Below are 115,343 nucleotides of genomic sequence, written 5' to 3'. Positions count from 1 at the left end.
AACGGTGTTGTTCCGCACGGTTTGGGCGGCGCGGTGGATCAGCGGGGCAGGCGGGCAGATCAGGATGTCGCACCGCGGAGCCGGGTGGCGGTCGCAGAGGTCGGCCAGCATGGCCAGATCGAGACCGGTGCCGTTCATCTTCCAGTTCCCAGCCGCGATTTTCCTGCGCATCGTATTCTCCTGTGCCCTCTTGGTGCGCCGTGGTAGCATCCGGGGAAAGCGCAGACAATTGGCCGTCGTGAGAGGATGCCGGGGTGATACCTGAACTTGACCTGAGAAATCTGTTGCGCCGCGACCCCGGTGAGATGTCGGTGCTGGCCCGGGCGGTGCAGGAGGTCGGATTTCTGACCGTATCCGGCACCGACCTGACATCCGATCGGGTAGAGCGGGTGCTGGACGCCTACCGGGCCTTTTTTCGTCTTCCGGACGACGACAAGCGAGCGGTCGACATGGCCCGGACCGGAGCCAATCGCGGGTGGGGTGCCCCAAAGTCAGAACAGGTGGATCCCGACGCCAACCCGGACTTCAAGGAAGTCTTCGATTGCGGTTACGAATTGCCCGATCGCCATCCGTTCGAGAAACGCAACCTCGGCGTCTATGCGCCCAACCAATGGCCAGAGAAACCCTTGGGGTTCCGCGCGGAGATTGAAGCCTATTATTCCGAGGCCATATCCGTCGGTCGTGAAATCCTGTCTGCGATATCCGATGCTTTGGGCCAGTCATCCGCGAGTTTCGCGGACGCCTTCGACCCGCCCATGGCCCTTTTGCGCGGCAATTTCTATTCCGCGCGGCCGGAGTGGGCGGGCGACAAGGATTTCGGAATCGCGGCGCATACCGATTATGGATGCCTGACGTTGTTGGCGATGGACGGCGCGCCCGGATTGGAGGTGCGGATGCCGGACGGACGTTGGGAGCCGATCATTGCCGCGCCGGGCACCTTTGTGATCAATTTCGGAGAGATGCTGGAAATGTGGTCGGGCGGCAGGATCAAGGCGACCCTGCATCGGGTGATCGGCGGTGCCTGGGAACGGATCTCGGTGCCGCTGTTCCTGAACCCGGCTTATGACACGAACGTCGCGCCGCCGGGATCAGGTCAAATCATTCTGGCCGGAGAGCATCTGTCCCGCCGATTCAATGAGACCTACCTGCATCTGAAGACAGCCGGCTGAGGGTCTCACTTGGAATTTGCGGGCATCTCGTTGAATTTTATGGATTCTCCGCAGCCGCAAGCTTCGGAGACATTCGGGTTGTTGAACTTGAACCCGGATTCCAGAAGGCTGGTTTCATAGTCGATCTCGGTGCCGAAGAGAAACATCTGCGCCATTGGGGCAATCAACACGCGCGCACCGTCCTGTTCCACGATTTCGTCATTCGGATCCGTGGCTTGCACGTATTCCATGGTGTATTCCATGCCCGCACAGCCGCCTTTCTTGACGCCGATGCGCAACCCGGAATGGCCCTTGCTGGCCATGAGCTTGGTGATCTGGGCGGCGGCTTTCGGGGTCAGGGTGACGGCCTGTTTGCCGGGGATGCCGAACATTTTACCTTTTCTCCTGAATGCGTTGCATACGGCTATTTACATGAAGCCGAGTTCGAGTCGGGCTTCGTCGCTCATCATGTCCATGCCCCAGGGCGGTTCCCAGGTGAGCTGCACATCGACCTGCTTGACGCCGGGGATGGGTTCGATGGCATCGGCGACCCAACCGGGCATCTCGCCGGCCACCGGACAGCCCGGCGCGGTCAGGGACATGATGATGCTGACTTCATTTTCGGGATTTATGTCAATGGTATAGATCAGGCCGAGTTCGTAGATGTTGACCGGAATCTCCGGGTCATAAACCGACCGGCAGGCTTCGACCACCTGGTCATACAACGGATGATCTGTAGAGGACGGCGCGATCAGGGGCGTGCCTTCGAGCGGTTGGGAAGCGTTGTTCATCGGACCCTCGGATTTGTTCCTGACGGTTTATATAGGAATTATTGGCGTCGGCGTCCAGTGCACTGACGCCACGGATTTGTTTCGTTTTGTGCATGCGGCCGTGTTGGGTTTTTCCGTCTTGCACAGTGAATCCGGCGCGGTTTCAGTCCCAGATATGGGGTGGCCGATCGGGTGTCTGGCCGGCGCTCCAGGCGCATCCGTCGGGCGGCGGGACCGGGGCGACGTCGTGCCATTCGGGCGGGGCGAAAAAGGTCCAGCCGGACCATTCGACATAGTTCGGATCGGCCTCGACCCAGCCGCGCCACCGGGCGAAGAACTCGGCGTCGGAAAGAGGGGTGTCGCGGCCCTGCTGCCCGGCCCATTGGCAGGGCGCTCCGAAAAGGGCGCGCAGATCGTCGGGAACATGGACGGAGGCGTCGAGGAAGACGGTGCGCCAGTCGCTGTCCGCGTCGAACTGCGCAAGAGAAAGGTCGACGTCGCGCAGCGCGCCGCCTCTGTTCCGGCTGCCGCGGAAATCGGTTCCTGTCGTGGAAAGCTGGTCCGACCCGGTTCCGGCGATGAGTGAATGGTCGAACGTCGCGTCGCGCAGGGACGCGCCCGAGATGTCGGTGCCGGTGAGCGTGGCGCGGCGCACATCGGTTCCGTCCATCTTGGCGCGGTGCAGCGATGCGCCCTGCAATTGTGCACCGTCCAGGTTGGCGCCGGTGAGCCGGGCGCGGTTCAGGTCGGCCCCGCGCAGGTCTGCGCCGGACAGGCTGGCGCCATCGAGCCGGATTCCGCTGAGGGCGGCGTGGCGCAGATCCGATTCGTTCAGGTTTGCGCCGCTGAGGTCGGCGGCGATCAGGTTGGCGCCGGTCAGGCGGGCGTCATAGAGAGTCGCGCCCTGAAGCTGCACGGCGCGCAGGTCGGCATCGGTCAGGTCCGCATTGTTCAGGTCGGCGGATTGCATCCGCGCCCCGAGCAGATTTGCGCCCGCCAGCGACGCCCCCGCGAGCGTGGCGCCGACAAGGTTGGCGGCCTGAAGGTTCGCCCCCTGCATCAGCGCCCCGCGCAGGTCGGCCTGTTCCAGCCGGATTTCGACAAGGATCGCGCCCGCCATCCTTGCGCCGCCAAGATCGACCGCCTCCATCTGGGACCCGGCGAGGTTCGCATTGTCCAGCAGGGCGCCGCGGAGCGAGGCGCCGGCGAGAAAGGCGCCCGAGAGGTTCGCCCGCCGCAGGTCGATCGGGGCCGGATCGGGCACGCTCCAGTGCGGCTGCCGGAGCGCGGCCCGTTCGGCGGCGCGCCGCTGGTTCCATTCGTCGTCGAATTCTCCCGCGCGGTCGCCGAGGTCCGTGCAGTCCGCGATCTGTTCGCGGCGACACCACGCGGCGCGGAATTCGCGGCGGGCGATGTAGTGGGGCAGCCAGTCTGCGGGACGTTCCACGACCGAAGCGCCGATCATGTTCAGGGGCGCAAGGTTGGCGGCGACGCCTGCGGTTGTTCGTTGCAGACCGATGACCAGAACGGCGGGAAACGCGACCAGGATCGCCCCCATGGCCGGGGCGTTGGACCAGAGGCGCGGGGAACCTCCGGTGTGTGTCTTGCGCATCCGCAGGATCATCATGGCGAGGCTGGCGGCGCCGACGAAGAGCGAAACGATCAGGGACAGGCCGGCGACGGCCGTGATCCACCAGGTTCGGGCGGGCATGGAGAGCCACCAGAGAAAGCCAAGGACCACAAGCCCGAACCCCCAGGCCAGCGCCAGGTTCAGAGCCATGGCCGGGCTTTCCATCGCGCGGGGCGTGGTGCAGGCGGATCGGCGCAAGGCGCTGCGCAGGTGCAGGGCGGCGTCGGTGACAAGCCAGGGGGAGATCGCGTCGCCAAGAGGGCGGTCGTTTATCCTGTCGGGTGCGACGCTGAGCGCGTCCCAGAGGCGGATAAGGTAAAGATGGAAATAGCCGAAGATCGCCGCGGTCAGAATCGGGCCGGCAACGAAGAAGGATCGCGTCGGCACCTCGACATTGACCAGCGGCAGATGAGTCGCGCGGTCGACGCCGTAGAAATCGATATGCTGCACCCCCATCAGGGTGATGCCGACGAAGACCAGGACGCCGAGCAGCGCGAACCATGTGTTGCGGGCGTTGGCGGTCAGGGCGTCGATGCGGGCGACGGGATCCGGGGCATCGGGCATGGGGGCAATCGCTTTTGTCTCAATTCGTCGAGAGTGCGCGGACTCGGGTCAAAAAGCAACTTTGGCGTGCGGAGTCAGTCGTTGATGTCGTCGTGGAAGCGTTTGACCTGGCCTTTGGGCAGGGCGAAGTAACGGCGCAGGATGAGCCAGGCGACCAGCGACAGGGCCGCGAAGATCAGGAGCAGGACCGGCAGCGAGACGGCGAGGCCAAGCGCCAGCAGCCCGGCTACGGCCACCGCGCCGATGGCGAAGCCCAGGAAGATGAAGCCCGGCAGAAGCACTTCCGCGATGCCCAGCACCAGGGCGACACCCAGCCAGGCCCACCAGAGCGAGAGCACCGCCATCAGGAGCCGCCCCTGAGCATCTTGAAGGCATCGCCGAAGGCTTCGATGGCGTTGGCGGGCAGCACGATGGTCTGCTTGCCGGCACCGTCGCCCAGCTTGTTCAGCGCCTCGACCTGTTTCAGGGCGACCTGGTATTGCGCGGCTTCAAGCCCGTTGTCCTTGATCGCCCGCGCCACGACGCCGGTGGCGTAGGCTTCGGCATCGGCCTGGATGCGGCGGGCCTTGGCAACCTGCTCGGCGGCGTAGAGTTCCGCATCCGCATTAAGTTCGACCGCGCGCTTGGCGCCTTCGGCGCGTGTCACCTGGGCGCGGCGTTCGCGTTCGGCGTTGAGCTGTTGCAGCATCGCGTCGCGGGTGGCCTGATCGAGGTTCACGTCGAGGATCTCCGCGCGGGTGACTTCGATGCCCCAGTCGTCCACTGCGTCCTCGACGCTGGCCTTGATGGTGGCGATGAGCTGGGCGCGGTTGGACTGCACCTCGTCGAGATCCATCTTGCCGATCTCTGCACGCACGATGCCGGCCACTGTGGTCGAGATCGCGGCGTCCACGTCGCGGATGCGGTAGACGGTCTTTTCCGGTTCGGTGATGCGATAGAAGACCGATGTATCGACCTGCACCAGCACGTTGTCCTTGGTGATCGCGTCCTGGCTGGCGGTGGGGAGCTGGCGTTCGAGGATCGAGATCTTGTGGGCGACCACGTCAAGAAACGGCACGATGAAGTTGATGCCGGGGCCGAGCACCGAATGCAGCCGCCCGAAGCGTTCGACCACGTGCTTTTCCGATTGTGGCACGATGCGCACGCCCTTGAACACGATGATGATCAGGAACAGCGCGCCGAGAAGGTAGATGCCGCTGTCGGAAAGCAGGGTGTAGATCTGGTCTTCGGTCATGGGTCAGGTCCGGTTGCTGCGTGTCCTTTCATGTGACCCGAACGGGTGCGGGTTGCAAGCCCGGTCAGTCGGCGGCCGTGAGAGGCGGGTGGTCTCACGTGCAGCCGGGAGGCGGCGGGATGGGAGTGACGTCGTGCCACTCTTCGGGGGCGTATATCATGCTATCCCAAAAGCGATCACGCCAATTTTCGGGAAAGCGAAAGCCATCCGCACCGCTTCACGCCGAAACTCCGGCGTTGGTTTGTTTCCGTTTCCCAGAGAACACCTCTTGGTTCCTCAGTTGGTGCTCTCCACTTTTTCAGGGCAAGTCCAGATCGGCGCGGCGACGAAGAAGGACCTGGTGGTCATTTCGACACTGACCAGCGGCAGGGCTGTGGCGCGGTCGATGCCGTAGAAGTCGATATGTTCGACTCGCAGCAGGGTGATGCCGACGAAGACCAGCACGCCCAGCAGCACGAACCAGATGTTACGGGCCTTGGTGGTCAGCGCGTTGATGCGGCAGGGGCGGTCGAAGGCAAGGTTGTGGGCGGCGAGGCATGGAGCGGGCGGAGCCGCCGGACGGCGGGCGCGGGCTTTGCTTTTCCCGCCGGGGGCGGTAACCGGGGCGCATGAGCGACAGATTTTCCTTTGCGCTGGGCGCAACCGATGGCAAGGCCCGCACGGGTGTGATTTCGACTCCGCGCGGCGAGATCCGCACGCCCGCTTTCATGCCGGTGGGCACGGCGGCGACGGTCAAGGCGATGCTGCCCGAAAGCGTGCGCGCCACCGGGGCCGATATCCTCTTGGGCAATACCTATCATCTGATGCTGCGGCCCACAGCCGAGCGGATCGACCGGCTCGGGGGCCTGCACAGGTTCATGAACTGGGACCGGCCGATTCTCACCGATAGCGGCGGCTTCCAGGTGATGAGCCTCGCCGGGCTGCGCAAGCTGACCGAGCGCGGCGTGACCTTCAAGAGCCATATCGACGGCTCCAGGCACGAATTGACGCCGGAACGCAGCATGGAGATCCAGCGGCTGCTGGGGTCCGACATCGTGATGTGTTTTGACGAATGTCCGGCGCTGCCCGCGGACCGGACGCGGATCGCAGAGTCCATGCGCCTGTCGATGCGCTGGGCAGAGCGGTCGCGCGAGGCGTTCGGGGACCGGCCCGGACACGCGCTGTTCGGCATCCAGCAGGGCGGGCTCGAAGAGGATCTGCGCGCTGAATCGGCCGCTGCGCTGCGCGGGATCGGTTTTGACGGCTATGCGGTCGGCGGGCTGGCGGTGGGCGAGGGGCAGGCGGCGATGTTCGGTTGTCTCGATTTCGCGCCGGCGCAGCTGCCCGAGGACAAGCCGCGCTACCTCATGGGGGTCGGCAAGCCCGACGATATCGTCGGCGCGGTGGCGCGCGGCATCGACATGATGGATTGCGTGCTGCCCAGCCGGTCCGGGCGCACCGGGCAGGTGTTCACCCGGCACGGGGTTCTGAACATCAAGAACGCCCGGCATCAGGACGATCCGCGTCCGCTGGACGAGAAATGCGGCTGCCCGGCCTGCCGGAACTATTCGCGCGCCTATCTGCACCACGTGTTCCGCAGCCAGGAGATCATCAGCTCGATGCTGCTGACCTGGCATAATCTGTACTATTGTCAGGAATTGATGCAAGGCATGCGAGATGCGATCGCGGCGGAGAGCTTCGCGGCCTGGCAGGCGGCGTTCCACGCCGCGCGCGCGGAAGGCGATATCGAGCCGGTGTGACGGCCGTGCGGCGCTGTTGGCCTTGCGGCCAAGACGCCCCGCCCGCCGTCCCGTCGGACGGGCGGCCGCCATGGGCGTTCATTTCTGCCTTGGTGATTGTTCACAAGTTTTGTAGCGTTTTCCGGAGTATCGAAATTGTGGACGTTTTCGAGTTTTGAACGCGCTGATTCTGGAAAGTGAAACGCTTGATTGGTGGAACGCCGAACGGTTTCGCGTGAATCAGGAGTGCCGGGCGGCCTGTAATCGCTATGTGCAGTCCGCGATGAGGCGGATCGATGCGCTGAGCGCGTGGGACCTGCTTCATGAGTCCGATGCGCGCCAGCACGTGCAGCGCAAGCTGCAATCCGATATCGCGATGTTCAGTCGCCGGATGGAACGGTCGTTGCGCGACTCGGTGGAGGAGTCGATGGCCGAGATCGAGGGGGCGGCGGTGTTTGACGGGCTGGGATACTATGAGGGGGCCGCGCTCGCGGCGGGCGGTGTGTTGGCCGCCGGGGCGGTCGGGGCCGCCGCAGCCGCGGGAGGAATAGCCACCACGACGACGGCGACCGCCATCCTGGGGCTGTTCACGACCGGTGCGGTGGTGACTTTTTCCTGGCCGGTATTCAGCGTGGCCGCGGCGGTGGCGCTTGCCGCTTCCTATACATCGCCCGCGATTCTTGGTTGGGCCACGTCGAGCCTGCGCGACAGGTTCAAGACGCATGTCCGGGACTGCGCAGAGCGTGCGATGATCGCCGATGAAGCGAATAGCGTCCGGATGCGGTTTCTCGGACGTCTGGACCTGGCTCTTGACCGCAGACTGGCTGCTTTGGAGGAGAGATCATGAGTTTGGCCGATACGGTGCCCATTCTGGCGCGCGTTCCCGATGAAATTTTGAGCAGGGTTGCGGCGGGAGAGTATGAACGCATCGGCATGCTGGTGCGCGATGCGGCCAGCAAGAAGATCGTCGCGCATCTGCAGGAAACCGGGGTGACGCAGAGCATCGTCGGGCAGGTTCTGAGCGCGGTGGGCAGCGTGGTGCCCGACCCGGTGTCGTCGCTGACCGGGATCGGGACCCTGATCCAGAACGAGCAGATCAAGAAGCGGTTGGGGGTCATCGAGACGATGATGGGCGGGATGCAGGCGATGCAGACGGCCACGCTCATCACATCGGTGGCGGGGATCGGGGTGACGGCGGCAAGCACGGCGATGATCCTGAGCCGGCTGAGCAGGATCGACCGGTCGCTTGAACAGATCGAGGCCAAGTTCGAGGAAAGTACTGCAAAGCGGGAGGACTGGGATCTGCATCGCACGCTGAGAAGGGTGGAGGGCCATTTGCAACGGCTCGATGAGGCGCGTCTGGTGCGCAACCCCGAGACCGAGGTGCGGAACAGTGAGCGGGCGCTACATGATGCGTTCGGGGAAATCGAGATCGGGATCCGACATGTGGGACGCCGCGAGAGCATCGATCCCGATTTCCTGACTCAGCTGTTCGCGGCCCTGTCGCTGTGCGGAACCGCGCAGATCAAGGGCTTGATCTGGCTGGATGAGAAGGAACGCGCCGCGGAACGTGCACGGATGCTTTTCGGCAGCTACCGGAAGATCGTCCAGGATCTGCCAGAGGACCGGTTGCTGCACCGGTTTGCCGGAAACGACACCGCCGCGCGCAATGTGTCGCTGCTCTTGTCGGAAGTGCGGCACAGGATGGCTTCGGTTCCGAGCCTGGCAGAGACGCTGATTGCGCATGAGGTTCATGGGCGCGACTATCTGGACAGGCTGGAAGCGGAGGTGGATGAGCCATTGATGCTGATGGCGTATGCGCCTGAACAGGATTGATCCGATTGAAAAGCGTGTCGGGGTGGCGCGTCGGCGGGTGCGATAGCGGCGAAATTCGCGGTCAAGGCGGTTGATCTTTTGTTCTGCGGTGACCGTATTGGGCTGACGAATGCTTTGGGGCAGGACATCCCTACGGGTCGCGACGTCTGAAAGGAGTGGTCATGTTTTTCAGTCCGGACAACCGCAGCCGCAGCGCGCGGCACCTGAGGCTCTATGCCTATTTCGAACTGGCCTATACGGTGACGGATTTCTGCGCGGCGGCATTGTTTCTGGCCGGCAGCCTGCTGTTCTTCAGCGAGGCGACCACATACGCGGCCACATGGCTGTTCGTGATCGGGTCGGTCCTGTTCGGGGCGCGTCCGAGCATCAAGCTTGTGCGGGAGCTGATCTACATGCGCATGGGCGACTATGAGGATGTCGCGCAGTCTTTGAAATGACAGGGGTGTCCTGATCGCCTGCGGCATCGTTCTGCATGTTCTGGCGAGCGCGGCCAACCCGTGCGACCGGCGGTGTCTCTTGCGGCGAGGCACCGTTGCCGTACCCGGACGGATGGGAGGGGCGTGCCAGCGGGGCTGCGTGGCCGCGATGCGCCCCGAAGTATCGGTTGCAAGGCAAACCCGTCCGTTGTCCCTTTCCCGCACCGAGGCGGAAGGCCGGTTTCCGAGGCCGCCGCGAATTGACTTTCGAGCCGTTTTCTGGTTCTCTAGAGGTCTGTTTTTTAAAGACGTTTCAGGGGGAATTGGCATGAGGATGGTGATCGGGGCATGTGCCGTCGCGGCGGGACTGTCGGGGTGTGGTCCCAATTCGGGCGGGATCGAACCGGGGCTTGCGCAGGTGAACTATGCCTATTCCAAGGCTGGCAACGTGGGCATCTACAATCCGCGGGGGCAGTCGGCGGGCACGTTTTTCGTCTGGAACACGGAGACCAACCGGCTTCAGGAGATTTCCACCGTCGCATTGCGGTTGGCGTCGCAAAGCCCCGCGCCCGCATCGGTTTCGGCCAGCAGGCTGGCCAATATCGGCATTGAAGGCTTGCCGATCGGGGATGCGAGTCTGGTCAAGTCGTCGGTCGGGGCGCAGATTTCCGCGACAGCGGACAACACGGTTCGCTACAGTTACGACCTGACGAAATCCGCGCTGTCGGAGTATGTGAGACAGCTCAAGGCGGCGGGGGAAACCGAAAGCGGTATCAACGATCTCTTCCGGCCAAACGATCAGCGCTACCGGGTGGTCATCCTCCAGGTCGAACTGCGCGCGGGAAAGGTCGAGTTCGCGGCAAAGGGGGCCGGGGAGAACAGCGCGGCCGCGGTGTTCGAGGTCGCCCTGCCGGGCAAGGAGATCGTCAAGGTGAAGGCTGACCTCTCCAACACCGCCTCCTGCGGCGCGGTGGATGGGGCGGCGGCTGAAGACCGTCCGATCTGTTTCTCGGAATGGATCGTCTACGATCCGCTGATCCGCCCGGAGGACGGCGTTCTCGACTGGCGCCGCGACGATTCCTACGATCAGGACCGGCTGTCAGACGCGTTCCGCGCCTTGTAGACGCGGACCGCGGCAAGACACGACGGCGCGCTCTCAGGCGCGGAGCAGCTCGACATCCAGCGAAGTTCCGATGAAGCCGCTGTTCACGGCCTTTTTCACCACGATTTCGTTGTCGTGGATTTCCCGCCCGTCAAGCTATGCCCCGGTAGGTAGGGAGAACTTCAACGGGCTGTCGGGTTCGCTGCTGTCGTGACGAGTGTAGGCGATGGTGCGTCCCGCGCCGCGAAAGGCCCCGAGCAAGGCGACGAGATTGTCCCGTTAGGCAAGGTTGCTCATCCGTCCGGTCAGACCGCCCCAATGAGCGAGCACATGGACGCCCTTTTGCGTGTCGATGGGCAGAAGAGCCATTGTCGTCGGTAAAACGGGGAATCATCTGGTGCTCCTGATGCTGTCCGCCCGAAGTGTTAGCCTGTCGTCCCCCCGGTCCGGAACCTCTCGTGTCACAGGAGGCTTGGAGCATAGGGGAATTTGCGGCAATTGTCGGGCATTTGACACCTTGCCCTTGTTTGCGGAGCGGGTCATTCTGTCTCGGCCTGACCGCCGTGAGGTTGAATTGGCGCCCCCGGTGCCCCACCTTACAGGTCTGAGAACGGAGATGGCCGGGCGTTGCCGCACAGCGGGACCGGCGCCATCTTGCCAACAACAAGGATAGAGCATGCAAGAGCCCCTCAATTCGTCCTACCCCGTGCTGCCGCTGCGCGACATTGTGGTGTTTCCCCACATGATCGTGCCGCTGTTCGTGGGACGCGAAAAATCGGTCCGCGCGCTGGAAGAGGTGATGTCGGACGACAAGCAGATCCTTCTGTCCAGCCAGATCGATCCCAGCGTGGACGATCCGGACAGCAGCGGCATCTACAAGGCCGGCGTCCTGGCCAATGTGCTGCAGCTTCTGAAACTGCCCGACGGCACCGTGAAGGTGCTGGTCGAAGGCCAGGCGCGGGTGCGGATTACCGAGTTCATCGAGAACGAGTCGTTCTTCGAGGCCCAGGCCGAATACCTGACCGAAATGCCGGGCGACGTGACCACGACCGAGGCGCTGGTGCGCACGGTGGCCAATGAATTCGAACGCTACGCCAAGGTGCGCAAGAACATCCCCGAAGAAGCGCTGACCGCCGTGGGCGAGAGCACCGAGCCGGCCAAGCTGGCCGATCTGGTGGCCGGACATCTGGGGATTGAGGTCGGCCAGAAGCAGGACCTGCTGGAAACACTGAGCATCAGCGAGCGGCTGGAGAAGGTCTATGGCCTGATGCAGGGCGAACTGTCGGTGCTGCAGGTCGAGAAAAAGATCAAGACCCGCGTCAAGTCGCAGATGGAGAAGACCCAGCGCGAATATTATCTGAATGAGCAGATGAAGGCCATTCAGAAGGAACTGGGCGACGGCGAGGAAGGCGAGGGCGAAATCGCCGAACTGGAAGCGCGGATCGCCGAGACCAAGCTGTCCAAGGAAGCGCGCGAGAAGGCCGAGGCGGAGCTCAAGAAGCTCAGGAACATGAGCCCGATGAGCGCCGAGGCCACCGTTGTGCGCAACTATCTCGACTGGATGCTGTCGATCCCGTGGGGCGTGAAGTCGCGCGTCAAGAAGGATCTGGGCCGGGCACAGCAGGTTCTGGACGACGACCACTATGGCCTGGAGAAGGTCAAGGAGCGGATCGTCGAATACCTGGCGGTGCAGCAGCGCAGCAAGAAGATGAAAGGGCCGATCATGTGCCTCGTCGGCCCGCCGGGTGTGGGCAAGACCAGTCTGGGCAAGTCGGTGGCGCGCGCCACCGGGCGCGAGTTCATCCGCATTTCGCTGGGCGGGGTGCGCGATGAATCCGAGATTCGCGGCCACCGGCGCACCTATATCGGGTCGATGCCGGGCAAGATCATCCAGGCGCTGAAGAAGGCCAAGACGACGAACCCGCTGATCCTGCTCGACGAGATCGACAAGATGGGCCAGGATTTCCGGGGCGATCCGGCGAGCGCGATGCTCGAGGTGCTGGACCCGGAACAGAACAACACCTTCATGGATCACTATCTCGAGGTCGAGTATGACCTGAGCAACGTGATGTTCCTGACCACGTCGAACTCCTACAACATGCCTGGGCCGTTGCTGGACCGGATGGAGATCATTCCGCTGGCCGGCTATACCGAGGACGAGAAGCGCGAGATCGCTAAGCAGCACCTGATCCCGAAACAGGTCAAGAACCATGGGCTGAAGGCCAGGGAGTTCGACCTGACGGATGCCGCGCTGACCGATATCATCCGTATCTATACCCGCGAAGCGGGGGTGCGGAACCTCGAGCGCGAGATCGCCAAGGTGTGCCGCAAGAGCCTGACCCGGATCATCAAGGGCGAGGCCGAGAGCGTTACTGTGACACCCGAGAACCTGAACGATTTCCTGGGTGTGCCCAAGTACCGTTACGGGCTGGCCGAACAGGAGGACCAGATCGGGGTCGTGACCGGGCTGGCCTATACCAGCGTCGGCGGCGAGCTCTTGCAGATCGAAGCGCTGCGGCTGCCGGGTAAGGGCCGGATGAAGACCACCGGCAAGCTGGGCGACGTGATGAAGGAAAGCATCGACGCGGCCAGTTCCTATGTCCGGTCGATCAGCCCGCAGATCGGGGTCAAGCCGCCGAAATTCGACACGCTGGATATCCACGTCCACGTGCCCGACGGAGCAACCCCGAAGGACGGGCCGAGCGCGGGCCTGGCGATGGTCACGTCGATCGTGTCGGTGCTGACGCAGATTCCCGTCAGGAAGGACATCGCCATGACTGGCGAGGTCAGCCTGCGGGGCAACGCGATGCCGATCGGCGGCCTGAAGGAAAAACTGCTGGCGGCTCTCAGAGGCGGCATCAAGACCGTGCTGATCCCCGAGGAGAACGAAAAGGATCTCGCGGAGATCCCCGATAACGTGAAGGAAGGGCTGAAGATCATCCCGGTCAAGCATGTGTCGGAAGTTCTGAAACATGCGTTGCTGCGTGCGCCCGAGCCCATCGAATGGGACGAGGCCGCCGAAGAGGCCGCAGCGGCCAAGGCGGCGCTGACGTCGCAGGAAGGCACCTCCGCCACGGCGCACTGAACCGTCGCGGTTAAAAACACCGGCGGGCCGTAAACACGGCCCGTCCTTTTCTTTGCACAGACTGACAATTTCCCTCCGTGGGCTCGCGCGCGTATGCTCGCTGTATCAAACTGCGGCCAGGCGGAATGCGAACTCCGCTCTTGCAGAAAGAGCGGAGTGACGCTAAAACGCGCGGCGCGGGTGATTAGCTCAGTGGTAGAGCGCTTCGTTCACATCGAAGATGTCAGGAGTTCAAATCTCTTATCACCCACCATTCTCTTTTGCGAAAAAAACTGAACAAAACAGAAGTTTAAGGCAAAGTCGCCGATAGGCCAAAACGCCTTTCCATGGTGCTTTCCGGGGCGGGTTAGGGGCCTCTCAGGGCGTCCCCGAACGATGATTCTCCGCTGCTAACACGGCCTTCACCGTATCCGCATCTCACCGACACTCCGCCCACCAGCGCGCCGCCCACCAATCGGACGGCGTTGTTTGTCGCGGGATCGTCAGACCGGCGCAATGAAACGGCGGAGCGGTGAAATAGCCGTTCGCTATCCACTGAGCGATGCCCGGATCGTGCGCCATGGTTGCGAGACGGGTGTCGTGCAGGACCGGGAGGCACGTACCGGCGACGGCGGCGAATCCCAACCGGCTGACAGTATTGCGATTGTTGGGGCGGCCACACGTTTGTGGGGTGGACTGAGGCGGCAGTATCCGCAGGGCGTGTTTTTTCGGACTTTCACGCTGTGTCAAACGGGCAAATCAAGCTTGTCGCCGACCGAAGGCTTGATAATAGTTGCACCTGCGCCTACGATTTTGAACATATCTTTTGGGGCATGCTTTCGGTTTTTCAGTTTGTTGATCGTGCTCCCCTTTAAACACTGAATTTTTTCGCCGGTTTTCGGCGAGCATCGCAAGCGAACGGGAATTGACCCGAGAGTCCGACCTGCGCCAACGCGCTTGGACGATCCATGACCCGGCACCAGATGTTCAGATCGCTTCGATGTGGGAACACGCAGGGAGAAGGAGCGCCGCCATGTCTAGCGTCCGATCGATTGAGCGGGCCAGATACCGGATGCGGCGGAACCGATCCGTTCCGACAGCGGGGTGTCCGGCGCACGCGCCCGTCCCGCGAACAGGTCTGAAGGCGGCGCCTGGCGCCGAACAGGCCGGCCGGGCCGGACTGCGTTCGGACTTCATTCCCGCGCAACGAGATTTCTACCTTCAGCAGTGCGTTTCCAGAACCAGGGCCGGTTTCATTGCAAACCGCGTCTGGCTTTTCCGGGTCAGCCTGCGTTGTTACCGTGCCCTGAATTTTCAGGGTTTTTTCGTCGGTCCGTGAACCGGCGATCTTGCCGTTCTGACATTGCAGGCGGTCCGTTTCAATTCGGCCCCGAGGGGTCGATCCATTCTGCTTCCGGAGACACATATCATGACACTTTTTACCATCCCGACTTTTGTAACCGCCGATGTCGCTCTTGCCAGCGGCAGAACTGAAACCGACCGGGAAGACATCGTCGAACTGACAGGCGTCGAGGCGGCGCGGATTCTGGGCGGAATGCCGGTGCCGGATCCGGGCCAGTCTTCCAACGAAGGAGACGAAGGCGACGAAGCCAATGAAGGCGACGAGGACGATGAGGGCGATGAGAACGACGAAGGCAATGAACTGAATGAAGACGACGAGGGCGACGAGGGCGATGAAGGAGACGAAAACGACGAGGGCAACGAGAACAACGAAAGCGACGAGGGAAATGAAGGCAACGAAGGCGACGAGAACAACGAGGACAACGAAGGCGACGAGGGCGACGAGACGGGCCTGAACAATGACGGCGACGAAGGCAATGAAGGCGACGAGGGTAACGAGGATATCGAAGGAGACGAGGGCGACGAAGGAGACGAGAACGACGAGGGCAACGAAGACAACGAGGGCGACGAGAGCAACGAGGGCAATGAAGGCGACGAAGCTGATGAGGACAACGAGCACGACGAGGGCGATGAGGGCGATGAGGGCGACGAAGCCAACGAGGACAATGAGGGCGACGAAAACAACGAGAACGACGAGGGAGATGAGGCTGACGAAGGCAACGAGATAGGCGACGAGGGCGACGAAGGCGACGAGCTCGACGAGAACGACGAAGGCGACGAAGGTAACGAAGGCGACGAGGACAACGAAGCCAACGAAGGCGATGAAGGCGACGAAGCCGACGAGGGCGATGAAGGCAACGAGAACACTCCCGGTGACGAAGGCAACGAAGGCGACGAGGGCAACGAGGGCGACGAGGGCAATGAAGCCGGGCTCGACGAGGGCAATGAAGGCAACGAAGGCAACGAGGGCGACGAAGGCAACGAGCGCGGCGTCGATGAAGGCAATGAAGGCGACGAGGGCAATGAAGGGGACGAGGGCAACGGCCCCGGCCAGGACGAGGGCAACGAAGGCAACGAAACCGCCAACGACGGCTCTGACGACGGCAATGAAGGCGACGAGGGCAACGAAGGAGACGAGGGCAACGAGGCCGGGCAAGATGAGGGCGACGAAGGGAATGAAGGAAACGAGAATGACGAAGGCGACGAAGCCGGCGTTGACGAAGGCGACGAAGGCAATGAGGGCAACGAAGGCGACGAGGGGATCGGACGCGGCGAAGACGAAGGCAACGAAGGCAACGAGTCCGTCGCGAACGACGAAGGCGACGAGGGTGATGAAGGGGATGAAAACGACGAGGGCGACGAAGGCGTCGAGGGCGACGAGGACGACGAAGGCGACGAGAATGACGAAAACGACGAGAACGACGAGGGCGACGAGCTAAACGAGAACCAGGACGAGAACGACGAACACAACGAAAACGACGAGGGCGACGAAGGCGACGAAAACAACGAAGGCAACGAAGCCAACGAGGGCGACGAGGCCGATGAAGGCGACGAAGGCGACGAGATCGACGAAGACGACGAGAACGACGAGGGCGACGAGGGCGACGAAGGCAACGAGGCCAACGAGGACAACGAGGGCGACGAGACCGACGAGGGCAATGAAGGCAACGAAGGCAACGAGGACAACGAACAGGACGAAAACGACGAAGGCAACGAGAACAATGAAGGCAACGAGGGCGACGAAGGCAGCGAAGAAGGCGATCTCCAGTCCATTGCCGACTTTCAGGGCGATGAAGGCAACGAAAGTGACGAGGGCGACGAAGACGACGAGGACAACGAGAGCGACGAGGGAGATGAAGGCAACGAAGCCGACGAGGACAACGAGGGTGACGAGGGTGACGAAGGCAACGAAGGCAACGAGGCCGACGAGGGCTTCGAAGGCGACGAGGGGGACGAAGGCAACGAAGGAAACGAATCCAACGAAGGCAACGAAGGCGACGAAGGGGATGAGGGCAACGAGAACAACGAACCGGTTGCCGGTGACAGCGGTGACGAGGGGAATGAAAGCAATGAGGGAGACGAAGGCGATGAGAACAATGAAGGCAATGAGGGCGTAGAGGGCGACGAGGACGACGAAGGCAACGAGGGCGACGAAGGCAACGAGGCGAACGAATCCAACGAGGGCGACGAGGGCGACGAAGGCGACGAGGCTGACGAAGGCAACGAGAACGATGAAGGCGACGAGAACAACGAAGGCAATGAAGGCAACGAGGGCGACGAGGGCGACGAGGGCGACGAAGCCAATGAAGGCGACGAAGACGACACGGCCTTCACCCAGGAAGGCAATGAAAACAACGAAGGCAATGAGGGCAACGAAGGAAACGAGAACAACGAGGATAACGAAGGCGACGAGGGCGACGAATCCGGCTCCAACAATGAAGGGGACGAAGGCAACGAAGGCGACGAGGACAACGAGGACAACGAGGGCGACGAAGGCGACGAAGGCGACGAAGGCAACGAAGGCAATGAAGGCGACGAAAGCGACGAGGGCGACGAGGGCGACGAAGGCAACGAGGGCAATGAGGACGACGAAAACAATGAAGGCGACGAAGGCAACGAAGGCGATGAAGGCAACGAGGACGATGAGAACGACGAGTTCGACGAGGGCGACGAGAACGACAGCTTTGGTCTCGGTGAAGGCGACGAAGACAACGAAGGCGATGAGGGCGACGAGTTCAACGAGAACAACGAAGGCGACGAGGACAATGAGAACGACGAGGGCGATGAAGGCAACGAAGGCGATGAGTTCATTGCCGGCGATACCGGCGATCAGGGCAACGAAGGCAACGAGAACAACGAGAACGATGAGGGCGACGAAGGCAATGAGGGCATAGAGGGCAACGAGGACAACGAAGGCGACGAGGGCGACGAAGGCAACGAAGGCGACGAAGGCAACGAAGGCGACGAGAACGACGAGAATGACGAAGGCAATGAAGGCAACGAAAGCAATGAGGATAATGAAGGCGACGAAAACGACGAGGGCAACGAAGGCGACGAAGGCAACGAGGACACCGAAGGCGACGAAGGCGACGAAGGGAATGAAGGAGACGAAGGCCCTGATGGGGGCGACGAAGGCGACGAGGGGGATGAAGGCAACGAAGGTGTCGAAGGCAATGAGGACAACGAAGGCGACGAAAACGACGAGGGCAACGAAAACAACGAAGGCGACGAAAACAACGAAGGCGACGAAGGGGACGAAAACAACGAAGGCGACGAGAACAATGAGGACAATGAAAACGATGAGGGAGACGAAGGCGACGAAGGCGACGAAGGCGACGAGCACGATGAAGGCAATGAAGGAGACGAAGCCGCTCCGGGCGGTCTGCCTGCTGCCGGCACGGCCGGATCGGAACAGGGCGGTTTCGTCTGCGGTGCCGACGGTGGCTTTGATGAGGCCGAATCCTGCGGAACGGACGCCTGCGCGGTGGATGCCGGAGCGGGGGGCGAAAGCGGGCTGGATGATCCGTTCGGCGCCGATCTTGCTGCCGGTCTCGACCTTGACGATCTCGATGCCGGTATCTGAGGCCGTCTGACCGGAACCTGACCTTCCGCCGCCGCCGGGAGTGGCGTTCGGCGGAAGCCGCGACTCCCATGCCCGCCCCGGACGCAGAGAGCGCCGGGGCGGGTTTCTGTAGTGGAGACCGGAGTGCGCGTTTTCCCGTTCGAACCTGAACTTTGATCCGGCAGGGCACTGCGCGTGCGGCCCGTCACGGCGCGGCGCTGGACAAGGGCGCCGGATCGGCGGAAAGTCGGGGCCGGTCGATCAGGCCGGTGGGGACCAGTCAGGAGAGATCGGTACGTGACAGCATATCCGGAGCTTTTGATCCTGCGTCATGGGGAAACCGAATGGAACCGGAGCGGGCGACTGCAAGGGGAATTGGATTCACATCTCACGGACACTGGCCGCGATCAGGCGCAGTGTCAGGGGCGGATCCTGAAGGACGTCGGTATTTCGGGATGGGCGGTCTATTGCAGTCCTCAAGGGCGCGCCGCCGAAACCGCGGCGCTGGCCTTGCCGGAACTCCCGGTGGTTTCCGATGCGCGACTGCGCGAGATCGGCCTTGGGGAATGGAGCGGGCAGTTGCGCGAGGATCTTGCGGCGCAATTCCCGGAGCTTTTTGCCGGCGATGGGCTGGAATGGTATGATCATGCGCCCGGTGGAGAGGGAATTGCGGCGCTGGAAAGTCGGGCGGCGTCATTTCTGTCGGAACTCAACGGGCCATCGGTGATCGTTACCCACGGCATCACATCGCGTGTCCTGCGATGCCTGCTTGTCGGTTTGCCTGCCGAGTCTTTCGGAACGGTCGGCGGAGGGCAGGGGGTGGTCTACCATCTGCGTGATGGTCGAAGCCGCTTGCTGACATAGGGCTTGCAGGGCGATGTCAGGTCTCGTAAACGATCTGGCACGGGTGATTAGCTCAGTTGGTAGAGCGCTTCGTTTACACCGAAGATGTCGGGAGTTCGAGTCTCTCATCACCCACCATTTCAAGCCTTTGTGATCAAGGAAAAACATTGCGTCGCAGGGGCTTGCAGCGTTTCGTCTTCCACAGTTTTCTTGCAAAACGAGTGGAATCATGGCCGGACGAATCGAGTGTCTTCAACACTTCGACGGCGGCTGGGCCCGCGTCAGATTTCATTTGACCGACAGCCGCTGTTTCTGCTTGTCAGTGCGGGATCCCTATGTGAGGTTCAACGAACCAGTCCGGCGCTGCCCGGCGTCCATCGCCAAGTGTAGCCCGGCAAACCCGGATTGGCATTGCATCGAGCGTCGTCAGTCTGTTACCGAGGTTGCATGATGGCGGGATCCGACAGGTCAAGGCCTGTCATGCGTGAAGAATATGGGGTCTGGGCTGGACCAGGTGAAATGGCAATGCCCGGCCTTGCCGAGATGGAGACAACATGAAAATCAAGCGCGTAACTGGAACTCTTTGCATCGCTTCGCTCGTCGCGGCGGTGTCGCTCTCGGGCTGTACCGACTCTGCCGCCGCGCGGCACGAGATCGGTTGCGTTGCGGGAACCATGGGGGGGATGGCCATTGGCGGCGCCATCGGCAACCGCTTCGGCGGCGGTAGCGGACAGACGCTTGCGACCGGCGTCGGCGCGATTGCCGGCGGCGTTGCGTCCGCCACGGCGCTCGAGTGCTGAGGGAGAGATCGACATGAAACATATTGCGCTTGTATCGGCCGTTCTGGCAGCAACCGGAACCGCCCTGACGGCCGGGTCCATGCCGGGCAGCTCGCTCGGTCTCGTCGATGGCAATGCCGACAACGTCGTGACGATCGAGGAGTATGTGACCGGTGTCGGCCAGCTCTTCGGGCCACTCGACGCGAACGGCAACGGCCGCATCGAATGGAGCGAAGCCGAGGTGACCATGACCCGTGGCGTCTTTGATGGCGCGGACACGAATGGCGACGGCGTGATCAGCCGCAGCGAGTTCGACGCGGAACTCAGGAAAGAGTTCAGGTTCGCGGACAAGGACGGCGACGGCATTCTGGACTGATCCGCTACCGGCCACCTGATGGTCGCGCTCGCACGCGCCGTTCAGCACGGCGCGTGCGTGATCGCATTGACCGGTCGCGTTCCGGACTTTGCGGGATGATCTGCTCCCCTGAAAAGTCCTCTGTTTGAGTTCAGCCTGTTCTCCGACGAAGGAGACAGACGTTGAAAAGAAACCGTTTCGGCGAAGACCGGATCATTGGCATTCTGAAGGAGCATCAGGCCGGTCTTGGCGCGAAGGATCTGTGCCGCAAGCAGGGGATCAGCGACGCGACCTTCTACAAGCGGCGGTCGAAATATGGCGGCATGGAAGGGTCCGACGCCCGGCGGCTGAAGGCGCAGCAGCCCGAGCGGAACTCCGTTTCGACATGGCTCATCTCGGTCTGGCCCCGCATTACCGCTTTCTCGCGTCCCTCAGGGCACATGGGATGGCATTCGGCATGAGTCAAACCCGGCTGTCCCGTTCCATGCGGACGGGCGCCGGAGCCAGTGAGTAACTATTTTTACAGGCCGCGTTCGGCCATGGCTGCCCGGACGCGGTCGAGGGCGGGGTCGTTCCATCCTTCGGGCGACAGCAGCGCGACCCAGCCCTTCAGGTAGTCGGTGCCGGCGATATCGTGACCGAACCCCTTGGGGGTAGTGGTCGCCGTCAGCAGGTCAAATCCGACTTGCAGGAATGTCACGACCGGTATCCATCTGAAGTTTTCCACCACGTCCGGGGCGCGGGGGGCTTTCATCCAGTCAGGCTCGCGCCACAGGATCGAGGGCGAGAAGAACGTGATGGCGTCTGACCCATACTGCAGATAGGCGATGCGGAACGATCCCCAGGGCTGTCCGGACTGGGGCATCTCGAACTGGTTGAGGAACCTCACCACGGCCCCGTCGCGGAATGTCGGGAGCCAGGCAGGGGATCCCGGATCACGATCGGCGGTGATCTGGCCCCAGCTGTGGCTGGCGAACGGAGGACCAACCCAGAAGGCGCCCGTGAAGGGGTCGCCGACAAGATCGAAGAAATCCACCGACAGGTCCGAGTTCAACGCACCCAAGCTGAGACCGAAGAGATAGAGCTTGGGCCGTGCGTCCCGCGGCAGGGAGCGCCAGTGGTGATAGATCGCAAGGAACACCTCCCTTGCGCTTTCAGCGCCATACTCCGGGACGGTGAGCAGAGAGAGCCAGCTTGGCAGATAGGAATACTGGACCGAGATCGTCGCGACATCGCCGTGGGTCAGAACCTCCAGCGGAAAGGCGCCCGAGGGGTCGATCCAGCCGGTTCCCGTCGGTGTCGCGATCACCAGCGTTTTGCGGTCGAAGGCGCCGACGCGGATCGCTTCGTCCAGGGCCAGCCGGGCGCGATCCTCCGCCGTTTCCGCCGACCCGAGGCCCACATAGACCCGGATCGGTTCCATCGCCGGTTCCCCGGTGATGTCGGCGATGGCAGCGGCATCGAGCGGGTCGCTCACGCGGTTGCGCCCCTGGTTGCCGATGCTGTCCCATGAGATGAGCGAAGCCGGACTGCCGGTTTTCAACGGGTCCTGCGGCGGGTCGATCTCGTCCGAGATCATCGCATCGATCCCAGCATAGCTCAGATCCAGCCCGGAGACGATCCGGTTGAGGATCAGGTCGTTTCCGATGAAGTTGAAGATGATGACGGTGGCAAGAAAGGCAACCAGCATCGCAAGCCGTGGCGGCCACATCGGGGTAAGTCGGCGGGAAATCGTCTGCATCGCGGCCACGAAGAGCCGGCCGAGGAAGATCAGGATCGCGGCCAAGACGCCGCCAACCGCGGCGATCGTCCAGGGGCGGGCCGATTCCACCGGCGGCAAGCCCATTGCGTCATGCAGTGGTTGCTGCCCTCCGGCCGCGCCCGCAAGTCCCCAGATGATGACCGCACCGGCAAAGACAAGGGCGGCCCAGACCGCGCGCCGAAGTGTCTGCATGCCGGGTCGGGGCAGTTCCAGCAGCGACCACAGCCCCGAAATCAGCACTCCGATCCCGTAGCCGACGGCAAGGCTCAGCCCCGCCGACACCCCCTGCAGCGCGCCTGCGCGCGGTATCATGCTGGGCGTAAGCGCCGCGGCGCAGCACAACGCACCAAGAACGAGCCCCGGGATCGAGGGACGATGAAAGAGCTTTGCCATGCGTCTGCCTGTGCTGTTGTTGTTGGTCTCGTGGCGCAGAAGGTTTCCGCGTCAGGCGGCTTCCGGTCAGCGGGTCCGGGTTCGCTGGGTGAGGTATGGCATGGAACCGCGTGAATCGTCCAGCACCTAAGCCGGGGCAACGCGCGCCTCGGGGAGACGTTCCTGGAGCGGCGTCATTCCGGGCTTTTTCCGGCGTGATGCCCGTCGATCGGGCGGCACCCCGGTGCGCCGCGTGGTCGGATGACCGTGCCGAGTCCTGTCATCGTGCGTCCGTCACATTCCCGGTGTAGCGGGGGAAGGCAGCCGCCCGACAGAGGGGCGGCCGCGCTTCGGAAGGGCGAACATCGGATGCCGGCGATGATTGTTCTTGCGATGTCAGACGTCCAGCGCCATAAGACCCACATCGCATAAGGAGGATACCATGATCATGGAAAATGGCTTTACTTTCTGGAACTTCCTCGTCGACGCCTTTATCGTTTTCCTGTTCATCATGTGGATCTGGTTGCTGATCCGGGTGTTCGGAGATCTGTTCCGCCGGAAGGACGTAGGCGGTTTCGGCAAGGTCGTCTGGATCATCGTCCTGTTCGTTCTGCCTTACCTCGGCGTCTTCTTCTACCTGCTGACGCAGGGATCGGCGATGCATGCGCGGGACCTGGAAGCGGCACGTGAAGCGCGCGAGCATCTGCGCGATGTCGTGGGCTTCTCGGTTGCAGACGAGATCGCCAAGCTCGAGGCGCTCAAGGCCGAGAACAAGATCACGGACGCCGAATACAGCAAGCTGCGGGCCAAGCTCGTCTGACGTGGGGATCAGGGCATGAACGGCTCTTGCTGTTCATGTCCGTGGCCATCGGGACCCCGACCTGGCTGCCTGACCGTTCGGGTGCGATGCTCCGCTCCAAGGCCGCAGGCGGGTGATCGACTGTCTTGTACGCCTTGGCCGGCAGGAGCGGAAGAAGAGGGTAAGCCATGCTTCGCCGGATCATGATCCTGCTTGTACTAGTGGTCGGGGGCGTCACGGCCTTCTTTGTCTTCTACCACCCTCCCATGCGCCTGATGCCGGCTCCATTGCTGTTCCAGAAGGGCGGCGCCCAGATCGTCGATCTCGCCCCCGCACTCCAGGATGGCAGCGAGATCGACGTCTTCTATGCGACCAGTCGTCTGCCCGTCGGACCGCGTGACGATCGACTCTACTCGGTCATCCCGGACCATCGGCTGCATCTGGGCCGCGCTTACCTCACGATCGGGGACAAGGCGACGACGGTTGAGCAGGTGCTGGAGTGGACCTTTGCCAGCGATCAGGGAGACCGGCCCTTCATCCGGCTGGACCGGATGAATGAGGCCGTGACCCTCAGCCAGGGCGACGATCCGGAAGCCGCCGACGCATGGCTCGCGGAGGTGGCCGTGGCCTTGCAGGCCAGCCGGGACAAGGACGTGCTAGTCTATATCCACGGCGCCAACACCACCGTCGAACGCGCGGCTGGGCAGGCGGCGATGTTGCGGCATTTCACGGGACGCCATTCGGTGGTGGTTCTCTTCGCCTGGCCCACGGCCGAGAACTTCCTTCGGTATCGGCGCGATGTCACCTCTGCCCTGAGTGCCGCGCCCAAGCTGTCCGAACTGATTGCCATGCTGGTCGAGCACACCCCGGCCGAGCATGTCAACGTGTTCACCTACAGCGCCGGGGCAATGGTCGGCAGCACCGGTCTTGCGAACCTGGCCCGGACCCGTCCCGAAGCCGCCTCTCACGTGCAGGAAGTCTATCATGCAGCCCCGGATGCCGACTTCCGCGATTTCGTCGATGACATGGCGGTGTATTCCGGTCTGGTCGGACGCACCACGACGGCGGTGAATCTCGGGGACAGCGCCCTTCGGCTCGCCGCAGCGGTCAACCGGGCCTCTCGCGCAGGCAGGCCGAACCTTGAAGAACTGGAACCCGAGGCAGCGGAATGGCTGCTGGACTCGACGGCGTCGCAAAAGGCGGAGGTGGTCCAGGTGAATGTCGACGCCATGCCCGACCTGCCGGCGACCTCGCACACCTTCTGGTATGACGATCCTTGGGTCAGCAACGACGCGATCCTGACGCTCCTGTTCAACCTTGCGCCTGCGGCGAGAGGGCTGGAAGAGGGCAAGAGCGTCAGCGGCACCAGCTACTGGACCTTCACGAAGGATTACCCCGAACGGATGACCGAGGTCGTCGATCTTGTGCGTGGCGCCGCGAACTAGTTGCGGACGATCCGGCGCAGGAGTTCCGGAAAGTCCAGCGTGCTGTCGAATGCCCCGGTCTGCAGGAAGCGCGCGACCTGCGCGATCACCAGAGGGTTGTTCATCAGGAGCGTGTGGCTGACCGGCAGAACGATGTGGTCGGCCATTCCTTCGATCCTGGTGCTTTCGACCGAGACGGTTCCATCGTCAGGGCCGGGAATCAGGCTGGAAAACAACGGGTTGATCGAACGGTTCCCGGCGATCACTCCAAGGTCGAAATCCACTGGCCCAAGACGGTTGGTCAGCGAGTCGGGGTCTGTTCTCAGCTCCTGCGCAGCTGGTCCGGTCAAGGCGTTGAAAATGACCAGGTCGCCGAAGCGATCGGCGATCTCGGACCCCGCGTTGGGCGGGGCGAGCATCACGACCCGCCCGAGATTGTCAGGTCTGTGGACCGCAAGATAGGCCCGCAAGACGATACCGCCCATGGAATGCGTGACGAAGTTCACGGTATCGTTTCCGCATTCGCCGATCGCGTCCGTCACATGGCCGAGGACGCCTTCGATCGTGGATTCCGTCGAAGGATAGTCGGTGTTGATCACCCGATACCCTGCTGCGCCGAGGATCTCTTCCATCACCACAAACGACGCATGGGACCGTCCGAGTCCGTGCAGCAGCACGACGCATTCGCCGGCCTGCGCCCGGGTTGTCGAGGGCTGGGCAAACACGGCCAGTAGGAGGAATGTGAACAGGTATCTCATAAAAGTGACTTCCATTTGCAACAGGAGGAAACGGCGGGGGTGATCGTGTGGGTCATCGGGGCGGGTGTCCAGCCCCCGCCATGGTCGGTACCTGCGGTGACACGCAACGGGCACCGTCATCAAGCGTCATTGAGGGGCCGTCAGCGCGCTCCCGGCGACCGAGCGCAGTGTCAGGAACGTCTCTGCCAGCACTCCGGGGTTGCTTGAGGCGCCGGAGCTGAGGTCCAGAGCGACATTGCGCAACTGCGGCACCATGGCAATCATGGCGGGCGAGGTGCCGAGCGTCAGGTGTCCCAGGGAGTCCTGGGATCGGTCGCTGAAATCGGTGACGTCCAGGAACACCACGCCCGTGTTCTTCAGACGTGGATCATCCGAGGGCTTGCCAAGCCGGGCGCTGTTTCCGGCGACCAGGGTCGAGAGCCGGAGCGCCTGATCCTCGGCGGACGTGAAGACGACCAGGGGTTTCGGCAGGCGGCTGATCTGCGCCACCTGCGACATGAAGACTTCGATCGAAATATCGGGAGAAATCAGCACCACGCTATCGGCCAGGCGCGCAGCCGAGCCGGGATGAGCAAGATCCGCCTGCAAGAGGGTTTCCATGACGAGTTGCCCGCCCATCGAGTGCGCGGCCAGCAGGATGCGCTGCGCACCGGCTGCCCGGAGTCTGGTCAGGAGATTCCTGAGGGGCTCGCGAGAGAGGAGGATGCTGTCACGGTCATGGACATAGCCGAGCGGTCGCGCCTGTGACGGCCAGGAGAAGAGCACCGGAACCGCCGGGATTTGCATGTCGCGCGTCATTTGCGCGAAGCGCGCCGCCGCTTCCGAGAAGTTGGTGTTGTAGCCATGGACAAAGACGAGAACCTCGCGCGAGGCGCCACCGTTCGTTCGCAGCTCCTCGCGCAGCTTGCGTTCGAAGCCGCGCGTGTCCTCAAGGGAATTGAACCCGAGCGCGGTGACGTGCCGGCTGGGATCGACCTTGCCGGGGGCGCCCAACCGCGCTTCGCCGACCCTGCGTTCGGGAGGGAGAAGGATCTCGATCTCGTGATAGGCCAGAGAATCGGACTGGCTGTTCTTGGGCATCCCGCCGGGCGAGAGGCGGCGATTGGTCGCGGTAAGGAGCGTTACTTCCCTGGCGCCCTCGGGCGGCGTATCGACAAGGGCAAGCTCGCCACGCGGCGCGCAGGCTGCCGTAAGCACCACGCAGATGGCGGCCAATCCAGGCAGGCTGCGCATCATCCGCCACTTCTTGGCGGTCCCGGGCGATGAGGGAAGGGGGGCTTTCATGTTGTGCGGTGTTTCCCTTGTGGGCATGCCTGTTGATTTCCGTTGAGAACCGACCCGGTATCCTCACCGAGATTTGACCCACTCTTCATTTATGTCTTAGCGGTCACGTCGTGGTCAATGTCGTCGTCTTTTTTCGTTTTTTCTTAGCCGTCACGGAGCTGGCTTTGAAGCGATAGCTGTCGTTGCCGGTTTCGAGGATGAGTGTGATCTCGCAAACGAAGGCCCGGATATTTTTGCCCTATCGGAGCGGCAGGCGTTCAGAGCGCTGGTGGCGCAGTTCCGCCGGACGAATTTCGATCATCCGTTCTCCGACGTCCCGTCCGTGCGGCAGGCGGGCGCCGTGGAGGTGGAAGAGGCCCGCGCCGCGTTCGAGGTCTACGCGCAGAAATCGCCGCAGCATGCCGAACTGGCGTCAATGGCCTGGGATCAGATGACCGGCAGCCGAAAGCCGTCGCAATACGCGGTCTCGGAAAAGGACCCAACCCGGCGCAAAACAAAGGGCAGTTGGTGTGTCCTGCCCGGAACAAGTTTGAAGCTTCCGGCAGCACCCTTGCTTCTTCGTTGATTCATCGGCCGTTCTTTTTGCGCCAGTCGTGAAAGATTTTCAGGTTCTCTTCGCGGGTGGCCGGGTAAAGTCCGATGATGGTTTCGCCCGCCAGTACACGTTCCTTCACGAAATCCTCGTAGGAGGTCATCTGCGTGGCTTCCTTGGCGATCTCATCTGCCAGATGGGCGGGGATGACGATGACGCTGTCGTCGTCTCCCACGATGATATCGCCGGGAAACACGGGGGCATCGCCGCAGGCGATGGGGGTGTTGATGTCGATTGCTTCGTTCAGCGTCAGGTTGGTCGGGCTGGACGGGCGGCTGTGGTAGGCCGGAACATCGAGCTTGGCGATTTCCATCGCGTCGCGGAAGCCGCCATCGGTGACCACACCTGCGCCGCCGCGGACCATCAGGCGGGTGACGAGAATATCGCCGGCAGAGGCCGCGCGTGCGTCCTTGCGACTGTCCATGACCAGCACATGTCCGGGCGGGCAGGTTTCCACTGCATGGCGCTGCGGATGTTCGGGATTGCGAAACACGTCGAGTGTGTTTCGGTCTTCGCGGGCCGGGATGTATCGCAGTGTAAAGGCCGGCCCGACCATGTTGCGGCCCTTGGGCCGGACCGGGTCCACGTTCTGTATGACCTGGTTGCGCAGGCCGCGTTTGAAAAGGGCGGTCGCCAGGGTGGCGACGCTGACATGGGAGAGCTTGTCCAGGGTGTCGGGGTTTGGGTTGGGCATGGCGGGCAGGTTCCCTATGGGTCGGGTCAGAAGATATCGGGTTCGGGGACCGGAGCGCCGAAGCCGGTTGTGAGAAAGTCGAAATCGCAGCCCAGGTTGGCCTGCTGCACGTGGCGGGCGAATATCCAGCCATAACCGCGTTCGTGGCGCGGCGGCGGGGAAACCCAGGCGGTGCGGCGTTCCATGAATTCGTCGTCCGAAAGCTGCACGTTCAGGCTGCGGGCTTCGACATCGACTTCGATGATATCGCCGTTGCGGATAAGGGCGAGAGGCCCGCCGACATAGGCTTCCGGCGCGGCATGCAGGATGCAGGCGCCGAAACTCGTGCCGGACATACGAGCATCGCTGAGGCGAAGCATGTCGCGGTGGCCATGTTTCAGCAGGGCCTTGGGCATTGGCAGCATTCCCCATTCCGGCATTCCCGGACCGCCGAGCGGGCCTGCATTGCGGAGCACCAGGACGTGATCGGGCGTCATCGGATAATCGGGATCGTCCACGATCCGCTTCAGCTCGGGGTAGCTGTCGGCGATGAGGGCAGGGCCGGTGTGTTTGTGGAATTTCGGATCGCAGGCCGCGGGTTTGATGACCGCGCCGTCGGGGGCGAGATTGCCCTTCAGAACGGCGAGCGATCCCTGGTGATAGACCGGGTTCGACATGGGGCGAATCACATCCGTGTTGTAGTTCACCGCGGCCGCAACATTGTCTCGCAGCGTCTTGCCGTTGACGGTGAGGGTGGAGAGATCGAGTGCTTCGCCCAATTCTTTCATCAGCGCGGTCAGCCCGCCGGCATAGAAGAAATCCTCCATCAGATAGGTGGAACCGGACGGGCGGATATTGGCCAGCACCGGCACCTCGTGGCCGATGCGGTCGAGGTCGTCGAGGCTCCAGTCGAGTCCGGCGCGCCGGGCCATCGCGACAAGATGGATGATCGCGTTGGTCGAACAGCCCGTGGCCATGGCTACCGTCGTGGCGTTCTTCGCTGCGGCAGCGGTCAGGATCTTGTCCGGTGTCAGGTCTTCCCAGACCATGTCGACGATCCGGCGCCCGCAGGCGGCGGACATGCGCTGATGACCCGCATCGGCCGCCGGGATTGACGAGGCGCCGGGCAGGGTCAGGCCGAAAGCTTCGGCGATGGCCGTCATGGTCGATGCCGTGCCCATCGTCATGCAATGGCCATACGACCGGGCGATGCCGCCCTCGATCCCTTTCCATTCGTCCGGGCCGATCGTTCCCGCACGCAGTTCGTCCCAGTATTTGAAGGCATCCGAGCCCGATCCCAGCACCCGGCCGGCGTAATTTCCGCGCAACATCGGGCCGGCGGGCAGGAACAGGAACGGGAAGCCCCAGGAAATCGCTCCCATGATCAGCGCAGGTGTGGATTTGTCGCAACCGCCCATCAGCACCGCGCCGTCCACGGGATGGGCGCGCAGCTGCTCCTCGACATCCATGGCGGCCATGTTGCGATAAAGCATCGAGGTCGGTTTCAGGAACTGTTCCGAGAGCGAATGCGCGGGCAGCTCCATTGGCATCCCGCCGGACTGCAGGATGCCGCGTTTTACCCATTCCGCCCGATCCTTGAAATGCATGTGGCACGGCTGTGCCTCCGACCAGGTGTTGATGATGGCAATGACCGGACGCCCTTCCCAGTCCTCGTGCCCGAGCCCCATCTGCATCGCACGGCTGCGATGCCCGAAGGACCGGAAATCATCTGCCGCAAAGAAGCGGGCGCTTCGAAGCTCTTTGTAGGATTTCACGGGCATATCTCCGACGGCGGCGTGCAGATATTGACACCAGCACAGTTTGAATAGTATTACAATCAAATTAATATATCAATTTAGGGCATCGTCAAAGGGAGGAAGCAATGTCCATTTCCAAGAAGGTCGCGGTTATCGCGGCGGCCGCTGCTTGTGTTTTCGGCCTGGGGTCCGCGTCGATGGCCGAAACCACGTTGCGTATCGGCACCGTTCTGGCGCCGGACGATCCGATGGGGCAAGGGCTGGACAAATTCGCCGCCGAAGTCGCCGAGGCCACCGGGGGAGAGGTCGTCGTCGAGGTTTTCCATAACAGCCAACTGGGCGACACGACTGAAATGCTGGACCAGGCCCGTGCCGGCGCTGCGGTTGGAACAGTGACGGACGTGGCCCGTCTTTCCGAATTTGTGCCTTCGCTGGCGATCATGTCGGCGCCGTTCCTTTTCGATGCATATGAAGATGCCGACAAGTTCGCCCTTTCCGATGCCTACCTGAGCTGGGGGGATGAACTGGCCGACAAGGCCGGTCTCGTGATGCTGGCGTCGAACTGGTATCAGGGCGCGCGCCACGCGCTGACGCAAAAGCCGGTCTCCGGCCCGGAGGATCTGGCGGGGGTAAGGATGCGCACGATCGGAGCGCCGATCTGGATCGAAACGATCCGGGCCATGGGCGCCGAACCGACGCCGATCCCATGGGGAGAGGTGTATTCCGCGTTGCAGCTGGGCACGATCGATGCGGCCGAGGCGCAGCCCACCGCCATCAAGGGGGCGAAACTCTACGAGGTGATCAAGAACGTGACCCTGACCGGCCATATCCAGCTCGTGACCGCGCTCGTCATCTCGGCGGAGGCGTGGAACCAGATTTTGCCAGAAAACCAGGCCATCGTGCGCGATCTCGCAGTGCAAAACGGCCGCTATGCCTCGGGACTCACCAACGAACTGGGCGTGGAGGCGATGAAATTCGTGGCCGATCAGGGGGTCGCGATTTCCGAGGTCGACCTTGCCCCGTTCAAGAGGAACGTGGCCCCTGTCTATGAGATGCTGAACCTGACGGCGGAGGCTGCGCTGGTCAAAGAGGTGCTTGGCGAGTAAGCAGGTCTGACCGGGATATTCCGCGGCCCGTGTCAGACCGGGCCGCGAATTCCGGCACGGCAACGGATACTGGATAGACTCTCCATGTTTCGACGCTTCGAAGTCTCGCTCGCGACCGTGTTGCTGGCCGCGATCGTCGTTTTGGTGGCCGTTGCAGCCGTGTCGCGCAAGATGGGTAATCCGATCATCTGGTCGTTGGAGGTGTCGACGGCGTTGTTCGTTTGGCTGGTGGTGATTTGCGTCGATATCGCCATGCAGCAGAAGCGGCATTTCGGGCTGTCCATCATGCTTGACAACGTGCCGCCGCATGTCGGGCGGATGATCGAGATCGTGAACCGGATCGTGATTTTCGGACTTCTGCTCTATCTGCTCTATTACGCCGTCATCAATGTGCCGCTGATGCACAAACGCATGCTGGGCGCGCTGCAAATCCCGAAATCCTATATCCATCTGGCCATGCCCGTGGGCATCGTCTTGTGGTTGCGCACGTTGAGCATACAGATCATCGAACATTGGCGTGCAGGCTGATGCTGCTGCTGATTGCCTCCCTCTTTACCGTTCTCCTGGTCATCGGCTTGCCGGTCGCCTTTGCGTTGATGCTGTCGTCGATCCCGGTTTTCGTGCTGACCGGCACGATGCCCACCACCGTGGCCATCCAGAAAATGGTGACGGCGCTCGAGAATTTTCCGCTGCTGGCGGTGCCGTTCTTCATCCTCGCTGGCAACCTGATGAACGAGGCGGGAATCACCGGGCGACTGGTGAAGTTCTCGCGCCTGCTGACGGGATGGCTGTCGGGCGGGTTGGCGCAGGTGTCCATCGTGCTGTCGATGCTGATGGGGGGCATTTCCGGGTCGGCGGTGGCCGATGCCTCGATGGAGGCCCGACTGTTGGGGCCTTCCATGCGTGCGCAGGGCTATTCGGCGGCCTTCATTTCCGCCGTTCTGGCCTTTGGCTCGATCATCACCGCGACCATACCGCCGTCGATCGGGCTGATCCTGTTCGGCTATATCAACGAAGTGTCGATCGGGCGGCTGTTCATCGGAGGGCTGTTGCCGGGGGTGTTGCTGACCCTGATCCTGATGGCTGCGACCTATGTCGTGGCGCGCAGGCGCGGCTATGAGCCGGACCTGCCGTCGCGGCCCAGCGCGGGCGATCTGGGACGCAGTTTCCTGGAAAGCATCTGGGCGCTGATGTTCCCGGTCTTCCTGATCATCGGGTTTCGCTTTGGTTTCTTCACCGCGACCGAGGCGGGGGTCTTCCTTGTTCTCTATGCCCTCCTGATCGGTACGGTGGTGTATCGGGAGCTGACGATAGATCGTATTCTGGAAGCCTTTCGCGCCACCATGTCCGATCTGGGCATGGTCATGCTGCTGATCATGATGGCCGCCGTTCTCGGCTATGCCATGACCATCGAACGCGCACCGCAGGAGATCACGCGGTTCATGACCTCGCTCACGGATAACCCGGTGGGTCTTTTGCTCATCGTCTGCGCGATCCTGGTGGTGACGGGCATGTTCCTGGAAGGGGCGGCCAATATCCTGCTGGTCACGCCCATCGTGATGCCGGTGCTGATCCACGCGGGGTTCGACCCGGTGCATATGGGAATCGTGATCGTACTTCTGATCAACCTCGGCGGGCTGACCCCGCCGGTGGGCGTGATCATGTTCACCGTCTGCGGCATCCTCGACGTCAAGACCGGGGCCTATGCAAAGGCCGCGATCCCGTTCTTCGCCGCTATCGCGGTGTTTTTCACGTTACTGTTGATCTTCCCTTCGCTATCTCTGGCATTGCCGAATGCCATCATGAACTAGGGGGCGCAGCTTGGCAGCATCGAAACCAAATCGCCTTTCGCTGGAGGCAACGTCGAACGATCACGGCGATATCGACCCGCTTGCATCGGGGTCCGGCCTTTCTTCGGCAGGGCGCGTGTTTCAGGAACTGCGCACGCGTATCGTCGGGTTGAAGCTGCCGCCGGGCACGATCCTGAACCGGGCCGAACTGGCCGAAGCCTTTGCCGTAAGCCAGTCGCCGGTGCGCGAAGCGATCCTCAGGCTGGAAGGTCTGGGGCTGGTGGTCTCCTACCCGCAGTCCCGCACCGAAGTCACCCGTATCGCGCCGGTGCGGCTGGCGCAGGAAAACTTCCTGCGCACGGCGCTGGAATGCGAAATGGTGGATACCCTCTGCCGCGCCGATCCGATGCCGGATCTGAAAAAAGCCAAGGGTTATCTGAAAATCCAGGAAGCGTTGGCCGACGATCCCGAACAGATCGAGCTTTTCCGCGAATTGGACGAGAGCTTCCATCAGGCTCTGTTCATCGCCGCGGGGCAATCCGCCATGCATGCCCATGCCGCCGAGAGGTCGGGCCACATGGCCCGTTTGCGCACTCTGGACCTGCCCAGGTCACACAAGCTTCAATCTGTGATCGAAGGCCACACCACGGTTATCGAAAGGATCGAAGCAGGAGATCGTCACGGCGCTGTCGATGCCATGCGAGCCCATCTGTCGGGCACAATCGGGCGGTTGCCGGAAATCATGGCGGCCTATCCCGAGTATTTTACCTGAGGCTGTCCAGTCCCAGGTTGTCGTCGGCCGTCATGGGGCGCCAAGAGTGAGGCATGGCAGTGCAGATCGGCCGAATGCCGGAGCGGCTCTGGCCGGGAAATGGGTGCCAAATGGGCTATCGGATCGAATTGGCGGCAGCAACACGGAGCGCGCTGGGCGAGGGCGCCGTCTGGGATGTGGGCGATCAGCGGCTTTGGTGGGTCGATATCACCGCCGGGCTGATCCACCGCTACGATCCGAAATCGGGCCTGAACGAGAGTTTCGATTTCGGCGAACCGGTCGGTTGCCTTGCGCGGCGCGAAGCCGGCGGGCTGGTTCTGGCAGCGAAATCGGGGTTCTGGTTCTTCGATCCGGAGACCGGTCGGCGCGACCACATTGCCGATCCCGAAGCACATCTGCCAGACAACCGGTTCAATGACGGCTGCACGGATATGCAGGGCCGCTTCTGGGCCGGTTCGATGCGAGACGCGGGCGGCCCCGCGCCGGCCGGCACATTCTACCGTCTGGATCCGGACCTGACCCTGAGCGCGTGGCGGGGCGGGTTCCATACCGCCAACGGTCTGGCGTTTTCACCGGACGGGCGGCGGATGTATGTATCGGACAGCGACCCGGCGGTGCGCAGGATCTGGGTGTGCGACTATGATATGGAAACGGGAGAGCCGGGGGAGGCGCGCGTATTCTTCGATACCCGTGTGGTTGCCGGCCGGCCCGATGGCGGTACGGTGGATGCCGAAGGGTGCTATTGGCAGGCCGGCGTTTCGGGCTGGCAGATCTACCGGATCTCGCCGGACGGCGAGGTTTTGTTGACGATCGACATGCCGGTCGAAAAACCTACGAAACCGCAATTCGGCGGGGCGAATCTGGATGTGCTCTTTGTCACCTCCCTCAGTCTCGGATTGACGCCGGGGCGGGATCAGCCGGAGGCCGGCAGCCTTTTTGCCATCAAGGGACTAGGGATCAAAGGTGTCCCACAGGTGCGGTTTGCGGGGTGACGGGCGCGGCGCAGGACAAAACAGAAGAGGTGAGAGAGATGAAGAAATTGAGCAAACTTCTGATCACAGGCGCCAGTGGACGGCTGGGATCGGTTTGCCGGGGTCGGCTGGGGCACCTTGCCGACAATCTGCGGCTGAGCGACTGCAAGGATCTGGGCGATGCGCGCGAAGGCGAGGAAATCGTGTACTGTGGTCTCGAGGACAAGGATGCCGTAATGGAGCTGGTCCAGGGGTGTGACGGCATTGTCCATCTGGGCGGGCAGGCAACGGAAGCGCCGTGGGAAACCATTCGGGCCGCCAATATCGACGGGATAGTCAATCTCTATGAAGCGGCGCGGAAATCCTCGGTCACACCACGCATCGTTTTTGCCTCTTCCAACCACGCGATCGGTTTTCACGAGCAGACCGAACGGCTGGATGCCAATTCGCGCACGCGGCCCGATGGGTTCTACGGTGTGTCCAAAGTATTCGGCGAGGCGGTTGCGTCGATGTATCATGACAAGTTCGGGATCGAAACGGCCTCGATCCGCATCGGGTCCTGTTTTCCCGAGCCCGCCAATCACCGGATGCTGTCGACATGGTTGAGCTATGATGATCTCATCCGGCTGATCGTAAGGGTTTTCGCCGTGCCGCGGCTTGGCTGCCCGATCATCTATGGGGCGTCGGCCAATGCGGCGAGCTGGTGGGACAATCGCGAAACTGCGTATCTTGGCTGGCAACCACAGGACACTTCGGAGGTGTTTCGCGCCAAACTGGACGCCACGATGCAGCCACCGTCAGCCAATGATCCGAACGCGGTCTACCAGGGCGGCACGTTCTGCAGTGACGGTATCCACGAAAGCTGAGCGCCAGTGCCTTGCCGGCAGATCGCAGCGCCGGTTCCGGAGATGTCAGAGCAATCAGGCATGCCGTGAGGTGCTTTCTTCCATGACAGCCCTGGCGAGGTCGTGGGGCCTGGTTTCCAGCCCCTCGGCCCCGAGCGATGTCATGACGTGATCGGCGTTTTGCCCGGCTTGCGCGCATGCGCAGCGACGCCTCCCGTAAGGCCGGGCGGACCCACCGCGGGTTCGCGGATGGTGCGATCTTCTTTTTCTGTGAAAACGATTCCCGTTGTGTCAGAATTGAACCGACCAAGATGGATTGTTTCGAATGGCCGGTTATCGAGTCGATTTCTCCGCGACGCAGATTGATTTTCTTGTCCGGCATCTGGGAGTCACCCTGCCAGAGCCGGAGGGTATCGAGGCCACGGTCGCAGACCTGAAGAAACTGCGCGATACGGCGGAAAGGCGGCTTGGCGAGACCGACGCGATCCGGGCCGTGTTTCCCGTCGAATCCGGCTCTCTGTCATCGGTTTTCCAACGCATCGCGGATTGCGACGACAGCGCCGATCCGGCGGAACTGCGGGCCGAGTTGACCGATGCGACCCTGTTGCTGCGTTCGCTGACGAGCCGTGTGGAAGACCTGCAATCGCTGCAAAAGGCGATGCCGGTATCGCTTACCCTGTCGGCCATCGACTGGAAGCAAGCCAGCGACGCGGTGGTCCTTCAGATCAGGGACATTCAATCCGCGATGGAACAGGAAATCGAAGATCCGGATGTCGGCGCCCAGATCCGGAAACTGAACGCCTTGGCGGACGAGATCGCGACGCATGGGGACAGGCTGTCGGAAACCCTGCGCACGGTGCTTGACAGTCCGGACGCGGCGGCGCGCGCCAAGGCGGTCGGTCCCGCGCAACAGGCCGCGCAATCCTGCATCGCGTTTTGTGAAAGCAACCCCTTGCTGGCGCATATTTCCAACCACCCGCTCGACGGCGCGGACAGGGCCGATGCCGATGGTCACCTGGTCCGGCCTCTGCGGACCCTGCTTCAGCAACTCTCCGTGAACCCGTAAAGGAAATAGCGCCATGGCAAAGCTGAGGATCGATCTGGCGCTTCTGCCAAAGACCAATGCGGACGAGATCCGCAAGTCCGTCCGTTCGATGATCGGGCAGGGTTTCGCCGGCCTTGCGCTCAAGGATGGCGATACGGTGCTGGAATCCGATTTCGTCTATGCTGATCTGCAATTCTTCTACCCGCCCGCCAACGTCAGTCCGCGGCATCTGAAGAACCAGATATCCGAGGCGATGCTGGCCAAGGAAAGAGCCAAGGCCGGAGATGCCAACAAGAACATCAGCGCCGGCGACCTGCAGAAGCTGATCGAGGAGGAATGCACCACCGACGAATATCTCAAGGCCATGGACGCCGAACTGGTCAAGAGCCGCCGCGCCTGCCGGAAGATGAAATATCCGCCCGACGATCCCGATCAGGACGACCTGTTCGACGGGCCGGGTCAGGCGGCGCTCAGAGATACCCTGCAAGAAAAGGGCGGCATCGTCATCGGCGGCGACCACAAGGACAATACCCACCGCGACCCGATCATCGCGGCGCTGGAATCCGGCGAGATCAGCAGGAAGAACAACACGGGATTGATCTTTCTCGAAGAGTTGAGCTACGAATTCCAACCGCTCATCGATGCTTTTCTCCAGGATGAGAAAGCGGAAATGTCTCCGGTTCTCAAGGCTTACCTGGGTTCGGTGAAGGATACGTTCCAGCTCGATTTCGCCGGGATGATCGGACTGGCGAAGAAGAACGGTGTCCGCGTCGTCGGGATCGACACACCGGAATCAAAGGTGGAACGCGTCGAAAAGAGTTCGGCCATGCACAACGTCGAACGCTGCGCCAAGATGAACATCAGCGCCGCGGACATCATGAAGGAAGCGATCAAGGCGTCGGGAGGTCAGAGTTTCGTCGCGCTGGTTGGCGAGGAACACATCAACACGGACCCCGGCGGCGTTCCCGGTCTCGCGCAGTTGCTGGGCGTGCCGGGCGCGACGGTCGGTTCCTCCGGTCGGCTGAAACCGGCGAAGGAGGACAAGTCCCGCCGCGGCATGCCGAGCGAGACCGAATGCCTGATCGCGGACGCCTGCATGCGGGAGATCACCAGGCGCTTTGATGACAAGCCCAATGACACAGCGGATTGGCGCGACCAGTTCGCGGAAGCCAGGGCCGCGGCGAAGGCCTTCGTCGAAAAATACCCGGTCATGCCGGGGTTCAACAAGACCGACGTGATGAACAGCAAGGAGATCAAGGCAAGTCTCGATTCCGCTGAAGCGAAGTTCAAGGAGCGCGCCTCCCGCAAGGACGAGCTGAAGAAGCTCCTGGCCGAAAACAAATCCGCGGAGTTCAAGGCCAAGCTGGACGAATACAGGCGCAAGGATCCCGACCTTCTCAAGCATGACTTCGAGACCGATTCGAAGACCTCGGTGCTGGTGGAAGCGGTCAAGCTCGGGCAAAGCACGGTCATCGCGGACATTGCCGCCGCCGGGGCCCCGGTCGCGAACCCGGATGAATCCGCGAAAGTCTTCTTGCAACTGATCGGCCGCCACAAGAAAAACCTGAGTGATGCAAGTGTCAGCCAGGCCGATGCGGATCAGATGTTCGCCGACGCGATGACGGCGGTGCTGGATGCCGGGGCGGACCCGAACGGAACCGACAAGAAGCACAATACCCCGCTTCTGCAACTTGTCTGGGCCGGGATCACGAACCAGCTCGACGAACTCATCGAGGCGGGCGCGGACCCTGATCCGAAGGCGCTGATCAACGAGGTTCCCGGCAGATCCGTCATGGAAGTCGCGATGAAGAGGAACCCCGAGATCATCGGCATTCTCGCCGCCAGCGGCGCATCGGTGAACGTGATGAACGATGGCGGAACGCTTCTGCAGCAGGCGATCCGGGACAACCAGCCCGACGCGGTTTCGGCGTTGCTCACCGCCGGCGCCGACGTGAACCGTCCACTGGACAAGAATGGCCAGACCGAACTGCATGCGGCCATCAAGACCGGCAACCAGACCATGATCGACGAACTGATCGCGGCAGGGGCGGACCCCAAGAGGCCCGATGCCAAGGGTGATACGGCGCTGGACGCGCTGCTTGCCGCCGAAGTCGCGCGCCGGGTCGAAGAGGCGACCAACGGTCCGTCCCGGGCGCTCAAGGCGAAAAGGGCCGAAATCGACGGGAAAGAAAAGGAAATCGCCGATCTGAACGACCGGATCGCCACGGCCAACGCCCGGGCCGATCAATTGACGGAAAGCATGCGGACCGGAAAAGGGGCGCAGGGCGCGGCGTCTGCCGAACTGTTGCAGCTTCTGACCGTGACGATTCCCGATCTTCAGGGCAGCCTGGGGACGGCCATCAGCGATCGCGCGGTGCTGCGCGCGGCGATTCCGGCGCTGGAACTGGCAGACCCGCTGCATGGGCTGATCACGGTGATCGACGCGAATATCGAAATGCTCGAGACCAACATGAAGACCGCCGGTCCCGACGAAGCCAAGCGCATGGAGCAGGAATTGCAGGCCGAAAAGGCCCGCAAGGCCCGCGCGCAGGCCGAACAGCCGATGGACGCGGATCTGATCGCCGCCGGCGTTGGAGAACTGAAAGCCGCGTTGCGCGGACGCTTCGACAATGCCACGTCGATCGCGGATATCCGCGATCTGGTTCAGAACGCCCCCGAGGTCGGGGCCACCATCGCCCATCTGAAGGGCAAGATGACCGACCGCAAAACCGATGTCCTGGCGGTCGACAAGGCCATGGGGGCGAAAGATTTCAAGACGCTTGACGAGCTGTTCAAGCAGGACCCGACGCTGATCAACAGCCGCGTTCCGGGGGATGAAAACGAACGCACCCTGATCCAGAGCGCTGCCGGTAAACTGGATCAGGACATGATCTCTTACCTGTTGACGAAAAAACCTGATCTGACCCTGAAAACCAAGGCCGGCGGGACGGCGATGCACGAACTCTTCGCGCAGCGCGTCAATCCCAAGACGCCGTCGGACGGGAAGAACGGCGATCTGCGCGCCCGGGAACTGGAGGAACAGAAACAGGCGCAATGCGCGATGATGCTGGAACTGCTGGCCGCCGATCCGGCGACCAGGGACATCCAGGATTCGATGGGCATGTCGGTGCTGCACCTGGCCTGCCTAGACGGGAACCCGGATGCCGTGTCCAGCCTGATCGATCTGGGGGCGGACGAGAACCTGCGCGATGCGCGCGGCTGGCGCCCGATCGACGTGGTGACGGCGACCACGAAACCCATGGCGGAACGCGCTTATGAGGAAGCGTCGAAGCTGAACGAGGACCGTTCGCTTGTCGCCCCGACCGAACAGGACGTGAGCACGGTCGAAATCCTCATGCGGGCCACCACCTGCGAAAATCCGGGCGATGTGGCCAAGATGCGCGAGATGTATGAACAACTCTATGCCGACCCGGCCCTTCGCCCGGTCCTGGACCTGGCAGCACTGGATGCGGCCAACGAGCATTCCGCGCCGGACCAGATGCAGGGGACCGAGCCGACCCCGACGGGGTTGCGGATATTTGTTTCGGAGCGGGCGCAGATCGGCCTGCTCTATAACTCTTATCATGCCGACTATGCCCGGAAACTGCCACATAACGACAGCCCGCGCGGAGCCTACGAGGAAACTTCGCATGTGGTGATGTTCGGCGGCGGGATCGACAAGGATGGCAATCCCGCGTCGCCGGGCACGCTGATCCATGAACTGACGCATTCCTGCGCGCGCATGCTCTATGGAACCGATGACATTCCCTGCGCCGCGCCCGAAGGTGCGAAGCGTGTCGGCGCGGACGGGCTGATGGACCCGTCGATCGCCAATTCCGACTACGTCGCCGCCATCATGCAGGATTCCAGGAACTCGGCGCTGCTCTGTTCGGGCAATCCGGACGAAGCGAAGATACGGGAGCGGCTGTTCGAACGGCTCGATGATCCCGTCTACCAGAAAAAGGGCGACAAGGCGCTGCTTCAGGAATATCTGGTCAGCGTGCCCCAGTTGATCGCGGAATACGGCATCGAACCGGTGCGCAAGGCCGCCCCCGCCCTGGTGGATTATTTCACCGGCACATTTTCCGACGCCTGCCGCGCCAAGGCCAAGGACGATGCCTACAGCCAGGTCGCGCATCAGGTCAACAATGCCGCGCTGATCCAGCGCGTCGGCGCCCCGCCGGTCAAGCCGGTCGCCGAAACCATTCCGGCCAGCCATGAAGATGCGTCGCTGAATGGGATTCTCGACCGGGTTGGCCGTTTATACACTGCGGCGCATGGCGAGATTCCGACCCCGGACGCCACCAACAAGCTGCCGGCCAATATCTCGCTGCCGACGAAGTCCGAAAGCTTTGCGCTGCCGCCTAACAAGCAGAAGGCATTCGACCGCGCGAAGAAGGATGTGCGCAAGGCCATGAGCGGCGCGTTCGGCAACGGGGACATGCCCGCCGACATTTCGTCGGAACTGCTGCGCGAGATGACGACGAATGTCACCGCCCTGATGAGCACCCAAAGCGGCAAGGCGCTGCGCAACGCAGTGCAGAAGTCGACCGGAGATTTCATCCGCGATGCCAAGCGGGCCGACCTGGAAAAGCGGGCGCAAACCGTGGGTGCGCTGGATCATCGCCAGATGGCGGAACTGGTTCTCATTCGCGCCGAAGACGCCGTCTGGGCGCAGAACCATCCCGACGCCCCGCCGCCGCCGCATCCGGACTATGATCGCAAGGCGCACAAGAAACTGGTGGACGAAGTCACCGCCAAGCTGGACACCGTGTTCGATGGTTCCCCGGAAAAACGGCGGGCCGAAGGCCGTCTGACCAGCGATCCGGCGGTTCTCAACAAGTTCATCGAAGACCAGAAGACGGCGATCGTTCGGGCCAATGCCGCGCTCCGGGAACACAACGACACGGTCAGGCTGGACAGGAAAAGGGCGAGGAACGCCTGGTTCGATGAACTGAAGAAGATCGCGTGACAGTCGGGTCGGAAAGACGCTGTCAAGGCGCGGCGGGCGGTTCCCGGCGGTTGCCCTGATTGCGTTTTGAGGGCGCGCCGTGCGGATCTTGGTCACCACCACAAGTTGATCAATATCAATTTGGTTTCGCCCGCTTCTGATACCCTTTGACCATCCATAGGAGTGGAGGAGAAAATGGTGATCAGACGACAGGATCCGCGTGCGCTCGTGAAGCCGGAGCGCGCTTTTGAACATGCCTTGATGACCGTCAGACGATCCTGGGCAGGCGGAACGGAAGATCTCCGGGACTGGGGGGAAGCCGATTTTTCACCCAAGGCGCTGGAGATCTACGACCTGAATGGCGAACCCCTGTTTTACGAGTTCGGTGTGCTGGGGCGCGGGGGCGAGATCGGCCGGATCAAGACCGCGGCCTCGCGGCTGGTCGGAACCGGCGTGGTCGCGGTCGAGCAGGGCGAACGCCGCTGGGATCCCGAAACCGCGATAAAGATGGCGCTGAATCGCGCCAAGGAACTTTACCCGCGCAACACGGCGGAGGCGAAGGAATTCGTCTGCTACTGTTATCCGAAGATCGGCATCCGTGTGGAACTCTACAATAGCAAGGGACGGGAAAAAGGCAGCGTGATCTTCGATGTTTCCGACGGAAGCCAGGTCACGGAGTTCGGCGACGAGGGCATCGAAGGGCAGATGGCCTATTCTTTCCTCGACAGCCTCGACGCACAAGAGGGTCATGCCCGGATGTCGCGCTATGACGTGGAAGACAAGGAACTCGAAGCGGCGCGCGAACGGACGCCCCGGCTGTTTGACAGGGATCTCGGCAAGGACGAGATTCAAAAACTGAAGGTCGAATTCACACTGCAAAGCAGCTACGCGCTGATCCCGTTCTATTCGTCGCGGGTTCTGAAATACGGACCGAGGTGCACGCCGCATGACTGCTTTGAACTCTATGCGCAGCAGACGAACGTCTATTGCGCGGTGGCGACGGGGCAGATGATCCTCGACTTCTACCGCCGCTATTTCGATCAGACCGCGATCGCGGCGGCCATGGGCACCGGCGCTTCCGGCACCAGCAATTCGGGGCAGGTCGCGGGTTACGAAAGCCTGTCGAACGGCTGCCTTGACGCAACCTATGACGGGTCTGCCGACTGGGCCGAGGCGAAAGCGGAAATCGACGCCAATCGCCCGGTCAAGAGCGGCATCCCCGGCCATGCGCGGGTGTGCACCGGATGGAAGCGGCAGAATTTCTGGCTGTTTGGCACCCAACCGAAGAAATGGCTTCGCATTCACGATCCCTGGCCCTGGAACTCCAATATCTGCAATGGCGGCGCCGTCTATTGGGAGGATTGGGATTCCGTGACCCACACCAACTTCATCTATGTCCGCCATGCCACGACGAGCCATTAGGCGGGAACAGGGCCGGGTTTGAACGGGATGGATCCGGAGTGAAAGGTTCGGGAAACAGCGTCTGGGCGGCGGGGCTTGTCTGTCTCGCCACCCTTGCAATCGCGGAGGAGGCCATGATCACGGAGCAGGAGGCCCTTGACGCCGCGGGCCGCGCGCTGCGGGCCGAACGCGCGCGGGGCGAGCCCCTGTTCTCGCAATGGCCCTTGCTTTCGGCGGCGGCCCCGAAACTGGTCCAGGACGTCACCGGTGCCCCGTCCTACTGGATCGTCGGCCTTGTGTCGGGCGACCGTTTCGTCGGCTTCGTGCGGGTGATGCCGGATGGCGGAATCGCCGCGATCGGCGTCACCTGCGACAGGCCGCAACGGCCGGAAACCTGTCCGACGCCCACCTTTGCGCTGTCTCGCGCGGAGTTGGAGAATTTCGCGCGCGCCAGCGGATCGTTGACAGACGATGACCAGGCTTCTGCACCCCGGCTGGTCCATGACGGCCCGCCGGGTCGCGACATGTGGCTGATCGAGACCCGCAAGGACGGCTCTCCAGACCGCTGGATCTTCGTCGGAGCGGGCGGGGTCTATGAACGCCCGGCGGGGGCTGTCCACGGGGCAGACCCGGCGCTGGAATAGGCGATGACGCCATGACAAGCGGGCCGCCCGATCGTTCGGGCGGCCCTGATCGCGACGTTGCCAGGCTCAGGGCGTCATATCCAGCGCGAAGGATGCGATGTCACGTTCATCCAGACTGTTGAGGATGCTGGAGCCGTCAAATGTCTTGGTGTCGACATGGAGTTCCAGGCTGAACGTGCACTTGGTGTCCCCGCCCAGCATCGTGGCGAAGGTCTCGGTCGCGCTCAGGCCCGGATCCTGCGGTTCGCTGCCGGTGTCGAGCGATTGCTCGGCGCCGCCAAGCCCTTTCCAATACCTCAGCCTCCAGGAATGCATGAACGAGACCTTGCTCGGATCGCCATGATTGTAGGGATGGTAGGCGCGGAATTCCGCCCCGAATGTCGATGAACCGGTGCCCGACATGAACTGGCATTGCGCATTGCTCGCGATGCCGGTGTTGATCAGCTTGGTGATATCGGCCACGCAATCGCGGTTGTCCCACCAGAACATGTGCGTCAATCCTGCATAGGGCACGTTCGTCGTGTTCTCCGGGTCGGTCGCATCCAGCGGATCATGCCACCATTCATAGGCAAAAGGCTTCTTCGTGTCCGACCCGGCCGCGTCCAGGGCGTTGTTCGGCGCAAGCCGATTTAGAGCGGAGTCGTAAAGCTCCAGCGTCACGAGATGGCGGCCATCGTCGAACTTCCGCGTATCGACATGCGCGTGGTTGTAGTTGCTCAGCCAGTTGTGATCCTGCATGTAGGGGATCTCGTAAAAGCTGGGATCCGAGGGAAGATTGAGGCTCTGGACCCGGATCTTGATCTGCGGAGGATAGCCGCCGAGGTTTTCCCAGTATTTCCAGGCCATCGGATCATCCATGTATTTTGGCACGCCGATCGGATTGCCGTTGATATCGGCCTTCGCCACGCGCACCCGGTAGTATTTCGCTCCCTGCGTTTTCAGGGAGGGGGTGAACAGATAGCGCAGCCCCAGAACGCCGCCCCAGTTGCGGTCGAGATAAGTGCCCCGCGCCGCGGCCACGGACGCGGCCGGGAATGCCAGCCCGTCGTTGTAGCTGGTGACAGCCGCGCGGTCCCATCCGGTCGGTTCGGGCGTCTTGAGGTTCCACGCCTCGGTGCCACCGATCCGTTCCAGCATTGCAAAGGGCGTGTCCGTCGGGATCGGCAGGTCGCTGCCGGGACATTCGATGGCGTCGGGATCGTATGTCGTCAGCGTGATGTCTTCGTCACTGTCGAACCAGATTCCCGCCGCTGCCCCGTCGTAGATGACCGTGTCGACGCCATCGATGATCTGCCGCACGCGGAAGGCATATTCGCGATGGCAATTGACGGGCAGGAAGGGATTGCCGGGATAGCACATGCTGAACTGTCCATCCGGACCGATCAGCGCGGCGCCGCGATATATCTTTGGTCCGCAGGAGCAGATCATCCGCAGCAGGTAGGGCCGCGCCTCGACATAGGCGCTGGCCGCTTCGAAGGGCGCGCTCTCAAGGAAGGCCAGATCCGCCGCGGCGTTCAACGCGGTTTCGTCCAGCGTTCCCGAAACGAACATGCCCGCCTTCCGGTAAGGGATCGGATCGGGCAGCGGGCGCGGCGGTATCCTGATGTCCGGCAGGCGTTCCAGAAGCCGGCGCAGCCGTTCCCGAATGTCGTAGATCAGGGGCGGAATGACGATGGGCCAGCAACAGCAGGTGCGTTCATAGACTTCGACGATGCCCTCACAGACCGGGTGACACCGGCGCAGTTGCAGGTTCTGCAGAATGCGGTCGGCGGTTGCCACGTGCAGGCCGAGCCTGGCTGTCGTGGCAAGGCCGACATTTGACGAAAGCGCTTTCGCGGTCGCCACTTGCGCGGTGGCGGCTTTGACATAGACCGGCCACCACCAGCATTTGCGCACCGACCCGTCGACGCACAGGCCGAAGGGCAGCAGGGGCCGCCAGCGCGACGGGCTGAGCGCCAGGATGCCGGACACTTCCGCGGCACGCATCAGTTGCGCGGGGGACAGTCTGTAGCCTTCCTTCAGCGCCTGGGCGTCGGGCTTGGTTTCGGCAGACAGAACGACGACGGCCTCGGCCGACATCGCCTTTTCGGACAGCTTGACGGCGTCTCCGTCGCCGACTTCGATTGATTCCAGGATATCCCCGTCGCGCGTCACCGCGTGCAGGGCGAGCTTCGGCGCATTTTCGTCCTGATCGCGGCCCGTCAGGGCCAGGGTCAGTGCAATCGGCCGGCTTCTACCTTCCTTTTTGGGCATCGGTTCTCTCCGGATTATCTTCTATGAAGTTGGGAGCCCATTGGACGCCATTCCTGGCGAATCCAATTGATAAAAATCAATCAGAGGCTGTCATTCTTCGTCAGAATCAAAACAAGACGCGGGGTCTCGTGGAACGGCGGCGAAACCCGGTTCCGGGCTGTCGGCGGCTGTGACTGACCCGTGCGACGGATCTGGCCGACGGTGGAACCGAACCTTCCACGACCATCGACCGATCTTGCCGCGACATCGAAGGAAGCATTCGATGCAGGGCTGTCGACCCCGTGGACTGTCGCGATGGCGACGGGGTCCACCGCACGAGTTTGCGGATCGGATTTCCAGCCGGGTGAAAGGGGGCGAATGACGGGCAGGCGGATATCATGTTCTTGTGCCGCTTGGCAAAACGGGTGGGCGCTGCAACACTGCTCACGATTCGTGTTGTGCGGGTCTCGCGCTTTGCAAGCCGTTTCTTCGCCGGTGAGGCGGAGAAACAGGGCCGGGCTCGGAAAGGTCGTCATGGAACAATCCGCAGGCGATGGGACGCCGTCATCCGGTTCGGACACGTTCTTTGGTGAGGGTATCCGATATTGAGTGACATCCGTCAGACAAGCAGCCTTGAAGAACGCGAAAACGGGGCGGAGATTTCCTACGCGATTCTGGACCAGACGATCTGGTCCCGCTTTCAGGGCGCGGAGTCCGTCGGCGAATACCTGGAGTCCTGGCTCGGCCTGTTGATGCGCCAGGTCGATGGCATGGCGACGGGACTGCTGGTCGCGACCGAAACCCTGGACGCCGGGCCGTTTGAGCCGGTGGCCAACTGGCCCGCCGGTCTCGCCGTCGATGAAAGTCTGACAAGGGCCGCGGCCGAAGCGGTGCGCACGCGGCAAAGCGTCGTTTTCGGCGAGGACACCGACCAGCGCATCCTGGCCTGCCCGATCATCGCCCTGGATGGATTGTTCGGGGCGATCGCCGTCCATGTGCCGAAGTCGGGCGTTCCCACGTCCACCCTGTTCCGGCGTATCCAGTGGGGCGCGAGCTGGATCGAGATCCTGCTGCGTCGGGAACAGGAGGCCAAGGACGGCGACTTGCGTGAACGCGTCACCGTGGCTTTCGACATGTTGGCGACCTTGCTTGAGCAGCCGCACCTGCAAGAAGCGGCCTCTGCTCTGGTGACGGAACTGGCCCGCAGGCTCGACTGTGAAGCGGTCAGTCTCGGGCTGCGGAAGCGGCGCGGCATCAAGGTCCAGGCGGTGTCGAGCGCGGCCAGTTTCGGACGGCGGGCCAGTCTGATCCGGGAAGTCGCGCATGCGATGGTCGAGGCCACGGATCAGGAGGCCGTCATCCTGTGGCCGGCGCCGGAAGACTGGGAATTCCGCGTGTCCATCGCCCACGGCGATCTGGCGAAATCCCACGACGTGGGTCATGTCCTGACAATACCGCTCGTGTCCAATGACGACATCATCGGCGCGCTGACTTTCGAACGGCGCGAAGATCTTCCCTTTTCGCCGCGCGACATAGAAGTGGCGGATGGCGTCGCCAGCATCGCCGGCCCGATCATCGAAGACCGGCGGCTTGCGGACCGGTGGCTGCCGCACAAGATCGCGGCGACCGGCCTGCGATATGCCAAGGCCCTTCTGGGGCCGTCGCATTTCGGTCTGAAGCTGTCCACCCTCGTCGCCGGCGCCGTTGCCGCGACCCTGTGGTACACGACCGTCGATTATTCGGTCAGCGCCCCGGCCCGGCTCGAGGGAACGATCCAGCGCAGCGTGGTCGCCCCCTTCAACGGGTATCTGGCGACGCAACGGGCCAGGGCGGGCGATCTGGTGGACCAGGACCAGGTGCTGGCCGTGCTGGACGAAAAGGACCTGTCGCTCGAACGTTTGCGGCTTGGCACCGCGCTGAGCCAGCGCCGCCGGGAACTGTCGCGGGCCATCGCCGGGCGGGACCCCGCGGAGGCCAATATCATCCGTGCGCAGATCGAGCAGGCCGAAGCGCAGATCCTGCTGATCGACGAACAGCTCGCCCGGACCCGGATCACCGCGCCCTTCGCGGGCTATGTGGTCGAAGGCGACCTGTCGCAATCCGTGGGCGCGTCGATCGAACGGGGCCAGACACTGTTCCGGATCGCGCCGCTGGACGGTTTTCGCGTTGTGCTGGAAATCGGCGAGGGCGACATTCGCGCAATAGAACCGGGCCAGACCGGGACGCTGCGCCTGTCGGCCTTTCCCGAACGGCCGCTGGATTACGAGGTGAACCTGATCACCCCGCTGGCCCGCCAGGGCGACGGCAGGAACTTCTTCCGGGTCGAGGCGAAACTGCTCGGGGATATCGACAAGCTGCGGCCCGGAATGGAAGGGATTTCGCGGACGACGATCGAAGAGCGCCGCCTGGGCTGGGTTCTGGTGCATGACCTCGTCGATTGGTTCCGGCTTAGGCTGTGGGCATGGCAGCCATGAGCGGCAACCGCAACTGGACCAGCGCCTCCTGGTATCGCGTCTCCGATTTCCGGCCGCGTTTGCGGGCACATGCACGCATTCACCGGCATCTCTACCGGGGCGACGTCTGGTATGTTCTGCAGGACCGCGCCTCGGGCCGGTTTCACCGGTTCCGCCCCGAAGCCTATCGGCTGATCGCCATGATGGACGGCACCCGCACGCTCGATGACATCTGGGAAGACGCCGTCAGGACCATGGACATCGACGCGGTGACGCAGGACGAACTCGTCCGGCTGGTCGGGCAGCTCTACTCCGCCGACGTCCTGACGGGGGACGTGCCGCCAGACATCGTCGAACTGTCGGATCGCGGGCGTCGCACGCGGCGCAGCAAGATCGTCAAGAGCATCCTGAACCCGCTCGCCCTGCGTGTTCCGATCCTGGATCCGGACGGGTTCCTGACCGCCACGATGCCGATCGTGCGCCCGCTGTTCTCGTGGTTCGGCTGGCTGATGTTTTTCTGTGTCACCGGCTATGCCGTCGTGCTCGCGGCATTGAACTTCGAACCGCTGATGGAAAACGCGGCGGATCGGATCCTGTCGGCGGACAACCTGGTCCTGCTGCTGATCGCCTATCCCGTGATCAAGGGGTTTCACGAACTCGGCCATTCCTACGCCATCAAGCGATGGGACGGAGAAGTCCACGAGATCGGCATCATGTTCCTGGTGTTCATGCCGGTTCCCTATGTCGACGCCTCGTCGAGCATCGCGTTTCAGAACAAATGGCACCGCGCCCTGGTGGGGGCTGCGGGAATCCTCGTCGAGATGTTCCTGGCGGCGGTGGCGATGATCGTCTGGGCCGGCGCCGAAGAAGGTCTGATCCGCGCCTTCGCCTTCAACGTCATGCTGATCGGCGGGGTTTCCACGCTTCTCTTCAACGGCAACCCGCTGTTGCGGTTCGATGGTTATTACGTGCTTTGTGACATCATCGAAATTCCCAATCTGGCCCAGAGGGCCAACAAGTATCTGGGCTATCTCGTCCAGCGCTATGTCTTCGGGACCGCCTATGCGGAAAACCCGGTGACGGCGCGGCGGGAACGCGGGTGGTTCGTCTTTTACGCCATTGCCGCCTATGCCTATCGCCTTGTCATAACCGCGGCGATCATCGGGCTGGTCGCGACGCGCTTCTTCGTCGTCGGCATCCTGCTGGCGATCTGGGCGCTGTTCCTGATGCTTGTCCTTCCGGTGCTCAAGGGCATCTGGTTCCTCTTTACCAGCCCGACGCTGCGCCGCAGGCGCGGACGGGCGATCGGCGCCACCGGGATCGCCCTGGCCGGGCTGGCGATCCTGCTGCTGGTGGTTCCGGTTCCCTACAACACCGTCGCCGAGGGCATCGTCATGCCCCGGTCGGACGCCTATGCGAATGCCAAAGCAGACGGCATCGTGGACGCGGTTCTGGTGTCGGAAGGACAGCGGGTGCGCGCCGGCACGCCACTGATCCAGCTGGTCGATCCGCTTGTGTCGGCGCAATTGAAACTGGCCGGCTCGCGGATCAAGGAAATCGAAAGACGGATCGCGGCGCAGGACCTCTACGATCAGACAGCGGTCCGGATCATGGAGGAAGAGCTCAAGGCGTCCGAAGCGGATCGGGACCTGATCCTGCAACGGATGGACGAGATGGTCGTCCGGGCTCCGGCCGACGGGCAGGTGATCCTTCCGGTCGCGGCGGATCTTCCGGGCCGCTTTGCAAATCGCGGCGAGCTTCTGGCCATCGTGGCCGAATTCGAGGATCCGGTCGTCCGCGTCGCCGTCGCCGAGGCGCAGGCCGATCTCGTGCGCTCATCGACCCGCGCGCTCGACGTGCGCCTGTCGTCGGATCCCGACACCATCCATCAGGCAAGGGTTTCACGCACGCTGCCCGGCCTGACACATGCCTTGCCATCGCGCGCCCTGGCGACCGAAGGGGGGGGGCGCTATGCGCTCGACCCGGCTGTGCCGCGCGATCAGATCCTGGCGCTCGAACCCGTTCTTCTGCTTGATCTGGCGCTGGAAAACGCACCACAGTTGGCCGTGTATGGCGAGCGCGCGTATGTGCGGTTCAATCATGGGGAAACGCCGCTTGCCGCCCAGATCTACCGCGCCGGGGTGCGCGTCTTTCTGAAATACTTCTCATCGCTGGATGCGGGCATCTAGGCTTCAAGAACGATCAAACAGGAAAGGGAAATATTCATGACAACCCAACTGCTCTTTTACAAGAATGCGCGCCCGGTCACGGTGTCCGCGCATGGCGATCTCAGCGTTCGAGGCACGGACGGCTACGGCTTCGCATCGAAGGTGAATTCGGTGCCGCTTACCGCGATCGAATTCGCCGCCGCAGCGGGTCACTATCCGATCGTTTTCGCCGGCACCGAAGAGCGCGTCATGCCGGCGGTCATTCTGGGGGTCAAGGATCAGGAAAACTTCTTCGTGGACGAAGACGGCGCGTGGAAGGCCGGAACATACATCCCGGCGTTCGTGCGGCGGTATCCTTTCGTTTTTTCCACCGACAAGGCAAACAACAATTTCATTCTGAACATCGACGAGAACTATTCGGGCTGCAACCGCGACGGCAGCGGCGAGCGGCTTTTTGACAGCGACGGAAAACAGACGATCTACCTGCAGAATATCCTGCGCTTCCTGCAGGAATACCAGGGACAGTTCCGCAGAACCGAAGCCTATTGCAAGCGGCTCCTGGATCTGGGGCTGCTTCAGCCGATGCAGGCGCAGTTCAACCTGGCCGACGGCGCCCGCCGGTCGCTGTCCGGGTTCATGTCGGTCGATCGCGAAAAGCTGCGCGGAATCGATGATGAAACGCTGCGCCAGATGTTTGACACCGACGAACTGGAATGCACCTTTCTGCATCTTCATTCCACCCGTCATTTCCAGGCGATGCTGGCGCAGTTCGCCGGAAAGGAGTCCGGAGACGCGGCGCCCGAGGCCGGCGGCGAGACGCCGGATGCGGAAACGCTGGAAGCTGAAAGCACCTGAGCGGAATGTCTTCCACGCCGATGGTCGCAGGATTTGCGCCGCCGCAGGTCCGGTTCTATCCGGAACGCGCGGACAGGGATGCTCATTGGCTGGATGAACTGGGCGAGACCGCCTTGCGCGCGCTCGCCCAGCCCGCGCTGGCCGCCGTCGCGCCGGTGCGCTTCCGGTTCGACCTGAGACGGATCCACCGGCAGGCGCGAAATCTGACGGACCTGAACGATGCGGATTTCGATGCCGAGATTCTGCGGGCGCGGGTCGCCTTGCGACGGGACGTCCTGTCGTCCCGGTCGCTCTGGCGCGGGATTGCCCTGGCCCGTGAAACCACGTTCCGGGAACTGGGGCTGCGCCACCGCGACGTCCAGATCCGGGGCGCGCTCGCGATGCTTCGCGGGGCGCTGATCGAGATGGACACTGGCGAAGGCAAGACGATCACCGCCGCCCTCGCGGCGGCGACGGCCGCATTGGCCGGGATTCCGACCCATGTCATCACCGTGAACAACTATCTGGCGGAACGCGACGCGGAGAACCTGGGCCCGATCTATGAACGGCTTGGCCTGCGCACCGGCGTCATCCTCGAAGACATGTCGCCGGAGGACCGACGCCAGGTCTATCGGTCGGATATCGTCTATGCGTCCAACACGGAAATCGCCTTTGACTACCTGCGCGACCGGATCACCTTCGGCCGGGAAGGTCCGCGCGGCACGCGGGCAAAGCTGCGGCGCGTCACGCAACCTGCGGCATCGGACAACCCGGTCATGCGCGGGCTTTCCTATGCGATCGTCGACGAAGCCGACAGCGTTCTGGTCGATGAAGCACGCACGCCGCTGATCATTTCGCGGCGCAGCGACCCGGAGGCGGAGGCGGCTTGGACCAGCGTGGCGCTCGACATCGCGCGGTCCCTGGAACGCGGCAAGGATTTCATCGTCATCGGCGACGAACGCAGGCTCAAGCTGACCGATGCGGGCCGGGATTCCATCGGCCGACTCGCGGCGGGACGTCCGGGCATCTGGGAAAGCCCGATCCGCCGCGAGGAAGTGACCAGCCAGGCGCTATCGGTGCTCTATATCTTCAAGAACGGCGAGCATTATCTGGTCAACGACGGCAAGGTGCAGATCATCGACGAATACACCGGACGCCTGCAACCGGACCGGTCCTGGTCCGACGGGCTGCATCAATTGGTGGAAGCCAAGGAAAAGGTCGAGATCACGGGCCAGAATCTGGTGATGGCGCGAATGACCTACCAGCGGTTCTTTCGCAGGTATCTCCGGCTCGCCGGTATGACGGGAACCGCGCGGGAGGTTTCGGGCGAACTGCAATCCGTCTTCGGGTTGCACACGGTCAGAATTCCGCCGCACAAGAAATCGCGCCTTCGGTTCCGGCGTACGCGGATCTTTCGCACCACTGCTCGGAAATGGCGGTTCGTGGTGCGGGAAACGCAGCGGGAGATTGCGCTCGGGCGGCCCGTTCTGATCGGAACGCGGTCAGTCGCCGCGTCCCGCGAGGTTTCGACCGCATTGGAAGCGGCCGGTATCGCCCATGAGGTGCTCAACGCCGAAACCGTCGCTGAAAGTTCGAGGATCATTGCCCAAGCCGGGGGCGCAGGCCGTGTCACCGTCGCCACGAACATGGCCGGGCGCGGCGTCGATATCGCGCTTGACGAAAAAGTGGTCGGGGCGGGCGGGCTTCACGTCATCCTGACCGAACGGCACGATGCGGGCCGCATCGACCGACAGTTGGCGGGGCGCTGTGCGCGGCGCGGGGAACCCGGATCGGTGTCGACCGTCCTGTCGATGGAAGACGCGCTGCTGGATGTCATCGAGGCCCCGGTGGCAAAGGCGGTCGCGCGCGTTCCCTATATTTCGGTCTGGGTGCGGCTCCGGCTTTTCGACCGGGCGCAGAAGCGGGCCGAAAAGGTGCATGCGCGTGCGCGCAAGGATCTCGTCCGCCAGGACCGGCGGTTGAACCAGCTACTGTCATTCGCGGGAGGGATGGAATGAAACGCGCAGTTGCGATCTGCATTGCGGCACTGGCCGCGTCGCCATCGGCCGGCGAGGGATACGACTGCCTCATGGACCCGGCGGAGGTGATCGAACTGGGAAGCGCGGTCGCCGGGCTGCTCGACGAGGTGCTGGTGGACCGCGGCGACATCGTCACCAGGGGGCAGGTGGTCGCGCGTCTCAACTCTGCCGTCGAACAGAGCACTGTCGACCTGCTTCGCACCCGCGCGAATTCCACCGCGGTGATCGACGCCCAGGCGGAACAGCTCGCCATGGTGGAAAAACGGTTCGAGCGTATCAAGCAACTGCGCGAAAGGGGCGTCACCACGATCGAAGCCTACGATCAGGTGGAAGCCGAACGCATTGCGGCGCGCAGTCTGCTTTTCCAGGCCGAACTCAACCGTGAAATCGCGGAGAAGGAATTGCAGCGGGCGGAAATCGCGCTGGAACAACGCACCATTCGAAGCCCGGCGGACGGCGTCGTGGATTCACGTGATCTGGTGCCCGGCGAATACGTCGGGACCGACGATCATCTTCTGACGATCGTCAAGCATGATCCGCTGAAGATCGAAGCTTTCCTGCCTGTCGAGAAATACACCGGGATCGCGGTCGGAGACTTGGCCTCGGTGCATCCGGCAGAGCCGTTGCAGGGCAGTTTCACCGCGAAAGTCACCTCGATTGCCAGCGTCTTCGACGCGGCCAGCGCGACCTTCTCGGTGTTTCTTGAATTACCGAATCCGGATCGTCAGCTTCCTGCCGGGCACCGTTGCACGCTCACTTTCGACGCGATGTGACACGCCGCCTGGGTGCGAATCTCGCCTCAACCGCGCCGCCGCCGGATTGTCAGAGCAATCCAGTAAGGAACCAGAATAAAAAGAATTTTCTGCGATGGCCGTGTCAAGACTGCAAATGAATCATCGCATGTGATCTACTCGTCACAGCATACGAAAAGCCCGTGATCGCGCCGTCCGATTTCAAGCGTTTGTCACGGGTTCCGGTTGTCGTTCATTTTCATGCCGAACCGTTCTCAAGGCTATGAAAGTGATAGAAAAAGGGTCTGGACCATGGCTTTCCCATTTGGAAGCAAGGCGTTTTCCGTCGGTGCAAAAAAGATCGATCAACGCGACGTGAACTTTGCGAGATCGCGGCGCTCCTGGTTCTCGGCCGAATCACGACACCGGTTCCTTCGGACCTTCCGGGACGTTCGGGAAGGGCGTGTGCCAGTCAAGATATCGGCCGTCAAGATCGAATCACTTGAGCCGCGCTACCTGCTTTCGGCCGATCTCATCCCGATGTCCGACCTTGACGGCAGTGGCGGCGACAGCTGGACGCTGGAGTTCGACGCGACGGCGCTGGCCTTCAAGATCTACGACGACGAAACCGGGCAGCTGGTCGATGAAAAGGCCCTGGCCGATACGACCGACCTGCGGATCATCGGAACGGATGGGGCGGACCGTCTGACGCTGGACGTGTCGGGCGATTTCCCGGCCGGCGTGTCGATCCTGTTCGACGGCGGCCTGGGGGCGGATTCCGTCGCGGGACCGGCAGAGGATACCCAGTGGTATGTGGACGGTCAGAACGCGGGTCATGTGAAGGGGCTGCGGTTTGAAGCCGTCGAAACGCTCGAAGGCGCGGCGGACACCGACGACACGTTCAACGTCGCCGCAGGTTCGGGGCTGGACGGCGGCGTCGATGGCGGCGACCGGGGTTTTGACACCTTGCACATGGACACGCTTGGCGCGGACACGGTGGAATATATCGCGACCGGCCCGACCTCGGGCGAAGTCGTGGTCGATGGCGAGGCCCTTGTCTTTTCCGGACTCGAGCCGGTGACGCTCGTCAATTCCGGCCCGAACGTGGTCGTGGATCTTTCAGATGTCTCCGACAACGCGGTGGTGCGCCAGATCGGCGGCCAGATCGAGGTCGCCAACAACGAGGCGACGACGACCTTCGAGAAAGTCACCTTTGACCTTCCCGCCGACAGCATCGTCATCAACCTGAAGAACGATCAGGGGACGGTCTTTGCGGATCTTCTGCCGAATGTGCCGGAAATCGCCGGCATCGACCTGAACCAGTTCCTCGCGGGCGACCTTCTGACCTTCGAGGGGTCCATCGACCTGCTCGGTGCGGATCTGACGGTCAACGGCGACGATGGTGCCGGCGGCACCGATGGTCTGGATCAGGTCGTCTTCGACGGCACCCTGATCACGACCGGCGCGATCACCGTCAATGCCGAGACGATCACCGTCGCGGATACCGGGTCGGTCACCGGCGGCTCGATCGGTTTCAACGCCGATGCCGAGGGCAACGGGCTGATCCCTACCGGGCCGGTCGACGGGTTCATTCTGGCGGCTCCGGCAGCCACCATCGATATTCTGGGCGACGTGATCTCGACCGTCGGCGATATCGTGATGTCGGCCACGGCGCTTGTCGATGTGGCGGCGACCTCGTTCAGCCTGGGACCGATTGGCGGATCCGTCATCGTCGGGCTGCCCACGGCAGCCATCACTTTGGGAACGCTCGGCGACACGTTGACCGCCGCAGTGTTGACCGCCGCCGGATCGGTGGATCTGGACACAACTGTCACGGTGAATGTGACCGGCGAGGACACCGCGGACGGAGCGCCGGACGAGGATGTCGATATCGATGCCGCGGTGGCATTGACCACACTGTTCACCGATTCAACGATCGGCGTTTTCGGGGCGAGCACGGTAGATGCGGCGTCTACGGTCGACATGCATGCGACCACGACCCTGAATACGACCACCACTGCCGACGGTTCCGGCGGAACCGCGGGGGCGACGGTCGCAGTGACGGCGGCCGATGTGGAGACCTCGGTCGCGGTCAGGGATGACGCCTCCATCGGGGGCACGACCATGCCGACGACGGTGGCGCTCGCGGCGACAACGACAAGCACGCTGGCGACGACGGCAACCTCGACTGCGGGCGGCGCGGATGCCAGCGCGGGCGGAACCAACGAATCCGAGAAGCGGCTGAACGATCCCAACAAGGACGGCGCCACTTCCGACAAGGCGGAATCCTCGGGCGGCGACATTTCCTTTGCCGGGGCCGTTGTCGTGTCGATCTATCTGCCCGAAACCTCTGTCCTGGTCGATACCGGGGGTGGAATTTCCACCCAGGGGGCGGGCAGCGTCAGCCTGACCGCTTTGCAGACCGATACGATCACGGCGTCGGCCAGCGGCATCAATACCGGCGAAACCGCGACCGGTGTCGGCATTGCGGTGGGGATCGGCGTCGTCGATGCCGATGTTTCAACCCATCTCGGCGGCACCACGTCCTACAACACGTCCAGAGTGACCGCGACCGCGACACTGGATGGTTCCGGCGGCTACAGCATCACCACAGTGTCCGGGGCCGGAAATCCGAGCAAGACCAGCATCGCCGGGACCCTGATCCTGCATTTCGTCACGACCGACGTGGAATCGCTGGTTCTGGACGGTGCCCTGATCGAGTTCAACGGTGCGAACCTGTCGCTGGTCGCCAGCAGTACGACCAACGTCACGTCGAGCGCGACACCGAACGAAGACACCATGGGCGGGTCCGCCAGTCTCGGGATCGGCGCGGCCTTCGTTCTGTACAAGGGCGTCAACACCACGCGCGCGGAAATCGTCGGAGATGCGCTTGACGATGCCGACTATGCCGGGGCCGCGGAATCGGGTCTTGCGGTGCTGTCGCTCATGGCGACGGGCAACCACACCGACGCGACCACGGCCAAGGCCGGGACCAGCGGATCGGGGTCCGGCAACGGCACGACCGTCGGCGGCGCGATTGCCGTGGCCATCGTCGAAAACACCACCACGGCCGACCTCGGAACCAGCGGCAAGCTGGTTACGACGGGCAATATCTCTTCCGCTGCCGACAATACCGGCAGCAGCCTGACGCTCGCAGGGGGCGACGTGTCGGGCGGGGCGACGGCGATCGGCGCGGGGATCGCCCTGGCTTTCGTGGACAACCGGGCAACGTCCAAGGCGCGGCGCGACCTCGACAGCGGCGGCACCGTCACGCTGAAGGCGGACAATGCCGGTTCTTCCGTCGCCCAGTCCGTGGCGACAGCCGAGGGAGAAGAGGCCGACAAGGACGGCAAGAACGCGGATTCGCAGGCAGGCGACCAGGAAAACTTTGCCGGCACCAAGAGCGGCACCAATCTGAACAGCAAGAAGGGCGGCAAGGATACGACGGCGACCGGCAGCGGCGGCGGAAACGTCAGCGTCGCGGCGGCGCTGTCGCTGAATGTCACCAGCGCCACGGCCGTCACCGAGGTCGAAGACGTCACCATCGACGCGACCGGCGTGACGCTCGAGTCCACCAACAACATGGAGGCCGACGCCGTCGCCGACGGCACCGCGTCGGCGGGCAACGGGACCGGTGTCGGGATCGCGGTCGCGATCAATGTCGGGGCAATGACCAACACGGCGACCGTCGCCACCGGGGCCGACCTGAACCTTGGCGGCGACGGGATCACCCTGTCGGCCAAGATGCGCGATGTGAGCGGCGACACCACCCACGGTTCGGGCGCGTCGGCGCTGTCGGGCGTGTCCGGCACTGCCGACACCGGCGTCGCGGGATCCTTCGCGTTGTCGATCACCGACCTGGACACGCGGGCAGCGCTCGAGACGGGGTCTGACACGGATATCACCGGCGATGGCGACGTTCTGCTGGATGCGGAATCCAAGTCCGCTGCGCCAACGCGCGATGGCGCCGCAGATACTGCGGATGCCGTGACCGACGCCGTCGCCGCAGGAGCGACCAGCAGCGGCGCGAACACCACGGGCGTCGGAGTGTCGATCACGATCAATGTCGAAGACACGCATACGGAGGCCGAACTGGCCGACGGCGCGATCCTGACCGGCGCGAACGATCTGACGCTGGATGCGCTCGGTGATCACGAAACGCAGACCATCGCGAAATCCGGCGCGACCGGCGGCGGCACGACAGGGGCGGGATCGCTTGTCGTCGCGGTCGTCAACCGCGAGACCCGCGCCCGCATCGGGACCGGCGGGACTCTGACGATCGGCGGGACGCTGGACGCATCCGCCGACCATTCGGGCAAGAGCGTCGCGAAGGCGGACAGCCGGGTTCAGGGGTCCGGAACGGCGGTCGGTTTCACCGTCGGCGTCGCTTATGTCGAAGACGTGGGCAGCGTGTCGCTGGAGCGGAACGTCACGGCGGACGGCGCGGTCAAGATTGATGCGGATGCGGACGGTTCTTCGACCATGGAAGTCTTTGCCTCTGCCGATGGCGCGGACAAGACAAAGACCTCCAACACCCAGGCGGATCAGCAGAAGGACGACGCCACGGCGGTCGGCCAGAGCAAATCCAACGCATCGACGGGCGACAAGACCCTCACCGGTTCCAAGAGCGCCAACAAGAACGGAAATTCCGTGTCGGTCGCCGCGGCCATCGGCGTGAATGTCGCCAATCTGACGGCCTCTGCATCTATCGCGGACGGGCTGACGGTCATTGCGGACAATGACGCGAATGATGCCGGAACCGGCATCGTTTCGGTTACGACCAGCGCCAACCAGACGGCGACCACAAAGGCCGACGGCAGCGCCAAGTCCGAAGCCGGCGGCACCGCCGTTGGGATCGCGGTTTCCGTCAACGTCGCCCATATGTCGAACCGGGCAATCATCGGTGAAGACAGCATCATCACGGCCGACGGGCTGACCCTGGCCTCGACCATGCGATCGCTTCAGGGCGACGACAAACACAGCTACCTGGCGGAGGCCAAGTCCGGCGCGTCCAGCGGCAGCACGGGGGTCGCCGGTTCCTTCGCTCTCAGTTTCGCGGACACGAAGACCGAGGCGATCTTTGGCGCCGATCAGGACATGGTGGCCGGCGCCGATGCCGACCTGACGCTGAACGGCGGGACTGTCGATCTGGACGCCGCGAGCAATACCGAGAACACGACCAAGGCCGAAGGCACGTCGCAGGCCAAGAAGAAATCCGGAACCAGTGGCGGATTCAGCGCCGGCATCTCGATCGCGCTCGGGATTTCCCTGAACGATACGGTCGCCCGTTTCGAAGACGCTGCGTCGGTAACCGGAACGACCGACGGCTTCGCCATCGACGCCAAGAGCGACGACACCGTGACCACGGACGCCAAGGCGGGTTCGCAGGGTTCTGCCGCGACCAATGTCGGCGGCGCAGTGGCGGTGGCCTATGTCGAGAACGACACGGAAGCCGCAACCGGTAGCCAGGCCGTTGGCGATGGCGCGATCGGGCTCGGCGGCGGCGATTTTCGCGTCAAGGCGGAACATGACGGCACCGTCACGACAACGGCGGATGGGGTGGTGTCCGGCGGCAAGACCGGCATCGGCATTTCGCTGGCGCTGAATATCGTGCAAGTCGATACGGACGCTCTCGCGGGGCGCGACGTGTCCGGCGCCGGCACGGTCATGCTCGTCGCGGAGTCCGACGTCAACGTGACGTCCGAGGCGTTGGCGGGTGCGGAAGGCCAGTCCAGCAGCGGGGGTACTTCGGATCAGGAAACCACCGAAAACTCGAACTTCGCCAAGGATCAATCCGGCGGCTCGGCGACGCCCACCGCGAACGGAGACGCCAACGTCACCGACGGGTCGCTGGACCAGGCCGACAGCAACTCGACGGCTCAGTCCGGCAAGGCGACAGGCGGCCAGGGCGGCACGAAGGTCGCGGCATCGGTTGTCGTGAATTACCTGGATCTCGACAATACGGCGACCATCGAAAGCGGCGTTTCGATGACGGGAACCGGCGCTGTCACGGTCGCGGCGGATATGGCCGTGGACACGCGCGCCATCGCCAATTCCAAGGCCGTCGCGACCAACAATTCCAACGCGGTTTCGGCGGCCATCGGCGTGAACATCGCGGATTTGAAGAACGAGGTGGTGATCGAGAACACCGGCGTCGTTCTGTCGGGCAGCAGCGTCGAAGTGCGCGCGGTCACACCGGATGTCAACGATCCGAATACATTCCAGGTGCAGGCGCTCGCGGGTGCGGCCACCGGCAACAACGCGATCGCGGGTGGTATCGCGGTCAACTATGTCGATATCCAGTCGGACGTGGGAGTCGGCAACGGCGCGGCGCTCACAGGGTCCTCGGGCGACGTGATCGTCAAGGCGGAATCCTACAACGAGGTGCAGAACCTGGCCGGAGGCGCAGCACTCAGCTTCAAGGGCGGAACCGGCGTCGGCCTGGCCATAGCTGTCAATATTTTCAATAACTTCGACACCAAAGCGCGTATCGGGAGCAACGCCTCCCTGACCGCGAATGGCGGCGGGTCCGTGTCCGTCACCTCCAACGCGACCCTGGTTCCGAAATCGGACACCTTGCAGCTTCTGGACGATGGCAGCGATTCAGGCACGGATGCGGATGATCTGCTGACCTCGGTGAACCTGCCATTCACCAGCTTTGCCTCGGGCGTGGCTGCGGGCAACAGCGGCACCGCGGTGGGCGGATCGGTCAACGTCAATGTCGTGCTGATGGAAACGGAAGCGACCATCGGGTTCAATGCCACGCTTGACGCCGCAGATGCGGTGACCGTCAGCGCCATTGATGTGGTCGAGATATTCACCGGCGCGGGCGGACTTGGAATTTCGCTTGGGAACAGCGGTGTAGGGATCGGTCTTGATGTAAACGTCATCACCCGCGACACGCTGGCCGAAGTCGGCGCGCGTGCCGACCTGATCGCCGGGTCCGGCAATATCATCGTGAAGGCCGATAGCGACGACACGGTCACGTCAATCGCGGCGACCTTCGGCGCCAGCGGCGGCGCGACGGCGGTGGCGGCCTCGATCGGGGTCGTCGTGTTCTTCACCGACACCCAGGCCATCGTGCGAAATGGCGGAAGCCTCGCCGCGAACAACACTGTTCTGGATGCCGGCGGCAACGTATCGGTGCTTGCCGAAAGCGATGCCGATGTCTTCATGCTCGCGGGCGGCGTGGCCTTCAGCCTCGGCGGCGCGGGCGCGGGCGTGTCCAGCACCACGCTGGTTCACGAGGATACCGTGAGGGCTGTCATCGAAGGCAATGCCAAGCTGATCACCGGCGGTAACGTCGGCCTGAAGGTGAACGCCGCGTCGCGCGATGACATCACGTTGATCGCGGCGGCGGCCGGCGTATCCACCGGCAGCGCGGCGGTCGGCGGCTCCGTCGTCGTTTCGGTCCTGACCGAGACGACCGAAGCCTCCATCGGCCGCGGCACGACCATAGTGGCGCAGGATCCGGACGAAGATCCGGACGTGGCGGTGAAAGCCTCCGATGTGACGGACATGCTGGCCATCGCCGGTTCCGTCGCGGCCTCGGCCGGCAGCGCGGGCGTGGGGGCGGGCGTGAACGTGCACACGCTGACCAAGACGACCACCGCCTTCATCGACAACGATGTCGAGGCGGATGTGGACGGCAACGTCACCGTCGATGCGGTGAGCACCGAGGATATCTCCACGGTCTCGGCATCGGCGTCGGCCTCCACCAGCGCCTCGGTCAACCTGACCGCGGATGTGTTCATCCTGACCCTGACGACCCGGGCGTTCATCGGCGACGACCCGCGGCTGTATGACGATCCCAACGATTACGACGACGCGCTCGCCGGGGCGGATATCCATGCGAACGGATCGGTCCGGGTGGAAGCTGTCGACGAGACGGAACTCGACCTGATCGTCGGCGGCATCTCGATCGGCGGCAGCGCCGGTGTCGGCATTGCCGCCGGTGTCGCGGTCGTCAACAAGGTGACGGAATCCTTCATCGGGGCAGACTCCAGCGTCACCGGCCTCGGCACCAAGGCACTCCTGGCGCGCACCGGCAAATACACAGCGCATTACGAAACCGAAGACGCGTCCATGGACAGCACTGCGTTCGAGGCCAGCGCCGCCTCCGCGCCGACCAAGGACGCCTTGCGGTCGAATGCGCCGAAAAAGGACGATCTGGAAGTCGGGACAGGCCAGAATTCGGATGTGACGGGGCAGGTACAGAGCGACTACGATGGCGATGGCACCGACGATGCCGGCGCCAACAGCGCCGACGGGCTGACGAAGAAGCGGGTCAGCGGTGCCGCGACCAACGCTAATTTCCAGGGCGTCGCGGTGACGGCCAGCGCCAAGGATGACATCGAAGCCTTCGCGATCAGCGGTGCCGGCAGCGGCACGGTGGGCGTCGCGGTCGGGGCCGCCGTGAATGTCATCAATTCGGACACGTCAAGCTTTGTCGGCGCGGGGGCGTCGATCAACCAGCATGCGGGGACGCCGACGGGGGCACAGTCCGTCATTGTCGGCGCGGCGTCGGATTTCAACCATGTCGGCGTCGGCGTCGGCGCGGCATTCGCCGGCACCGCGGCGGCTTCGCCGGGCGTCGATGTGTCGGTCGTGGATCTCAACACCAAGGCCTGGATCGGCGCGGGATCGACCATCGACGCGTCCGATGACGTCGTCGTGCGCGCCAAGTCGCAGGCGGATTTCGTCGTGGTATCCTTCGGTGTCGCGCTCAGCGGCACCGGCGCGGTCGGTGGCGGCGTCAGCGTCGTCAAGCTCACGGATGTGACCTCGGCCAAGATCTTCAGCTCGGCGAGCGATATCACCGACATCCAGGCCGGCGGCGATGTCGTCGTTCAGGCGCAGGATGACAGTTCCATGCTGATGGTGTCGGGCGCGGTGGCGGTCGGCATCGGCGGAGGCGGGGTCGGCGCGGGTGTCGGCGTGATGCTGTTTGACAAGGACACGACCGCCGAGATCGGCGATTACGCCAAGATCGACGCGGGCGGCAACGGCGACAACGGCGTGGATGACGTTCTTCTGGACGGGCTGGACCAGAATGACGGCAGTTTCAATCGCGGCACGGCGCACGGTCTCGTGGTTCAGGCGGACAGCACCGAAAGCCTGCTGAACATCGGCGTCGCCGCCGCGGGCGGCATCTATGCCGGCGTTGCCGGCGCGGTGACGGTCAGTCTGATCGACAGCGATGCCACCGCGCGCATCGGCGAGAACGCCATGATCAACACCCGCAACGCACTGACGGCGGACACCCAGGATCAGGGCGTCTATGTGGGCGCATCCAACGATGTCAGCCTGATCGACGCGGCGGGCAGCGTCGGCGTCGGTATCGCCGGGATTGCCGGCGCGGTCAGCTTCGGCACCATGAAGAATGACGTGAATGCGTCGATCGGGACCGGAACGGTTCTCAACACAAAGACCGATCTCAGCGTCAATGCGCTGGCCAAGCGCAAGCTCGAAGGGTTCACCATCGCCGGGGCGGGCGGTGTCGTGGGTCTCGCCGCGTCGATCAACGTCTGGTCGATCGGCGAGAACTTCAGCGCGGTCTATGACAATTCCGAGAACGAGAACACGGACGGCAGCAATGCCAACACGTCTCAGAACGCGCTGGAGGACGACAGCGATTCCAACAACGCATCCTCCGTCACCCAGGGCGAGGTCGACGGCACGTCGGACGACATCAACACCGGTCTCACGAGCCTGGACGATTCCAGTTCCAGTCCCGACGTCGAGGCGAATTCGGCCGATGATCGCGCGGCAAAGTCGCTGGACGGCCTCGCGGTCACATTGGGCGAGGATGACAACAGTTTCTCCGGCTCTGACATGAACAGCGCCCTTACGGCGGCGGCGGCGGGTCCGCAGCGCGGGGTCAACGCGATTGTCGAGGGCGGCGTGACGGTCAATGCCGGCGATGACGTGAATGTCGATGCGTCCGAGGAAATCACCGTCAAGGTTCTGGACGGCGCGGTCGCCGTCGGGGTGGCGAGTGCCGGGGCAGCCGTTACCGTGCTCAACGTCACCAGCAAGGTTCAGGCAAAGCTTGGCGGGACGATCAGTGCCCAGGGCGACATTACGGTCGGCGGCTATGGCAAGCGGGATATCGACTATACCGCCTTTGTCGGATCCGGCGGGCTCGCGGCGCTTGGCGGTGCGGTGACGGTGATCAACGACAACAGCACCCTGCTGGCCGAGGTTTCCGACAATTCGATCATTCGTGACGCATCGAGTCTGTCGGTCCTCGCGGTCACGGATCAGGATTTCAAGTCCAACACGGTGGGCATCCAGGTCGGCGTGGCTGCGATTGGCGTGGCGTTCAGCAAGATCAGCGCCGACGACAACAATGCGAACACGATCGAAACCCATGCCCGGATCGGCAAGAATGTCGATATCGGATTGTCGACTCAACTGCCGGGCTTGCCGGGACAGGATCCGATCATTGTCGATCACGAGGTCGGCGATATATCCGTCAAGGCGCTTTCCACGATCGATTTCGATGTCGACCTGACGGCGGGATCGGCGGGCGGCTTTGCCGGGTCGTTCAACTTCGTGTTCGTGGACAATGAATCCAAGGTTCACGCCGAAATCGACAACAATGTCGACATCGACTCGGATGGCCAGATCGAAGTGCAGTCGCGCGCCTCGCACAAGGCCGATGTGGATATCGTCGGCGTCACTGTCGGCGTCGGCGCGGCGGGTGTCACGCTGGGCCGGGCGATATTCAACTCCGACGTCCGGGCGCGGGTCGGCCACAACCTGAAATCCGACAGCGAGGGCTTGGACGTGGTCGCGTTGTACAACCACACGCGACAGAATGACGGCAGCATCACCAAGGACAGCAACCGCGGCGTGTTTGTCGAAACCGGTGCTGGCGGTGGCGGATTGTTCTCGGGGCAGGGGTCGGTGCCGACCGCCGAGGACAATACCGATGTCATAGCGATCGTTGCGGCGGATGCGGATGATACGACCTTTGGCGACATCGACACCGGCGCGGGCGACGTTCTGGTCGATGCGCATGGCGCGTTCTACACCGGAGCCGAGGCCTTTGCCTTCTCGATCGGCGCGGTGGCGGCCGGGGCCTCCATCGCCAACGCCAAATCGCGCGGCAGCGTCAAGGCAAACATGAACGGCGACATCACGGGTGGCCAGAACGTGACCGTGCAGGCCGTTGCCGTGTCCGATGCGGTGGCCAGAGCGGAAGCCGCGGGTGGTGGCCTGATCGAAATCACGATCCCGGTGTCCTATGCCGAAGTGACCCCCACCATCGAGGCGTCGATCGGCGACGACGCGACGACGACCGTATCGGGCGACATCAAGGTCAACGCGGTCTCGGACGGCAATGCGGATGCGTCCGGATCGGCCAAGGCCGGTTCATTGGCCGGCGTCGGTTCGATGGAAGTGACCAGCGTGGTTTCGCCGGCGCTGACCGCCTTCGTGGGCAGCGGCGCGACCATCGGCGGGGCGACGCTGGATATCAACGCGCAGCACAATTTCGAAGTTCCGGCGGCCCGCAAGTCCAAGGCCTTCAGCGAAGCCGGCAAGATTTCGGCGCTCGGATTCCAGTTCACTGAATCCCGCGCCATCGCGTCGGCGACGCTTGACAGCTATCTGGGCGGCGATGCGACGGTGACGCTGGACGGGGCGTTGACCATTTCCGCGAAAGGCGTCAACAACGCGGATTCCGATGTCGAAAGCCTGAATGTCGGCATCATCGTCAGCGCCGGCGAGGCCGACACCTATGCCGAGGCGAACGGATCGTCCAAGGCCGGGATCAAGGCGTCGTCGATGACCTATGCCACGCCGAAGATCCAGGTTGGCGGCATCGGCATCGTCGCGACAACCAGCGATACGGCCAACGCAAAGACAGTCGCGGCGGCGGGCGGGCTGGTTTCGGCCTCGTCCAACAGCGCCGTGGCCTATGCCAATTCCAGGGAGAACAGCAGCAACTGGGATCCGCTGAGCGACGATGACAGCGATTTCACCTTCGATTCCACCTATGTCGCGGCGAGCGGGTATATCGCGGGCAACAGCGCGATCCTCGTGACGGACGACAATGGCGGCTCCGGCGATATCTCGATCACTGCCGGCGCCAAGCCGCAGGCCGACGCGTTCGTGAAGGGCACCTCGGGCGGGGGCGTCGATGTCGGCGGTTCCTTCGCCGTGGCACGTCTGGAACCGGTGGTTTCGGCCACTATCGACAGCGGCGCCGTTGTCGATGCCGAAGGGTCCGTCGCGCTCGACGCGTCGGCGACACCGGGCACGGGCGTGGTTCCCACGTTCGAGATCGATGGCATCAGCACGGGTGACGATACGCTCAACGTCGTGGCGCACGGGCTCGAAAGCGGGCAGCTTGTCGAATATGTCGACGACGGCGGCGTCATCGGCGGTCTGGATGCCTTCGTGACCGAAGATATCCTCGATTCAAACGGCAATCCGACTACGGAGAATTTCAACCGCGAATATGCGGTGATCGTCATCGACGACAACAACATCGCGTTCGGCGCCGAATTCGACGGGGCGACGGTCAATCCGCTGACCGAGGAAATCACCTTTGAGTCCGAGCACGGATTCCGTTCGGGTGACAAGGTCATCTACCGTTCGGCGGGCGCGGATCTGCCGGGCCTGGACAGCAGCAATCCCGATCCGTACTACGTGATCGTCGTGGACGCGCTGACGATCAAGCTGACCACGAGCCTCGCCATCGCGCTCAATCCCGAAAGCGCCTACAAATCCTTCCTTCCGTCCAGCGTCGACGATATCGGCAATGCCTCCGCGACCGAGAACAACACCATCTTTGGCTTCAGCCACGGATTCACCGACAATCAGGCCGTGACCTACGAGGCGCCGGAGGCCCTGATCTTCACCGAACGTCAGGTCGATGTCGATCAAAGCGGCACGATCTCCGGCGGCTACCTGGATCTGACGACGGTGGATAACGACTATATCCGCTTCTCGATCAACGACGGGTCGACCAACGAGGGCAAGCCGTTCAACCATGGTTTGCAGGACAATGACATCGTCCTTTACCGCGTTGAATTCGTGGACGATTCCACGAATCCGATTGACGATGACGGCAACGATCTGCCGGGATACACCGATCCGGGCGCAACGCCGATCGGCGGTCTTGACGACAACACGCTCTATCGCGTGGTGAAGATCAACGACAGCACCATCGCGCTGAAGCGCGCCTTTGCCGAGAATGTCAGCGTCTATTACGACAACAACGGGTCGTCGGACCGGATCATCCGCGACGATGGCGGAAGCTGGATCGACGACGGGTTCAAGGCCGGCGAAGATATCATCATATCCGGCAGCAACGGGAACAACGGAACCTACACGATCAGCACCATTTCGGACGATGTGATCGTGCTGTCCGGCAATCTGAGCTATTTCAACCGGGTCGAACAGTCGATGACGGTCGGCTATGAAACGGTCAGCTCGACAGACTATGTGACGCTGGAGCTGGGCAGCGGAACCTGGGCCGGTGTCTCCGATTTCACCGTCGGGCAGACCATTGAACTGTTCGGCCTGCCCTTGGGTGGAACGGCGACGATCGACAACATCAGCGGCGACACGATCCGGTTGAGCCGAACCGATGGCGGCCTGGCCGCCGGTCCGCATTCCGGGGCCATCGTTCAGGCGCTGAACCCGGATTCCGACACGTTCGACACGGAAATCATTTCGCTGACGCCGAACAAGGGCTTCCCGTTCGACGACCTGAACAGTGGCAACGACGACCAGCCGGGCAACGCGACCGATCCCGGCAACTCGGACATTCATTCGCTGATCCGGCTCGCCGACCTGCCGCTGCAATACCAGGATGGTGGCCTTGTCGACCTGGTCGACGGTCAGACCTATTACGTCGACTACGTCAGCAGCACCGAGTTCGGGCTGTCCCTGACACCGGGCGGCGCGCGGCTCGACCTCGTGGCGAATGCGGCGGGGGTTTCCAATCACCGCCTTGGCGCCATCGCGGAAGACATCAGCGCCGGGGCCGGAACCCATGATCTCAGGATCGACCTGACGAGCTTTGCCAGCGGCGGAACGCTGCTCGGGCCGGGCGGGGTGCCGCTCAGCCTGTTCGCGCCGCAGTCCGGCGACGGCATTTCGTCGGCGACGGCGAAGGGGTCGAGCGGGTCGATCATCGGCGTCAAGAAGAACCGGGCCGACCTGACCTCCAACTCGACCGCGACCGCCGCGATCAACGCCGATCTGGTGCGCGCGGGGCTGGATGTGACGATCAACAGCCTGGCGGACGTGCACCAGACCGTCAGCACCACCAACGGCTCGGGCGGGCTCGTGGCGGTCGGCAATGTCGATTCCCGCACCAACACGGTCCTGACCAGCGCCGCCACGATCGGGGCCGATACGCAGGTGATCGCAGGCAGGGATCTGCGGATCAGCGCCGCCGCCGATGCGAATTCCGACAGTTCCGCGACCTCCAAGACCGGTGGGTTCGTTGGCGTGGCGGATGCGGACAGCCGGATCAATCTGGATTACAACGTCGATGCGGCGATCGGTGATGACGCGGTGGTCCTGGTCGGCAACCTGGCCAAGCTGGCAGCTTCTGGCGCCGTGCGCGGCAAGTCGACCTCGACAGCGCGCGGCAACGGTTTCGGCGGTGACGGCGAAGGCTATTCCGAGTTCGTGACCGACAGCGCACGGGCCGATGTGATGATCGGCGAGGACGCCAAGCTCGAAGCCCAGGAAGTGATCCTGACCGCCACCGTCGGCGATCCGACAAGCAACGCGAACTGGTCCACGAACATCCGGGCCGACTCCGATGCGCGCGGCGGCGGTTTCTATTCCGAAGGCACGGCGGATTCGGTTGCCAAATACCAGGCGCACAACGTCGTCACCGTGAAGGCGGATGCCGATGTCACCGGCTACCGAGGGGTCGATTTCATCACGTCCTTCGACGACGTGAGAACCAAGGCTTCGGCCTATTCGCGGTCGTCGGGCCTGTTTGGCTATGTCAGTTCGGACACGACGGTTCAGCAGGATCTGCGCGGTCTGGTCACAGGTGTCGATGACGCCCACGTCACTGCCGGACCGCGCATCGAACTGGCTACGCCGGGCGTGGCCAACCCGGATGGTGAATTCACCGAACTGGCCCAGTTCGACAACAACAAGTTCCGTCTGGCGTTCTATGTGTCCACCGCAAACGGCAACCATTTCGAGGTCGTCAACAACGCCCGCCACTCGAAGCGGTCGCTGGCCGCAGGCGGTTCCGACGAACATGGAGATACCGCATCCGATTTCGATGAAGATATCGATTTCGACAGCGATGTGACGATCCTGTCGGGCCGTTCGCCGGAACTGGACGTGATCCGCGACCTGGTCATCGATAGCCGCGGTTATATCCAGAAGGCGATCAATGTCACCGTTGACGATACCGCGCTGGGCACGGATGCGACGCTCGATTCCGGCCAGATCAAGAGCGACCTGATCGTCGTCAATGACATCGGCAACCCCGGTCCGGGGGATGTCGCCTTCGATTCCGCCCGCATGGATGGTTCCAACGGCGTCTGGACCTTCCGCGAAACCCTGGAGCGGGTCCGGATCACCAATGCGTCCGATCGCGACATCGAGATCAACAACATCGACGTGCAATCGGGCGAGAAACCCCTTGTCTGGCTGAACCCGGTCCGCACCGCGCCGCTGACCTTCACGATCAATGCCGAAGTCGCCCCGACGCTGATCGAGATCATCAACACCGGCGACAGCAACGTCATCATCGACGGCACGATCAACAACCCGATCGGCACCACCTCGATCATCAATACCGGTGGCGGCGGCAAGGGGTCGATCCTGTCCGGCAAGGATCGCGGCGCGACGTCGCCCGACGGCAGGGAAGCGCTGATCATCACGAATATCCTGAACGTCGAGGCCGCCAACGACGTCGGATCGAACTCCGAACGCCTGAACGTCGATCTCGTGAGCGTCGCCGGCCTGCCGGACAGCCTGTCCTTTGCGACCAGCCAGGTGAGCGGGCTGAGCAACACGATATTCGCTGGGCAAAGCAGCAAGTTCGTCGATGGTCAGCTGGTCCAGTACAGCTCGAGCACTCCGACCATCGGTCTGACCAACAACGCCTACTACTACGTGCAGGTCACAGATGACGGCCTGCAACTGTCGCTGACGCCGGATGGCACGGCCATCGACCTGGTTCCGAGCGGAAACCTGTCGAACAGCCATTCGCTGACCACGGTCGAAGCGATCACCATCGACGCCGACGACAACATCGACCTGGATCTGCGGGCCCTGAAGCGCGAGGGTGTTCTCGCAGGGGAATATATCGTCAACGTGGACCGCATCGCCGCGGGGAACACGGTCGATATCCTGTTGCAGCAAAGCCTGCACCAGACCAGCACCGCCGGGCGCGTTGGCATCACCGTCGAGTGGGACGACAACCCGTCGGCGACGGCGCCGGTCAACCCCGATCCAACCAACCATTTCGAATTCTTCTTTGAACCGGATTCGGGCAGCAATGCCTATATCGGTCCCATCGAAGGCTTCCTCGGCGACGATCCGGTCAGCAATCCGATTGCGGTGACGACCTACGATTTCCGCGGCCTTGAACGCGCGTCCAAGGACCGCATCCTCGCGGGTCTTCAGGCGGGCGCGGGCACCTACACGCCATCGGGCGCAAATGGCGACATCATCGTCAAGGCCGCCAACACCACGCCCGGCGAGCCGCTGATCAATGTTCTGGCGCTGACCGAAATCGACAATCCGGGCGTCAACTACAACGACGGCGACATCACCGTCGTGACCGACGGCTATATCGCTGTCACGGAGATCACCGATCACATGCGGGTGGAAGAGATCCGTTCGACCGGTTCGGACGTGCTTCTTTATTCGCCCAAGTCGATCATCGATGCGAGCAACGACGACAATACCGCGGCGGCCGACGTGTCGGGCCGGAACATCACCATGGTGTCCTCCTCCGCCTCGCTGAACAACGCGGCCCCCGGTTTCGTCAATCCGAATCCGGGCGACGTGGCCACCCAGGTGACGACGCCGGTGGTCTTTGACAGCGGTCTGGCAGGCGGGATCGGCGAAACGGGCAACTTCCTGGAAATCGACGTCGCCAATGCCGACAATGCGACCGGGGTCCTCCGGGCCTATGATGCCGCGCCAGTCGGGCGGACCGATGGCATCTTCATCGACGAGATCGCCGGAGACCTGCGGACCTATATCGTCAGCACCAGCGATGCCGTCAGCCTGAGAACGACCCAGGGGTCGATCATCGATGCCAATGGCGACGACACCACGGTTGCGAATGTCATTGCCCGAACCATTGACCTCGACGCCAACGGCGGGTCGATCGGCACCACGTCCAACGCGTTCGAAATCGACAGCCGCTTCGATCTGCCGACGAACGCAAATCTGACCCTCGATCTGGACGATGTCGGGCTGGAAGCCGAAGGCGACATCGTTGTCACCGAGGTCGCGGACGAGTTGCGCCTGGCGCTCGCCCACAGCTATCTCGGCGACATTGTCCTGACGGTGCGCGAAGCGGACGATACCACCCAGAACCAGGATCTGCTGCTGATCCAGGACGGCGCGGCGCGGTTCGCGGAAACCGACGATACGCAGCCGGGCACGCATGACGATGCGCTGCGGCCGCTGCCGCACGGGCTGATCCTGGCCGAACAGGGCTATGTCGAACTGCGCGCCGGCGACGATATCGCCACGCATGAGAACAGCGCGATCGTGGCCGCCGAAGGCATTGACATCTATGGCGACGACACCGGCGATCTCGGCCATTCGGACCCGGATTTCGGCACCGGAATCGTGCTGCGCGGTCAGATCATCGCGGGGGCGGTGATGGTCACGCTGGGCAACCGCGTGCCCGGTTCACCGAGCACGCCCGTGAACACGAACCGCAGCGCGCCGATCGGCACATGGCGCCCCTGGGGCACCGACAACGACATTGCCACCGACGGGTCGGCTGCCGGGATCACGCGTGTCTTCGGCAACGCCGACGTCGACCGGATCCAGTTCGGCGACGCCGGCGGATCGACCGGCTTGACCGGCTGGGGCGACGACGGCTACATCTATCTCGGTTCCGAAACCCGCGCCTTCGGGTCCGCCAATGCCGTCACCGGCGACTATGCGGCGCCCGGCGACCGGGACGACGGTCAGGATCATTTCGTCGTCTATTATCTTCAGGATGCTGCGGCGCAGACTTCGCCGGCAATCCAGACGATTACCTATGCGACGGACCCCTACGACACGGAAACCGCGGTGACGGGCACGCCCTATGATCTGTCCGTGCTGGCCATGCACACGCTCACGCTGGACGGCCAGTCCGACTCCGACACCTACGAGGTGCTCACGCTGGGCAGCCAGGGCGACGAGCGGAACTACATCATCAACATCCTGGACACCGGCGAAGAGGATGACGGCGTTGACGAAGCCTTTATCTACGGTTTCGACAGCGCCCTGAACGGGGTCGATGACCCGAACGACGACATCTTCCTTCTGCGCGCGGCGGCCTTCCTGCCGGGCGAAACGGCGGATCGGCCCGGGTATGTCGCCTTGCTGCACGGTTCTCTGGCCGGGTATCAGGATGTGCTTCCGGACACGTTCGACAGCGCCGAAGTCCAGCGGATCGCCTATGACACCGGTCTCAACGGCCGTCTGACGGTCGAAGGGCAGGGCGGCAACGATCATTTCTATTCGGACGACACGACCGTCATCACGACCATCGACGGCGGCGCGGGCAACGACGTCTTCCAGATCGGTCAGGTGTTCGGCGAGAACCGGAACGAGGCGGATGGCAACCTGCTGGCGCAGGACGTCTTCCCCGACCTCAGGCCCACCACGCGCGGCTGGCTGAGCCGCGGGTCGTCGGCGCCGATGCTGGCGCAGGGCGGCAGCGGCAACGATGAGTTCCGCGTCTACTCCAACCAGTCCGAGCTTCGGCTGGAAGGCGACGACGACAACGATCTCTTCATCGTCCGTGCCTTCGCGATTTCGGCGACCACGGACGCCGACTGGAACGATGACGGCAACATCGACCTGAAAGATCTGCAAGCCGGGGTCGATCTCTTGACCCTTGGCGAAAGCCAGGGCGAAGCTGCGTTCCTGACTGCGATCGACGGGTATGACGCGGTCAACAAGGCAAGACTTATCGACGGGATGGGCGGTATTGGAAGCCTTGTGTTTGATCGCAACGGCGATGGTGGCATCAATTTCCTCGATGTTTATCTGACGGTCGACAATACGACTGACGATGTCATCGTTCTGAACGAAAAAGGGGTTGCCAGCCCGCAGATCGGACTCGGATTCTCGGTCGCGCAGGCGCCGGACATCCGTGCCGGCGGCGGTCAGGACGAAGTCCGCTACAACATCAACGCGCCGGTTTCGGTCGAAGGCGGCACCGGTTTTGACAAGCTCGTCATCCTGGGCACGGAATTCGCCGATGACATTGCGATCACCGACAAGGGCGTCTTTGGCGCCGGGCTGAACGTGCGCTATTCCACGGTCGAGGTCGTCGAAGTGGACGGCCTTGAAGGCGATGACAAGTTCTATGTCCGCTCCACGGCCTTTGGCGTGGCCTACCGGGTCATCGGCGGTCTGGGGTCCGACATCATCAACGTGGCCGGCGACGTCCAGGAAGACATCATCACCCGCGAACTGGAAGGTGTGTCCGGCGCGGCGGATCATATCGTCACCTCCGACGATTTCCTGTATGACGGATCGGTCATCGACGGTCTCGACTATAACGTGACAACCGACGGCGAAGGGCTGGTTGTGATCGACGAAGGCCCGGACGGCCTGACCGCGGTGCGTGAAGGCGACGCCTTCCGCGAGACCGACAGCTACACCGTGCGCCTGGCGCGCGCGCTTGTCGGCGACGAGGTGGTCTATGTCACGGTGTCCGCAGCCCGTTCGCCGCAGGAAGAGCAGGACGGCACCATGCCGAACGATGGCCTGCCCGGCGGCAAGGGCGACAGCCTCTGGCTGTCGTCGGACAATGCCACCGCCGCGACGGTCGGACAGGGCCAGATCCTCGGGGTCGATTACCTCGATCCGACGAACCAGGATGTCGATCAGGACTATCTGCGCGAAATCGTGCTGGACGGACAGACCTTCTATGTGCCGAACCGCGCGGTGGTGCTGAAATTCACCGCCGCGAACTCGCATCTGGCGCAGACCGTCGATCTGCTGGCGGTCGACGACCTGCGCGCCGAAGGCGACCGTGTGACCGTCGTCCAGCATTCGGTGATTTCGAACGCCGCGGATTACGACGCCATCGACGTGCGCAACGTCGAAGTCGAGGTGCGCGACAACGACACGCCCGGCGTGCTTGTCACCGAGATCGAGAACGGTTCGGCCACGTTTGCCGGTAACGTCGTCACCGGCTTCGTGGAAGACGGCCGCACCCTGACGGTGGAAGGCACCGCCGGAGGAACGGAACTGACCGACCAGATTCTGGTTCGGCTCCAGAAGGCTCCGGAAGCGGGCGATACGATCGTCGTCAAGGTCAATCTTGGCGGCCTCTTCGGCGATGCCGGGCTGACCGAATTGACCGACAAGGCCATCGAGTTGACCGATGGCGGGACGGGCCGTTTTAATGCCGCGACCGGCACGATCGCGTTCAATTCGACCAACTGGGACCAGGGTGTGCTGATCACCATCCAGGCCGAAAACGACGACGCGCGCGAAGATCCGGAAACCGCTGTGATCGGCTTTGGCCGGAACCTGGCCGGGATCACCGCCGACATGGAGCTTTCGGCCTGGTCGGATGATGATGGCGCCACCGAATTCGCGGCGCTGACCCTTTCGTCCGGCGGCTGGATCGCCAGCGGTTTCGAGATCGGTGAATCGCTCGCCATCACCGGCGTTCCGGGCATCACCGGCGCGACGGTCAAGGGCTTTGACAAGGCCGGGCTGACGCTGATCCTGGATGTCGATGGAACCGGAATCGCGGCGACCGATCTTGCAAATGTCACGGTCACGCGGCTTGCCGCTATCGGGCCCGTGACGGTGGATGCCGATGGCGACTATGTCTTCCCGAACCTGCGGTCCGGCACCGGGCTTCTGGACATCGAGGTGATCGACAATGACACCGCCGGGTCGGTCGTTCTGGAAAGCGGCCGCGATACCGTGCTGGTTCCGGACGATCCGCTGACCTTGGCGGACGAATCCGATTCCGATACCTACAGTCTGCGACTGACCAAGGCGCCCACCCACGATGTGAACGTGGCGGTCGTGACCGACGGTCTGGCCAATGTCACCATGATCAACGGTGTCGCGGTCACGCCCGACGATTATGTCGAAGTCGGCGGGCTGCGCGCCGCGCAAGCCTTTGTCGGATCGATCATTTTCGACGACACCGGAGCGAATGCCACGCTGACCCGCGGCACCGGCGAAGACTTCGGCAGTTTTCTGGCCGAAGGGTGGGATCCGGGCGATCTGATCCGCATCAGCGGATCGGGCATCGCGGACGGCGATTACGAAGTGCTTTCCGTCACGGAGGACGTGATCACCCTGGTTCAGAGCGATCTCGATCCCGGCGGCGCAGCGATCAGTGCCGTCGAGGTGGAGGACGATGTCATCCTGTCGCGGCTTGCAGAACGCGACACCTGGACCGGCACGGTGTCCTACACCACGGTCGACGGCGCGCCCGCGCTGATCCGCACCGAGGCTTTCGGCGCGGCGAACGAAGATGTGCAGGGCTGGTTGCGGGAAGGATTCCTCGAAGGTCAGTGGGTGCGCATCACCGACGGCACCAACGAGATCGAAGCCAAGATCGCGATCATCCGCGGGTTCAACGCGAGCCAGGATCATACCATCCAGTTCACCCTTGACCCGTCCGCGGATGTTGCCGCCGCCGCGTGGCTGACGGATGCCGCCGATGACCAGGTGACGGTCACGCGGATCGCCGCCAGCGCGGTGTTCACGCCCACGGATTACTACCAGCTTCAGGAAATCGAACTGACGGCAGATCCGTTCTACGAAGTGCCGACGACCCGAGAAGGGGTGAAGATCTTCCCGGTCAAGGCGCACCGCCTGACCGATCTGCGCGGACCGCTGGCCGTCGAAGGCGGCCCGTCCGGCGCCGACCGCTCGCTGACCAATGGCGTCAAGCTGCCCGGAGAGGAAGACAGCTTCCTGATCGCCATCGGCACGCAGCCGCCGGAAAGCCAGCAGGTCGATGTGCTGAACATCTTCAACGACGGGTCCAAGGCTGACACCGTCGGGGTGCTGACCGAAACCACCCTGACCGGGTTCGGCATGGGGCCGGATCTCGTGTTCCCGAATGTCACCGGTCCGCTGTTCGGTGAAGGCGCTGAAAGCGCCGAAGGGACGACTCTGAGCTTCCCGGGCGGCATCAGCTTCGGGAAAGTCAATTTCGGCGCCTCGGGTGTGACCAACGACACCCAGGTGAGCACCGTCGAGGTGGTCAACGTCATGCTGGGCGAGGGGAACGACCTTGTCGAAGTCGAAGGGACATTGAACCCGGCGCCGGCCGTTTCGGCCGAGAACGAATTCACCGCGATCGAGGGCTGGTCCGACAGCGATTACCAGTTCCTCTATGACCGGACCGCTTTTGAAGGCCAGCTTGTCATCACGCGGGAAGGGTTCAACTGGAAGGGCGAAGGGTTCCTTGTCGGCCAGACCGTGTTCGCGGAAGGCACCAATGGTTCCATGGTCGAACTGGGTCGCATCATCGGTATCGAGGATGCGCTGGCCTACGGTCCCACGGATATCGATCCGAAGACCGGCGAGCCATATCGCGATCCGTCGGACAATTCGCTGCTGATCCTTGATGCTACCGGATTGCCGGGCGGCGTCGATTTCAGCGGCTCGACCAGGCTGGTCGCCGAAGACGACGATGTGATCGAACTGTTGACGGTCGATGTGCTCGCGGCGACCGCCGCCGGCGCGACGCTGCGCTGGAACACCAACGACGGAACGACCGGCGCGACCGGTTGGGAAGAGGCCGGTTTCCTGCAAGGCCACCTGCTGAACATCGGAATCGGCGATAGCGCGCGCGAATACCGGATCGTCGAGATCAAGGAGAATGGCACTGATATCGTCGTCGAAGGCGCCGGGCTGGACGGCCTGACCACGCTGTCCGATACGTTCTGGGTGCAGGGCAGCCATGGCGGTCTGACCGTCCTGCACGGCGGCGGCAACCTTTACGTCGATGTTCTTGGCAGGTTCAACCTGAACACGGCAGGCGGCGAAACCGAAGCGGCGCGGCTCGACGGCCGCAGCTTCGTCGAGGCGGGTTTTGCCGTCGGCGACCTGATCCAGCTCGAAGGCGAAACCTTCACCCGCACCATTACCGCCATCGAGAACGCGGTGGCATCCGACTACGGCGTTACGCCGACATTCGACAGCTGGGGCACGGATTCGATCATGGTGCTGAGCGCACCGAATGACGGAACGATCGCCGATTACAGCGATGTCGATACGGTTTCGATCAGCACCCATCCCGAGAATCTCTTCCTGATCAGCAAGGTCGAGGCGAAGGAAGTGACCGTCACAATCGACGTCACCGTGGAAATCGCCGTGGTGCCGGGCAGCAGTTCGGCCGAGGGGCTCGAGACCGTGATCGTCCTGAACGATCCGGCGCAAACCTGGTCCGACCTCGGTTTCGTCGCCGGTGGTGTCATCTTTGTCGAAGGTTATGCCGGTGCGTTCACCATCGCCGACATCCTGCCGGATGACCGGACCCTTGTTCTTCTCGATGCCGCGCTCGGCGGATGCGGCGGCGATGACGGCCGCGCGACGCTGACGATCACCACCTACGACCGCACGACGGCCGGGGAGCAGCGCAAGGGCGGCGATCACTTCATCGTCACCGGCGGCGCCGGGCCGGACAGCCCGCTGGTGATCTATGGCGACACCAGCCAGGACGGCATCTGGTATTCGGGCAATCCGAACGATCCCTACGGGCTGGAGTTCGGTGAAAAGCCGTTTGACCCCTTCCCGGATCTGCCGGATGGCCAGAACGAGGACGACGAATACATCTTTGCCGTCGCCAACCCGTTCGCCATGCATGGGCATGACATCATCGATGCCTCGGCGCTGTTTGCCGACGACGCCGCGCAGGGCATCTACAAGAGCGTCGGGATCATCGCCTATGGCGGCATGGGCGACGACCTGATCATCGGTTCGCAGACCGGCGATCATCTTGCCGGCGGATCGGGCAACGACACGATCATCGGCCAGGCGGGCACCGATCACATCTACGGCGACAGCGGGTTCAACGTCGACATCCTGACGCGGGCACTGACCGTGGCCAATATCGACGCCAGCCCGGAACCGACGCTGATCAAGGGGCAGCCCCATGCCGAAGGCACGTTCGCGCCCTATGAAAGCCCGGTCCGTGATCCGCTCGGGGACAGGGTCGGCGACACCACCGGTCTGAAGAACATCGCGGGCGCGGGGGACGACATCATCGTCGGCAACGGATCGGGATATTCCGACAATACGCCTGACATCATCTTTGGCGATCATGGCCAGGTGGAACAGCTGGTCATTGATCCGAACCAGCCCTTCGCCCTGCCGCAGAAGATCCAGACGACCGAACTGTCGACCGTCATCGCGATCGTGGCGACGGTTCCGGCGACCGGTGGCGACGACACAATTCTGGGGTCGGAGCTTGACGATGTGCTGATCGGCGGCGCCGGAAACGATGCGCTTGACGGTCTCGAAGGTGACGACCTGATCTTTGGTGACAACGTCACGCTCAGCCGCATGGGTGACATCGACGGCAATCTCTACGACGACATCGCCAGCCTGCGGTTCCAGACACTGGCGGGGACGTTGATGTATGCCCGGACCGACCGCCTTCCGTCTGCCGGATACGGCGTGGATAACGACAATGACGGCATTTTCGAGATCACGGAAGAGGGCAGCGGCGTCCTGATGGTGACGCTCGAAAACGGCGAACCGGTCGCGCGCGACTATCGCGATCCGAACGGGCCGGGATGGTGGAACGAATATGCCATCGACTACGCCGAGTTCCATACCTTCGAGATCAACGACGGCCTCGCCGGCGGGGGCACCTTCGGCAATGACCTGATCGCCGGCGGCGGCGGCCATGACCAGCTGTTCGGTCAGCTTGGAAACGACATCATCCAGGGCGACGGAACGATCGAAGGCGCGGTCGCCGGGCGCGGCGATGGCACGTTCGACGGTATCGTGCTGCCGACAGGCTATGTCAGCGCCGGGCGGTCCCCGCAGGGACCCGAGGATCCGGTCGGGCCGCTGAAAGTGGTGGCGGCCGGCGTCGATATCAACGGCATCGACGGCAACGACTACATCGAGGGCGGCGGCGGCTGCGACACCATCTTCGGTGGACTGGGGCAGGACGACATCGTTGGCGGTTCGTCCAGTTTCTTCAGCCTGATCAACCCGGATCTGCGCCCCGACCATGACGACAAGCTGTTCGGCGGCATCGGCGCGGCAGACGAAATCGCGCGCAACAGCGCCGAGAACGCCGATGGCACGACAACGACCCTGTCGCGCCACGCGGCTGATGCGGACGTGATCGCCGGCGACAATGCGGATATCATCCGGATCGTCGGCATCAATGACACGGACGTTCTGGACGGGTCCATCGATCTGAGCGATCCCGACGTCTTCGGACCGATCTACGAGGCGCTCTACAACTCGCGCGAAGGTCTTTACCTGGCCTTTGACTATGACGACTACAACGCCGAGGACGGCGAACGGATCATCGTGCGCGGCGTCACGCAGCTTGACTACAGCCCCGGCGGCCCCGACTACCTCGGGGACAACCCGGACGGCATCGACGATGACTTCATCACTGATCCCAATTATGTCGGCAATCCCAACAGCGATCTGGCCTACAAGGTCGATGGCGACGCCTGGCGGCACACTTACGGGTTCTGGGCGCTGCGCGATATCGGCGGCAACGACGAGGTGCACGGCGGCATCGGTGACGACGTTGTATATCTCGGCGGTGGCAACGACATCGCCTTCGGCGATGCCGAGAACGACGACATCATCGGCGGCTGGGGCAATGACTGGATCTCCGGGGGCACCGGCATCGACGGCGTTCTGGGCGACGATGGCCGCATCTTCACCCAGCGCAACGAAGGTCTGGCGTCGGGCGAGACCTTCGGCGAGGCTTTCTCGGAAGACCTCTACGGGACGCTCAAGCTGCTGACATCCGATCCGGACCGCCGCACCAGCCAGGGCAATGTGCTGAACGAGGAGATCTATACGCCCGGACGGGTCCAGCAAGAGACGATCAACATCGAATACGAACTGGTCAAGGCGGTCGATCTCACGCCGTTCGACGTGATCGACACGTCGATTCTGCCGGTGTCTTCGGCGGATCCGACCTCGCACAACCCGTATTTCGCCGATGATGTGATCTTTGGCGGCCTGGGCAACGATTACCTGCATGGCGGATCCGGCGACGACGCGGTCGGGGGGCACGAAGCGATCGCAGAAGGCTACATCCTGCGGTTCAGCGACGGGCAAACCCCCGGTATCGACGATGTGAGCGGCGACAATCCGGATGCGGTGCAGCCGATCGGCCTGACGCGGACCGACTTCACGCGGCCATGGAATCCGGGAAACATCCTGCTCTTCGGCGATGGGGACGAACATTGGAACGAACCGACACCGACGCGCGAACGCACCGGTGAATTCTATCTCTACGACGAATACGACCCGCGCCGCGTGATCCTGTTCCACGATGACGGCACAGTCTGGAAGGACGGATCGCCGGACGGGTTGAAGCAGTATTTCCTGAACGCGCCGGACAACGAAGGCGTCGACGTTCTCAGCTACGTGGAATTCGCGCCCAATGGCACGCCGATCGGCGATCAGGTCGCGGTCGAAAGCGATGGGGACGACCGGATCTTCGGCGACATGGGCAACGACTGGATCGTCGGCGGGACCGGCCAGGACCGGATCTATGGCGGCTTCGGCAACGACCTGATGAACGCGGACGACGTGATCGGGACCGGTATCTCGGTCTATGACACAGGCAACTTCGGCGCGGCGGACGAAGCCGACGAAGGTCTGAACGATACGCCGGAGACGCACCTGTCATGGGAAGACCGGGTTTTTGGCGGCGCTGGACTGGATATCCTGATCGGCAACACCGGCGGCGACCGGCTGATCGATCACCTGGGCGAGTTCAACAGCTACCTCGTGCCCTTCGCGCCCTTCGGCATCGCGACGGTGAGCCGCCAGGTTCCGCCGCAGCTTTGGGATTTCCTGGCGGCTCAGGCCTATTCCGATGGTGTCGACATCACCAGAACCGACGATGTCGGGTCCATCGAACAGGATTCCCGGTATTCCAACGTGATCCAGCTTCAGGGCAACCCGCACGGCGAAATCGGGCTGGTGACTCAGCGCGACCGCGGTTTCTGGCAGGATCAATCCGGTCCGCCGACCGATCCGCAGGCCGGCAACATTCCAGGAGGGCGCCGCGACATCCTTCGCACCGCCGATTTCAACGATCGGAAGATGGGCGGGTTTGCCGTCGATCAAGGCCAGTTCGCGGCCACTGGCGGGCAGTTGCAGATCAGCGCCGACGCGGAAACAGGCAAGGCGTCTGGCGTGTTCCTGCTGGATGACTTTCTGCCGACCTATTACGAGGTCGAGGCGACCTTCAATCTCGACAAACCGACGGGTGGTAATAAGGCCAACGGCTACGTCATCTTCGACTATGTCAGCGATATCGATTTCAAGTTCGCCGGTATCAACGTCTCTACGAACAAGATCGAGATGGGATATGTCGATGCAACCGGCTGGCATTACACCGTTCAGTCCAACAAGCCGGTTCAGATCAAGCCCAACACGAACCACAACGTCACCGTCGCCGTCAACGGCAACAACGTGACCCTTGCCGTCGCGGGCGTGAACTGGTTCACCTATGACTATGCGCCCAAGCTGGACGTGTATGGCGATCCGATACCGCTCAACCGCGGCATGGTCGGCGTCGGCATGGACGGGTCGAGCGGCAAGCTCGACAACTTCAAGGTTCAGATCCTGCCGCCGGAATGGACGCTGGATGAAACCGACGATTTCTCGCCGCCGGTTGCTGAATTGCCCCGCGTGTCGCAATCCAGCGGCTGGACCGAAGCGTCCGGCAGGCTGACCGGGGCTGCCCTGGGATCGGCGCCTGCGGTGCAGACCATTGACCTTGGTGTGGCACTGGGCGCCAACAGCGTTCTGGAAATGGAAGTCGATGTGAAAGGCGATGGCGCCGCCGGCTTCGTCTTTGACCGCTACGACGCCCTGAACTACAAGTTCGTCGCGCTGGATACGGCCAATGACCGCGTCATCGTCGGCCATGCCACCGATGAAGACGGGCAGGTGATCGACGGATCCTTTGCATTCGATCTGAATGCGAATGCGGATGATCGTCTCAAGGTCACGATCCAGGGCGCCGGTCTCGGGATCACCGTCAACGGGGCGAGCGTCAGCCAGTTCGGCTTCAACGCGGCGTTGGTCGATGGGGCCTTCGGTCTGATTGTGCTGGACGGCGAAGCGTCGTTTGACAGGTTCCGGATGGCCACGGATGACGACGCTTTCAACGATACGCTGAAACTGGCGCAAGCGAGCTATGATGCGCTTGCGCAGGACAGCTATATCGAAGCGACCCTGGAGCAGAGCGATGTCGAACGTGTCTTCGCTCTCGCTCTAGATGAATGGGCAAACAGCGGGCTGGTCGCGGAAGAAGACGTGGCGGCCCTGGCGGATGTCAATCTGATCGTCACGGATCTGGAAGGCAAGACGCTGGCGCGGGCAACCGGCGATGACACGATCCTGATCGACGCCACGGCCGCCGGTTCGGGCTGGTTCATCTACAGCAGTGACGAACCGGCCTCGGGCGACATCATCTCGTCGGGGGTGGACCTGCTGACCGTCATGCGCCACGAGATCGGCCATCTGCTCGGGTTCGAGCATGACCAGCTCGCGATCATGGCCGAAGAGCTCGAAGCCGCGACGCGGGTCGAGATCGACAGTGAGCCGTCGGTCTCCGTCTCTACGGATACGCCGCCCGAAACGAACCAGCCTCAGGACGAACCCACCGTGCCGACCAAGGGCAAGGGGCGCAGCGCGGCGTTGATCTTTGATGCCGCCACGGGCGCCCTGCTGGATCCGGAAGAAGCGGTTCAACTCGCAACCGCGCGAAACGGCGTGGAGGCCGGAGCGGCCACACTCGCCGCGGCAAGTGTGTTTGCCCGGAAGCCGCTGGGCCACAGGGCGAAGCAGCCTGCCGGAATCGCCGCCGGGGAGACCGTCCAGAAGAAGAATCGCGGGCTTTTCGCCAAGATGCGCGACGCGATGCGGAGGACGGTCTGACAGGCCATTGATCCCGGTGCGGCGCTTGTCGCCGCCGCGCCGGGATCGCGCCTTAGTCTTTCGCCAATTCACAGGGAACGGGCCGGGCGGTGTCATTCACGCTTCGTCAATTGAATTATTTCGTTGCCGTGGCGGAACACGGATCGGTCAGCGCCGCCGCCCAGTCCCTGTCGATTTCCCAAAGCGCCGTGACGGAGGCCGTCAAGGATCTCGAGGCGGATCTGGGCGTCAAGCTGTTTGACCGTCACTCACGCGGATTGCGGATCACGCACCGGGGCAACCAGTTCCTGCGCCACGCGACGACGATCCTGGCGGAAGTCTCGGGCGCGCGGCGGGCCTTTGACGACGAAGGCCGGTCCGCGCAGGGCAAACTGCATCTCGGGCTGACATCGCTGGTGGCGGGTTATGTGATTTCCGACCTGCTGGCGAAATATCGCCGCGCCAACCCGAAGGTCGAGATCAGCGCCATCGAGGATTCGGGCGAATACCTGGAACATCTGCTGATCGGCGGCGAGATGGATGTGGCGGTCATGATGACATCGCGGGTGGGAGAGCGCCATGCGCTGCACGCCGAAACGCTGGATGTTTCGCCCTACCGGCTGTGGATGCCGCTGGGGCATCGGCTGACCGGCCAGGACAGCATCAGCCTGTCCGACCTGAAGGAAGAGCCCTTGATCATCCTGAACATCGACGAGATGGAACAGGAGACCGTGAAACTTTTGTCCGTTCTCGGCACCCGGCCCAAGGTGGCGTTCCGGACCCGGTCGGTCGAAGCGGTGCGGTCGCTGGTCGCGACCGGCGCCGGTGTCGCCCTGTTGCCCGACCTCGTCTACCGGCCCTGGTCTCTGGAAGGCGACCGGATCGAGGCGCGCGATGTCTCCGGGTCCTTGCCGGTGGTGCAGGTCGGTCTGGTCTGGCGCAAGGGGTCGAAACTTTCCGCCGCCGCGCGGGAGTTCGTCGCCGTCGCCCAGGCGCACAGGATGATCGGAAACACGTGACCGTGGGGTATCGGAAAAACCGATATGGAATTTCTGTCAATTGAATTTGCGAATGCGCCGGGCATGCCGCACTGTTTCCCGAACACCAGGCGAAATTGTCGGATCAAACCACAGGGGAATTGCGAATGAAGAATGTTTTGAGATCGGGCACCGCGCTGGTGCTGGGGTTGGCGGTCGCCGGTCAGGCCGCGGCGCAGAACATGCTCTCTGAAATCGGCGAAGGCGAAGGGCAGGTCAATATCGTCGCCTGGCCCGGCTATCTGGAGCGCGGCGAAACCGACAAGGCCTTTGACTGGATCACGGCTTTCGAGGAAAAGACCGGCTGCAAGGTCAACATCAAGAACGCCAACACCAGCGATGAAATGGTCGCGCTGATGAACGAAGGCGGCTTTGATCTGGTGACGGCGTCGGGCGATGCGTCGCTGCGGATGGTGGCGGGCAAGCGGGTGCAACCGATCAACATCGACCTGATCCCGAGCTGGTCCACGGTCGATGACCGGCTCAAGGAAGCGCCCTGGCATTATGTGGACGGAACCCACTATGGGGTGCCCTACATGTGGGGCCCGAACGTGCTGATGTATTCCACCGAAGTCTTTCCCGAGGCCCCCGCGAGCTGGGACGTGGTGTTCAAGCCGATGGACCTGCCGGACGGGCAGCCCAACGCAGGCCGCGTGCAGGCCTATGACGGCCCGATCCATATCGCCGATGCGGCCAACTACCTGATGTTCAATCAGCCGGACCTGGGCATCACGTCGCCCTACGAACTGAACGAGGACCAATATGCGGCGGCGCTCGATCTGCTGCGCGAGCAGCGCAAACTGGTCAGCCGCTACTGGCATGACGCCTTCATCCAGATCGACGACTTCAAGAACGAAGGCATGGCGGCATCGGGCACATGGCCGTTCCAGGTGAACCTGCTCAAGGCCGGTTCGGCGCCGGTCGCCTCGACGATCCCGCAAGAGGGCGCGACCGGTTGGGCCGATTCCACGATGATGCATGTGGACGCGGAAAACCCCAATTGCAGCTATATGTGGATGGAGCATTCGCTGGCGTCCAACCTGCAATCCGACCTGTCGGTCTGGTTCGGTGCGAACCCCGCCGTTCCTGCTGCCTGCACCGACGGGCGCGGAATGCAGACCGACGAAGGCTGCACGACGAACGGCATGGACGATTTCGAACGCATCAAGTTCTGGACGACGCCGGTGTCATCCTGCGAAAGCCAGGGCACATGCGTGCCCTATTACCGCTGGGTGTCGGACTATATCGGCGTCATCGGCGGCCGCTGACCCCCGGAGCTCTCCGGTCCCGCCACGCCGGTGGCGGGACGCAGTTTGGAAAACTCATGACATCTGCAATCCGCTTTTCCGGCGTTTCGCGCCACTATGGTGACGTCAGGGCCGTGGACAACGTCGATCTGGACATCGCCGAGGGCGAATTCTTTGCGATGCTCGGGCCTTCGGGGTCCGGCAAGACCACGAGCCTGCGCCTGATCGCAGGGTTCGAACGTCCGACCGCCGGAGAGATCCGGATATTCGGGCAGGTGGCGCAGGGCATTCCGCCCTACAGGCGCAACGTGAACACGGTGTTTCAGGACTACGCCCTGTTTCCGCATCTCAACGTGCGGGACAACGTGGCATACGGGCTGATGGTCGCCGGGCAGCCCAAGGCGCAGCGTCATGGGGCGGCGGATGGCGCTTTGGAGATGGTGGCGCTCACGGGTTACGGGGATCGCAAGCCCTCCGAACTGTCCGGCGGCCAGCGCCAGCGGGTGGCCCTGGCGCGGGCGCTGGTGAACGAACCCAAGGCGCTGCTGCTGGACGAACCGCTGGGCGCGCTGGACCTGAAGCTGCGTGAACAGATGCAGGAAGAACTGAAATCGCTGCAACGCAGCCTCGGCATCACGTTCATTTTCGTCACCCACGATCAGGGCGAGGCCCTGTCCATGGCCGACCGGGTGGCGGTGTTCAACGAAGGCCGGATCGTGCAGATCGGCGCGCCCGAAACGATCTATTTCCGCCCTGAAACGCCGTTCGTTGCGGATTTCGTCGGATCCTCGAACGTGCTGCCGCCCGAATTCGTCGCGCAGCTGACCGGGCGCAAGGCCCATGGCGCGCTTCGGCCGGAAGCGGTCCATCTGTCCGAACAGGGGCATAGCGCGACCGTGCGCAGCGTCAGTTTCCTGGGGGCCGCCACCCGGATCGGCATCCGGATCGGGGATGTGCCGATGACGATGCTGCTGCCCAAGTCCGACACCTTTCCGAAAGTGGGGGATACCGTGACCGTCAACTGGGCCGCCGAAGATCTGCATGTGATGGATCGCGCATGAGCATGCAGGCGGTCTCCGATCGTGGCGCCGGCCTGTTCGGCCGGCTGTCGGATACGCTCTGGCGCAGGCCGGGGCTGCTGATCTTCCTGCTGATCCTGCCGCCCGCGGCATGGCTGGGGATCATCTATCTCGGATCGCTCTTCGCCCTGTTGGCGCAGAGCTTTTTCTCGATCGACGAATTCACCGGCATCATCCAGTATGAATTCACCCTGAAGACATATGCGGAACTGTTCCGGCCGTCGAACTTCGATATCATCCTGCGCACGGTGGTGATGGCGGCGGCGGTGACGGTGGGGGCGGCGGCGGTCGGTTTCCCGGTGGCCTATTTCGCGGCGAGATATGCGCGTGGCAAATGGAAGGCGATCTTCTATCTGGGCGTGATGATGCCCTTGTGGTCGAGCTACCTCGTCAAGGTCTATTCCTGGAAGCTGATCCTCGCCAAGGAAGGCATTCTGAACTGGATGTTCGAGACCCTGCACCTGGGCTGGTTTCTGAACGCGTATCTGGCCATTCCGGTCATCGGCGGCAATTCGCTGTCGGTCAGCGCGACAGGCACTTTCCTGGTGTTTCTCTACGTCTGGCTGCCGTTCATGATCCTGCCGATACAGGCGGCGCTGGAACGGGTGCCGCATTCCATGCTGGAAGCCTCGGGCGACCTCGGGGCGCGGCCCGCGCAGACATTTCGTCACGTGCTGTTTCCGCTGGCGCTGCCCGGAGTGATCGCCGGGTCGATCTTTACCTTTTCGCTGACGCTGGGGGATTACATCATTCCGCAGATCGTCGGATCGTCCCGCCGGTTCATCGGCCAGGCGGTCTATGCCTACCAGGGAACCGCCGGGAACATTCCGCTGGCCGCGGCCTTTGCCGTCGTGCCGATCCTTCTGATGGCGGTTTACCTATGGATCGCCAAGCGGCAGGGGGCTTTCGATGCACTCTGACCGCGCGCCCCTGGGCCTGAAGGTCGCCGCCGGTCTTGGCCTGGCCTTCATGCACCTGCCGATCCTGCTGATCTTTGTCTATGCGTTCACGACCGAGGACAAATCCTACCAGTGGCCGCCACCGGGCCTGACCCTGAAATGGTTCGCCGTGACCTGGGGGCGCCCCGATGTCTGGCAGGCGCTCTGGCTGTCGGTGAAGGTCGCCAGCATCTCGACGGTAATTGCGCTGGTGCTCGGAACACTCTGCGCCGCGGCGGTGAGCCGGACCAAGTTCTTCGGTCGCGAAGTGATTTCCCTGCTGGTGATCCTGCCGATCGCCTTGCCGGGGATCATCACGGGCATCTCGCTGCGCTCGGCCTTCAACCTCGCGGATATTCCGTTCAGCTTCTGGACCATCGTTCTGGGGCACGCGACCTTCTGCGTCGTGGTCGTCTACAACAATGCGGTGGCGCGGTTCCGGCGCGTTTCGGGGTCGCTGGTGGAGGCGTCGATGGACCTGGGCGCGAACAGCTTCCAGACCTTTCGATACGTCATCCTGCCCAATATTTCGACCGCGCTGCTGGCGGGCGGGATGCTTGCCTTCGCGCTGTCCTTCGACGAGGTCATCGTGACCACTTTCACCGCCGGGCAACAGCAGACCCTGCCGATCTGGATGCTCGAAGAACTTGTCCGTCCGCGCGAACGCCCCGTGACCAACGTGGTCGCCATGGTCGTTGTGCTGGTCACATTCCTGCCGATCCTCGGCGCCTATTACCTGACACGCGGCACCGACACGGTGGCGGGTCAGGGCAAGTAACCAACTGGGAGAGTCCTCATGGAAACCAAAATGCTCATCGGCGCGTCGTTTGAGGCAGGAACCGACGTGGAAGAAAAGGTGCTGAACCCGCGTTCGGGCGAAGTGATCCTGAACCTGCCCGAGGCGAACACCGGCCAGGTCGACCGGGCGGTGGCGGCGGCAAGGGCCGCCTTCGCATCCTGGTCCCGGACCACGCCGTCCGAACGGTCCGCAAAACTGCTGGCGATCGCCGATGCCATCGAGGCCAATCTCGAGGAACTGGCCCAGCTCGAGGCGTTGAACTGCGGCAAGCCGATCAACGAGGTGCGAAACGAAGAAGTCCCCGCCGTCGCCGATTGCTTCCGCTACTTCGCCGGCGCGGTGCGCAACATGCACACATCGGCCGCGGGCGAATACCTCGCCGGGCACACCTCCATGGTGCGCCGCGACCCGATCGGCGTCGTGGCGTCGATCGCGCCCTGGAATTACCCGATGATGATGATGGCCTGGAAACTGGCGCCCGCTCTGGCCGGTGGCAACACGGTGGTCCTGAAACCGTCCGAACAGACCCCCCTGACCGCAATGAAACTGGCCAGGCTCATGGCCGATATCCTGCCGGAAGGCGTGGTGAACGTGGTGGTTGGGCAGGGCGCCAGCGTCGGCAACACCCTGATCAGCCATCCCGACGTGGACATGGTGTCGATCACCGGGGACGTGGCCACCGGCAAGAAGGTGCTTCAGGCGGCGTCGAAAACCGTCAAGCGGACGCATCTGGAACTGGGCGGCAAGGCGCCGGTCATCGTGTTCGACGACGCGGATCTGGACAGGGTGGTGACGGGGCTGAAAGCCTTCGGATACTACAATGCGGGGCAGGATTGCACCGCCGCGTGCCGGATCTACGCGGGGCCGAAGATCTATGACAGGCTGGTGGCGGACCTGTCCTCGGCCGTTTCCAGTATCGTGTATGACAACCCGGACGATACGCTGAACGAGATTCCGCCGCTGATTTCCGTCCGCCAGCGCGACCGGGTCGCCAGCTTCGTGGAACGCACCCGCGAGCAGAAGCACATGGAAATCACCACCGGCGGCAAGCTGCATCAGGGCAACGGATACTACTATCAGCCGACCGTCATCGCCGGCGCGAAACAGACCGACGAGATCGTGCAGCGCGAAGTCTTCGGCCCGGTCGTTTCGGTGACGCGCTTCACCGACACCGAAGAAGCGGTCGCATGGGCCAATGACAGCGACTACGGCCTCGCATCATCGATCTGGACGCGGGATGTCGGCCGCGCGCTGGATGTGTCGGGCCGCATGCGCTACGGCTGCACCTGGGTGAACACGCATTTCATGCTGGTCAACGAGATGCCGCATGGCGGCCTGAAACAGTCCGGCTACGGCAAGGACATGTCGATGTATGCCCTGGAAGACTACACCGCCGTGCGTCATGTCATGATTGCCCATTGAGGCCGGTTGCGCGCTGTCCGGTTGAACCGGGTGGGCGGCGCTGGTCCGGACGAATTGCGGCCGGTCTTCAGTGTCGGGCCGGTCGCTTCGGTCATGGCCGCAGGCCGGAAACGGCTTTCAGGGTCGCGAGGAGGACAAGGACGCAAAGCGCCGTCTTGGACAGCGTGCCCATCGTTCCTTCGATTAGAAGCGCGTGGATCACGCTACCCACGACGATCACGGTCGCGAGCGAGATATGACCGAGCCGCCAGGCCCGCAGGCGCCGGCGCAACCGCCGGCGCAGCACCGCGAGAATCGCCGTCAGAAAGAGCGCCCACATGGCAACGACACCCCAGGGCGAAAACGGCGTCGGAGACCTGAATAGCAGCGCATCGACCACGTCCGGCGGGCTGGTGAGCCAAAGCCCGGCCACGTGGATCAGCACCGCGATGACGATACAGCCGCCGGTCCAGCGATGGATGCGCCGCCCGGCCATTCCCCGCAGCCCCGGCAGGATCCCGGCGGCCAGCAAGGGCTGCACCAGCAAGAGCGCCATGGCGAGGACTCCGGCAAACCCGGCGGCGATATAGACCGGATCGCGCCAGGCAAGCAGGGGGCTTGTCGCTGCCGCCTGTATCGGGACGGCGATGGCAACTGCGAGAGCGGCCCAGATCACGCCGCCTCGGGCCAGGCGCGGCAGCGTCGGTTCCAAGCCGGTCAGACCGGTTTCAGGACGAAATGCGCCTCCAGGTTGGTCTCCTTCGCGCTGCGCATCACCGGGCGGAGAAAGACCGTTTCGAAATCGCCGCTGTCATAGGCGAGATGGCCATGAGGCTGCCCGAACGCAGGGACGATCTGCGGCATTTCAAGCCGGAACACGCCGTTCGCATCCGTCAGGGTGGCGCCATGGCTGTGCGGGTCGCGTTCGTGCCCTTCTGTGGTATGCGCCCAGATCTGGATGCGTTGTCCCGCCAGCGGAGCGCCATCCCCGGCGCGTCGCACCGTGCCCGACATCCAGAACCCGCCATGGCCGATCCGGTCCACGACTGGCGCGCCGGGGCGGTAGTTGTTGGCCCCGCCGCGCATGGTGGGCGTCGCGGCCAACCCCCGCGCGCGCGCCGGAGACATGAGCCCGGCCCCGCCAAGAGCCAGCAAGGAGCCGCCGGTGGCGAGGAAGAATCGGCGATGGAAAAGGGCGGCGGTCATGTCGTTTTCTCCTCTTTGGCTGCTGTCGCCGGCCTCCGTACGATACCATGAAACCTCCCGAAAAAGAGTAGCGGGTTTCAAGGCGAATCCAAAGGACGGGACAGGCGGAATCGCTTCAACTGCCCCCACGATTGCGTGATCGCGGGCCACCGGTGCGGGGCGTTCGGGGACCGGTCGTCGGACGACGAACGAAACCGCTCCGGGCGGACCATCGGCTGGGTCGCCGGCGCGGGAAGAACACCATTGCCGGCTTGGGGACACCAAGCGGCTGGATTTTCCGGTGCGGATCTGGTTTTTGGGCGGTAACGCTCCGATCCGGTATTATCCTGACGCGCGGGCGCCGTTTCAAGGGAGGCCGTGATGGCGAAACGTCCTGAACTTCGCACACATGTGACATCGAGCCATTGGGGCGCTTTCGAGGTCGACACCTTGGGGGGGCGGATCGTCGGCACGCGGCCCTTTCCGGAAGATCCGCATCCCAGCGCCATCCCCGACATTCTGCCCAAGGCGGTGCATCACCGGACCCGCGTGGCGCGTCCTGCGATCCGCCGGGGGTGGCTTGAAAGCCGGGACCGCGGCGGTCGGGGAAGCGACGAGTTCGTCGATCTGCCCTGGGACGAGGCGCTGGACATCGCGGCGGCGGAACTGGACCGGGTGCGCAAGCGTTTCGGCAACGAGGCGATTTTCGGAGGCTCCTACGGTTGGAGTTCGGCAGGCCGGTTTCATCACGCGCAAAGCCAGGCGCACCGGTTCCTGAACACCATCGGCGGCTATGTGGCGTCGTTCGGCAGCTATTCCACCGGATGCGCGCAGGCGATCATGCCGCATGTGCTGGGGGGGCCGTTCCTGCCGTTCCTCTACGAACACCAGGACAGCTGGGAGACGATCGCCGACCACACGGAAACGCTGGTCATGTTCGGCGGCGTCAACCCGAAGAACGCGCAGGTCAGCATGGGGGGCATCACCCGGCACGAGACCGTGCACTGGTTCGACAGGTTCGCGGAAAAGGGCATGCGCCGCGTCAACATCGCCCCGCAGAAGACAGACGCGCCCGCGGGTTGCGATTGGATCTCCGTCCGGCCCGGTTCGGATACGGCTCTGATGCTGGCCATCGCACATGTGGTCGAGACCGAAGGGTTGACCGATCATGACTTCCTGACCCGTTGCACCGTCGGCTTTGAGCGCTTTCGCCCCTACCTGCTGGGTGAAAGCGATGGCGCGCCCAAGTCGCCGGAATGGGCCGCACCGCTCTGCGGGGTCGGCCCGGATGCGATCCGGGCTCTTGCGCGGCGCATGGCCTCTACCCGCACGTTCATCACCGTCGCCTGGTCGCTGCAACGGGCCGAGCATGGCGAACAGCCCTATTGGATGTCCGCCGTTCTGGCTGCGATGCTGGGCCAGATCGGGCTGCCGGGCGGCGGCGTGGGCTATGGCTACGGAGCGATCGGCGGCGTCGGGAAATCGCTCAAGGGTCTGACTGGAATGACCTTTTCCCAGGGCGAGAACCCGGTGCAAACGATGATCCCGGTCGCACGGATCGGCGACATGCTGCGTCATCCGGGGGCTTTCTACGATTTCAACGGGCGGCGGCAGCGCTATCCCGACATCCGGCTGGTTTACTGGGCCGGGGGCAACCCGTTCCACCACCACCAGGATCTCAACGCGTTGCACGAAGCCTGGAAGAAGCCCGAGACGATCATCGTCCACGAACCTTGGTGGACGGCGACCGCCAAACGCGCCGATATCGTCTTTCCGGCCACGACGCCCTATGAACGCGAGGATATCGGCCGTTCGAACATGGACGACTACCTCTTTTACATGCCGCAACTCATTCCGCCGGTGGCGGACGCGCGCGACGATTACGAGATCCTGACCGCGCTCGCGGAGCGGCTTGGGCTGGCGGCGGAGTTCACCGAGGGCCGGTCCTCTGCTGAATGGATTCGCACGCTCTATGAAGGATATCGGCGCAAGGCCGAGGGCGAAGGCGTCGAAGTCCCGGATTTCGAAACCCTCAAGGCGCGCAACTGGGTCCGGCTGCCTCTGAAGACGGAAGGTCCGAACCGGACCTTGCTGGCCCCGTTTCGCGAAGACCCGGAGCGGTGTCCGCTCGCCACACCCTCCGGAAAGATCGAGATTTTCTCGGAGACCATAGATGGCTTCGGCTATGACGATTGTCCGGGCCACCCGGTCTGGTTGCCACCTTCCGAGTGGCTGGGCGCGGCGACCGGCGCGGCCCCCTTGCACCTTGTCTCGCCCCAGCCGGGCGACAAGCTGCACAGCCAGTTGGAAAGCGCATTGGCGGATGTCGAAGGGGCGCGGCCCGAGACGATCGTGGTGCATCCCGCGGATGCGGCGCCCCGGAACATCGCCACCGGCGATCTGGTCCGCGTTTTCAATGCCCGCGGCTCCTGCCGCGCCCGCGCCATGGTATCGGAGGATGTGCGCGAGGGTGTCGTCGCCCTGCCGACCGGCGCATGGTTCGGCGATCCGGGGGGGAACATCGACCCGAATGGCAACCCGAACGTGCTGACCGCCGATATCGGCACGTCCCGGCTCGGACAGGGGTGCAGCGCGCATTCGGCCCTGGTCGATCTCGCCCGGCTGTAAGCCCGCAACCGGGAGGCATTCCCCGCCCGGCGAAACCACGACCTGCGCTCTTCCCCGATCCGGCCGTCATATTTCGGTTGACGGAGCGTCAATTGGGCCACAGTGTCCAACAATAGGACACTAAGCGATCAGCCGGCGCTGTTTGTGGCGGGTGTGCGCGGACGAACCCGCGCATGGAGGAGACCCGCCGCGCTATAGGGAGCGCGCCGAATGACCGGTCCGGACATGACTCAGGGAGGAGACCATGAAAATGATGAAACCCAGGATAGGCGGCGCACTGGCCGCTATGACATTGGCCGCCGGAATGGCCGGGCCGGTGGCGGCTGCGGACGACACGTTCAAGATCGGCGTGATCACGTTCCTGTCCGGCCAGGCGGCGGAAAGCTTCGGCGTGCCGGCCTGGAACGGCGGCAAACTGCTGGTGGACATGCTGAACGAGGGCGGCAGGCTGCCCGCACCCTATGACCAGCAAGGTTTTGGCGGCATGAACATCGAGGTCGTCGTCGTCGACGAGGCCGGTGGCGCCACCAAGCAGGTGCAGGAGTTCCGCAACCTCGTGCAGCGCGAAGAGGTGGATGCGGTCGTGGGCTATGTGTCCTCGGGCGACTGTCTCGCCGTTCCGCCGGTCGCGGACGAACTGAAGGCCTTCACGATCCTGTATGACTGCGGCACACCGCGCGTCTTTGAAGACGGCAGTTATGACTACGTGTTCCGCACCGCGGCCCACGCCACGATGGATAACGTCAGCCTGGCGCGCTACCTGAAGTCGCGCAATTTCGACGTTCCCAGCTTTGCCGGGCTGAACCAGGACTACGCATGGGGCCAGGACAGCTGGGCCGATTTCACAGGCGCCATGACGCAGCTTTACCCGGATGCCGAAGTGAAGACCGCGCTGTTCCCGAAATTCGGCGCGGGACAATATGGCACCGAAATCTCGGCGCTCCTGCGCGAGAATCCGGCGCTGGTGCATTCGTCGAACTGGGGCGGAGACTTGCAGGGTTTCCTGATCCAGGCCACGGCGCGGGGCCTGCACGAGCGCGCGCAGCTGGCGCTGGCGGCGGGCGACCACGTGATCCCGCAGCTTCAGGACAAGATGCCGGACGGCATTTTCCTTGGCGCCCGCGGCGTCAACGGGCTGGCGGCCCAGGCCCGTGGCGGTGAGTTGAAGGAGCTGACCGACACCATGTGGGAGGCCTATGAGGCGGAATACGGCACCTTCCCGGTGCAGGCGCCTTTCCGGATGTGGCAGGCGCTGTTCGGCCTGAAGACGGCGGTCGAAAAGGCGATGGCGGAAAATGGCGGGACGAAACCGACGAGCGAGGAACTGGCGGCGGCCATGAAGGGGCTGTCCTGGGATGCGCCTTCGGGCCACATCGAGATGGCGCTTGCGGATGGTCATCAGGCGATCCAGCCCAACGCCATCGGCACCACGAAGTGGAATGCCGATGCCGGCAAGATGGAACTGGTCGATGTCGAATATTACGACGCCCGCTGCGTGAACCCGCCTGAAGGCATCAAGTCGCAGGACTGGCTGGCGCAGGGGTTCCCCGGCGCGCAGTGCGATTGACGCCAGCGAAGTGAACGGGCCTGCCGCAGCGATGCGGCGGGCTTTCCTTGCATGATACAGCGCTGGGACACCTGACCCATGGATCTTGTCGCAACCATCCTTGTCGATGGCCTGATTTACGCCGGCTGGCTGTTTATTGTCTCTGTCGGCCTGACGCTCGTCTTCGGCGTGCTGAACATTCTCAACATCGCGCATGGCAGCCTTTACGCCATCGGCGCCTATGCGTCCGCCTCTCTTGTGGGGGCCTATTTCGCGGCTGGCGGGCAGGCGTTTCCCTATGGCAGCTACGTGGCGCTCATCCTTGCGGCGGTGCTGGTCGCGCTGGTGCTGGGGCCGCTGCTGGAACGCGGCCTGCTGCGGTTCTTTTACGGGCGCGACGAGGTGCTCAATGTGCTCGTGACCTATGCGGTGTTCCTCATTCTCGAGGACGTGATGAAACTGATCTGGGGCGTCAATCCCTATTTCGTCTATGAACCCTACACGCTGCTCGGAGATGTCGAGATCGGGCCGCTGTTCTATGTCGGCTACGATTTCGCGGTCATCGCGGCGGCGATCGTCGTCGGGCTGGCGGTGTGGCTGACACTCAACCGCACCCGCATCGGCAAGGTCGTTCTGGCGGTCATCCACGATTCCGAGATGAGCCAGACGATGGGCGTGAACGTGCAGCGGATCTATCTCGGGGCCTTCATGGCCGGGACGTTCCTTGCGGCGCTTGGCGGCGCGCTGACGGCGCCGATGATTTCGGTCACGCCGGGGCTGGGCGTCAATGTCATCATCGTGGCCTTCGCGGTGGTGATCATCGGCGGGCTCGGGTCGGTTCCGGGGGCCGCCATCGGCGCGCTGCTGGTCGGGATCAGCCGGGCGGCCTCGGTGCATCTGCTGCCGGAAGCCGAACTCTTCATCATCTACTTCGTGATGGCGATCGTCCTCCTGTTCCGGCCCGAGGGGCTGTTCGCGAAAACCCAGGTGAGGAAGATCTGATGCGGTCGAAACTTTTCCTCGGCGCAACCGCCGCCTTTGCCGTTCTGGCGGCGGGATCGGTGATCCTGCCGGACTGGGCGATGTTCCTGTGCGCCATGGCGTTGGCCAAGGGTCTGGTGTGCCTGGGTATCGTCGGCATGATGCGCGGCGGCGTCGTGTCGTTCGGGCAGGGGCTCTATTACTGCATCGGCGCCTACACGGCGACGCTCGTGGCCAACAGTTTCGGGGTCTCCGACATCTTCCTGCTGACCTTGCTGAGCGCGCTGGCCTGCCTGTTGGTCGGAATGGCCTTCGGGCCGCTGCTGTCCAGCTACCGCGGCATCTTCTTCGCGATGCTGTCGCTGGCCCTGTCGATGGTGCTTTACGGGTCCCTGTCGAAGATGAGCGTCATCGGCGGCACCGACGGGCTGAACATCGCCGCGCCGACCTTCCTGGGCTGGGCGCCGGAAGGCCGCCCTTTGCAGACGGCTCTGTATATCTACGTCGTGGCGATCGTCGTCATCGCGGGCACGCTGATGCGCATCTACTTTGACAGCGAACAGGGGCTGATCACGCTGGCGACGCGCGACAACGAACTCAGGGTCGAATATCTGGGAGCATCGGTGCGCAACATCATGACCTACAACTACGTGTTCGGCGCCGTGCTGGGCGGCATCGGCGGCACCATCGCGGCGCTGGCCCTGGGCCATGTGGACCCGGAGTTTGCCTTCTGGACCACTTCCGGCGAGTTCGTTTTCGTGGCGATCCTCGCGGGCTATCTGTCCGTCCCGGCGGTCTTTGTCGCGGCGATCATCCTGGAACTGGTGCGGTCGTTCTCGAACCTCTACTTTCCCAATACCTGGCAATTGGCGCTCGGCATCTTCCTTCTCGTCGTGATCGTGCTCTTGCCGAACGGGCTGGGCTCGCTGGTCGGCCGCCGGAAAGGAAACGCGGCATGACCAGGACCGTGCTCGAAGTCCGAGACGTGCAGAAATCCTTTGGGGCCGTGACCGCGGCGAAAGACATCTCGGTCGCGGTGCCCGAAGGCGCGGTCTTTTCGCTGATCGGGTCCAACGGCGCCGGCAAGACCACCTTCGTCAACATGGTGACGGGGTACATCAAGCCCGACTCCGGCTCGATCAGATTTGCCGACCGCGACATCGCCGGGATGGCCCCGCGCCAGATCACGCGGATGGGCATTCACCGGTCGTTCCAGATCGCGCAGCTCTGCAACGATCTCACGGTCGAGGAAAACATGCTGCTGGCGGGCGCGATTCATGGCGCGTCCGGGCCTTCCTTCCTGCGCCGGGCCCATGACCCGGAAGCACGGGACCGGGCGGTGGCCACGCTCGAGCGGTTCAATATTGCCGAACACAGGGACAGGCTGGTGCCGGAACTGTCCGGGGGGGTCAAGAAACTGCTGGACATCGCCATGGCCATGGCGGGCGACACGCAGATCATGCTGCTGGACGAACCGACATCGGGGGTCGCGTCGGACGAAAAGTTCCCGATCATGGATCTGGTGATGGAGGCGCTGCGGTCCACCGGCGTCACGGTCATTTTCGTCGAACACGACATGGATATCGTGACCCGATATTCCGAACGGGTGCTGGCGTTCTACGACGGACGGATCATCGCGGACGACGCCCCGGACGAGGTTTTGCTCGACCCGGAAGTGCAACGCTATGTGACGGGGACGCCGGCATGACGCTGAAACTGGAAAACGTGCAGGTCAGCATCCAGGCGGCGCCCATCCTGCGCGGCGTCAGCCTCGATGTCGGGGCGGGCGAACGCATGGGGCTGATCGGCCGCAACGGGGCCGGCAAGACGACGGTCATGCGCACCATCACCGGGCTGGCGAAGATGGCGGCCGGGACGGTGAAGTGGGACGGCGAGGATATCTCGAACATGCAGCCGCGCCTGCGGGCCCGCCTGGGATTCGGCTACATGCCGGAAGATCGCCGCCTGGTGCCGGACCTGACGGTCGAGGAAAACATGCTGCTGCCCGCCTGGGCAAACGATGAGATCGACGGCAGGAAAGGCCTGGAATTCGTCTATGACCTGATGCCCGAACTGGCCAATATGGCGCCGCGCAAGGCGCTGCTTCTGTCGGGGGGGCAGCAGAAGATGGCGGCTCTGGGCCGGGCCCTGATCGCCGGACGCAAGCTGCTGCTGCTGGATGAACCGTTCGAAGGCGTGGCGCCCGCGCTGGCCAGGCGGATTTCGGACGTCATCACCTCGCTGAAGGGCGAAGGCTTGTCCGTGCTGATCGCGCAGTCCGAACTCAGCCATTCGAGCGACCTGCTTCAGCGGGAATGCGTCATCGAACGTGGCGAAATCATCCGGGTCAACGTGATCGATCCGGTTCTGGCAGGCAAGGCATAGGAGCGAAACGCGTTGCCCCATCGCAGAGGAACCGCCGCTGACCGGATCAGGGTGTGAAGAAAGACCGACCATATGCCGCTCAAACCGAAACCCCTTCGCGTCCAGCACGCTTATGAGCAGGTATCTCTCGAGATCGAGTCGCAGATCCTCGCCGGTTCCCTGAAACCCGGCGACAGGCTTCCAGGCGAACTGGAAATGGCCAGCATGTTCAACGTCAACCGGTCGACCGTGCGGGAAGGCATTCGCCGGCTGGAAAGCGAAGGCTTCGTGCGTCGGATCTCGCCCCGCAGGATGGTTGTCAGCATACCCCGCATGGCGGAACTGTCGTCGCGGCAGACCCGCGCGCTGAGCATGCTCGAAGTCACTTTCGAAGAACTGTGGAACGTGGCGATCGCGACCGAACCGCTCGCGGCGGAACTGGCGGCGCTGCATGCGGATGCCGATGACATCGCGGCCCTTGACGATATCCAGCGGGCGCTGCTTGCCGCCGAGGGGCAGGGGCAGGCGTCCGCCGAAATCGACACGGCCTTTCATTCCAGGGTGGCCGCCGCCAGCAAGAACCGCGTGTTGCAGCTGGCGCGCGAACCCATCGGGTTCCTGCTCTATCGCGGGATCGATCTGCTGATCCCGAAACTGCCGCAGGCGATGTCGCGCCAGGTCGTGGCGCATCACAACGTGATCGAGGCGATCCGGGCGAAGGATCCGCGAACCGCCCGTGCCTGGATGAAACGCCATATCGACGATTTCAAACGCGGCTTCATCCATGCGGGCCTGCCGCTGGACCAGCCGATCGCAGGCGCGGCGGGCCGGCTGGCCGAACAAGGGCGCGCGCCATGACGGCCCGCCTGTCAGGATCCGCGCGGCAGGAAACCGGCATGAGGAAAGGGTGACATGACCGACAGGGCGCCTTTGCGCAGGGAGCTGCATTATGGCAACCGGGTGGTGGCTTGCCACGCCGGGCGTGCGCACAATGTGCATGGGCTTCTGGCCGATGCCGTCGCGCAGCATCCGCAGAGTGACGCGCTGATCTGTGGCGAGACCCGCTGGAGTTATGCGCGTCTTGACGAAGAGGTCGGGCGCGTGGCGGCGGGTCTTGCGGGCCTGGGCGTGAAGCGGGGCGACAGGGTGGCGATGCTGTTGGGAAATGGTGTGCCCTTCGTGGTCGTCACCTATGCCGCCGCCCGGATAGGCGCCGTGACCGTCCCGTTGAGCATCCGGGACCAGATGCCTGGCATTCGCCACGCCCTGGTGAATTCGCAAGCCGTCGCGCTGATCGCCGAGGCCGAGTTCGCCGGCCTCGTGCCGGTGCCCGATGAAACGCCGCATCTGGAGGCCCGCATCTCGGTCGGGACGGCGGCGGGATTCGCCGGCTATGACAGCCTGCGCCGGTCGGAGCCGCTGATCGAAGCCGCCGATGTCGGGGAAGAGGAGGTCGCGACAATCCTCTACACCTCCGGCACCACGGGCGTGCCGAAGGGGGCGATGCTGACCGGGCTTGGCATCGTTCATTCGGCGACCAATTTCGTGATGGAAATGGGCTTGGGTCCGGCCGACACGACCGTGGTGGTCGTCCCGATGAGCCACGTGACCGGTCTGGTCGCGGGGATTCACACGCTGGTCCGGGCAGGGGGCAGCGTTGTCGTCATGCGCGAGTTCAAGGCGCCGCATTTTCTGGACTGCGCGGCGCGCGAAGGCATGACATGCTCCCTGATGGTGCCGGCCATGTATAACCTCTGCCTGCATCAGGCCGACCTGGGCGACTACGACCTGTCGGCCTGGCGGGTCGGTGGCTATGGCGGTGCGCCGATGCCTGCGGCGACCATCGAACGGCTTGCGGATGCGCTGCCGGGCCTCGGACTGATGAACGCCTATGGAGCCACCGAAACCACCTCTCCGTCCACGATCATGCCGGCGGATCAGACCGCGGCGCGCCGGCTGTCGGTCGGCCGGCCAGTGCCGGGGGCGGAGATCTGCGTCATGGATGAAACCGGGTGCGAAGTGCCCGCGGGCGAGGCCGGGGAGCTATGGATCAGGGGCGCGATGGTGGTTCCCGGATACTGGCGCGACCCCGAGGCCGACGCCCGCGAATTTTCCGCCGGGTTCTGGAAATCGGGTGATGTCGGCGCGGTGGATGCGGATGGGTTCGTCTATGTCCATGACCGCAAGAAGGACATGATCAACCGCGGCGGGCACAAGGTATTCACCGCGCAGGTCGAAAGCGTTCTGACCGCCTGTCCCGGCGTGATCGAAGCCGCCGTGGTCGCGAAGCCCTGTCCGATCCTGGGCGAACGGGTCCATGCGGTGTTGTCGGTCAGGCCGGAAGGCTTCAGCGAGGCCGAAGTGGCGGCGCATTGCGCGACACGGCTTGCCGACTACCAATGCCCTGAAAGCTATACGGTCCACGAGACACCGCTGCCGCGCAACGCCAATGGCAAGATTCTCAAGCGGCGGATCAAGGAAGACCTGGGGTTCCTGGAGTTATGATCCCGCGGGCTGCGGCATCTGGCGGCGGCCCCTTTCAATTCACCGCCCCGGTCCGGCAGGGCGACCGGCGGCCAAAATCAGGATGGACCAGACATGAGTAAACTGCTGCAAAGAGAAGGCATATCCGCCCGCGTGCTCGACATTGCCGACAGGGTCGAAACCTTTGTCCGCGAAACGGTCGCGCCCTATGAGCGCGATCCGCGTCTCGGGGGACATGGCCCGTCCGAAGAACTGGCCGACGAGCTGAAGGCGCTGGCCCGCGCGGCCGGCGTGATGACACCGCATATCCTCGACGATGGGGGCCACCTGACACAGCGCGAAACCGCCGCCGTGCTGATCCGGTCGGGCCTGTCGCCGCTCGGGCCGCTGGCCTGTCACACCTGCGCCCCCGACGAGGGCAACATGTTCCTTCTGGGCAAGGTGGCGTCGCCGGAACTGAAGGAACGTTTCCTGACGCGGATGGTGGACGGCAGCATGCGCACCGCCTTTTTCATGACCGAACCGGCCGAGGACGGCGGCGCGGGGTCGGACCCGTCGATGATGCTGACCACTTGCCGGATAGACGGCAATCATTGGGTCGTGAATGGCCGCAAGACCTATATAACAGGGGCGGACGGGGCCGGCATGGGGATCGTCATGGCCAAATCCGACGACGGGGCCTGCATGTTCCTGGTCGATCTGCCCGATCCTGCGATCCGGATCGAACGGGTCATGGACACCATCGACAGTTCCATGCCCGGCGGCCATGCGGTGATCACCATCGACAATCTGCGCATCCCGGCGGATCAGATGCTGGGCGAGTCCGGTGAAGGGTTCAAATACGCGCAGGTCCGCCTGGCGCCGGCGCGTCTGAGCCATTGCATGCGCTGGCTGGGGGCCTGTGTGCGGGCGCATGAGATCGCGACGGATTATGCCAACCGCCGCATGGCCTTTGGCAAGCCCCTGATCGATCATGAAGGCGTGGGTTTCATGCTGGCCGAAAACCTGATGGATCTGAAACAGGCCGAACTGATGATCTACTGGTGCGCCGATGTGCTCGACAGCGGCGCGCCGGGCGGGGCGGAAAGCTCGATGGCCAAGGTCGCGGTGTCCGAGGCCCTGATGCGGGTGGCGGACCGGAGCGTGCAATGCATGGGCGGGCAGGGGGTGACGGCGGATACGATCGTGGAGCAGGTTTTTCGCGAAATCCGCGCCTTTCGGATCTATGACGGTCCGACGGAAGTTCACAAATGGAGTCTCGCCAAGAAGATCAAGCGCGACTGGAAACGCGAGACCATGGCATGACCGCGACCCCCACGGGCACTGCGGCGAACACCGGCACGACACCGGTGCGCGCGGGGTTCGCGCTGGATGAACCGGCGCTGGAGCGCTGGATGGCGGCGCATGTGGACGGTTTCGCCGGACCCATGTCGGTGCGCCAGTTCAAGGGCGGGCAGTCGAACCCGACCTATCAGCTTGTCACCCCGCGAAAGACCTATGTGTTGCGCCGAAAGCCGCCGGGGCCGCTGGCGAAGGGCGCGCATGCGGTGGATCGCGAAGCCCGTGTGCTGACGGCCCTTGCCGCATTGGATTTCCCGGTGGCCCGGGTGCATGGGTTCTGTGCCGACGAGACCGTGATCGGCAGCAGTTTCTATGTCATGGACATGGTGGAAGGCCGCATTTTCTGGGATGCGACCTTTCCCGATGTGCCGACCGGCGAGCGCCCGCGCTATTTCGCGGCGATGAACGCAACACTGGCGCGCCTGCATCTCATCGACCCGGATCAGGCCGGGCTGGGCGACTATGGCCGCCACGGAAACTACTTTGAACGGCAGATCAGCCGGTGGAGCCGGTCCTACCTTGCCGATTCCGATGCCGGGCGCGATCCGGGCATGGACCGTCTGATCGAATGGTTGCCTGCGGCCATCCCCGAAGGCGGCGATACGCGCATCGTTCATGGCGATTTTCGCTGCGACAACCTGATCTTCCACCCGACCGAGCCGCGCGTGATCGCAGTGCTGGACTGGGAACTGTCCACGCTGGGCAGTCCGCTGGGGGATTTCACCTATCATGCGATGATGTACCGGATGCCGCCGGATATCGTGGCGGGCCTGAGAGACGCCGACCTCGCCCGGCTGAACATTCCTTCGGAAGCGGATTATGTCGCGCAATACTGTTCCGCCACCGGACGGGACTGCATCCCGAACTACGACTTCTACGTCGCGTTCAATTTCTTCCGGATGGCGGCGATCTTTCATGGCATCAAGGGCCGCGTGATCCGTGGCTCCGCGGTTTCGGCCCAATCGGCGGCAAGGGTCCGGCATTACCCGACGCTGGTGAAACTGGTCGAAGACGCCGCGCGGGACTGTATGTGACGATGGGTTCGGTTTGCACTGTCGCTGCCATGTCGGACCCGATCCAGGCGAACCGTCGCGCCGTGACGGATTGCGGTCCGGGCACGCCAGGCGGGTTCTGTCAGCCCGGTTCGACTGCCCCGGCGAGGTCTTCAAGAATCGGACAGTCGGGCCGGTCGTCGCCGTGGCAGCGGGTCACGAGGGTTTCCAGGGTGTTGCGCATCGCTTCGAGTTCCGAAATCTTGACCGCGATCCGTCCGAGGTGATCGCGGGCGATCCGCTTGACGTCCGCGCTTGCGCGTTCGCGGTCGCCGTAGAGCGACAGGAGACTGCGGCAGTCGTCGATGCTGAACCCAAGCGATCTTGCCCGGCTCAGGAACGACAGCATCCGGACGTCCCTCTCCGAGAAATGACGATAGCCGTTCGCGCCCCGTGCGGCGCGGACAAGCCCGATCTCCTCGTAATATCTGATGGTCTTGGCGGGCAGACCACTGGCCGCGGCCACATCCTTGATGTTCATGACGTTATCTCCCGATTGCTTCACTAGGGGCGTCCGGTTGAAGAAATGTCAAGAACATTCTAGTCTTGGGAATGTTCCGGCGCCCATTGCCGGCCATCGATCCGCAGCAGAAAGAAGGAGACAAAGAATGACCTATCCCCGATTTCTTGCCATGATCGCCACCTCGACGATCGTGATGTTTGGCCTCATGTATCTGAACAGCTACGCTTTTTCCCATGTCCGGTTCAGCGAAATCCGCGTCTATATGGCGGTTGGCATGGGCGCGGTCATGGCGGTGATCATGCTGCTGTTCATGCGGGAAATGTATCGGAACCGGCGGCTCAACCTGGCCATCGTCGGGGCGAGCCTCCTGATCTTTGCGGTTTCGCTGTCCCTCGTCCGGTCCCAGGTCACGGTGCAGGACGTATCCTGGATGCGGGCGATGATCCCGCACCATTCGATCGCCATCCTGACCAGCGAGCGGGCCGGCATATCCGATCCCCGCGTACGGCGGCTGGCGGACGAGATCATCGAGGCGCAACGGCTGGAAATCGCCGAGATGGAAGCCCTGATCGCCGACCTTCAGGGTGGAGCACCCGCGACCCCCGAGATCGACGGGCAATAACGGGCTTGACCTTCCAGCGACTGGAACCCCTAGAGTCGCTCCCAGAGGGAGTCCCGTCCATGCCAGATATTGCCGATACCGTTATTCGCGATCCAGTCTGCGGAATGACCGTCGATCCGGAGGCCGGCAAGCCCGGTCTTGAGCATGACGGGCATGTCTATCATTTCTGCCATGACGGGTGCCGATCCAGGTTCCGGGCGGATCCGGACGCCTATATCGAGGCCAAGGACCCGGTCTGCGGCATGACCGTGAACCGCGCGACCGCACGGCACGTGACGAAACATGCGGGTCAGCCAATCTATTTCTGTTCGGCGCGTTGCCAGGACAGGTTCGTGGCCGCGCCGGATGACTATTCGGCGGACAGGACCGCGCCGGAGCCGATGCCCGAAGGCATGCTCTATACCTGTCCGATGCATCCCGAGATCGTGCAGGATGGACCCGGAGAATGCCCGATCTGCGGAATGGCGCTGGAACCGACGATGCCTTCCGCCGGATCCGGGCCGAACCCGGAACTGGTCGATTTCCGGCGCCGGCTCTGGTTCGGCGCGCCGCTGGCGCTTGCGGTGATGGTGCTTGAGATGGGCGGGATGCTTGGCCTTCCGACCGCGGACTGGTTGGGTCATGGCACCGTGCGCTGGCTGCAATTCCTGCTGGCGACGCCCGTCGTGGTCTGGGTGGCGCGGCCGTTCTTCAAGCGCGGCTGGTCGTCCATCGTGACCGGCAACCTCAACATGTGGACCCTGATCGCGATCGGCACCGGCGCGGCCTACGGGTTCAGCCTTGTGTCGTTGCTGTTGCCGGGGATATTTCCCGACAGCCTGCAAGACGATCATGGTCCGCCGCTCTATTTCGAGGCGTCGGCGGTGATCCTGATCCTGGTTCTGGTCGGGCAGGTGATGGAACTGACCGCCCGCGACCGAACCGGCGACGCGATCCGCGCGCTGATGGATCTCGCGCCAAAGACCGCGCGGCGCGTCACCGACACCGGCGAAGAGGACGTGCCGCTTGACGCCCTGCGCAGGGATGACCGCCTTCGGGTGCGACCGGGAGAGGCGGTGCCGGTGGACGGAACCGTCGTGGAGGGGCGTTCCTCCGTCGATGAAAGCATGCTGACCGGCGAACCGATTCCGGTGGAAAAGACCGTCGGGGATCCCGTGACCGGAGGGACCCTGAACAAGACCGGGTCCTTCGTGATGAAGGCAGGCGCGGTCGGTGCCGACACGGTGCTGAGCAGGATTGTCGCCATGGTCGCCCAGGCGCAGCGATCGCGTGCGCCTATCCAGGCGCTCGCGGACAAGGTCGCGGGCTATTTCGTGCCGGCGGTGATCGTTGCCGCCGTCGCCGCCTTCGTCGCCTGGATGGCTTTCGGACCGCCGCCGCCGCTGGGCTATGCGGTGGTTGCGGCCGTCAGCGTGCTGATCATCGCCTGTCCCTGTGCGCTGGGCCTGGCGACGCCCATGTCGATCATGGTGGCGACCGGGCGGGGCGCGCAGGCGGGGGTGCTGATCCGCGACGCCGAGGCGCTCGAACGGTTCGCGGCGGTCGATGTGCTGGTGCTCGACAAGACCGGCACGCTGACGCAGGGACGCCCGAGCCTGACCGATGTCGTCGCGCTGCAAGATCACGACGAGGATCATATCCTCGCCCTCGCGGCTGCTCTGGAGCGCGGCTCTGAACATCCGCTGGCCGAAGCCATATTGGGAGCGGCCGAATCCCGCGGGGTCGCGCACCTGACCGCGGCGGATTTCGATGCCGTGACCGGCAAGGGGGTGCGCGGCGTGATCGACGGCCAAAGCACGGCGCTGGGCAACGCCGGCCTGATGACCGATCTGGGGATCGATCCGGCACCGGCGCAGGCGCGGCTCGATGAATTCCAGGATGCGGGAAAGACCGCGATGTTTTTGGCGTCGGACGGCAAGCTCATCGGGATCGTCGCCGTATCCGACCAGATCAAGGAGACTGCCGCGGTCGCGATCCGCGCTCTGCAGGAGGCCGGTTTGAAGATCGTCATGGCCACCGGCGACAGCCAGCGGACGGCAGAGGCGGTCGGCCGGGAACTGGGAATCGACGAGATTCGCGCCAATGTGTCGCCAGAGGACAAGGCCGCCCTGATCGCGGATTTCCAGGCCGAAGGGCGTGCCGTCGCCATGGCCGGGGACGGTGTCAACGATGCGCCCGCGCTTGCGAAGGCCGATGTGGGGATCGCGATGGGCACCGGGGCGGATGTCGCGGTGGAAAGCGCCGGGGTGACGCTGGTGCGCGGCGATCTCCGCGCCATCGTCCGTGCGCGCAGGCTGGCGCATGCGACCATGCGCAACATCCGCCAGAACCTGTTCTTTGCCTTTGTCTATAACGCTGCCGGCGTGCCGGTGGCCGCCGGGATCCTGTTTCCGGTCTTCGGAGTCCTGCTGTCGCCGATGGTCGCCGCCGCTGCGATGAGCCTTTCGTCGGTGTCCGTCATCGGCAATTCATTGCGGCTGCGGAGGCTGGAGCTGTGAGGGCGTGGGCGGTTCTCGGCGTCGCGGCGCTGGTCGCGGCGGCGGCAGGCGTCTGGCTGCTGCTGCCTGACGCCCGCAGCCTGCCCGAGGGAGGCGCATACGCGCCGGACCTGGCGCGCGGGGCGGCCATCTATGCCGAGGCCTGCGCATCCTGTCATGGCGCGGACCTGGAAGGGCAGGCGGATTGGCGTTCGCCGGGACCTGATGGCCGTCTGCCGGCGCCGCCTCACGACAGGACGGGACACACATGGCATCATCCGGACCGGGTTCTGCTGGACATCACCCTGCGCGGGGCCTCGGCGGTGATCGGGGGCGGCTATGAGAGCGACATGCCCGGCTTCGCCGAAACCCACTCCGAGGCCGAAATTCGGGACGTGCTGGCCTGGATCAAATCGCAATGGCCGGACCGCGAACGCCAGATTCAGGCTGAAATCACCGCCGAAGACGAGGCTGCACGCTGAACCGCCGCCAATGACAGCCGGCTCCGGCGGGTATTTTGACCGCCGCCGCCGAACCTTTGCCTTCCGGCCTCCGCATGGCGCGCGGCAAAGCACCGCGAGCGCGCCGGAGGCCGGACACCCGCCGCGACCGCCACGAGGCCCCGCCCATCGTTTTGGAAGCATCCGGTCCCGGAACCGGATATCCTGCGGTCCGGGTCGTTCGATCAGCCGGGGCGGGCCACGGTGCCGTCCGCGAGCCATGCATCGAGTATCGCCAGCACGCGATCCGCGAAGGCGGCATCGTTGATATGCGCCTCGATGATCTCGAACCGGTCGGATGCGGTGGAATCCCGGAGGGTCTTCGCGAATGCCTGCAATCCCTCCGGGTCGTGGAAGGGGCCGCCCGGACGGTCCCATTCGTCGATGCCGCCCATTGGCATCACGACCCGTGTCGCGCCCTTTGCCGCGTTTGCCTTGGCCGCAATCGCCCTGGCCGCCAGGATCTTTTCGTCCGTGTTCATCAAGGCGCATGCGATCAACCGGTTGTGCGCATGAACCTCGCGCGTTCCGAGTCCGGCGGGCGGCTCAGCCCATGTGCGCATGTCGATCAGGCTGACACCGCCGGGCGCGATGATCTGCGGAATTCCGGCGGCGCCGGCGGCGGTCATCCGGTCCCGTCCCGCGCTCACGACCGAGCCGAGCAGATCATTGGACACCTCGACCAGCGAAAAATCCATGACGCAGGCAAAGGCCCCTCGCGCCGCCAGGGTCTCAAAGGCCCGTCCGCCCATGCCGGTGGTGTGAAACACGGCCAGTTCGAATCCACGCGCTTCAAGGGCGGGCTTCAGGCGTTTCATGTATTTCAACGAGGCGCTGCCAAGAGACGTCATGCCGATCGTCGGTTTCCCGACCGCCGCCGTGACCGCGGCGCGCGCCGCGCCCAGAACCGCGCCCGCGGCGCGCGCCGCGCCCAGAACCGCGCCCGCGGCCTGTGACAGCGACATGCGGCACACGGTGTTCAGCCCATAGAGACCGCCGGCCCAGAGGACCATCATGACGTCGGGACTGATCCGGTCCGGCGGCAGAAGCGGGGAAAACGCGACCGTTGTCAGGATGACCTTGGGAAAGCCCAGGGGCAGGGCTTCGCAGACATCCAGGGCAAGGTCCGTTCCCATGGTGCCGCCCAGGATCAGCACCCCGTGAACCCTGCCTTCCTCGCACAAAGCCCTGGCGAGCGTGGCCGCACCTTCGGAGGTCTTGGTCATCGCCTTGTTTTCGTCGCCGAGGGCGACGATGGCCGCATTGTCGGTCCTGGCGGCCCTGGCGACGTCGTGGCGGGAGATATCGACCTGGCAAGTCGGATCGCCGATCACGCCGACATCCATCACGACCACCGTTCCGCCCTGCGCCTTGATGCAATCGGCGAGGAACTGCATTTCATCCGATTTCGTGTCGCCGGTGCCCAGGAGCAGAATTGTCCTGTCCATCGTGTGTTTCCTCCCTGTCGGTCGGGGCGACCGAAGCCGCCGCAACCGGTGATCTTCCTAGGCCAGTGCGGCGGCGGCGCTGAAACCCGCGTCCAGCGCGTCCAGGATGGCGGTGCAGTCCTCCCCGGAAATCACCAGGGGTGGGGAGAGGATGATGTTCGGACCGGAAACCCGGATCATGACGCCGTTCTGATAGGTGGTTTCCGAGACAATGCCCATGGCGGGGCCAGTGGCCGGCGTCTTGGTGGCGCGGTCGGAAACGCATTCGATGCCTATCATCAGCCCGTGACCGCCCCGGACGTCGCCGATCAACTCGTGTTTCGCCATCAGCGCCTTTGCGCCTTCAAAGAGCTGCGCGCCCCGCGCCGCGGCATTGACCGGCACGTTCAGGCGCCGGGTTTCGGCGAGGGTGGCCAGACCGGCGGCCGCGCCGACCGGATGACCGGAATAGGTGTAGCCCGTGGCGATGTTCGCGGATCTGGCGTCCGAGGACTCGAAGGCGTCCACCATCCTTTCGGCGATCATGACCACGCCGAAGGGGAAATAGGAATTGGTGATCGCCTTGGCGAAGCAGGCCATGTCCGGTTGCACGCCCCAGAGCCGCGAGCCTGTCCAGGCGCCGGTGCGCCCGAAGGCGGTGATGATTTCATCCGCGATCAACAGGATGCCATTGCGGTCGCAGATCTCGCGGATCTTCGGCATCAGCGACGGATGGGGCGGAATCACCCCGCCCGCGCCGAGGATCGGCTCCATGATGAAGGCGGCAATCGTATCGGCGCCGTTGAACGCGATTTCGTCTTCGAGAATGGCCGCGATCAGGTCCGCAAGCCGCGCCGGATCGGTTTCACCGAAAGGGTTACGATAAGGGTAGGGGGCCGGAATGTGAATGCAGCCCGGCAGCAGGGGTTCATAATTGTGACGGAAGTTCTTGTTTCCGTTGACCGATGCGCCGCCCCAATGGGTGCCGTGATAGCCTTTCTTGAAGGAGATGAACTTCGTGCGGCCGTGTTCGCCCCGGATCTTGTGATACTGGCGGGCCAGCTTCAAAGAGGTATCCACACTGTCGGACCCGCCGGAGGTGAAAAACACCCGGACAAGCCCGTCCGGTTCGAACCATTCCCGCAGTTTGGCGGCGAGTTCGATGGCCGGACCCGGCATCGAACCGCGGAAGGACGAATAGTAGGGCAGCACCTGCAACTGATCTGCGATCGCCCGTTTGATCGGTTCGCAGGAATAGCCGAGGTTCGCGTTCCAGAGGCCACCGACCGCGTCGATCACCGACTGGCCATGGACATCCGTGATGCGCACGCCTTCGGCGCCGACGATGATCTTCGGCGGGTTGGCCCTGGCTTCGGCCGGATGCGCCATCGGTTGCCACAGGTGCTTGGTGTTGTTTTCGATCAGGAAGTTGTGATCACGCATCGGAAGGGTCCTCTTTCTTGGGGTCCGGCTGGGACGTGTTTTCGATTTCGGGATCGGGCGTCGGCCCGCCGCGGGCGGCCGTCAGTTTGCGCGCCGCGGACTTTACCGCCGACACCACGATTGTTTCGGATGCCTTGGTGACGCGTGCGCTTGGCATCGCGACGGCGACAGCGCCGCAAACCGCCCTGTCGGCGTCGAAATAGGGGGCGGCAAACCCGATGACATCCTCTTCATAGGTGCCTTCGGCGCGGCCCCATCCGGACGACCGGATGGTCGCCAGCTTTTCCCTGATGCGAGCCGGTGAAAGGTCCGTGTCGGGTGTGTGCGCCCGAAGTTCCCTTGAAAGGACACGCTCCACGAAGCCCGGTTCGGCAAAGGCGAGGAAGGTGAGGCCGGAAGCTGTCGCATGAAACGGCAAAGCTTCTCCCGGATCGATGATCACCCTGTTGGACCGGCGGCTTTCGACCTGGCCGATATTGACAAGCGCCGCACCGGCCAGCACCGACGCGTGCGAGGTCTCTCCTGTTTCGTCCACAAGCCAGCGCAGGGTTTCGGAAACCGCCTCGGTCCAGGGAAAACTGGTTGCCCGTATTTTGGCGAAGCGAAGAAAGGCCGGTCCGATGTGGTAGGTCCGGCTGGACGCGTCCCGTTCCACGAAACCTTTTGATTCGAGCGCGGTCAGAAATCGAAGCGCCGTGGCCTTGTTGTGGCCGCCCATGCGCGCCAGTTCGCTCAACCCGAGCGACGGGTTCCGGTCGTTGAAAAAATCCAGCAATCCCAACGCCTTTTCGACAGTTGCTGAACCCTGCGTCATTGTTTTCCGTCTCCTGCCGGCGCGTTTCGCCCTGTCTGATCCGGAAACGATTTTGACAGAAACGGAAAATGAAGAAAGTAAAAATACAAACCAATGGTTCAAATAATGAACCAGAACGGGAGGGGAACCCCATGACATCCCTTCTGAGAACGGCGGCAGTGGCTGTGCTTCAGACCCTTTCAGGCGGCACGGCACTGACCGAATACCCCGAGAAACCGGTTTCTGTCGTTGTTCCCTAGCCTCCGGGCGATCTGGAAGACGTGCTGAGCCGGATGATCGTCGACGCCGTTCCCGCTGCACCGGCGGCCCTGCAATCGGCGGTGCGGTTTCAGTTTCCTTCGTCGGTCTCGGAAAGCCCCGCCGGACTTGGACCGGATGCTTTTCGCGCGGCGCCGGTTCCGGTGTCATCGGCGGTCGCGACTGTGCCGTTTCCCGTGGGGTCGGTTCCCATGGAGTCGAGCTTCTGGTGCAGCCGCCCTGCAATCCGGAAAATCCGATCCAGATCTTTCTGCGACAGGGCGCTCGTCAGTTCGGTTTCAAAGGCCAGCGCCTTTGACAGAATTTCGTCCAGAACCGCATTGCCTCTTTCCGTCAGCGATATCTTGACCAGCCTCTTGTCCGTCTCGTCGGCTTGCTTGGCAAGGTATCCCCGGTCTTGCAGTTTCGAGACCGAACGGCTCACACGCGGCTTTTCCAGGTTCACGGTGCGATGGATATCTCGCACCGAAACAGAGCCTTCCTTTGCCGTGTGAACCAGAACGCGCCAATCGGCGACGGATAGCCCGTGCTGTTCGGTGTAGACGGAAGACAATGCCTTGCTGACGCGTTCGGACAGAACCGCCAGTTGGTAGGGCAGGAAACCCGTCAGATCGAAATGCGTCATGGGCATGGCGATGCTCAAAATCATTGGTTGCAACAGAAACCATATTGACTTTCGTTGCATTTGCAACGAAAAACGTTGCGAACAAAACGATTCATCCGTGTGCCGGATTCCGAGGACTCCCGCGCCGGCAGGAACATCAGGAAGAAGCAAAGGATTTTTGGTCATGGCAAAAGCATTCGCGTCCCAGGGTGACATGGGCGAGAAGAAGATCAGCTTTACAGAGGTGGGCGAGGGGCTTTGGGCCTTCACCGCCGAGGGCGATCCGAATTCCGGGGTGATCATCGGTGACGACAGCGTCATGATCGTCGAGGCGCAAGCCACGCCCAAACTGGCCGGCAAGGTGATCGAAAAGGTCCGGGAAGTGACGGACAAGCCGATCAGCCATGTGGTGCTGACCCACTATCACGCGGTGCGCGTGCTGGGCGCCAGCGCGTTCGGCGCGGATCAGATCATCATGTCCGACATGGCCCGCGCCATGGTTGTGGAACGCGGACAGGAAGACTGGGACAGCGAGTTCCAGCGCTTCCCGCGCCTGTTCGAAGGGCACGAGAGCATTCCCGGCCTCACCTGGCCGACCACGACGTTCAACGACAGCATGACCGTCTATCTCGGCAATCGGCGCGTCGATCTCATGCACCTGGGCCGGGCGCATACGGCGGGGGACATCGTCATCCACGTGCCGGATCAGAATGTCATGTTCACGGGCGACATCGTCGAATATCACAGCGCCTGCTATTGCGGGGACGGCCATTTCGCGGATTGGGGCGATACGCTGGACGCGATCAAGTGGTTCGAGGTGGATGCCATCGCGCCAGGCCGCGGCGATGCGCTGGTCGGACAGGACATGGTCAATGCGGCGATCGAGAACACCCGCGATTTCGTCGACAGCACCTATCGCCCCGCGGCCCGCGTCGCGGCGCGCGGCGGCAGCCTGAAAGACGCGTGGGACGCGGTGCGCGCGGCCTGCGACCCGAAATTCAAGGACTATGCGATCTACGAACATTGCCTGCCGTTCAATGTCGCCCGTGCCTATGACGAAGCCCGCGGCATCGACACGCCGCGGATCTGGACCGACAAGCGCGATCTGGAGATGTGGGAACAGCTTCAGGGCTGAACGCGAGGGGGAGGAGAACCCATGTTTGACGACAGGTATAGACTGGCTTTCAAGGCATATCCCTACGAAAGGTCCGGCGATCAGGATCAGGACAGGCCCGTCCGGCATCCGGTCGTGGTGATGGGAGGCGGTCCGATCGGGGTCGCCACCGCCCTGGATCTGGGCCGGCAGGGCATTCCTGTGGTCGTCCTGGACGATCACGAAGGGGTCGGGATGGGCAGCCGGGCGATCTGCTTCGCAAAGCGCTGCCTTGAGATCGCGGACCGCTACGGCTGTGGCGAACCGATGCTGAAGAAAGGCGTCGTCTGGAATCTCGGAAAGGTGTTCCACGAAGACCGCAAGGTGTTCGAGTTCAATCTGCTGCCCGAAGAGGGGCACAAGTATCCCGCCTTCATCAACATGCAGCAGCCGTATTTCGAACAGTTCATGATTGATGAACTGCGCAACCTGCAAGCCAGGGGCGCTCCGATCGAAATCCGGGGCAAGAACCGGGTCGAACATGTCGATGTCAGGGACGACCATGTCGCGATAGACATTCTGACCCCCGAAGGTCCCTACCGGATCGAAGCCGACTGGCTCATCGGGTGCGATGGCGCGAATTCGCCGCTGCGCGGGATGCTCGGGTTGGATTTCACCGGACGGGTGTTCCGGGACAGTTTCCTGATCGCCGACATCAAGATGGTGAACGGCAATTTCCCGACCGAACGCTGGTTCTGGTTCGATCCGCCGTTCAAGTCCGCCGGGGCATCGACATTGCTGCACAAGCAGCCCGACGATGTCTGGCGCGTCGATTTCCAGATCGGCTGGGACGTGGACCGCAAGGAAGAGCTGAAAGAGGAAAACATCCGCGCGCGGCTTGACGCGATGCTGGGGCCGGACGTGGAATACGAGATGGTCTGGTCCTCGATCTACACGTTCCAGTGCAAGCGGATGGATCGGTTCCGCGCCGGCCGGGTCATTTTCGCGGGTGACGCGGCGCACCAGGTGTCGCCCTTCGGCGCGCGCGGCGCCAATTCCGGCATGCAGGACGTGGACAACCTGGGCTGGAAGCTGGGTCTCGTGATCAATGGCCTGGCGCCGGACAGTCTGCTGGATACCTACAACGACGAACGCATCCACGGCGCGGACGAGAACATCCGGAATTCCACGCGGTCGACCGATTTCATCACGCCGAAATCCGACATCAGCCGCATCTTCCGCGATGCGGTTCTGCACCTGAGCGAAAGGCATGCCTTTGCGCGGCCGATGGTGAATTCCGGCCGCCTGTCGGTACCCTGCGTCTATGACGGCTCGCCACTGAATTCCGCGGATGCGCTGGATGGGCCGGCCCGGACACGGCCGGGATCGGCCTGTCCCGATGCGCCTTTGGACGACGGTTTCCTGTTGTCGCGATTGGGCGACGATTTCGTGCTGCTGACGATCGACGCGGAAGCGCCGGACACCCTGGAAGAAGGCGGCATCGTCGTGCGGCGGGTCGCGCTGTCGGCCAAGGACGATCCCACCGGACAGCTGGCGGCGCGCTACCTGGGCGATGCGCCGTCCGCGGTCTACCTGATCCGCCCGGATCAGCACGTCGCCGCGCGCCGCCCCGGTTTTGACGACAATCTGATCCGGCAGGCACTTCGGCGCGCAATCGGGCAGGAGGCACAGACATGAGCGAACTGACACTGACACCGAACATCGATGGTCCGGACGATTTCTACGAAGACCTGCTCGCAATTCACGATGGGCGCACGAAGGAAGAAAGCGACGCCATCAACGCGCGGCTCATTCTCGTCCTGGCCAACCACATCGGCGACAGCGCCGTCCTGAAAGCCGCGCTTTCGGTCGCAGTCAAATGATCCAGGAAAGGACTTTCACGATGAAGATCGAAAAAATTCACCACGTCGCCTATCGGTGCAAAGACGCCAAGGAAACGGTCGACTGGTATGGCAAGATGCTGAACATGGATTTCATCCTGGCGATTGCAGAAGACCACGTGCCGTCGACGCACGAGCCAGATCCCTACATGCACCTGTTCCTCGATGCAGGTGACGGCAATGTCCTGGCCTTTTTCGAACTGCCGACCAAACCCGAGATGGGACGGGACCCGAACACGCCGATCTGGGTTCAGCACATCGCCTTCAAGGTCAAGGACCGCGCCACGCTGATTGCCTTCAAGGAGCATCTGGAAGCCAATGGCGTCGAGGTGCTTGGCGTCACCGACCATTCCATCTTTCATTCGATCTATTTCTTCGATCCCAACGGCCACCGGGTCGAACTGGCCTGCCCGGACCCTGACGAGGACGCGATGCTGGCGCGGATGGACGAAGTGAAATGGGCGATGCTCGATGAATGGACCCGGACCAAACGCGCGCCGAAACATGCCGACTGGCTGCACGCCAAGGAACTGAACAAACAGACCTAGGAGCGCATGCCG

At 63.3% G+C, this 115,343-nt stretch carries 76 protein-coding genes, 2 tRNA genes and 2 pseudogenes (1 of these 80 only partly in view); 58 read left to right on the top strand and 22 right to left on the bottom strand.

What is annotated here, in order from left to right:
* Positions 1 to 171 carry the beginning of a triose-phosphate isomerase gene (gene tpiA, locus QO034_RS02790; RefSeq protein ID WP_284483979.1) on the bottom strand. 582 nt of this gene lie to the left of the window's left edge, so 171 of the gene's 753 nt are visible here — the first part of the coding sequence; it begins with the start codon at positions 169 to 171; its stop codon lies beyond the left edge, outside the window.
* 83 nt (positions 172 to 254) lie between these two features.
* Here tpiA and QO034_RS02785 point away from each other — a divergent pair, with 83 nt between their 5' ends.
* Positions 255 to 1,169, top strand: coding sequence for an isopenicillin N synthase family dioxygenase (locus tag QO034_RS02785; RefSeq protein ID WP_284483978.1), 915 nt, complete (start codon positions 255 to 257; stop codon positions 1,167 to 1,169).
* A gap of 5 nt (positions 1,170 to 1,174) precedes the next feature.
* Here the strand turns inward: QO034_RS02785 and QO034_RS02780 are convergent, their stop codons facing one another.
* From QO034_RS02780 to QO034_RS02755, 6 genes are all read right to left on the bottom strand, one after another.
* On the bottom strand, positions 1,175 to 1,540 hold the full coding sequence (locus QO034_RS02780; RefSeq protein ID WP_284483977.1) for a HesB/IscA family protein: 366 nt from the start codon (positions 1,538 to 1,540) through the stop codon (positions 1,175 to 1,177).
* A gap of 36 nt (positions 1,541 to 1,576) precedes the next feature.
* Entirely contained in the window at positions 1,577 to 1,939 is a 363-nt protein-coding gene (locus QO034_RS02775; protein WP_284483976.1) for an SUF system Fe-S cluster assembly protein, read from the bottom strand.
* Between the two features lie 142 nt (positions 1,940 to 2,081).
* Positions 2,082 to 4,112, bottom strand: a complete 2,031-nt coding sequence (locus tag QO034_RS02770) for a pentapeptide repeat-containing protein (protein WP_284483975.1) — start codon at positions 4,110 to 4,112, stop codon at positions 2,082 to 2,084.
* A gap of 74 nt (positions 4,113 to 4,186) precedes the next feature.
* The gene (locus tag QO034_RS02765) at positions 4,187 to 4,456 is read right to left on the bottom strand and encodes an NfeD family protein (RefSeq protein ID WP_284483974.1); all 270 of its coding nucleotides are present in this window, start codon (positions 4,454 to 4,456) and stop codon (positions 4,187 to 4,189) included.
* Complete coding sequence (locus QO034_RS02760; protein ID WP_284483973.1) at positions 4,456 to 5,346, bottom strand: SPFH domain-containing protein; 891 nt, start codon at positions 5,344 to 5,346, stop codon at positions 4,456 to 4,458. The genes QO034_RS02765 and QO034_RS02760 overlap by 1 nt, the downstream gene beginning before the upstream one ends.
* Positions 5,347 to 5,622: 276 nt before the next feature.
* A complete protein-coding gene (locus QO034_RS02755; RefSeq protein WP_284483972.1) occupies positions 5,623 to 5,802 on the bottom strand; it encodes a hypothetical protein in 180 nt (59 codons plus the stop codon).
* Positions 5,803 to 5,954: 152 nt separating this feature from the next.
* Between QO034_RS02755 and tgt the strand changes: the two genes are divergently transcribed.
* The 14 genes and pseudogenes from tgt to QO034_RS02685 all read left to right on the top strand — a co-directional run.
* Positions 5,955 to 7,085 carry a tRNA guanosine(34) transglycosylase Tgt gene (gene tgt / locus QO034_RS02750; RefSeq protein WP_284483971.1) on the top strand — a complete coding sequence of 377 codons (1,131 nt, stop codon included), beginning with the start codon at positions 5,955 to 5,957 and terminating at the stop codon, positions 7,083 to 7,085.
* Between the two features lie 262 nt (positions 7,086 to 7,347).
* Complete coding sequence (locus QO034_RS02745) at positions 7,348 to 7,911, top strand: hypothetical protein (RefSeq protein ID WP_284483970.1); 564 nt, start codon at positions 7,348 to 7,350, stop codon at positions 7,909 to 7,911.
* Positions 7,908 to 8,900 (top strand): hypothetical protein, encoded by a 993-nt coding sequence (locus tag QO034_RS02740; protein ID WP_284483969.1) that lies wholly within the window; start codon positions 7,908 to 7,910, stop codon positions 8,898 to 8,900. Before QO034_RS02745 ends, QO034_RS02740 begins: the two co-directional genes overlap by 4 nt.
* 161 nt (positions 8,901 to 9,061) lie before the next feature.
* On the top strand, positions 9,062 to 9,337 hold the full coding sequence (locus QO034_RS02735; RefSeq protein ID WP_284483968.1) for a YrhK family protein: 276 nt from the start codon (positions 9,062 to 9,064) through the stop codon (positions 9,335 to 9,337).
* Between the two features lie 307 nt (positions 9,338 to 9,644).
* Positions 9,645 to 10,439, top strand: coding sequence for a hypothetical protein (locus tag QO034_RS02730; protein WP_284483967.1), 795 nt, complete (start codon positions 9,645 to 9,647; stop codon positions 10,437 to 10,439).
* Positions 10,440 to 10,509: 70 nt separating this feature from the next.
* On the top strand, positions 10,510 to 10,632 hold the full coding sequence (locus QO034_RS02725; protein ID WP_284483966.1) for a hypothetical protein: 123 nt from the start codon (positions 10,510 to 10,512) through the stop codon (positions 10,630 to 10,632).
* 462 nt (positions 10,633 to 11,094) lie between these two features.
* A complete protein-coding gene (gene lon, locus QO034_RS02720) occupies positions 11,095 to 13,503 on the top strand; it encodes an endopeptidase La (protein ID WP_284483965.1) in 2,409 nt (802 codons plus the stop codon).
* 178 nt (positions 13,504 to 13,681) lie between these two features.
* Positions 13,682 to 13,756, top strand: a tRNA-Val gene (locus QO034_RS02715).
* Between the two features lie 1,155 nt (positions 13,757 to 14,911).
* Positions 14,912 to 18,427: a midas domain-containing protein gene (locus QO034_RS02710; RefSeq protein ID WP_284483964.1), complete on the top strand. Its 3,516-nt coding sequence runs from the start codon at positions 14,912 to 14,914 to the stop codon at positions 18,425 to 18,427.
* A gap of 276 nt (positions 18,428 to 18,703) precedes the next feature.
* The gene (locus QO034_RS02705; RefSeq protein ID WP_284483963.1) at positions 18,704 to 19,270 is read left to right on the top strand and encodes a histidine phosphatase family protein; all 567 of its coding nucleotides are present in this window, start codon (positions 18,704 to 18,706) and stop codon (positions 19,268 to 19,270) included.
* A 41-nt stretch (positions 19,271 to 19,311) separates the two neighbouring features.
* A tRNA-Val gene (locus QO034_RS02700) sits at positions 19,312 to 19,387 on the top strand.
* A 416-nt stretch (positions 19,388 to 19,803) separates the two neighbouring features.
* A complete protein-coding gene (locus QO034_RS02695; RefSeq protein WP_284483962.1) occupies positions 19,804 to 20,049 on the top strand; it encodes a hypothetical protein in 246 nt (81 codons plus the stop codon).
* A 13-nt stretch (positions 20,050 to 20,062) separates the two neighbouring features.
* Positions 20,063 to 20,404 (top strand): EF-hand domain-containing protein, encoded by a 342-nt coding sequence (locus QO034_RS02690; RefSeq protein WP_284483961.1) that lies wholly within the window; start codon positions 20,063 to 20,065, stop codon positions 20,402 to 20,404.
* Between the two features lie 161 nt (positions 20,405 to 20,565).
* A pseudogene (locus tag QO034_RS02685) lies at positions 20,566 to 20,775 on the top strand (transposase); the annotation flags it as partial.
* A 128-nt stretch (positions 20,776 to 20,903) separates the two neighbouring features.
* Here QO034_RS02685 and QO034_RS02680 read toward each other — a convergent pair.
* On the bottom strand, positions 20,904 to 22,457 hold the full coding sequence (locus QO034_RS02680; RefSeq protein ID WP_284483960.1) for an alpha/beta hydrolase: 1,554 nt from the start codon (positions 22,455 to 22,457) through the stop codon (positions 20,904 to 20,906).
* 502 nt (positions 22,458 to 22,959) lie between these two features.
* Between QO034_RS02680 and QO034_RS02675 the strand changes: the two genes are divergently transcribed.
* Both QO034_RS02675 and QO034_RS02670 read left to right on the top strand, forming a co-directional pair.
* Positions 22,960 to 23,337: a PLDc N-terminal domain-containing protein gene (locus QO034_RS02675; protein WP_284483959.1), complete on the top strand. Its 378-nt coding sequence runs from the start codon at positions 22,960 to 22,962 to the stop codon at positions 23,335 to 23,337.
* Positions 23,338 to 23,504: 167 nt separating this feature from the next.
* On the top strand, positions 23,505 to 24,761 hold the full coding sequence (locus tag QO034_RS02670) for an alpha/beta hydrolase (RefSeq protein ID WP_284483958.1): 1,257 nt from the start codon (positions 23,505 to 23,507) through the stop codon (positions 24,759 to 24,761).
* Here the strand turns inward: QO034_RS02670 and QO034_RS02665 are convergent.
* The 3 genes and pseudogenes from QO034_RS02665 to QO034_RS02655 all read right to left on the bottom strand — a co-directional run.
* Positions 24,758 to 25,498: an alpha/beta fold hydrolase gene (locus QO034_RS02665; protein WP_284483957.1), complete on the bottom strand. Its 741-nt coding sequence runs from the start codon at positions 25,496 to 25,498 to the stop codon at positions 24,758 to 24,760. The two genes, QO034_RS02670 and QO034_RS02665, sit on opposite strands and share 4 nt — an antisense overlap.
* A gap of 126 nt (positions 25,499 to 25,624) precedes the next feature.
* Positions 25,625 to 26,734, bottom strand: coding sequence for an alpha/beta hydrolase (locus tag QO034_RS02660; protein ID WP_284483956.1), 1,110 nt, complete (start codon positions 26,732 to 26,734; stop codon positions 25,625 to 25,627).
* A gap of 151 nt (positions 26,735 to 26,885) precedes the next feature.
* Positions 26,886 to 26,981: pseudogene (locus QO034_RS02655) on the bottom strand (ATP-binding protein); the annotation flags it as partial.
* 69 nt (positions 26,982 to 27,050) lie between these two features.
* On the opposite strand from QO034_RS02655, the gene QO034_RS02650 reads away from it, so the two are divergent.
* Positions 27,051 to 27,347 (top strand): hypothetical protein, encoded by a 297-nt coding sequence (locus tag QO034_RS02650; RefSeq protein ID WP_284483955.1) that lies wholly within the window; start codon positions 27,051 to 27,053, stop codon positions 27,345 to 27,347.
* A 1-nt stretch (position 27,348) separates the two neighbouring features.
* On the opposite strand, the gene QO034_RS02645 is transcribed toward QO034_RS02650, so the two are convergent.
* Together QO034_RS02645 and araD are read right to left on the bottom strand one after the other, a co-directional pair.
* Positions 27,349 to 28,068, bottom strand: a complete 720-nt coding sequence (locus QO034_RS02645) for a ribonuclease activity regulator RraA (RefSeq protein WP_284483954.1) — start codon at positions 28,066 to 28,068, stop codon at positions 27,349 to 27,351.
* Positions 28,069 to 28,094: 26 nt separating this feature from the next.
* On the bottom strand, positions 28,095 to 29,828 hold the full coding sequence (gene araD / locus QO034_RS02640; RefSeq protein WP_284483953.1) for an L-arabinonate dehydratase: 1,734 nt from the start codon (positions 29,826 to 29,828) through the stop codon (positions 28,095 to 28,097).
* A gap of 101 nt (positions 29,829 to 29,929) precedes the next feature.
* Here araD and QO034_RS02635 point away from each other — a divergent pair, with 101 nt between their 5' ends.
* The 10 genes from QO034_RS02635 to QO034_RS02590 all read left to right on the top strand — a co-directional run bounded on the left by QO034_RS02635 (position 29,930) and on the right by QO034_RS02590 (position 43,329).
* On the top strand, positions 29,930 to 30,910 hold the full coding sequence (locus QO034_RS02635) for a C4-dicarboxylate TRAP transporter substrate-binding protein (protein WP_284483952.1): 981 nt from the start codon (positions 29,930 to 29,932) through the stop codon (positions 30,908 to 30,910).
* 84 nt (positions 30,911 to 30,994) lie between these two features.
* Positions 30,995 to 31,438: a TRAP transporter small permease gene (locus tag QO034_RS02630; protein WP_284483951.1), complete on the top strand. Its 444-nt coding sequence runs from the start codon at positions 30,995 to 30,997 to the stop codon at positions 31,436 to 31,438.
* Positions 31,438 to 32,721: a TRAP transporter large permease gene (locus tag QO034_RS02625; RefSeq protein ID WP_284483950.1), complete on the top strand. Its 1,284-nt coding sequence runs from the start codon at positions 31,438 to 31,440 to the stop codon at positions 32,719 to 32,721. Before QO034_RS02630 ends, QO034_RS02625 begins: the two co-directional genes overlap by 1 nt.
* Before the next feature lie 10 nt (positions 32,722 to 32,731).
* A complete protein-coding gene (locus QO034_RS02620) occupies positions 32,732 to 33,472 on the top strand; it encodes a GntR family transcriptional regulator (RefSeq protein WP_284483949.1) in 741 nt (246 codons plus the stop codon).
* 53 nt (positions 33,473 to 33,525) lie between these two features.
* Positions 33,526 to 34,464: an SMP-30/gluconolactonase/LRE family protein gene (locus QO034_RS02615; protein WP_284483948.1), complete on the top strand. Its 939-nt coding sequence runs from the start codon at positions 33,526 to 33,528 to the stop codon at positions 34,462 to 34,464.
* Complete coding sequence (locus QO034_RS02610) at positions 34,461 to 35,309, top strand: NAD-dependent epimerase/dehydratase family protein (protein WP_284483947.1); 849 nt, start codon at positions 34,461 to 34,463, stop codon at positions 35,307 to 35,309. Before QO034_RS02615 ends, QO034_RS02610 begins: the two co-directional genes overlap by 4 nt.
* A 304-nt stretch (positions 35,310 to 35,613) precedes the next feature.
* Complete coding sequence (locus QO034_RS02605; RefSeq protein WP_284483946.1) at positions 35,614 to 36,354, top strand: hypothetical protein; 741 nt, start codon at positions 35,614 to 35,616, stop codon at positions 36,352 to 36,354.
* Between the two features lie 13 nt (positions 36,355 to 36,367).
* Positions 36,368 to 41,305 (top strand): ankyrin repeat domain-containing protein, encoded by a 4,938-nt coding sequence (locus QO034_RS02600; RefSeq protein WP_284483945.1) that lies wholly within the window; start codon positions 36,368 to 36,370, stop codon positions 41,303 to 41,305.
* 174 nt (positions 41,306 to 41,479) lie between these two features.
* Positions 41,480 to 42,706 (top strand): C39 family peptidase, encoded by a 1,227-nt coding sequence (locus QO034_RS02595; RefSeq protein ID WP_284483944.1) that lies wholly within the window; start codon positions 41,480 to 41,482, stop codon positions 42,704 to 42,706.
* Positions 42,707 to 42,744: 38 nt separating this feature from the next.
* Positions 42,745 to 43,329, top strand: coding sequence for a hypothetical protein (locus QO034_RS02590; RefSeq protein ID WP_284483943.1), 585 nt, complete (start codon positions 42,745 to 42,747; stop codon positions 43,327 to 43,329).
* A 66-nt stretch (positions 43,330 to 43,395) separates the two neighbouring features.
* Here QO034_RS02590 and QO034_RS02585 read toward each other — a convergent pair whose 3' ends face one another.
* Both QO034_RS02585 and QO034_RS02580 read right to left on the bottom strand, forming a co-directional pair.
* Positions 43,396 to 45,582: a hypothetical protein gene (locus tag QO034_RS02585; protein WP_284483942.1), complete on the bottom strand. Its 2,187-nt coding sequence runs from the start codon at positions 45,580 to 45,582 to the stop codon at positions 43,396 to 43,398.
* 80 nt (positions 45,583 to 45,662) lie between these two features.
* On the bottom strand, positions 45,663 to 46,097 hold the full coding sequence (locus QO034_RS02580) for a hypothetical protein (RefSeq protein WP_284483941.1): 435 nt from the start codon (positions 46,095 to 46,097) through the stop codon (positions 45,663 to 45,665).
* Between the two features lie 69 nt (positions 46,098 to 46,166).
* Here QO034_RS02580 and QO034_RS02575 point away from each other — a divergent pair, with 69 nt between their 5' ends.
* From QO034_RS02575 to QO034_RS02520, 12 genes are all read left to right on the top strand, one after another.
* Positions 46,167 to 48,035 (top strand): HlyD family efflux transporter periplasmic adaptor subunit, encoded by a 1,869-nt coding sequence (locus QO034_RS02575; RefSeq protein ID WP_284483940.1) that lies wholly within the window; start codon positions 46,167 to 46,169, stop codon positions 48,033 to 48,035.
* On the top strand, positions 48,023 to 50,203 hold the full coding sequence (locus QO034_RS02570) for an efflux RND transporter periplasmic adaptor subunit (protein ID WP_284483939.1): 2,181 nt from the start codon (positions 48,023 to 48,025) through the stop codon (positions 50,201 to 50,203). Before QO034_RS02575 ends, QO034_RS02570 begins: the two co-directional genes overlap by 13 nt.
* A 36-nt stretch (positions 50,204 to 50,239) precedes the next feature.
* Positions 50,240 to 51,037: a SapC family protein gene (locus QO034_RS02565; protein ID WP_284483938.1), complete on the top strand. Its 798-nt coding sequence runs from the start codon at positions 50,240 to 50,242 to the stop codon at positions 51,035 to 51,037.
* A gap of 5 nt (positions 51,038 to 51,042) precedes the next feature.
* Positions 51,043 to 53,034: a preprotein translocase subunit SecA gene (locus QO034_RS02560; protein ID WP_284483937.1), complete on the top strand. Its 1,992-nt coding sequence runs from the start codon at positions 51,043 to 51,045 to the stop codon at positions 53,032 to 53,034.
* Positions 53,031 to 53,828 (top strand): efflux RND transporter periplasmic adaptor subunit, encoded by a 798-nt coding sequence (locus tag QO034_RS02555; protein WP_284483936.1) that lies wholly within the window; start codon positions 53,031 to 53,033, stop codon positions 53,826 to 53,828. The genes QO034_RS02560 and QO034_RS02555 overlap by 4 nt, the downstream gene beginning before the upstream one ends.
* A gap of 423 nt (positions 53,829 to 54,251) precedes the next feature.
* Positions 54,252 to 83,120, top strand: a complete 28,869-nt coding sequence (locus QO034_RS02550; protein WP_284483935.1) for a matrixin family metalloprotease — start codon at positions 54,252 to 54,254, stop codon at positions 83,118 to 83,120.
* Between the two features lie 89 nt (positions 83,121 to 83,209).
* Positions 83,210 to 84,118: a LysR family transcriptional regulator gene (locus QO034_RS02545; protein ID WP_284483934.1), complete on the top strand. Its 909-nt coding sequence runs from the start codon at positions 83,210 to 83,212 to the stop codon at positions 84,116 to 84,118.
* Between the two features lie 125 nt (positions 84,119 to 84,243).
* The gene (locus QO034_RS02540) at positions 84,244 to 85,404 is read left to right on the top strand and encodes an ABC transporter substrate-binding protein (RefSeq protein WP_284483933.1); all 1,161 of its coding nucleotides are present in this window, start codon (positions 84,244 to 84,246) and stop codon (positions 85,402 to 85,404) included.
* A gap of 56 nt (positions 85,405 to 85,460) precedes the next feature.
* Positions 85,461 to 86,444 carry an ABC transporter ATP-binding protein gene (locus tag QO034_RS02535; protein WP_284483932.1) on the top strand — a complete coding sequence of 328 codons (984 nt, stop codon included), beginning with the start codon at positions 85,461 to 85,463 and terminating at the stop codon, positions 86,442 to 86,444.
* A complete protein-coding gene (locus QO034_RS02530) occupies positions 86,441 to 87,382 on the top strand; it encodes an ABC transporter permease (protein ID WP_284483931.1) in 942 nt (313 codons plus the stop codon). The genes QO034_RS02535 and QO034_RS02530 overlap by 4 nt, the downstream gene beginning before the upstream one ends.
* Complete coding sequence (locus QO034_RS02525) at positions 87,372 to 88,178, top strand: ABC transporter permease (RefSeq protein ID WP_284483930.1); 807 nt, start codon at positions 87,372 to 87,374, stop codon at positions 88,176 to 88,178. Before QO034_RS02530 ends, QO034_RS02525 begins: the two co-directional genes overlap by 11 nt.
* A gap of 18 nt (positions 88,179 to 88,196) precedes the next feature.
* A complete protein-coding gene (locus tag QO034_RS02520; protein ID WP_284483929.1) occupies positions 88,197 to 89,621 on the top strand; it encodes a gamma-aminobutyraldehyde dehydrogenase in 1,425 nt (474 codons plus the stop codon).
* Positions 89,622 to 89,712: 91 nt separating this feature from the next.
* On the opposite strand, the gene QO034_RS02515 is transcribed toward QO034_RS02520, so the two are convergent.
* The gene (locus tag QO034_RS02515) at positions 89,713 to 90,312 is read right to left on the bottom strand and encodes a ferric reductase-like transmembrane domain-containing protein (RefSeq protein ID WP_284483928.1); all 600 of its coding nucleotides are present in this window, start codon (positions 90,310 to 90,312) and stop codon (positions 89,713 to 89,715) included.
* Positions 90,313 to 90,317: 5 nt separating this feature from the next.
* Positions 90,318 to 90,806: a peptidase associated/transthyretin-like domain-containing protein gene (locus QO034_RS02510; protein ID WP_284483927.1), complete on the bottom strand. Its 489-nt coding sequence runs from the start codon at positions 90,804 to 90,806 to the stop codon at positions 90,318 to 90,320.
* Between the two features lie 360 nt (positions 90,807 to 91,166).
* Here QO034_RS02510 and QO034_RS02505 point away from each other — a divergent pair, with 360 nt between their 5' ends.
* The 10 genes from QO034_RS02505 (at position 91,167) to QO034_RS02460 (ending at position 103,163) form a co-directional block, all read left to right on the top strand.
* A complete protein-coding gene (locus tag QO034_RS02505) occupies positions 91,167 to 93,413 on the top strand; it encodes a molybdopterin-dependent oxidoreductase (protein WP_284483926.1) in 2,247 nt (748 codons plus the stop codon).
* Positions 93,414 to 93,663: 250 nt separating this feature from the next.
* Positions 93,664 to 94,980 (top strand): ABC transporter substrate-binding protein, encoded by a 1,317-nt coding sequence (locus tag QO034_RS02500; protein ID WP_284483925.1) that lies wholly within the window; start codon positions 93,664 to 93,666, stop codon positions 94,978 to 94,980.
* Positions 94,981 to 95,058: 78 nt separating this feature from the next.
* Entirely contained in the window at positions 95,059 to 95,961 is a 903-nt protein-coding gene (locus tag QO034_RS02495; protein WP_284483924.1) for a branched-chain amino acid ABC transporter permease, read from the top strand.
* The gene (locus QO034_RS02490; protein ID WP_284483923.1) at positions 95,961 to 96,899 is read left to right on the top strand and encodes a branched-chain amino acid ABC transporter permease; all 939 of its coding nucleotides are present in this window, start codon (positions 95,961 to 95,963) and stop codon (positions 96,897 to 96,899) included. The genes QO034_RS02495 and QO034_RS02490 overlap by 1 nt, the downstream gene beginning before the upstream one ends.
* Positions 96,896 to 97,648: an ABC transporter ATP-binding protein gene (locus tag QO034_RS02485; RefSeq protein WP_284483922.1), complete on the top strand. Its 753-nt coding sequence runs from the start codon at positions 96,896 to 96,898 to the stop codon at positions 97,646 to 97,648. The genes QO034_RS02490 and QO034_RS02485 overlap by 4 nt, the downstream gene beginning before the upstream one ends.
* A complete protein-coding gene (locus QO034_RS02480; protein WP_284483921.1) occupies positions 97,645 to 98,325 on the top strand; it encodes an ABC transporter ATP-binding protein in 681 nt (226 codons plus the stop codon). The genes QO034_RS02485 and QO034_RS02480 overlap by 4 nt, the downstream gene beginning before the upstream one ends.
* A 72-nt stretch (positions 98,326 to 98,397) precedes the next feature.
* Positions 98,398 to 99,162, top strand: a complete 765-nt coding sequence (locus QO034_RS02475; protein ID WP_284483920.1) for a FadR/GntR family transcriptional regulator — start codon at positions 98,398 to 98,400, stop codon at positions 99,160 to 99,162.
* 54 nt (positions 99,163 to 99,216) lie between these two features.
* Positions 99,217 to 100,809: a class I adenylate-forming enzyme family protein gene (locus tag QO034_RS02470; RefSeq protein ID WP_284483919.1), complete on the top strand. Its 1,593-nt coding sequence runs from the start codon at positions 99,217 to 99,219 to the stop codon at positions 100,807 to 100,809.
* Positions 100,810 to 100,902: 93 nt separating this feature from the next.
* Positions 100,903 to 102,093, top strand: coding sequence for an acyl-CoA dehydrogenase family protein (locus QO034_RS02465; protein ID WP_284483918.1), 1,191 nt, complete (start codon positions 100,903 to 100,905; stop codon positions 102,091 to 102,093).
* A complete protein-coding gene (locus QO034_RS02460) occupies positions 102,090 to 103,163 on the top strand; it encodes a phosphotransferase (RefSeq protein ID WP_284483917.1) in 1,074 nt (357 codons plus the stop codon). The genes QO034_RS02465 and QO034_RS02460 overlap by 4 nt, the downstream gene beginning before the upstream one ends.
* 100 nt (positions 103,164 to 103,263) lie before the next feature.
* On the opposite strand, the gene cueR is transcribed toward QO034_RS02460, so the two are convergent.
* Positions 103,264 to 103,662: a Cu(I)-responsive transcriptional regulator gene (cueR, locus tag QO034_RS02455; protein ID WP_284483916.1), complete on the bottom strand. Its 399-nt coding sequence runs from the start codon at positions 103,660 to 103,662 to the stop codon at positions 103,264 to 103,266.
* A gap of 127 nt (positions 103,663 to 103,789) precedes the next feature.
* Between cueR and QO034_RS02450 the strand changes: the two genes are divergently transcribed.
* From QO034_RS02450 to QO034_RS02440, 3 genes are read left to right on the top strand one after another with little or no spacing between them, the layout of a single operon-like run.
* Complete coding sequence (locus tag QO034_RS02450) at positions 103,790 to 104,266, top strand: DUF305 domain-containing protein (protein WP_284483915.1); 477 nt, start codon at positions 103,790 to 103,792, stop codon at positions 104,264 to 104,266.
* A gap of 59 nt (positions 104,267 to 104,325) precedes the next feature.
* A complete protein-coding gene (locus QO034_RS02445; protein WP_284483914.1) occupies positions 104,326 to 106,764 on the top strand; it encodes a heavy metal translocating P-type ATPase in 2,439 nt (812 codons plus the stop codon).
* Positions 106,761 to 107,225 (top strand): c-type cytochrome, encoded by a 465-nt coding sequence (locus tag QO034_RS02440; protein WP_284483913.1) that lies wholly within the window; start codon positions 106,761 to 106,763, stop codon positions 107,223 to 107,225. The genes QO034_RS02445 and QO034_RS02440 overlap by 4 nt, the downstream gene beginning before the upstream one ends.
* A 203-nt stretch (positions 107,226 to 107,428) precedes the next feature.
* On the opposite strand, the gene QO034_RS02435 is transcribed toward QO034_RS02440, so the two are convergent.
* From QO034_RS02435 to QO034_RS02425, 3 genes are read right to left on the bottom strand one after another with little or no spacing between them, the layout of a single operon-like run.
* Positions 107,429 to 108,691, bottom strand: coding sequence for a Tm-1-like ATP-binding domain-containing protein (locus QO034_RS02435; protein ID WP_284483912.1), 1,263 nt, complete (start codon positions 108,689 to 108,691; stop codon positions 107,429 to 107,431).
* Between the two features lie 57 nt (positions 108,692 to 108,748).
* A complete protein-coding gene (locus QO034_RS02430) occupies positions 108,749 to 110,113 on the bottom strand; it encodes an aminotransferase class III-fold pyridoxal phosphate-dependent enzyme (RefSeq protein WP_284483911.1) in 1,365 nt (454 codons plus the stop codon).
* Entirely contained in the window at positions 110,106 to 110,927 is an 822-nt protein-coding gene (locus QO034_RS02425; protein WP_284483910.1) for an IclR family transcriptional regulator, read from the bottom strand. Before QO034_RS02425 ends, QO034_RS02430 begins: the two co-directional genes overlap by 8 nt.
* 68 nt (positions 110,928 to 110,995) lie before the next feature.
* On the opposite strand from QO034_RS02425, the gene QO034_RS02420 reads away from it, so the two are divergent.
* Positions 110,996 to 111,166, top strand: coding sequence for a hypothetical protein (locus QO034_RS02420; protein WP_284483909.1), 171 nt, complete (start codon positions 110,996 to 110,998; stop codon positions 111,164 to 111,166).
* Between the two features lie 89 nt (positions 111,167 to 111,255).
* Here the strand turns inward: QO034_RS02420 and QO034_RS02415 are convergent, their stop codons facing one another.
* On the bottom strand, positions 111,256 to 111,816 hold the full coding sequence (locus QO034_RS02415) for a MarR family winged helix-turn-helix transcriptional regulator (RefSeq protein ID WP_284483908.1): 561 nt from the start codon (positions 111,814 to 111,816) through the stop codon (positions 111,256 to 111,258).
* Between the two features lie 157 nt (positions 111,817 to 111,973).
* On the opposite strand from QO034_RS02415, the gene QO034_RS02410 reads away from it, so the two are divergent.
* Genes QO034_RS02410 through QO034_RS02395 form a run of 4 tightly spaced genes read left to right on the top strand, consistent with a single transcriptional unit; the run spans position 111,974 to position 115,331 of the window.
* Positions 111,974 to 112,924, top strand: a complete 951-nt coding sequence (locus tag QO034_RS02410; RefSeq protein ID WP_284483907.1) for an MBL fold metallo-hydrolase — start codon at positions 111,974 to 111,976, stop codon at positions 112,922 to 112,924.
* 21 nt (positions 112,925 to 112,945) lie between these two features.
* On the top strand, positions 112,946 to 114,580 hold the full coding sequence (locus tag QO034_RS02405) for an FAD-dependent oxidoreductase (protein ID WP_284483906.1): 1,635 nt from the start codon (positions 112,946 to 112,948) through the stop codon (positions 114,578 to 114,580).
* A complete protein-coding gene (locus tag QO034_RS02400; RefSeq protein ID WP_284483905.1) occupies positions 114,577 to 114,765 on the top strand; it encodes a DUF2783 domain-containing protein in 189 nt (62 codons plus the stop codon). The genes QO034_RS02405 and QO034_RS02400 overlap by 4 nt, the downstream gene beginning before the upstream one ends.
* Before the next feature lie 20 nt (positions 114,766 to 114,785).
* Positions 114,786 to 115,331: a VOC family protein gene (locus QO034_RS02395; RefSeq protein ID WP_284483904.1), complete on the top strand. Its 546-nt coding sequence runs from the start codon at positions 114,786 to 114,788 to the stop codon at positions 115,329 to 115,331.
* Positions 115,332 to 115,343 lie beyond the last annotated feature (12 nt).

The sequence above is a fragment of the Sedimentitalea xiamensis genome, assembly GCF_030164465.1.
Taxonomy (GTDB): domain Bacteria; phylum Pseudomonadota; class Alphaproteobacteria; order Rhodobacterales; family Rhodobacteraceae; genus Sedimentitalea; species Sedimentitalea xiamensis.
The sequence above is the reverse complement of the archived record's forward strand: the minus strand, read 5'-3'. Positions and strand labels throughout refer to the sequence as shown.

What these genes read in the sequence shown, in the direction of transcription:
- QO034_RS02780 (WP_284483977.1), bottom strand. Translation starts at nt 1,540, where the DNA reads ATGTTCGGCATCCCCGGCAAACAGGCCGTCACCCTGACCCCGAAAGCC.
- QO034_RS02775 (WP_284483976.1), bottom strand. Translation starts at nt 1,939, where the DNA reads ATGAACAACGCTTCCCAACCGCTCGAAGGCACGCCCCTGATCGCGCCG.
- QO034_RS02770 (WP_284483975.1), bottom strand. Translation starts at nt 4,112, where the DNA reads ATGCCCGATGCCCCGGATCCCGTCGCCCGCATCGACGCCCTGACCGCC.
- QO034_RS02765 (WP_284483974.1), bottom strand. Translation starts at nt 4,456, where the DNA reads ATGGCGGTGCTCTCGCTCTGGTGGGCCTGGCTGGGTGTCGCCCTGGTG.
- QO034_RS02760 (WP_284483973.1), bottom strand. Translation starts at nt 5,346, where the DNA reads ATGACCGAAGACCAGATCTACACCCTGCTTTCCGACAGCGGCATCTAC.
- tgt (WP_284483971.1), top strand. Translation starts at nt 5,955, where the DNA reads ATGAGCGACAGATTTTCCTTTGCGCTGGGCGCAACCGATGGCAAGGCC.
- QO034_RS02745 (WP_284483970.1), top strand. Translation starts at nt 7,348, where the DNA reads ATGAGGCGGATCGATGCGCTGAGCGCGTGGGACCTGCTTCATGAGTCC.
- QO034_RS02740 (WP_284483969.1), top strand. Translation starts at nt 7,908, where the DNA reads ATGAGTTTGGCCGATACGGTGCCCATTCTGGCGCGCGTTCCCGATGAA.
- QO034_RS02735 (WP_284483968.1), top strand. Translation starts at nt 9,062, where the DNA reads ATGTTTTTCAGTCCGGACAACCGCAGCCGCAGCGCGCGGCACCTGAGG.
- QO034_RS02730 (WP_284483967.1), top strand. Translation starts at nt 9,645, where the DNA reads ATGAGGATGGTGATCGGGGCATGTGCCGTCGCGGCGGGACTGTCGGGG.
- QO034_RS02725 (WP_284483966.1), top strand. Translation starts at nt 10,510, where the DNA reads ATGAAGCCGCTGTTCACGGCCTTTTTCACCACGATTTCGTTGTCGTGG.
- lon (WP_284483965.1), top strand. Translation starts at nt 11,095, where the DNA reads ATGCAAGAGCCCCTCAATTCGTCCTACCCCGTGCTGCCGCTGCGCGAC.
- QO034_RS02710 (WP_284483964.1), top strand. Translation starts at nt 14,912, where the DNA reads ATGACACTTTTTACCATCCCGACTTTTGTAACCGCCGATGTCGCTCTT.
- QO034_RS02695 (WP_284483962.1), top strand. Translation starts at nt 19,804, where the DNA reads ATGAAAATCAAGCGCGTAACTGGAACTCTTTGCATCGCTTCGCTCGTC.
- QO034_RS02690 (WP_284483961.1), top strand. Translation starts at nt 20,063, where the DNA reads ATGAAACATATTGCGCTTGTATCGGCCGTTCTGGCAGCAACCGGAACC.
- QO034_RS02680 (WP_284483960.1), bottom strand. Translation starts at nt 22,457, where the DNA reads ATGATACCGCGCGCAGGCGCGCTGCAGGGGGTGTCGGCGGGGCTGAGC.
- QO034_RS02675 (WP_284483959.1), top strand. Translation starts at nt 22,960, where the DNA reads ATGATCATGGAAAATGGCTTTACTTTCTGGAACTTCCTCGTCGACGCC.
- QO034_RS02670 (WP_284483958.1), top strand. Translation starts at nt 23,505, where the DNA reads ATGCTTCGCCGGATCATGATCCTGCTTGTACTAGTGGTCGGGGGCGTC.
- QO034_RS02665 (WP_284483957.1), bottom strand. Translation starts at nt 25,498, where the DNA reads ATGAGATACCTGTTCACATTCCTCCTACTGGCCGTGTTTGCCCAGCCC.
- QO034_RS02660 (WP_284483956.1), bottom strand. Translation starts at nt 26,734, where the DNA reads ATGATGCGCAGCCTGCCTGGATTGGCCGCCATCTGCGTGGTGCTTACG.
- QO034_RS02645 (WP_284483954.1), bottom strand. Translation starts at nt 28,068, where the DNA reads ATGCCCAACCCAAACCCCGACACCCTGGACAAGCTCTCCCATGTCAGC.
- araD (WP_284483953.1), bottom strand. Translation starts at nt 29,828, where the DNA reads ATGCCCGTGAAATCCTACAAAGAGCTTCGAAGCGCCCGCTTCTTTGCG.
- QO034_RS02635 (WP_284483952.1), top strand. Translation starts at nt 29,930, where the DNA reads ATGTCCATTTCCAAGAAGGTCGCGGTTATCGCGGCGGCCGCTGCTTGT.
- QO034_RS02630 (WP_284483951.1), top strand. Translation starts at nt 30,995, where the DNA reads ATGTTTCGACGCTTCGAAGTCTCGCTCGCGACCGTGTTGCTGGCCGCG.
- QO034_RS02625 (WP_284483950.1), top strand. Translation starts at nt 31,438, where the DNA reads ATGCTGCTGCTGATTGCCTCCCTCTTTACCGTTCTCCTGGTCATCGGC.
- QO034_RS02615 (WP_284483948.1), top strand. Translation starts at nt 33,526, where the DNA reads ATGGCAGTGCAGATCGGCCGAATGCCGGAGCGGCTCTGGCCGGGAAAT.
- QO034_RS02605 (WP_284483946.1), top strand. Translation starts at nt 35,614, where the DNA reads ATGGCCGGTTATCGAGTCGATTTCTCCGCGACGCAGATTGATTTTCTT.
- QO034_RS02600 (WP_284483945.1), top strand. Translation starts at nt 36,368, where the DNA reads ATGGCAAAGCTGAGGATCGATCTGGCGCTTCTGCCAAAGACCAATGCG.
- QO034_RS02595 (WP_284483944.1), top strand. Translation starts at nt 41,480, where the DNA reads ATGGTGATCAGACGACAGGATCCGCGTGCGCTCGTGAAGCCGGAGCGC.
- QO034_RS02585 (WP_284483942.1), bottom strand. Translation starts at nt 45,582, where the DNA reads ATGCCCAAAAAGGAAGGTAGAAGCCGGCCGATTGCACTGACCCTGGCC.
- QO034_RS02580 (WP_284483941.1), bottom strand. Translation starts at nt 46,097, where the DNA reads ATGACGACCTTTCCGAGCCCGGCCCTGTTTCTCCGCCTCACCGGCGAA.
- QO034_RS02570 (WP_284483939.1), top strand. Translation starts at nt 48,023, where the DNA reads ATGGCAGCCATGAGCGGCAACCGCAACTGGACCAGCGCCTCCTGGTAT.
- QO034_RS02565 (WP_284483938.1), top strand. Translation starts at nt 50,240, where the DNA reads ATGACAACCCAACTGCTCTTTTACAAGAATGCGCGCCCGGTCACGGTG.
- QO034_RS02560 (WP_284483937.1), top strand. Translation starts at nt 51,043, where the DNA reads ATGTCTTCCACGCCGATGGTCGCAGGATTTGCGCCGCCGCAGGTCCGG.
- QO034_RS02555 (WP_284483936.1), top strand. Translation starts at nt 53,031, where the DNA reads ATGAAACGCGCAGTTGCGATCTGCATTGCGGCACTGGCCGCGTCGCCA.
- QO034_RS02540 (WP_284483933.1), top strand. Translation starts at nt 84,244, where the DNA reads ATGAAGAATGTTTTGAGATCGGGCACCGCGCTGGTGCTGGGGTTGGCG.
- QO034_RS02535 (WP_284483932.1), top strand. Translation starts at nt 85,461, where the DNA reads ATGACATCTGCAATCCGCTTTTCCGGCGTTTCGCGCCACTATGGTGAC.
- QO034_RS02530 (WP_284483931.1), top strand. Translation starts at nt 86,441, where the DNA reads ATGAGCATGCAGGCGGTCTCCGATCGTGGCGCCGGCCTGTTCGGCCGG.
- QO034_RS02525 (WP_284483930.1), top strand. Translation starts at nt 87,372, where the DNA reads ATGCACTCTGACCGCGCGCCCCTGGGCCTGAAGGTCGCCGCCGGTCTT.
- QO034_RS02520 (WP_284483929.1), top strand. Translation starts at nt 88,197, where the DNA reads ATGGAAACCAAAATGCTCATCGGCGCGTCGTTTGAGGCAGGAACCGAC.
- QO034_RS02510 (WP_284483927.1), bottom strand. Translation starts at nt 90,806, where the DNA reads ATGACCGCCGCCCTTTTCCATCGCCGATTCTTCCTCGCCACCGGCGGC.
- QO034_RS02505 (WP_284483926.1), top strand. Translation starts at nt 91,167, where the DNA reads ATGGCGAAACGTCCTGAACTTCGCACACATGTGACATCGAGCCATTGG.
- QO034_RS02500 (WP_284483925.1), top strand. Translation starts at nt 93,664, where the DNA reads ATGATGAAACCCAGGATAGGCGGCGCACTGGCCGCTATGACATTGGCC.
- QO034_RS02495 (WP_284483924.1), top strand. Translation starts at nt 95,059, where the DNA reads ATGGATCTTGTCGCAACCATCCTTGTCGATGGCCTGATTTACGCCGGC.
- QO034_RS02490 (WP_284483923.1), top strand. Translation starts at nt 95,961, where the DNA reads ATGCGGTCGAAACTTTTCCTCGGCGCAACCGCCGCCTTTGCCGTTCTG.
- QO034_RS02485 (WP_284483922.1), top strand. Translation starts at nt 96,896, where the DNA reads ATGACCAGGACCGTGCTCGAAGTCCGAGACGTGCAGAAATCCTTTGGG.
- QO034_RS02480 (WP_284483921.1), top strand. Translation starts at nt 97,645, where the DNA reads ATGACGCTGAAACTGGAAAACGTGCAGGTCAGCATCCAGGCGGCGCCC.
- QO034_RS02475 (WP_284483920.1), top strand. Translation starts at nt 98,398, where the DNA reads ATGCCGCTCAAACCGAAACCCCTTCGCGTCCAGCACGCTTATGAGCAG.
- QO034_RS02470 (WP_284483919.1), top strand. Translation starts at nt 99,217, where the DNA reads ATGACCGACAGGGCGCCTTTGCGCAGGGAGCTGCATTATGGCAACCGG.
- QO034_RS02465 (WP_284483918.1), top strand. Translation starts at nt 100,903, where the DNA reads ATGAGTAAACTGCTGCAAAGAGAAGGCATATCCGCCCGCGTGCTCGAC.
- QO034_RS02460 (WP_284483917.1), top strand. Translation starts at nt 102,090, where the DNA reads ATGACCGCGACCCCCACGGGCACTGCGGCGAACACCGGCACGACACCG.
- cueR (WP_284483916.1), bottom strand. Translation starts at nt 103,662, where the DNA reads ATGAACATCAAGGATGTGGCCGCGGCCAGTGGTCTGCCCGCCAAGACC.
- QO034_RS02450 (WP_284483915.1), top strand. Translation starts at nt 103,790, where the DNA reads ATGACCTATCCCCGATTTCTTGCCATGATCGCCACCTCGACGATCGTG.
- QO034_RS02445 (WP_284483914.1), top strand. Translation starts at nt 104,326, where the DNA reads ATGCCAGATATTGCCGATACCGTTATTCGCGATCCAGTCTGCGGAATG.
- QO034_RS02435 (WP_284483912.1), bottom strand. Translation starts at nt 108,691, where the DNA reads ATGGACAGGACAATTCTGCTCCTGGGCACCGGCGACACGAAATCGGAT.
- QO034_RS02430 (WP_284483911.1), bottom strand. Translation starts at nt 110,113, where the DNA reads ATGCGTGATCACAACTTCCTGATCGAAAACAACACCAAGCACCTGTGG.
- QO034_RS02425 (WP_284483910.1), bottom strand. Translation starts at nt 110,927, where the DNA reads ATGACGCAGGGTTCAGCAACTGTCGAAAAGGCGTTGGGATTGCTGGAT.
- QO034_RS02420 (WP_284483909.1), top strand. Translation starts at nt 110,996, where the DNA reads ATGAAGAAAGTAAAAATACAAACCAATGGTTCAAATAATGAACCAGAA.
- QO034_RS02415 (WP_284483908.1), bottom strand. Translation starts at nt 111,816, where the DNA reads ATGCCCATGACGCATTTCGATCTGACGGGTTTCCTGCCCTACCAACTG.
- QO034_RS02410 (WP_284483907.1), top strand. Translation starts at nt 111,974, where the DNA reads ATGGCAAAAGCATTCGCGTCCCAGGGTGACATGGGCGAGAAGAAGATC.
- QO034_RS02405 (WP_284483906.1), top strand. Translation starts at nt 112,946, where the DNA reads ATGTTTGACGACAGGTATAGACTGGCTTTCAAGGCATATCCCTACGAA.
- QO034_RS02400 (WP_284483905.1), top strand. Translation starts at nt 114,577, where the DNA reads ATGAGCGAACTGACACTGACACCGAACATCGATGGTCCGGACGATTTC.
- QO034_RS02395 (WP_284483904.1), top strand. Translation starts at nt 114,786, where the DNA reads ATGAAGATCGAAAAAATTCACCACGTCGCCTATCGGTGCAAAGACGCC.